This is a genomic window from Rhizobium sp. Leaf321 (assembly GCF_001423215.1).
Lineage (GTDB): Bacteria > Pseudomonadota > Alphaproteobacteria > Rhizobiales > Rhizobiaceae > Neorhizobium > Neorhizobium soli.
In genome coordinates this window covers 243164-356746 of record NZ_LMOF01000006.1, presented here as the reverse complement: position 1 = coordinate 356746, position 113583 = coordinate 243164, and the positions used below count along the sequence as shown (strand labels likewise).

The window sequence follows — 113583 nt, the reverse complement described above, 5'->3', positions numbered from 1 at the left end:
TTCGTAATGATGGGGTCAGAGGTTCGAGTCCTCTAAGCGGCACCATTTTTCCCAATACCTCTCATCTCACCACCCCCTCACATCCGCCCCGATGCCTGCAAATCGCGTTCGGCGCGTTCAAGTGCGCTGGTGTTGAGGACCTTGCGCTGGAGGGCGACCGCGACGGCGCGCATGCGGAGGTTGAACCAGCCTTCGCTGCCTTCGTGGTTGCGGCCGCATGATTCGTAGACATCGAGTTTTTCGTAGAGCTGCTGCAGACGGTTCTGGACGCTGCGGAGCGACAGGTGCTTGCGGTGAGCGATCGCCTTGTCGGTGAGGCCGAGCGCGACGTCGATGAGGATTTCGTATTCGACGTCGCTGAGGCCGAGCGAATTGCCGAGGCTTTTCTGCTGGATGCCGCGCACCTCGCGGTCGATGACGCATTGGGATTCCATGAAGACGCTGCGCAGCGCCAGCTTCAACCGGTCTTCGGATGCGGATTTGAGGACATAGCCGTAGGTTGCGCCCTCGGGCACGATGCGTGAGACGCCGCGCACATAGGCCTCGTCGGAATAGTTCGACCAGAACAGTATTTTCGTATCGGGACGTTCGCGCCAGATGGTGCGTGCTGCTTCGATGCCGTTGCGCTCGCTCATCTGCAGGTCCATCACCACATGCTCGATGCGCGAGGAGCGCGCCTGCGCTTCGCCGATGAGGCCGTTTTCGGCCTCCACAACGCTGCGGCACTCGGGAAGGGCCGCGCGCACCGCCTCGTGGAGATAGGAGCGGTGAAGCGCGTCGTCCTCGATGATCAGGACATCCATCATCATCCTATCTCTGCCCCGTTTTTCGGCTGTATCGGAAGGGTCAGCCGCACGAGCGTGCCGCGATCTTTGGCGCTGGTGATCTCGAACCTTGCGGAGATCAGCCGCGCGCGGGTCTTCATGTTGTCGATGCCGTGACCGGCGCGGTTTTCAGGCGCGCCGATGCCGCTGCCGTCGTCCTTGACCTCGATCGAAAGGGCCCTGCCCGCCTGCGTCAGCGCCACGTCGATCCGGTCTGCCTGGCCATGGCGGATAGCGTTGTTGACCGCTTCCTGGACGATCCGGAACAGGGCGATTGCGACCGTCGGATCGAGATCGCGAAGCGTGCCGCCGGTCTCGTCGGTCATCTCCCAGGCGATCGTCTGGCCGCTTTCGCGCACCGACCGCTCCAGATGGTTCTCGATCGCCTCGGCGACGCCGAACAGTTGCAGCACGGTGGGCTTGGCTTCCTCGATGATCTCGCGGAGATCGTGCATGCATTGCTGCATGGCGCGGCAGAGCGGCTCCAGCGCATCGCCCGGCACGCTCGCAACCCCGGTCAGCTTCTCCATGCGGCGCGTCAGCCGGGTGAGGTCGGCGAGCGTCTGGTCATGCAGATCCATGCCGATGCGCTGGCGCTCTGCCTCCAGAGCCTCGGTGAGTTTGAGGGCGCCCAGCCGCAAGCCCTCCTCGCGGGCGCTGGCTTCGGTCTGGATCACGGCCGAGCGCTTGGCCTGTTCGGCAGCCCGTAGCGCGAAGAAATAGGGGGCGAGCAGGTCGGCCACCGCGCGGGCGTTCTCGACATCCTCCATCGTGTAGCAGTCGTATTGCCGGCTGGAACAGCTGAGCGCGCCGATCACGTCGCCTTGGGCTTTGAGCGGAACATGGAGACGGCTTTTGAGCGACAGCTCGATGATGGGGCTCGCAAAGGCGCCGTCGAAATGGAAGCGCGGATCGGTCAGGGCATTGCCCGAGAGAAGATAGTCCACCTCGCCAGCCAGCAGCGTGCGGATCGGACTGCCGGTCAGAAGTGCGGGCGGCTCCTTGCTCCAGGCGGTATCGAGGCCGCTTTCGTAGGCAATATGGTATTTTCCATCCAGCATCTTGATGCAGACATCGAGATGGTCGTGCGGGATGATATGGCTGATCTCCTCGCCCACGGCCTTGATGATCGCATCGAAATCGAGCTGGCCGGCGAGCAATCTCGAAATGCCGAGATAGCGGTCGAACAGCGAGTTGCGCGCCGGATTGAGCATGATCAGGCCTCCTCCCAGGCCTTGGCGACATTAAGCGCCAGCTTTTCAGTCACGTCCTGCGGGAACCCGCAGACTTTGCGCGAAAGCCCGCAGAAAGCGTGCTTGGATGCGCCTGTACAACATTAGAAAACTCCTCCATTCTCGATTTACTGAGCAAAAGGGGCTCAGGGCAATCATTATCTCCGGACACCCGTTGAGGAGCGGCCCGGGGATATAGAGGGAGCTTTTGGGAGGAAATCATGAATATCAGAACGATGCTTGCGGCATCCGTTGCCGTCGCGTGCCTGTGTGGTCCGGCGCTTGCCGATACCTCATCCAAGAAGATCGCGCTTTCCAACAATTATTCCGGCAATTCCTGGCGACAGGCGATGCTGACGAGCTGGGACAAAATCACCAAGGAAGCAGTTTCCAATGGCGTGGTCGCAGCTGCTGATCCGTTTACCACGGCCGAAAACCAGGCGACCGAACAGGCCGCCCAGATCCAGAACATGATCCTGCAGGGTTATGATGCGATCGTCATCAATGCCGCGTCGCCGACCGCACTCAACGGCGCCGTCAAGGAAGCCTGCGACGCCGGCATCACCGTCGTGTCCTTCGACGGTATCGTGACTGAACCCTGCGCATGGCGCATCGCGGTCGACTTCAAGAAGATGGGTGAGAGCCAGGTCGACTATCTCGCGAAGAAGCTGCCGAAGGGCGGCAATCTTCTCGAAATCCGCGGCCTTGCCGGCGTTTCCGTGGACGACCAGATCCATGCCGGCATCCAGGCAGGCGTTGCCAAGCACACCCAGTTCAAGGTGGTCGGCTCTGTCAACGGCGACTGGGCGCAGGACGTGGCCCAGCGTGCGGTTGCAGGCATCCTGCCGAGCCTTCCGGACGTAGTTGGCGTGGTGACACAGGGCGGCGACGGGTATGGTGCGGCCCAGGCATTTGCCGCCGCCAAGCGCCCGACGCCGACGATCGTGATGGGCAACCGCGAAGACGAACTCGTGTGGTGGAAGCAGCAGAAGGACAAGGATGGTTACGAGACCATGTCGGTCTCGATCGCGCCTGGCGTTTCGACGCTCGCCTTCTGGGTCGCCCAGCAGATCCTTGACGGCAAGGAGGTCAAGAAAGACCTCGTCGTGCCGTTCCTCAGCATCGACCAGGCCGGTCTGGAAGAGAGCCTGAAGACCACCCAGAAGGGTGGCGTGGCGAATGTCGAATATTCGCTGGCAGACGCCCAAAAGGTGATCGACGCCAAGTAGCGTCGCCTCCCGCGTGCCGGGCCGCGAGGGCTTCGACCTCTCGCGACCCGGCATGATTTCCCATTCAAAAAACAGACTGCGATCTGCATGAGCGAAACCTTGAACCGACAAGAGGTTGTGGCCGCGCGCGGCGTCCGTGTGACTTTCGGAGCCGTGAAGGCGCTTGATGGCGCCGACCTCGTGATCCACGCGGGCGAATGCGTCGGGCTGGTCGGCCATAACGGTGCCGGCAAATCCACCATCGTCAATGTCATCAATGGCGGCTTATCTCCCCATGAAGGCTCGCTCCGCTACAGCGGCAACGATGTGCGGGGCATTTCGGCTGCGCGTGCCAACGGCGTGCGCTGCGTATTCCAGGAACTGTCGCTCTGCCCAAACCTGACGGTCGGTGAAAACGCCCGCATCATGCATGCGGAGCTGAAAGGATGGAACTGGCGCGGCCGGGCGCTTGCGCTGGTCGAAACCCAGCTGCAGGACATCTTTCCCGGCCATGCCATCGATTGCGACAGCACGGTCAACGACCTCTCGATCGCCGAACGGCAGATGGTGGAGATCGCCATCAGCTTTGCCGGCATCTCGGCGCCGCCGAAGCTGGTCATTCTGGATGAGCCGACGTCATCGCTCGATGCCGGACTTGCCGCACAGCTGATGGCCTATATCCGCAAGTTCGTTGCCGCCGGCGGGTCGGTGCTGCTGATCTCGCATATTCTCGGCGAAATCCTCACCACGTCCAACCGCATCGTTGTGATGAAGGATGGCCGCGTGGTGGCAGATCGCGCCGCTTCAAAATTCAATAACCGCAGCCTTGTCGAGGCGATGGGCAATGTGGTGCGCGAACAGGAGCTTTCCCGCCCCGCGGTTGCGAAGTCGGGCGCTCCGGTGCTTTCGATGCCGGCGCGGCGTGGGCGCGGGCATGGACAGGGAAATGCTTTGCCCTTCGAAGCCTATCGCGGCGAGATGATCGGGCTTGCCGGTCTCGGCGGCCATGGCCAGACGCAGGCGCTGCTCGATCTCTATCTGGCGCGCAACAGCAACTGGTTTCCGACGAAAAAGCGCGACATCGCCTTCGTCGCCGGTGACCGCAGCCTGAACGGCACGTTTCCGCTCTGGAGCATTCTCAAGAACCTGTCGATCGCTTCGCTCGACCAGCTGTCATCGAAGCGGATGATCGATGGCGACCGCGAGACTGCGCTCGGCGAAGGCTGGAAGAAGCGGATCGAGATTCGCACGCCCGACATGGGCAACCGCATCCTGTCGCTTTCCGGCGGCAACCAGCAGAAGGTTCTGTTTGCGCGGGCACTCGCGACCACCGCAGATATCGTGCTGATGGACGATCCGATGCGCGGCGTCGATATCGGCACCAAGCAGGAAGTTTATGAAATTCTGCGCTCGGAGGCCGCCAACGGCCGGACATTCATCTGGTACTCGACCGAGATGGACGAAATCCGGCTCTGCGACCGGGTCTATGTGTTTCGCGAGGGCGCGATCGTCGCCGAACTTGTCGGAGAGGAGATCAGCGAGAAGAGCGTGCTTTCTGCCTCGTTTTCGCAGGGAGAAGCGGCATGAAGATCTCGTCCGGCACCATTCGCCTGATCATTCCCGCCGCATCGCTGGTGCTGCTGCTGGCGGCCGTCTTCTATATGCAGCCGCGTGCCATGAGCTATAACGGCCTCAACCTGCTGTTCAATCTAGCGGTGCCGATCGCGCTTGCGACCATCGCCCAGATGCTGATCATGTCCGTCAACGACCTCGACCTGTCGATGGGCACGTTTGTGAGCTTCTGCGCCTGTGTCGCCGCAACGCTTTTGCAGACCTCGCCGGCACTCGGCATCCTGATCCTGCTCGGAGCGATCGCGACCTATGCCGTCATCGGCGTCGTCATCCATCTGCGCGAACTGCCGTCGATCGTCGTTACGCTCGGGATGAGTTTTGTCTGGGGCGGGCTTGCGGTGCTGATCCTCCCCTCGCCTGGCGGTACGGCACCGGGTTTTGCGCGATGGATCATGACCGCCAAGCCGCCGCTCGTGCCGATGGCGATCGTTGCCAGCATCCTGATCGCCGCCGTTACCCATTATATCGTGATGCGCTCGTCGTTCGGGGTTCTCATGCGCGGCGTCGGCGGCAACGACCGTTCGGTTGAACGGGCCGGCTGGTCGGTGATCGGCATCCGTGCCGGAACCTACGCGCTGGCCGGGCTGTTTGCGGTGCTTGCCGGCATCGCGCTGGTGGGGCTCACCACCTCTGCCGATGCCAATATCGCCCTGCGCTACACGCTGCTTTCGATCGCCGGCGTCATTCTTGGTGGCGGCGAGTTCGTCGGCGGAAAGGTGTCGCCGATCGGGGCCGTCATCGGGGCGCTGACGCTGACGCTTGCCGGATCGTTCCTCTCCTTCATGCGGATTTCGCCGGACTGGCAGATCGGCGCGCAGGGTGCGATCCTGATCGTCGTGCTCGCCCTTCGCCTCGCCCTCAACCGTCTCGAAAAGCGGGAGAAGAGCCAATGACCATGCAACGTCTTCTCGTCGCCAAGCCTTGGATCTGGTCGTTTGCAGCGACCGCCATCGTCTGGATCATCACCGTTCTCTTTACCGGCGGGGCAAGTTCGTTCGGCCTGTCGCAGGCAGCGCTGACCTTTGCGGCCTTTTCCGTCATCGTCGGCATCGGCCAGATGTTCGTCATCACGCTCGGGCCGGGCAATATCGATCTATCCGTGCCGGCGACGATGACGCTGTCAGGCACGCTTGCCCTGAAGCTGATGGATGTGCAGGACGGCATGATCGTCGTCGGTCTTCTTGCCTCTGTTGGCATCGGCCTCGTCGTCGGGCTGGGCAACTACATCCTGATCAAGCTCTTGCGCATTCCGCCGATCATCGCGACGCTGTCGATGAGTTTCATCGTGCAGTCGGTGGCGATCTGGAGCAATCGCGGCCTACGCATCAAGCCGCCGGAAACGCTGGCGGAATTCGCCACATCCGGTCTGTTCGGCATTCCCAACGTGGCGCTGGTGGCATTGATACTTTCGGCCGGAGCATGGGTGCTACTTGAGAAGTCGATCTACGGCCGCTGGATCTCGGCGATCGGCCAGAGCACGTTTGCAGCCCGCATGACCGGTATCCCTGTCGATGGCACGCGGCTTGTCACCTATATGCTGTGCGCGGTTCTCGCTTCCGTCTGCGGTTATCTGCTGGCGAGCTTCTCCGGAGGTGCTGCGCTCAACATGGGCTCGGAGTACCTGCTGATGTCGATTGCCGTCGTGGTCATCGGCGGCACGGCGGTGGCGGGCGGAAATTCGAACATACCGGGCATCTGGGGCGCCTCGCTGTTCATGTTCCTGGTCGTGTCGATGCTCAACACCTATGGTTTCGGCGCCGGTGTGCGCCTCATCCTTACCGGCACGATCATCATCGCCGTCATTCTTCTGGCCGGCGGTCGGCAATCGGGCCGATAATCTTCAAACAGTTCAGACAGTTTCAACCGGACGCAATGCCATGTCGCAGACATCTTCACATTACGAAATCCACGACGACCGCTTCCGGCATCTGATCGTTCCGAGTTCAGGCCTGGAGGAGCTCTATTCCGACTGCCGCTGGGCGGAGGGGCCTGTGTGGTTTTCCGATCTGCAATGCCTGATCTGGAGCGACATTCCCAACCAGCGGATGCTGCGCTGGGTGAAGGACGGCGGCGTTTCGGTGTTTCGCACCCCCTCCAATTTCACCAACGGCAATACCCGCGACCGGCAGGGGCGGCTTGTCTCCTGCGAGCATGGTGGTCGCCGCGTCACCCGCACCGAGATCGACGGCTCGATCACCGTGCTTGCCGAAAGCTATGAGGGCAAGCGGCTGAATTCGCCCAACGACGTGGTGGTACGCTCGGATGGCAGCGTCTGGTTCACCGACCCGACCTATGGCATCAAATCGGATTACGAGGGTTTTCGCGCCGAGCCTGAACAGGCGACCCGCAACGTCTATCGGCTGGATCCGCAAACCGGCGAGATCGATGCCGTGGTGACCGATTTCGGCCAGCCGAACGGGATTGCCTTCTCGCCGGACGAAACGATCCTCTATGTGGCCGACTCATCCTCCAGCCACGACCCGTCCGCGCCACGTCATATCCGCGCCTTCGATGTCGTGGACGGCAGGCAGCTTAAAAACAGCCGGGTATTCTGCGATATCGACAACGGTCTGGCGGACGGGTTCCGCGTCGATGTAGCAGGCAACGTCTGGACGAGCGCCGGAGACGGCGTTCATTGCTTCGGTCCCGACGGCAAGCTTTTGGGGAAAATCCTGCTGCCGCAGACGGCGGCGAACCTCACGTTCGGCGGCCCGCGGCGCAACCAGTTGTTCATCACGGCGACGAAATCGCTCTATGCGATCTTCCTTGCAACAACGGGCGCCGGCGTTAGCTGAGCAAGTGTAAAATTAGCAAAACGCAATCCATGGTGAGGCAAGCTTCGGTTATTATTCAACAACCCGTCGCTCACCGCCAAGGAGCGTCATTCGGGAGGATTGGCTACCCGCCGTAGGCGGTCCTCCCGTCATTCACGCGTCACGCGATACCAGTCACGCGCTCCGCGAAAAATCAGCCAGCTGATACGTCCGCATCCTGTTCTGCAAACATCATCTGCAGTTCCATCTGGACGGCATGCATGAACAGTGCGGCCTGCCTTGAGATTTCCTGGTCGTCAGCGCCGCGCTGGCGCATGGACCGTGCAAATTCCGCCATTTCCGTTCTCCAGAACTGGTTGGCGGCGTGGCCATGAAGATCACTCAGGGTTTCAGCACATCGTCTGACATCACCAGTGCGTCGATCGGCCGGGAACTGTAAGAGCGTCATTTCAACTCCGTAAATACCGGGCGAATCGCCCGTACTGAGCGAAACAATGAGCTTTACTCCTTCACAAAAGCTGAACGAGGCTCGCAGAGGTGCGTTTCCAAACCTCGCGAAATCGTTAATACATTAGTTTTTCTAGATATTCGGCGATTGCCATCGACGATGTCAGCCCGGGCGACTCTATTCCGTAGAGCGCCGCATACCCCGGGTGACCCGTCTGCTTCGGTCCCTGAATGATGAAATCTCCCCCGCCGCCTTTCTTGGGACCGACGACCTTGGGGCGGATGCCGGAATAGGCGGGAACAAGCGTGCCATCGGCAAGATCCGGCCAGTAGCGGCGGATGGCGGAATAGAACTTCTGCGATCGATCGGGATCGACGTCATAGTCGACCCTCTCCACCCATTCGACGTCAGGGCCGAACCGTGCCTGACCGGCCATATCCAGCGTCAGATGCACGCCGAGCCCGCCGGGTTCCGGCACCGGATAGATCAGCCGTTGCGCCGGCGCGCGTGCGGACAGTGAGAAATAGGATCCCTTGGCATAATGGCGTTCGGGGATGGTCGTGGGGTTGAGACCTTCGAGACCGGCGGAGATGCCCCACGCGCCGAGGCCCGCCGCATTGACGACCAGCTTTGCGTCGACATCAACCGGATCGGCTCCACCGACCGACAGGCGCACCGAATCGTCCCGCAAGGTGCCGCCAAGAACCGGAGAGTTGAGGACGATGCTGCCGCCGTGGTTCTCGATATCGGCGATATAGGCTTCCATCAGCCGGTGGCTGTCGATGATGCCGGTCGAGGGCGAAAGCAGCGCCTTGAAGCCGCGGATCTGCGGCTCCATAGCGGCCAGTTCCGCGCCGTCGATCAGCCGGCAATCCTCGACGCCATTGGCCGTTGCCTGCTTCAGAAGTTTCTCGAGGTAGGCGACCTCTGTCTCGCTGGAAGCAACGACGAGCTTGCCGCAGCGCCGGTGGGGAATGCCGCGCTCCTCGCAGTACTGGTAGAGACTGTGTTTGCCGGCGACCGACAGTGACGCCTTGAGACTGCCTGTCGCGTAATAGAGTCCGGCATGGATGACTTCGCTGTTGCGGGCGGAGGTAATGCTGCCGGTCAGTGATTCGGCCTCGAGCACGATCACCTCGCGGCCGGAGAGCGCAAGGCGACGCGCGATCGCCAGCCCCACCACACCGCCGCCGATGACGACGCAATCGAGCTCCAGTATTTCCGCCATGCCCACTCTCGCAGTTTCCGCCTTCCACGCGGCATGACGGATGTTATACGAGAAATCCGGTGAGGCCAGAGGAGGAAAGCCAGTGCTGAAGATCGTATTCCTGGATCGCGACACGATCGGCCCTTCGGTAACGATCACAAGGCCGGGGTTTGCGCATGAGTGGATCGAATACGGCAAGACGCCTGAAGATGACGTCGCAGCGCGGATTGCCGATGCCGATATCGTCATCACCAACAAGGCACCGGTGCGTGGCGCCTCGATCGCTCAGGCATCGCGGCTGAAGATGATTGCGGTCGCAGCGACAGGCTATGACGTGATTGATCTGGCAGCGGCAAAGGAGCGCGACATCGTCGTTTCGAACGTGCGCGGTTATGCGGTCAACACGGTTCCGGAGCATACATTCGCGCTGATCTTTGGGCTGCGCCGCTCGATCATCGGCTTCCGTCAGGACGTGATCGACGGCGAATGGCAGCGGGCGAACCAGTTCTGTTTCTTCAAGCATCCGATCAAGGATCTTGCCGGCTCGACGCTCGGCATTTTCGGCGGCGGGACGCTTGGCAAATCGGTGGCACGGATCGGCGAAGCGCTGGGCATGAGCCCGCTGTTTGCCGATCGCAAGGGATCGACGGAGGTTGCGCCGGGCTATACGGCGTTCAATGAGGTGCTCGAGCGCGCCGATATCATCACGTTTCATATGCCGCTGACGCCCGAGACCCGTGACATGATCGGCATCGAAGAGTTCCGGCAGATGAAGCGCAAGCCGCTGGTCATCAACACGGCGCGCGGCGGGCTGGTGAACGAGGCCGACCTGGTGACGGCACTGAACGAGGGCTTGATCGGCGGGGCGGGCTTCGACGTGCTGACGAAGGAGCCTCCGGCACCGGACAATCCGCTGCTTGCCGTTCTCGACCGGCCGAACGTGATCGTCACGCCGCATGTCGCCTGGGCAAGCGACGAGGCGATGCAATCGCTCTGGGCACAGGTCATCGACCATGTGGAGAATTTCGAGAAAGGCGCACCCTCCAACGTTCTGTAGACAGTGTCGGTGGGTGGAGGTCTTGATCAATGCAGCGAACGGAAGCCGTCACGCGTCGCAGCCTTGCGGAAACAACGATGGAGGATGCAGCCGCCGCCTTCACCGAAGGCTTTCGCGGCTATGTGGTGAAATTCACGATTTCGCCTGAGGCGTTCTCTTTGCGCATGGCGCGTGAAGATGTCGACCCTGAAGCAAGCGAAGTGTTTTTCGACGGTGACAAGCCCGCCGGGACCCTGCTGATTGCGCGACGTGGGCGACGGTCGCGCGTCAGTGCGCTCGGCATCGGCCCGACGATCCGCGGTCAGGGCCTCGGGACCCGCGTCATGACGGATGCGATTGCCGCTGCAAGGGCACGGGGCGATGACGTCCTTATCCTCGAAGTGATCGATTCCAATATCCGCGCTCGTGACCTTTATCTGTCACTCGGCTTCGAGATGTCCCGCAATCAGGTCGGCTTCAGCCGCAGCCGGACACGACCGGTGCCGGAGGTTCCGCCCGCGGCCGAATGCGAATATATGGAAGCGGCCGCGATGCTGTCCCGGTTTGCGGATGCAAACCCGACGTGGCAGACCGATCCGGACTGTTTTCACCATCCCGGGTCACCGCTGAGAAGTTTTTCGATCGGGACGAAGGCTGTCGCTTTGCTTGATGATACGAAGGATGACGTGCGGATCTATGGTTTCGCGGTCGATCCGGCGGAAAGGCGCAAGGGTCTCGGCCGCGCCTTGGCCGACAGCCTCGCGGCGCGCTATCCCGGTCGCAGGCTATATACGGCGGAGAATATTGCAGCTGGGTTGCTTGATCCCTTCATGCGCCGCATCGGATGGCGACGCAGCCGGCTGACGCAGTCCGAGATGGTGCTGAGGCTGGATTGAGCGGAAACGCAAAAAGGCCTCGCACGCGGCGAGGCCTTTCGATCAAAAGTAGCTTATTGAGCGACTACATCCAGTATGGCGGGACGCCGTAGTAGTCGTAAACCGACTTGTCCTTCGCGCTATAGAAGCTGTCGTCGTCGATATCCTTGTAGCGCGGCGCTCCGGAAATCTGGTCCTTGGTAAGGTCGATCCGGTAACCGTCCAGCTCCTCGTCGTAGTGAAGCTTTTCCCACGGCAGCGGATAGTAATCGTCACCAATGCCAAGGAAGCCACCGAAGCTCAGGACGGCGTAGGCAACGCGGCCACCCTTTTTCTCCAGCAGAATTCGCGCAATCGAGCCGATCCGCTTGCCATCGGCGCCGTAAACTGCGGTGCCTTCGACCTTGTCGCTGGCAATCAGCGAAACGGTATCCTTGACATAGGGGTCCTGCCCCGCACGCGGTTCATGATGCATCATAACGCAACTCCTTTTTGTCGTGTCGTTATGGTTGAAAAACGGCTTGCGGCCGTGGAGGTTCCGCACTTTGCGTCCAAAAGCTTGTCGAGTATCAAGTCTCGGCACATTGACGCTTACGTCAAAGTTAGATAGCAATTCACGATAGGTTGCGCTGGTCTGTTGGGGCTGACGCATGGCATAATCATCGACGATGGCCGGCGGAGGAGGAAGCCGCCAGCCAGCTGCGCCTGATGCGCGCAGATCGATATGGGAGGAGACGCAGATGAGCGAATTGTCCAAGCAGCCCGCCACAGCGAGGGAAAAGATCTGGCTTGCCAGCTACCCGCCCGGCGTTCCCCCCGAAATCCCACCCCTGGCACATGCTTCGCTCGGCGCTCTATTCGAAAATAGCTGCGCCCGTTATGCCGATCGCCCGGCCTTCTCGAGCATGGGCAAGGCCATCACCTTTCGCGAGCTTGAAGCCGAGAGCCGCAAGATCGGCGCCTGGCTGCAATCGACGGGCTTGCAAAAGGGAGACCGGGTGGCGGTGATGCTGCCGAACATCCTGCAGAACCCTGTCGTTGTCTACGGCATCCTTCGGGCAGGCTATACGGTCGTCAACGTCAACCCGCTCTACACACCGCGCGAACTGCAATACCAGCTGGAGGATTCGGGTGCCAAGGCGCTCTTCGTACTGGAAAACTTCGCCCATACGGTAGAACAGTCGCTTGCTGGCACCGATGTGAAGCATGTGGTCGTAGCAACGATGGGCGACATGCTGGGCCTCAAGGGCCATATCGTCAATCTCGTCGTGCGAAAGGTGAAGAAGCTCGTTCCGAACTGGTCGTTACCCTCGGCGACAAGCTTCAAGCAGGTTCTCTCCGACGGATCGGGCAAAACCCTGACGCCGCAGGATGTGGGACCACAGGATGTCGCGTTCCTGCAATATACGGGCGGCACGACGGGTGTTTCCAAGGGCGCGATCCTGACGCACGCCAATCTTCTTTCCAACGCATCGCAGATGGGCCTGTGGCTGGACACCGCCTTCCTGACAAAGCCGCGTCCGCCGCAATTGCAGTTCCTATGCGCGCTACCCCTCTACCACATTTTCGCGCTGACGGTGAATTCGCTGATGGGGGTTGCGACCGGCAGCCACAATATCCTGATTGCCAATCCGCGCGATATCCCGGCCTTCGTCAAGGATCTGCAGAAATACAAGATCCACGTCTTCCCCGGGCTCAACACGCTGTTTAATGCGCTGATGAACAATGCCGATTTCCAGAAGCTGGACTTTTCGGCGCTGCTGCTTGTGTTCGGCGGTGGCATGTCGGTGCAGCGGCCGGTCGCCGAGCGCTGGCTTGAGATGACCGGTTGCCCGATTACCGAAGGCTACGGCCTGTCCGAGACGTCGCCGGTCGCCACCGCCAACCGGATGGATGTCCAGGGATTCACCGGCATGATTGGCTTGCCGATCTCGTCTACCGATATCTCGATCCGCGACGACGACGGGCTGGAGGTCGAACTCGGCGGCGTCGGCGAAATCTGCATCCACGGCCCGCAGGTGATGGCCGGATACTGGAACCGGCCGGACGAGACGGAGAAGGCGATGACCCCGGACGGATTCTTCCGCACCGGCGACATGGGCTACATGGACGCTGCCGGCTATATCAAGATCGTCGATCGCAAGAAGGACATGATCCTTGTCTCCGGCTTCAACGTCTATCCGAACGAGGTTGAGGAAGTCGTGGCGAGCCATCCGGGCGTGCTGGAATGCGCAGCAGTTGGCGTCAAGGACGAACATTCCGGCGAGGCGGTCAAGGTGTTCGTCGTGCGCCGGGATCCGGAACTGACCGAGGCCAATATCAAGGCGCACTGCATTGCCAACCTGACAAACTACAAGCGCCCTCGCTTTATCGAGTTCCGCGACGCGCTGCCGAAAACGAATGTCGGAAAAATTCTGAGGCGCGAGCTTCGGCAATAGCCATTCGTTGCGCGGCTGCGACAAGCGCTGCCCAACTGCCCCCGTCCGACGAGAGATCACCCGTTTGAGGTGGACCTTGGACGCCTGCTCCGTTAGCCGTTAAGGATAATTAACTTTTTGGCATGTGGAGTTCGCTTGGATAAAAGCGCTGGACCCTTTCGTTGCATCGTCATTGCTGCGCTCTTGGCAGCCGCCCTTTCGGGCTGCGCCGGGCGGCCTGAAGGCGTGCTCGTTCCAGCCGCGGCAGGGGCTGCGGAAACCAAGGGCATATCCAAGGTAGACGTTCTCGTCGCCACCACCCGCCGACCCTCCGAGACGCCGGGCGTGCTGTTTTCCGGAGAGCGCGACAAGACCCCGAGCGTGACCGAAATCAGCGTCTCGATACCCCCCGATTCCGTCCGCAAGATCGGCGAGGTCCAGTGGCCGAAAAAGATCGTGGCGGATCCGACCAAGGAATTTGCGACGCTTTCGGTCACGCCGCTCTCGCCGCAGCGTGCCAGTGAGTGGCTGCGCGGCAACCTGCCGAAAAGCCGACGGGTAATGGTGTTCGTGCACGGGTTCAACAACCGCTACGACGACGCCGTCTACCGTTTTGCCCAGATCGTCCACGACAGCGGCACCGATGTGGCACCGGTCCTCTTCACATGGCCGTCGCGCGGCAGCATCTTTGCCTATAACTACGACAAGGAAAGCACCAACTATTCCCGTGACGCGCTGGAAGACATGCTGAGCCGGCTTTCCAAGGATTCCCAAGTCAGCGAAGTAACGATCATGGCGCATTCGATGGGTTCATGGCTGACAGTCGAGGCGCTGCGCCAGATGGCGATCCGCGACGGTCGCGTGGCACCGAAGATCACCAACGTCATCCTTGCCTCGCCGGATCTCGATGTCGACGTGTTCACCAACCAGTTCTCGGCGCTTGGTCCCAAGCATCCGAAATTCACGTTGTTCGTTTCGCGCGATGACCGTGCGCTCAATCTGTCGCGACGGATTTCGGGCAATATCGATCGGCTCGGGCAGGTGGATCCGACCGTCGAACCCTATCGTACCGAATTCGAGAAGGCCGGTATTACCGTGCTCGATCTGACGGCGCTGAAGGGGAACGATCCGCTCAACCACGGCAAGTTCGCCTCAAGCCCGGATGTCGTGAAGCTGATCGGCAACCGGCTGATCGCCGGCCAGGAAGTGACCGACAGCGATGTCGGACTTGGCGAGCGCCTGGGTGCTGTGGCGCTCGGCACGGCGCAGACGGTCGGCAGTGCGGCAAGCGTTGCCGTCTCAACACCGATCTCGATCTTCGACCCGCGCACGCGGCGCAACTACGCCGAACAGGTGGATCGCTTCGGCCGCGCCATCGGCAACACGGCCGAAAGTGCCATCGTTCCGTAAGGCCAGAAGTCCAGGCACGCAGCGAACATCGCGCGCAGCGCTTGATTTGAACGCGAAAGCGAATAGGTTCCCACGCATCCATCCGAATGCGAGGAACGTCCATGCAGACCATCGTCAACGAGCTGAAATCCACTGCCGAGAAGACAAATGCCACGGATATCCGCGCGGCTTTTGCTGCTGATCCCGGCCGGTTCGGGAAATTCAGCGTCAGCTTCGACGACCTCACCATGGATTATTCCAAGACTGCGGTGGACGACGACATCCTCGCTTTGTTCGAGACGCTGGCCGAAGCTGCCGGTGTTGCGAAAAAGCGCGACGAGATGTTTTCGGGCGTCGCCATCAACTTCACGGAAGACCGTGCCGTTCTTCATACCGCCTTGCGCAACCGTTCCAACGCTCCGGTGATGGTCGATGGCAAGGACGTGATGCCGGATGTCAACGCCGTGCTTGCGGCGATGGGCAAATTCGCAGACGGCATCCGCTCCGGCAGCCTGAAGGGCGCAACGGGCAAGGCGATCACCGACGTCGTCAACATCGGCATCGGCGGCTCCGATCTCGGCCCGGTCATGGCTACGCTTGCACTTGCGCCTTTCCATGACGGCCCGCGCGCACATTTCGTTTCCAATGTCGATGGCGCCCATATCGCCGATACGCTGAAGCATCTCGACGCCGAAACGACGCTGTTCATTGTCGCGTCCAAGACCTTCACGACGATCGAGACGATGACCAATGCCGCCACGGCCCGCAAGTTCATCGCCGACAAGCTGGGTGACGATGCGGTGAAGCATCATTTCTGCGCGGTCTCGACGGCGCTCGACAAGGTTGCCGCCTTCGGCATCGACCAGGACCGGGTGTTCGGCTTCTGGGACTGGGTCGGCGGTCGCTATTCGATCTGGTCGGCGATCGGCCTGCCGCTGATGCTTGCCGTCGGTCCTGAGAATTTCGGCAAGTTTCTCGATGGCGCGCATGCGATGGATACCCATTTCCGCACGGCGCCGACCGCGCAGAACCTGCCGATGCTGCTTGGCCTGATCGGCTTTTATCACCGCAACGTGCTGGATTACCCGACCCGCGCGATCCTGCCTTATGACCAGCGGCTCCTGCGCTTTCCGGCCTATCTGCAGCAGCTCGACATGGAATCAAACGGCAAGGGCGTGACGATCGACGGCACGCCGGTTGAGGGCAATTCCGGCCCGGTCGTCTGGGGCGAGCCCGGCACCAACGGCCAGCACGCCTTCTACCAGCTGATCCACCAGGGCACGAGCGTCATCCCGACCGAGTTCATGATCGCAAAGACAGGCTTCGAGCCGGAGCTTCGCCATCAGCACGATCTGCTGATCGCCAATTGCCTGGCGCAGTCGGCGGCCCTGATGAAAGGCCGGACACTGGATGAGGCCAAGGCGCAGCTGGCAAAGGCCGGCATGGACGACGCGAAGGCCAGCCACATCGCGCCGCATCGGGTGTTCACCGGCAACCGCCCGTCGATCACCTTCGTGTACGAGAAGCTGACGCCGTTTGCGCTCGGCCGGCTGATTGCGCTCTACGAGCACCGGGTCTTTGTCGAAGGCGTGCTGTTCCGCATCAATTCCTTCGACCAGTGGGGCGTGGAGCTTGGTAAGGAACTGGCGACAGGTCTTTTGCCCGTCGTGCAGGGCAAGGCCGCCGCTGACGACCAGGACGGCTCGACGCAAGGTCTCGTGAAGGCATTGATTGGCTGAGACGCCTTAGGATGAGCCGGGTTCGCCCGGCTCATCCTTGATACCACGGAAGCGCATGCCGGACTCGTCGTGATTGGCGATCCGAGCAACCAATAGCTCCTCACCGAGTTTGTGAAGGCGCGGACATTTTTGCCGTTGCAGGCGAAACGCCCAAAGTCTGACCAGGAGCCAAGACAATGCAATCGATCGTCTTCATACAGCCGCTCGTCGCGCTCATCGCGGGGATTGTCATCCTTCTGATGCCGCGCATTCTGAATTACGTGGTGGCGCTCTATCTGATCTTCATCGGCGTTACTGGCCTTTGGCCCAATGTGATGCAAAACATCCCGATGCCAAATTAAGCCTGAAGTCCTGCCGCTGCTTCGTTCATCAACGAGGACAGTCGGCAGGCGACAAGGTCCTTCTCAGAGCCCGATCTCTTTCGCGAACGGCGGGTTTGCCCCTGCCCGCGAGACGGTGACTGCCGCAGCCTTGGCGCCGAGTGCCAGAAGGGCCGCGATCTGATCCTCCGACAGGCTTGCGATCTGCGGCTTGGTAAGGAGGTTCTGCATTTTCAGGGATGCCAGCACACCGGCGTCGAACGTATCACCGGCACCGACCGTATCGACCACCGTCACCTTCTCGCTCGGCACGGTCACCTTGTGATTGGCGGTGTAGCCGACTGCACCATAGGCGCCGCGGGTCACGACGACGAGCTTTGCGCCGTGATGCAGCCAGTGGCGGGCAAGCGTGTCCTCATCGCCTTCAAGGCCGAACCAAGCGAGGTCCTCGTCGGAGAACTTGACGATATCAGACATCGCCGCCATGCGGTTGATGCGGGCGAGATGCGAGGCCTTGTCCTTGATAAAGCCGGGACGGATGTTCGGATCGAGAGAGATGACGCGCTTGCCCTGCTCGCGGGCCATCAGCGCTTCGTAGGTCGAGCCACAGGGTTCCGGAATGAGGCTGATCGCGCCGAAATGCAGGGCTTCGCAATCGTCGCCGATCGCTGGCAGGTCGGCCTCTGTGATCATGCGGCCAGCCGTTCCCTCGTCGTAGAAGGCGTAGGTAGCATGGCCATCCACCAACTTCACGAAGGCGATGGTGGACGGGCGGGCGGTGATGGCGCAGTAGCTGAAATCGACATTGCTGCCGCGCAGCGTGTCGCGCAGCACATCCCCCATCATGTCATCGGCAAGGCCCGTGAAGAAGCCCGTGTCCACGCCGAGGCGCCCGAGCGCGATGGCCGTATTGAAAATCGCACCACCGGCATAGGGCGCAAAGCCCTTTTCGCCGAGCGTCGTTTCACGCGGAAGCATGTCGATAAGAGCTTCGCCGCAGCACAGGATCATTGATTTCCTCCCAAGGAATTTGCCTGTTTTCGACAGGAATAAGCGAGCTTTTGTCCGTTGACCAGAGCAAAAGCTCGCGTTCCGCGAATGCTTAGCGGGGCAGTTCGCTGATGCCGCCGTTGCGGGCCGACCATGCCAGCGGGGCATCCAGAAATGCCTCGACTTCCGACAGCGTGTTCTCGTCGAACAGCTTCTGGTCGCGGGCGACCGAAAGCACGTTGCGCCATGTGGCGATGTGGTGGAACTGCACCTTGCCATCGGCAAACCGCAGCGCGCCCTCGTCAAAGATACCGTAGTAGAACAGGGCCATGCCATGATCGACGACGCCGCCGGCAGCGCGGATGGCATCGATGAACTTGAACATCGAACCGCCGGCCGTGGTCAGATCCTCGATCACGAGGACGCGTGAACCTTCGGGCAGGTTACCCTCGATCTGGGCGTTGCGGCCATGGCCCTTGGGCTGCTTGCGCACATAGATCATCGGCAGCGCCAGGCGATCTGCCAGGAGGGCTGCGAATGGAATACCGGCTGTCTCGCCGCCTGCGATGCAATCGAACTTTTCAAAGCCGGCGTCACGCAGAAGCGTCGACACGGCGAAATCCATGATGGTGGAGCGGATGCGCGGGTAGGACAGCAGCTTGCGGCAATCGATATAGACCGGGCTCATCATGCCTGAGGCAAACTTGTAGTGCTTTTCGGCATTGAAATGCACCGCACCGATTTCCCACAGCATCTTGGCCATGAGTTCGGCCATAACGCTACGGTCCGGAAATGTGGTCTGAATCATGCGCCCGCTCCTTTGCTCGATTCATCGTGTCGCAAGTCCCTGCGGAAAGGCCGCATGACATTCTCGTCGGAACTGCATCTAGAAACCACGCGCCGCAATATCAGCAAGCGGGAGACCGCGCCAGCGCAAGGCGGGTACGATTTACTGAATTCAGGCGTTTTCAGGCGCTTGTGCGATTTTCGCCCGACGACACTGACCGCAGGTAGCCTGAGACCTGGACGCGGTCACGCCCGGCCCGCTTTGCTTCGTAAAGTGCCGCATCGGCGAGGCTAAGCACAGTTTCGAAAAGCACGCCCGATTGGGAACCCACCGCGATTCCGGCGCTGACCGTGCAGCGCACGCGGTCAACCCCGACTGTGATGTCACGGGCACCGAAACGATTGCGGATATCGTTGGCGATCCGCTCGGCGCGCCCCGGCAGAACATTGTCGAGAAGGACGGCGAATTCCTCGCCGCCCAGTCGCGCGGTGTTGGGGCCCGGCGTTTCCACCAGCAGATCCTCGGCAAAGATCTTCAGCACTTCATCGCCGACTGCATGACCGTACTGGTCGTTGATTGTCTTGAAACGGTCGATGTCGAACACGATGACTGCGGTGGAGGTGCCCAGCATCCGACCGCCGTTGCGCTCGAACATGGCGCGGCGGTTCATCAGTCCGGTCAGCGCATCGGTCATTGCCTCGCGCCGATGGAGCGCTGCCATGCGCCACTGGTGAAGCGCCAGCGAGAGCGCGCCGATGCCTGTCATGCCGGCGATGCAGATGCCGATATTGAGCGTCTCGGCCCAGTTGTTCGGGGCGTGACCCAGCACCCATTGCTGGTTGGCAATGAGGACGGATGCACACAGAACGAAGGAAAATCCGCTCATCGCATAAAGGATGGCCATGCCGGTCAGCGGACCGGGCGCTTCGCTGCGCGCCAGCCAGTATTGCCATGCCGTACCGCCAAGAAGCAGCGCTGCTGCAATGTTCATCAGGATGAAGCCCAGCCCGTCGAGACCGCCGATCATCAGCGGCAGACCCGGGGCGATCGCCGCGAGCGCCAAAAGTGCGGCAAGCCGCCAAGGCTTTGCACCGGTGCGGAACTGCACGGAAGCACCGTATATCACGCTGAGGCCGGAGATCATGAACACGTATGCGACGGATGCGGTCAGGGTACCGGCTTCGGCCGTATAAAAACCATAGGCGAAGATGCCGGTTACCGTCATGCTCAATGCGATGACCAGCGTCAGCAGGAAAGAATCGGTCCGCCTTGAAAACCAGGTGCCGAACAAGGTCACCATCAGGCACGCGGCAGAAACGCCGAGTGCAAGCAGAAGAGATTTATAGTCTAGCGTCATGCCGGCAAACTCTTCGGTGATCGAAGTCAGGTAACGGGCGGAAAACTATCTCCCGTTTGTCTCCAAATTATTACCAAGCAACCGTCAAGCTTAAATTTCCTGCCAAATGCCGTTTAGGTTTCAACGACTTCCCAGTGCAGCGGAAACATCGGATCAAACACGGTGATGAGGCCAGCCCCCGTGTCCCGTTTGTCCGGGAAAGCAACCGGATCAGCCTGGCGAACCATCGAGATGCTTTCTTCGTTGGGCGCCAGGCCATACCAAGCAGGGCCGTTCAGCGAGGTGAAGGCTTCGAGCTTGTCGAGCGCGTTATCCTGTTCGAACACATGGGCAAGGCAGCTCATGGTGTTGAGCGAGGTATAGATGCCGGCGCAACCGCAACCGCATTCCTTCAGCGGATCCACATGCGGCGCCGAATCGGTGCCGAGGAAGAAGCGGGCATCGCCGGAAGTCGCCGCGGCTCTCAGTGCCAGGCGATGGTTTTCGCGCTTGGCGACCGGCAGGCAGTAATAATGCGGGCGGATACCGCCCACCAGAAGCGCGTTGCGGTTGATGATCAGGTGATGCGTGGTGATCGTTCCAGCCAGATTGGAATCGGCCGACTTGATATAGTCGATGCCGTCGGCCGTGGTCACATGCTCCATCGTCACCTTCAGTTCCGGCAGGCGCTTGCGCAGCGGATCGAGAACGGTCTCGATGAAGACGGCTTCGCGGTCGAAGATATCGACGTCCGGCGTCGTGACTTCGCCGTGTACGCAAAGCGGCAGGCCGATCTTTGCCATGCGCTCCAGCGCCGGCATCGCCTTGTCGAAATCGCGCACGCCACCATGCGAGTTGGTGGTGGCACCGGCGGGGTAGAGTTTGACTGCGGTGATCAGGCCGCTGTTCTTGCCGTCTTCGAGATCATTGGGATCGGTCTGTTCCGTCAGGTACAGCGTCATCAGCGGTTCGAACCGGTCGCCAACAGGCAGCGCCGCCATGATCCGTTCGCGGTACGCTCTTGCGTCTGCGGTCGTGACCACCGGCGGGACCAGATTGGGCATGATGATCGCGCGCGCGAAATGCCGGCTGGTATCGCCGATCACCCCTTCGAGAACCGCGCCGTCGCGCAAATGCAGATGCCAGTCGTCGGGGCGGCGGATACTGATGGTATTCATGGGGCCTCTGGGCGGTTGTTGGCGCTGGAAGAGTTCATCCCCCTTAGCATTAACATTCCGCTCAAAACAATCACCGCGACAACAAACTGACGCGGACGATAGTGTGGAACCCCATCACTACACGCCCCGATTACACGCAAATGTGCACAGGCTGGATACCATTTATCAATGAAAGCTTAAGATCGGCAGGAACCAGTCCGCATTTCCGGCGTTCGTCCACCAATCGAACAGTTCTACCAGCCGGAGCAAGAAGATGAAATCCCTTAATTCGAAAGTCAACAGGGGATTGGCAATTGCAGCAGGCGCTGCCGCAGCTTTCTGTGCATTGACGGTTTCCCTGAGTGCCCAGGAGCGTTCCAACCTCCTCGTGACTGTAGCTCTTCAGACCGAGTGCGACCAGCTTGCCGGCAGCCCGTTCGACGAGCAGCGCAATGGTTCATTTGCTCCGGTCGATATCGCAAACATCGACGTGAAGGCCGTTGATGCGTGCCGCACCGCTTACGAGGCGACCGGCAACCCGCGTTTCGCCTATCAGCTGGGCCGCGCGCTCAACAATTCCGAACAGGCCGATCAGGCGATGACGGCTTATAATGTAGCTGCAGAAGCAAACTACCCTGCAGCCAAGGTCAACTTCGGCATGCTGATGGGCCGCTTGGGTGACGAGCAGCAGGAATTCCGTCTCTATACCGAAGCCGCAAACGGCGGTAACCGGCTCGCAGCCTACAATCTTGGCGTCGCCTATCGCGATGGCCTGGGAACTCAGGTCGACGTCACCAAGGCGCTCACTTGGTTTGAAAAGGCAGCTGCTGAAGGCGACGATACCGCTGCGTTCAACATAGGCGCGATTTATGACGAAGGCACGATGTTGCCGGCCGACGATCAGACGGCGATTGCTTGGTACGATCTGGCTGCACAGCGCGGCAATACCGATGCGATGATCAATCTCGGCCTGATGTACGAAAGCGGCGAGGGCATTACGGCCGACGCGCAGAAGGCGGTCGACCTCTATCGCAAGGCTGCCGAGAAGGGCGACCTGTTCGGCGCACAGAAGGTCATGGAATTCCAGGAACTCGGCATGATCCCCGCTCAGCCGAAGCAGGACATGAACGAGGGTATGAACACGCTGGTTCTGAAGCAGGGCGACATTGAGACTCCTGCCAAGAACGGCAGAGATATCTAAGACCGTCGAGACGACGCAAGGCTCGCCAACGGCCTCCGCTTAGATCTCTCCGGCTGACGGACCCCAGACATCCGTCATCGCGAAACCATCGGCCAGTGGGTCGAACGGATCAAGCGCGATCTGGTGCAGACCAAATGTGAACCCGCGTCCCGCTATCGTCGGAATGATCGCAGGTTTACCGGCAACCGTCGTTTCGGCAGCCAATCCCACTTCGAACTGAGTGCCGATGATGGAGCGCGAGATGAAGCTGTCTCCGACCTTTGCCCTGCCGCGCGCGTGAAGCGTTGCGAGATTGGCCGAGTTGCCGGTGCCGCAGGGCGACCTATCTGCCCGGCCCGGCCACATGGTCGTGCAGGTTCTGACCGTGCCATCCGCCTCCGTATCGCGAAACATCACATAAGCAACGCCGGAAATTTCGGGAATTTCAGGGTGTACGACCTCGACCTGCCGGTTGACCAGATCCTTCAGGATCATGCCGGCCTTAACCAGTTCCGCGGCATTGCCCTTCTCGATCTTAAGGCCGATCTGGTCGACATCAACCAATGCATAGAAGATGCCGCCGTATGACAGGTCGAGCGTGATATCTCCCCATTGTGGTGTGCTGATCGTTACATCAAGCTGATGGACGAAGGACGGCACCATGGTGAGCTTCACCTTCTCGCATCGTCCGTCGCGGCAGGTAGCAACGGCCCTGACGAGGCCCGCAGCCGTTTCCAGCGTCACAACCGTCTCGGGCTCCTTCATCTCAACGATACCAGCTTCCAGAAGCGCGGTGGTGGCGCAGATGGAGTTGGACCCGGAACTGGCATGCGCCTGATCCGGCTGGAGAATCACAAAGGCTGCATCCGCATCCGGATGCTTCGCCGGCAGCAGCAGGTTGACGGAACCGATCGGGGCGCCACGCGGTTCCAGGCAGAGGAAGCGGCGCAGTTCGTGGCCCTTGGGATCGGAATTCAACCAGGCAAGCTGGGCTGCGACCGTATCGCCCGGGATCTTGGGGACGCCACCGATTGCGACCCGTCCAATCTCACCTTCGGCATGAACATCCAGCAACTGCATCGTGCGTTTCCATCTCATGTTTCGCCCCTGACGCGCTTGAACCTGTTGCCGGATCTCACCGGCCTGATCTTTTTGAAACCGCCCTCAGCGAAGCCAGAGGTACCGGAAACCCATGTTTCGGTCCGGCGCGCGATGATACGGAACGAGCCTTGTCCGGAAATCGGTGGCGGAAAGACCGGTCGCGCTTTCCAGCATTGCCGCATCGAGTTTAGGCTCGACAACGGCACCGTCTCCATCCGCCTCGATCACCAGGACCGGCGGCGCGAGATCCCGCATCGCGCGCTTGCCCGATGCGCTGTCGATGTCGAACACCGGTACATCGGGAAACTGCATGCGGATATTGCCGGAAAGATGCATTCCGAGCGCCAGAATGGTTGCCGGGCGATCCTCGGTGCGGATCTGCTTTGCCAGGTCAGCAAACGGCATGTTGATACGGCCCGGAGGTCCAAGCAGGCCTGCCGTCAGAACCTTTGCCGGCCCCGGCACCAGCACGACCGCCATGATCACCAGAAACACGGGGACCAGCCGTTTGAAACCCAAACCAAGGTCGGCCCCGGCGCGATCGAATTTCAGCAGCAGATATAGCGGCAATGCCAGCAGATAAGGGTCGAGCCAGCGCTCGGTGATCCGTGTCGTTCCAGCCACGAGGACGACCGCAACCACGCCGACCAGCGAGAACAGCATGATGCGGCCAAACAGCGTGGTCCAGCGATCCCCTGCCCTGACCGCCCGCTTGACCGACGACTTGAATGCAAGTGCCAGCACGACGACAGCCAGTGCGCCGAAGGCGAGGCAGGCGACGAGGAGCGATCCGAGCGCCTTGGTGACGCGGAAAATACCCTGCGGCGCATCCGACTCAACCATTTTGCCGAGCGTACCACGCGTTGCGAGATCGAGATTGCCGAGAAGCCAGACCGCGTGCGGCAGGACGATGGCAATGCAGATGACGGCGGCGAGCAGCATGCGCGGATCAAGAAGACGCGCGCGCCAGTCCCGATCGAGCGCAACCGCCACGATCGTCGCGGTCGGAAGGATGACGAAATTGTACTTCGAGATCGTACCGATCCCGATCGCAACGCCGATGATCGCATATCCCTGCCAGTCAGGACGCACCAGCGTGCGGCAAAGACCGTAGAAAAACAGGGAGGTCGCCATCAGAAGCGCGATCGTGTGCGTGAGGTCCTGCTGCGGCATGAAGGAAACCTGCGGCAGCAGAGTCAGGCTGAGCATGGCGAGGCCGGCAAAGCTGCGGCTGACCTGCAGTTCCCGCGCGGCAAGGCCCATGAACAGATAGACCAGGAACAGCATTCCGAACCGGGGCAGCGCCAGCGACAGCAGCGAGATGTCGAGCGCGCCAACGAACAGGTTCTGTACCCAGTTGTAGAAAGGCGGCTGCGGTCCGTAGCCGAGCAGCCAGAACTGCGAGTTGAGCGACTGCTCAGCCTCGTCGAGCGTCAACGAATTGGGAAGCGACACGCGAATGGCGATGCTGAGTATGAAGTAGATGCCGAACAACACCGCGACCGGCTTCACACCGCCAGAAAGAAAGCCGGAGATGCCCCCACTAGCGCCGGAGCCACCGTCTCTCGATGATAGCATGTTTGCGTTCTGCATGGTTCTCGCTCCGAATTGACGGAACAGCAGGTCGCATATCCCCTATCGACAAATCAACAAAAATGATTGCCGGCGGACCGAGAGTTGAGAGAACATTTTTGGGAAGAAGAGAATGGCGCACCCGAAGAGATTCGAACTCCTGACCCCCAGATTCGTAGTCTGGTGCTCTATCCAGCTGAGCTACGGGTGCGTCTGCAAGCAGTGTGTTTTGCTTGCGTGGCGATCCTCTAAATGCTGCGGCAAAGGATTGCAAGCGATTTTCGGTCAGCGGCTGTCATTTTCATGTCAAATAGTTCGCAAGCCCCTGAATTTGCGTGATTTTGCGATCAGGCGCGGGCGCGGTAGTCGTCCAGCGATACGGGACGGTCGGGAATTTCGATGCGGAACTGAGTACCCTCGGTCGGCTTTTCCACCAGCGCAATCGTGCCGCCATGGGCGAGGACAAGCTCGCGCGCGATCACCAGGCCAAGACCGGTGCCGCCGGACCGAGCCGAACCGCGGAAGGCCGAGAACAGGTTCTCGCGGGCCTTGCGGGGCATGCCGGGGCCGGTGTCGTCGATCATGATGCTGACGACGCTGCCGACCCTGTGGGCTGACACCGTGATGCGGCGCGCAATCGACTTGTCGTCCGGCTCGAACGTCACCAGCGCCTGCAGCGCGTTGCGGCAGAGGTTGTGGATCACCCGGAAGATCTGTTCGCTGTCGCAATCGACCTCGAGATCGACGGCGATCTGATCGTGAAATTCGATGCCGGCATCAGGATCGATGGCCAGGATGTCGCGGACTTCCTGGAAAAGTTCGGCGAGAAGAATCCTACGTCGCTTCGGCGCGGCTTCCGAGGCCTGCCCGTAAGCCAGCACTTCGGTCGTGTAGCCGACTGCGCGGTCGATCGTGCGCAACAGTTTTGGTGCGAAGCTGCGCACCATCGGATCTTCGACATCGGTCAGGCGGTCCGACATCAGCTGCGCTGACGCAAGGATGTTGCGCATGTCGTGGTTGATCTTGGAGACGGCGAGACCGAGATCGGCCAGGTTGCGCTGTTGTTTCAGCGTCCGCTGCAGCTCAGTCTGCATGGCCGACAAATGCCGGCCGGCGACGGCGAGCTCGCCACGAGACCGGTCGGCAGTAAACACACGCGCAGGATCTTCCGGCTGCTCGGAAAATTTCTGCATGCTTTTCGTCAGGCGCCGGATCGGCAGGATCATCATGCGGTTGATGGCGAGGAAGATAAGAACTGCCGTGATGATCGAAATCAGCAGCGACAGGAGAAACATCATCTTCGCGTATTTGAGCATATCCTTGCGCAGAGCATCGTCGGTCATGACCAGTTCGATGATCATGTCACTTTCTCCGATCGGGCCGTAGATGCGCATGACGCGTCCGCCGCCCAAAAACAGCGTGTCCAGCGCGTCGCGCATCGTCACCAGAAGCGGCGTATCGGTCAGATCATACTGCTCGTCGATCTGCGGCGGCACATCGACTGCTGCCAGCAGGCGCGAGGTCCCGTCCTTGCGCAGCGCAATCACCTTGGTTCCTGTGGCAAGAAGCGTGTCGTCCTGCACGGCGCGGGGCAGTTCCGCCGGTTGAAGTCCGTCGATGACGATTCCGGCCGCAGCGGCAGTATCCAGCCGGTCACGCAGCCAATTCATCCGCATGCCGGCAACAGACGGCATGAAGATCAGGATTTCGGCCAGCATCACGAAGACGATCGTCAGCCAGAGAAGACGACCGGAGAGCCCACGGAAAAGCTGCGGCATCTGCTCGGCAGACGCCCTGGAGGCTGCTCCGGTCTGCGCCGATTGCTCCTGCTTTGGAGTTTCGGCCGCATCATCCATGTGGCTCGTCATCGTTATCTCGCCTGTCCAGCCGTTCGGTGGTGGCTGCAATCATCTGCATATTCTAGCTTTCTGGCGCATTTTTTCCACCCCCCAACCGGAAGTCGGCCTTGGAGCGTTTCCTGGGCTAGATTGAAGCACGACAGAACCGACAAAAACAAAGGGCCCGGATGGACGATACCACCTGGGCCCCTGTTCGCTTGCACGGGTGGTCCGGCTCAGAATTCTTCCCAGTCCGTGCTTGCCGACGGCGCCGCTGCCGCAGCGGCGGATCCGCCGCCAAATGCGCGGGCGATCGATTTGGTCATGGTCTTGACCGGGGACACGCGGGGCGCCGGTGCTCTTGCGGAGGCAGAACCGGAAGCGACCGCGACGGGCGCACGATGACCCGACGATTCGCCGTCGATCCGGAACTTGGATACGAGTGCGAAAAGATTGTCCGCTTCACCGGAAAGCCTCGAGGTCGCGGCGGATGTTTCTTCCACCATCGCGGCATTTTGCTGCGTCACCTGATCCATCTGGTTGATGGCGCTGTTGATCTCCGCCAAGCCGGTCGCCTGCTCGCGCGATGCAACGGCGATCGAGTTGATGTGATCGTTGATGCTGATGACGCGGGATTCGATGTCGGACAGGGCATGGCCGGTGTTCTGGACGAGACGCACGCCGGCCGCTACTTCGTCACCGGACTTGCCGATCAGCGCCTTGATATCCTTGGCCGCACTGGCCGACCGCTGCGCCAGTTCGCGCACTTCCTGTGCGACGACGGCAAATCCCTTGCCGGCTTCGCCCGCACGAGCTGCCTCGACACCGGCGTTGAGCGCCAGGAGGTTGGTCTGGAAGGCAATCTCGTCGATGACGTTGGTAATCTGGGCAATCTCGCGCGATGCCTGCTCGATACGGCCCATGGCGTCGACCGCGCTGCGCACCACCTCACCGGACTGCACGGCACTGGTCTTGGCTTCGCTCACCATCACGGTCGCCTCGGTGGCGCGCTCTGTCGAGGTCTTCACGACAGCTGTGATCTCGTCGAGTGCCGCCGAGGTTTCTTCCAGAGCCGCTGCCTGCTGCTCGGTGCGCTTGGAGAGATCGTTGACGGCGGAGCTGAGTTCGGATGCCCCGTCGTTCATCGCGCCGGTTCCGGCACGGATGTTGCGCATGGTGCCACGCAGCGTGTCCATCGTCGCATTGACGTTCTGCTGCAGTTCGGCAAAGGCGCCCTTGAAATGGCCGGCCATGCTGTCGTCGAACTTGCCTTCCGCCAAGCTGCCAATGACACGGCGCGTTTCCGCCACGCCTGCATCGACACTTGAGACAAGCTGATCGACATTGCGTGCGAACCGGTCGAGGTTTTCATCGCCCCACTGCTTGTCGATGCGCCGCGAAAAATCACCTTCGACCGCTGCGCCGACGACGTTGGCCATGCGCGCCTGAAGATCATCGTTCTTCGATCGCATCTCTGCTTCGGCACCGCTCATCCGCGCCACCTCGAGGCCGTTCTTCTTGAACACGCCGACAGCCTCGGCCATGTCTCCGATTTCGTCGGCACGGCCGGCAAAGGGCACAGCTGCAGCGTAGTCGCCGGTGGCCAGGCGCTTCATCGAAGACGTAAGCTCGAGAATCGGCTGGCTTATCTGCTTGCGACCGAGCGAAATGCCGAATGCCAGACCACCCATCACACCCAGCAGGGTAGCGCCGAGCACGCTGTAGAAGATCATGTCGCCAAAGCCGTCGATTTCGGCGCTGAGCTTGTCCATCGCCGCCTGGTCGATCTTGACGATTGCGTCGATCTGCTCCTGGTAAGCCTTGCGGTTGGCGCGATTGGCGTCGTTATTGCCCTGAACGTTGGCGGCCTGTGGCCCTTCGGCCTGGCCGAGACGCGCAGTCTCGGAGCGGAAGGCCTTAAATTCCTGGAAGCGCGCGACGAGCTTGTCGAAGATTTCCTTCTCCTCCGCCGGGACGGTCGGCCCCCAAGCGGCGATGAGCTTCTCGATTTCGGCAAGCGATTTCATGATACCATCGCCGAACGGCTTGGCGCTTGCTGCGTCCTTGGCTGCATAGACGCCCCGCGCATCCATAACAACGGCCGTCACCATGCGGTTAAGATGCTCACCCTGGTACACGCGCTGCGCAACAGTAGCATAGTCTCTGGTCTGCTGATTGTATTTCTGGACTGCGAAGAGCGATATGCCACCGATGACACAGGTTACAACGCTCATTACACCAACGAGCATGTTGATCTTGGCTCTTATCTTCACAATGCATTCCCCCGAAGCGACAAATTAAAAAATGCGGAGGGCCCTAAACCCCTACATCTTGATGGTGCGAGAAATAGCACTGAGAGATTAACATTTGTTGATGATCAAAAGCTCAATTAGTGAGCGCCTGCCTAGTCTAGCGCTGCCTCGCAACTGACTGAAGTCTCCCGAATCCACGAAAATACATGGGGTCTACTCCGGGAAAGCACGGTTTTCATCCGTCAGGCTTACAGGACATGGAAAGCCCGTGTGGACACAAGCGTTAACGCGACATCCAGAATCCAGCCAACTTCGTCAGACACTTGCCCGGAACCGAGCGCAATCGCGGTGCTGCGATTGACTTTTCGCGCCTCTTCCCCTTATAAGCCGCGCACGTTCACAAGGCTCCCAGTCGCACTGCGGCCGGCGCCCGAACGTTTCCTAAACGCTCTTGCTTTTAACGAAGCAAACTTCAAGAAGGGCCGCACACCGCGGTATTAAAAAAATGAAGCGTACCTACCAGCCGTCCAAGCTTGTTCGCAAGCGTCGTCACGGCTTCCGCGCCCGCATGGCAACCAAGGGTGGCCAGAAGGTTCTTGCCGCTCGCCGCTCACGTGGCCGCGCTCGTCTCTCGGCTTAACGCCGGGATGCCCGGATAGCGGGCGATGACGACCGAACCTACGAACAAGAAGACTGCCGGGCGGCTGAAAAGCCGGCCGCAGTTCCTTGCCGTGCGAAAGGGTGAAACCCGACGCGGCCGGACTTTCCTTCTGGAAGTCCTTGATCGACATCAGCCGGACGAAGCGCCGCGGGTCGGATTTACTGTTACCAAGAAGCATGGCAACGCGGTTGAACGAAACCGCATGCGCCGCCGCCTGAAAGAGGCGGTTCGGCACTCAGCCGCATTTGCAATGAAGAACGGACACGACTATGTCATTGTCGCGCGGAGGGAGGTCCTCAAGACCCCGTTTGCAGACATGACGGCACAGCTCATCGAGCGCATCGAAAGCCTGCCGAAATCGAAGCGGTCCGAGGAGACCCTTTCCAGGAAAGCATGATGGAAAAAAACCGCAATTACTTCATCGCGATCGCACTTTCTGTGATGATCGTCCTTGCCTGGCAGTTCCTCTATATGAACCCGAGGATGGAAGCTCAGCAGCGCGCCGACGAAGCACGGCTTGCGCAGCAGCAGCAGACCACCGAGCAGGCCGGACAGAACTTCACGCCGGAAAGCCCGGGCGCTGCAACCTCGACCGGCAACCTTCCTGGCGCAAACCAGGCGCAGGCGACGGCTACCCGCGAAGAGGCGCTTGCAAAGTCTCCGCGCGTTGCGATCGAGACCGCGGCCGTTTCCGGCTCCATCAACCTGGTCGGCGCTCGCTTCGACGATCTGAAGCTTCGCGAATATCATGAGACGGTCGACGACAAGAGCCCGATCATCACGCTATTCTCCCCGGCCGATACCAGAGACGGCTATTTCACCGAGCTTGGCTACATCGGCAGCGACACCAGCGGCACCGTACCCGGTTCCGGCACGCGGTGGACGCTTGCTGGCGGCGACCGGCTGACGCGCGAAACGCCGGTGACGCTGTCGTTCACGAACGACAAGGGCATCGTCTTCAACCGCACCATCGCGATCGACGAACACTACATGATCACGGTCAACGACAAGATCGACAACCCGACCCAAGAGCCGGTTTCGATCTCCTCCTATGGCCGCGTGACCCGTTACAACAAGCCGGCAACGCCGTCCGTCTGGGTCATCCACGAAGGCTTCATCGGCGTTCTCGGTGCAGACGGCAGCCTCAGCGAACATACCTATCACAATATCGAGGAAGAGGCTGTCGCCAACACCAAGGCGACCGGCGGCTGGCTCGGCATTACCGACAAATACTGGGCCTCGACGATCGTGCCGCCACAGGCGATGCCGTTCGAATCCCGCTTCACGCATTTCACCGACGGCCAGCCGCGTTACCAGGCGGATTACAAGGGCGACGCGCTTTCGATCGCTCCCGGCCAGTCGACAGAGCTGAGGAGCCTCGTGTTTGCCGGCGCCAAGGAAGTTCCGCTGATCGACCAGTATGTCGAGCAGCTCAAGATCCCGCATTTCGATCTGGTGATCGACTGGGGCTGGTTCTACTTCATCACCAAGCCAATGTTCAAACTGATGGACTTCTTCTTCCGTCACGTGGGCAATTTCGGCGTGGCAATCCTTTTGACAACCGTCGTCGTCAAGCTGCTCTTCTTCCCGCTGGCGAGCAAGCAGTATGCCTCCATGGCCAACATGAAGCGCATGCAGCCGCGGATGGAAGAGCTGAAGGCCAAGCACGGTGATGACCGCATGGCCCTTCAGCAGGCGATGATGGCGCTCTACAAGGAAGAAAAGATCAACCCGATCGCCGGTTGCTGGCCGGTGGTGCTGCAGATCCCTGTCTTCTTTGCGCTCTACAAGGTGATCTATACCACCATCGAAATGCGCCATGCGCCGTTCTTCGGCTGGATCCAGGACCTTTCCGCGCCGGACCCGACATCGCTGTTCAACCTGTTCGGTCTTCTGCCTTACGACGTCCCGCATTTCTTGATGATCGGCGTCTGGCCTATCATCATGGGAATCACGATGTTCATCCAGATGCGCATGAACCCGACGCCGCCGGATCCGACACAGGCGATGATCTTTACCTGGATGCCGCTGGTCTTCACCTACATGCTGGCGTCCTTCCCGGCCGGTCTCGTGATCTACTGGGCATGGAACAACACGCTTTCGGTGTCGCAGCAGGCCCTGATCATGAAGCGCCACGGCGCCAAGATCGAGCTGTTCGACAACATGAAGGGGCTGTTCAAACGAAAGCCCGCGGCGTCCAAATAGCTATTCTTCAGAAACCCCGGTTCGCCGGGGTTTTTCTTTGGCCGATTGAGAGCCTAGCGAGCGGAAAGCGACATTGGCTGACGTGGGTGGATCAGTCCCGCCTTTGGGCCGGCGCTAGGTTGCCCGAGGCAAGTTCCGCAAGCAGAGTAGAACATGCTGACGCTGGAATTGCTCCAGCAACCGGAACAGTCCCATGCCCGCGCCCTTCCCGCCGCCCACCCCACCGGGTCCACCCTTGGCCGGCACGATCCCCGCGAGCCTTCCCGGCTCGGAATACCGTATCGGCGCCCTGCTCGTCTTCGGCTCTGCTTTTGCCTGGAGTTTCGGCGGTGCGATCGCCCGCTTTCTCGATATCCCCGACAGCTGGACGATCGTGTTCTGGCGCAGCCTGTTCGGCACCCTGTTCCTGCTCGCCTTCATGCTGCTGCGCGACGGGCCGCGCGGCACGGTGGCGCTGTTTCGCAGCATGGGCTGGCCGGGCCTTTCGGTCGGCCTCTGCTTCATGGTGGCGTCCACCTGCTTTATCATATCGATCCAGTATACGACCGTCGCCAATGTGGTGCTGCTCGGTGCCGGTGTGCCGCTGTTTGCGGCGCTGATGGTCTGGCTGTTTTACGGCGAGCGCATATCGGGCGTTACCTGGCTTGCGATCGGCACCGTGATCGTCGGTGTCGGCATCATGGTATCGTCCTCGTTTACCGGAAAGGTCTCGCCGCTCGGAGACGGTCTGGCGCTGATCATTCCGCTGGTGTTTGCGCTGGCGACCGTCATCACCCGCCGTTACCCGCATGTGCGGATGACACCCGCCACCTGCTTCGGATGCTTTGCAGCCGGCATGATCGCGCTGACGATGTCTTCGAACCTCGCGGTCACCCCGGGCGAACTCGGTATTCTCTTCATCTTCGGTGCGCTCAATCTCGGGCTCGGCATGGCACTGTTCGTCACCGGTGCGCGGCTTATCCCCTCAGCGCTGGCTGCCCTGCTCGGCACTGGTGAAACCGTTCTCGGGCCCGTCTGGGTCGCCGTGATCCACGGCGAGATCCCGGCACCGCGCACGATCGCGGGCGGGGCGCTGATCCTTGCGGCGCTCATCACCCATCTGACATTCGAGTTTCGTCGCCAGAAGAGACAGAACCGGTCGAACGCTTGACATATGGGGCTAAAACCCGGAAGCGATGTCCTTGAATTGAAGACAGGACGACGAGACCATGGCCGCAGACCATAATTCCGAGGAAAAGACGCTGTTCGGCCGCGCGTGGATCTTTATCCGCGGCGTGCCCTCGATGGAGTTTCTGCCACCGGAAGGACCGTTTGAGATCGCCTTTGCCGGACGCTCGAATGTCGGCAAGTCCTCGCTGATCAATGCGCTCGTGGGCTACAAGGGGCTGGCGCGCACATCCAACACGCCGGGCCGCACACAGGAACTGAACTATTTCGTGCCCGACGGTTATTCCGGCCAGGCAGGCGACCTGCCGCCGATGGCGCTGGTGGACATGCCCGGCTACGGCTATGCGCAGGCGCCGAAAGAAAACGTCGACGCCTGGACGAAGCTCGTGTTCGATTACCTGCGCGGCCGGGCCACGCTGCAGCGCGTCTACGTGCTGATCGACAGCCGCCATGGCATCAAGAAGAACGACGAGGACGTGCTCGACCTGCTCGACAAGGCCGCCGTGTCCTATCAGATCGTGCTGACCAAGACGGACAAGATCAAGGATCCTGCGGTTCCGAAGCTGATTGCCGAGACGCTCGAAAAGATCCGCAAGCGGCCCGCTGCCTATCCGGAAGTGCTGTCGACATCGTCTGAAAAAGGCCGCGGCCTGGACGAGCTGCGCGCCGAGATCATGAAGACCATCGGCCGGTAAAATCTCCCGAAACGCAAAAATCCGGCCGCCTGTGACAGGCGACCGGATCTCTATGCGAGGCTTCGACCTGCTTTGGTCAGCCGTTACATCTTCGGCAGCAGAACCTTGTCGATGACGTGAATGACGCCGTTCGACTGCTTGACGTCGGCGATCGTCACGGTTGCCACACCACCGGTTTCGTCGGTGAGCGTGATCTTGCCCATGCTTTCCTTGGCCTTCAGAACGCAGCCGCCGACGGTCTTGACGTCATGCGTGCCCTTGTCGTCCTTGATCATCTTTTCGATCGCGGTCGACATGGCGTTCGCGGCCACCACGTGGCAGGTAAGGATCTTGGTCAGCTGCGCCTTGTTTTCCGGCTTCAGCAGGGTTTCGACAGTGCCCTTCGGCAGCGCAGCGAAGGCTTCGTTGGTGGGCGCGAACACGGTGAACGGACCTTTGCCCTGCAGGGTCTCGACGAGGCCCGCAGCCTTCACGGCGGCGACCAGTGTCGTGTGATCCTTGGAGTTCATGGCATTCTCGACGATGTTCTTGTCTTCATACATGGCAGCGCCACCGACCTTCGGGTTTGCGGCGTAGGCGCCGGCAACGGAGGCGGACAGGATTGCGGCGCATGCGGCAAGGCGGATTGCGGATTTAAACATTGTTCTCTTCCTCTCTACAGCCTGAACGACCCCGGCGCTGAAGGCGCCTCCCAGGTCCGGCTTTCCCTCTGTGGGGACATGGCTAGAGACGAGAGGAAAGCGGGAAGAGTTTCAAAGGCGGGCGACGCGAAGACAGAAATCCGCTATGCCTTTGATTTAGCATCACTTAATTAGAGATCCCGGATCTTTCCGACGGCGAGAACCGGCCCGGTCCGGTGACCGGTCGGCGAGCCGCCCAATGGTTCAAGGCTGACGGCGAAGGACGCGCCGTTCTCGACACGCTTGCGATGCCCGGCCGGCACTTCGATCGTGTCGCTGCCGCTTTCCGGCAGGATACCGAGCGAGATTGCTTCTTCACCGCTGCCGGGGACAAGCCACAGTTCGAGCGAGCGGCGTTCCGCCGTCGTTGCGGCAACAGGCGTCAGCTGCAAGCGACCGCTGGCACCGTCGTACCGCGCCCTCAGGCCGAACGCATTGCCCTCGCCGCTCATCTCGGCGACCAGTTGCTTGCCCGGCGCAGAGCCATCCACAGGTCCGCCGATCCAGCCCGTCGACAAGGACGCGTATGTCACCAAAAGGGCAATCGAGGCGAATGACAGGCCGCGCCACAAAAGCAGCGAGTTCCACCATCCACCGCGTGCCAGCTCGTTTCCGAAACCGTTCTGGGCGAAGACGCGCTTTTCGATCCTGGCGTAAACGCCTTTCGGCGGACGTTCCTCGCCGTATTCCGCATCGAGGTCGGAAGACAGGTTTTCCTGCCAGCGCATCACCATGGCCGCAAAGGCCGCATCACGGACGATGCGATCCTCGACGCGGCGGCGCTGGTCAAGCGGCAGGACCCCGAGCACATATTCGCCAGCCAGAAGCTGGTCGCGGGAGCGATCGTTTTCGCTTTGGTCTGGTGTCGTCATCGGTCCAGGCACTCCCTCAGCTTGAGAAGGCTGCGCCTCAGCCAGGTTCGCATCGTATTCAGCGGCACGCCATGGCGTTCCGCCAGTTCCTGATAGGTCAGGCCTTCGACATAGGCGCTTTTGACCGCCCCTGCGCGGTCAGGATCGAGCTCCTGCATGCAGCTGTCAATACGCCTTCCTTCACCGCGCATCACCGACGCCTCCTCCGGATCAGGACCGAGGTCGGCGATATCCGTCCTGTCTTCCAGAGCGTCCGTCACGGGCCTGCGGGCACGAAGGCGGTCGATCGAATGGTTTCGGGCGATTGCGACGAGCCAACCGGCTGCGCTTGTTCCCGAAGGGGCAAACCGATCGGCTCTCTGCCATATCCGCACGAAAATCTCCTGCAGGGCATCTTCTGATTCGGCCCTATCCTTCAGGATACGCAGGCAGACTGCGAATAGTTTCGGCGAAACGCCGGAATAAAGCTTTGTGAATGCCGTCCGGTCGCGCAGTCCTACGCGGCCGATCAATTCGGCAATCTCGCGATCACTCACCAAAACCAAAGCCTCCCCATGCGGCATAAGACGCAACGCATCGCCGCCACATACACGCCTGACCGTAATTTTGCTCATGAATTATTTGATCTGTCAAAAACATGCGTTAAAAGGCCCCACACATTTCCCCAGAGGTATTTCCATGACGGCTTCGGAAAGCGAACTTCAGGCACAACTTCTGGCACAGGCGCTGCCCTATATGCAGCGCTACGAGAACAAGACGATCGTCGTCAAATACGGCGGCCATGCGATGGGCGATATGGCTCTGGGCAAGGCTTTCGCGGCCGATATCGCGCTTCTCAAGCAGTCCGGCGTCAACCCGATCGTCGTTCATGGCGGCGGCCCGCAGATCGGCGCGATGCTGACCAAGATGGGCATCGAATCGAAATTTGAGGGCGGGCTTCGCGTCACCGACGCAAAGACGGTCGAGATCGTCGAAATGGTTCTTGCCGGATCGATCAACAAGGAAATCGTCGCGCTGATCAACCAGACCGGCGAATGGGCGATCGGTCTCTGCGGCAAGGACGGCAACATGGTGTTTGCCGAAAAGGCCAAGAAGACCATCATCGACCCTGATAGCCACATCGAGCGCGTCCTCGACCTCGGCTTCGTCGGCGAGGTGGTCGAAGTCGACCGGACGCTGCTCGACCTGCTCGCCAAGTCCGAGATGATCCCGGTAATCGCCCCCGTGGCACCCGGCCGCGACGGCGCGACCTACAACATCAATGCCGATACGTTCGCGGGCGCCATTGCCGGCGCGCTGCACGCCACCCGCCTCTTGTTCCTCACGGACGTTCCAGGCGTGCTCGACCGCGACAAGAACCTGATTAAGGAACTGACCGTCGCGCAGGCACAGGCGCTGATCAAGGACGGCACGATCTCCGGCGGTATGATCCCCAAGGTCGAAACCTGCATCGAGGCGATCCGCGCGGGCGTGCAGGGCGTCGTCATCCTCAATGGCAAGACCGCACATTCGGTTCTGCTCGAGATCTTCACCGAACACGGTGCGGGCACGCTGATCGTTCCCTGATGAGCAGCAAGAACTCGGCCTTCAGGACATCAGAAGGCCGAGGATGCCGCAGACGATCAGCAGGCAGCCCCACAGTTCCATGCGGTTCAGCCGTTCGTGGAACAGGAAATAGGACGATGCGAAGGTGAAGATCAGCTCGATCTGTCCTAGCGCCTTTACATAGGCCACCTGCTGCAACGTCATGGCCGTGAACCAGCAGGCGGAGCCAACCACGCCAGCGAGCCCGACCAGCGCCGAGGAGCGCCACGTACGCACGACCTGGACAATCTCTCGCTTGTCCTTCCACAGCATCCAGATCAGCATGAAAACGGTCTGGAATATCGTGACGCATGTCAGCGTGACGGCGGCCTGCATGATCGAATTGGGTCCGTTGAGCGACAGCGACGCGGATCGGAAGGAAATCGAGGCGATGGCGAAGAGGCCGCCCGAGGCCATGCCGATCAGCGCGATCCTGCCGACCATAGCGGTGCCGAGATTGCGCCACGAGAGCGGTAGATTGGCCATCGAGATCAGCATCACCCCGATCACCCCGACGATGATCGCCACTATGCCGCCGCTGGTCAGTTTGTCGCCCAGAATGATAAAGCCAAAGATCGCCGCCTGCACCGGCTCGGTCTTCGAATAGGCGGTGCCGACCGCGAAATTCCTTAGCGAAAACAGATAGACCAGAAGCATGGTCGCGAATATCTGCGCAAGCCCGCCGAGCACGACCCAGAAGACGAACTCAAGATCCGGGCTGGGCAATGCATAGCCCACACCGAAATGCAGAACGAGCACGTAGATGACGGCGAGCGGAAATCCGTAGCCGAAGCGCACGAAGCTTGCGCCGCGGGTGCCGAGCGAGCCTTGCAGATGCTTCTGAAGCGCTGACCGCAAATTCTGACAAAAAGCGGCAGCGATGGTGATGGGGATCCAAAGTTCCATCCCAAGGCGGTATCACGCAGGGTCACGACCGGCCAAGGTCGGTGCGGCGTGTAAATGTTCGTAGAGGCGGATTTTCTTCCCGTTCAAACGCTGGCATAACACGGCGATGGACAAGACGCCGAAGACTGCCCCCGACGCCGCCGATTTCGCAAATATCCGTGACTGGGTTTTCGATCTCGACAACACGCTCTACCCGCATCACGTCAATCTGTTCTCGCAGATCGACAAGAACATGACGGCCTATGTGCAGGAATTGCTGCAGCTGGAGCATGACGAGGCCAAGCGACTGCAGAAGCAGTATTACCACGAGCATGGCACGACGCTGCAGGGGCTGATGCTGAACCACGGTATCGATCCGGACGGGTTTCTCGAACAGGCGCATGCGATCGACTACTCGGCGCTGTTGCCGCATCCGGAACTGGGCGCGGCAATCCGGGCGCTTCCCGGCCGCAAGTTCATCTTTACCAATGGCAGCGTGCCCCATGCGCAGGCGGCTGCCCGCGCTCTCGGCATTCTCGACGATTTCGACGACATCTTCGATATCGTCGCCGCCGGTTACCTGCCCAAGCCCGCCGGCGAAACCTACGACAAGTTCGCGGCCCTCCACACGGTCGATACGAAGAACGCTGTCATGTTCGAGGACCTGCCGCGCAATCTCATCGCGCCGAAAGCGCTCGGCATGCGCACAGTACTGCTGGTGCCGCGCAATCTCGATACTGTCGTCATCGAGCGTTGGGAAAAGTTTTCAGACGAGGACGATCACATCGATTACGTCACCGACGATCTCACCGCATTCCTGTCAGGCCTCAAATTCGCGTAGGCCGCGCCTTACCAAAAGTTCATCTACATTACAGATGTTTAAGTGGTTTTGACCAGTTGCCGATCCTATCTTCAGGCTATCGAAGCAACCGGAAAGGACCACTCGATGATCGCGAAGAAGATAGTTTTGGCAAGCCTGAGCGCTGCTCTCATCGCTGGCGCAGCCATCCCCGCCTTCGCTGCACCAGGCCCTGACGGACCACGCCACCATGAAGGTCGGCGCGGAGGCCCTGACGGCGGCCCGCATGGCGGTCCACGCGCTGCGATGATGCAGGATGTAATGTTCGTTCGCCTTCTCAAGCAGGCGGATACGAACAAGGACGGCAAGATTTCCAAGGAAGAGCTGACCGCTCGCCAGGAAGCGCTTTTCGCCGAGATCGACCTCAACAAGGACGGGTCCATCACTCGCGGTGAAATGGTTGATTTCCGTGACAACAAGATGGCCGAGTTCCGCAAGAACAACCCGCCGCCGACGCCTGAAGAGGCTGAAGACGAAGGCCCGGATGCAGACGGCCCGATGGCAGAAGGACCCGAGGGTGAAGGCCCTAAGGTTGAGGCCCCCAAGGCTGACGGACCACGTGCCGACCGCGAACAGGCCCGTGACCGCCACCACGACCGGCATGAGCGCCGGGAAGCTCGCCGCGATCGCGGTCCGAGGGGTGGACCTGGCGACGGTATGATGGGCCCCGGCATGTTCCGCATGATCGACGAGAACCGCGATCGCAAGATCAGCAAGGAAGAAGCCGCTGCTGCCACCGAAAAGCTATTCGCCCGCATGGACACCAACAAGGACGGACAGATCACGATCGACGACCTGCCGGACCGCCCCCTCTAGTTCTACGCCCCCTGAACTAGACCGGTAGTCGTCTGATGGACCCGCCTTCCCTTCCGGGAGGCGGGTCCAGTCGTTTCAACTGTCCGAAACGTGTCAGAGCCGCGCGTCGACCGCCGATGCCTCAGGGATAGACGGCTGAGCGCCTCTCTGAAGGCAGGCAAGCGAGCCCGCAACGGCTGCCCGCCGCAAGGCATCTGCAAAGCCTATCCCCTGATCGAGACTTGCAGCCAGATAGCCGCAGAACGTATCGCCGGCGCCCACCGTGTCCACAGGCTCGATCTTCAGGCCCTTGGCCGACAGGATTTCACCATCAAGCATGGCAACGACACCTTCGCTACCGAGCGTAACCACGAACGTCTGGCCGGTCTCACTGTGAAGGCGGCGCAAAACCTCTTCGCATGCTTGGGCGTCGCTGATCGTGGAGCCTGCGAGAAGCTCGAATTCGGTCTCGTTGGCGACGACGATATCGGCGAGCGCTGCCAGCCGCACCGCATCCGCCGTCAGTGGCGCGGTGTTGATCATCGTCCGGATGCCCTTCGCCTTTGCTGCGCGCAGTGCCGCCTCGACGGCTACCGGCGGGATCTCGAGCTGCAGCATCAACGTGTCGGATGGAGACATGGCCTCCACCGCGCCCTGCGCCTGCGCCTTGCCGATCGTGCCATTGGCACCGGGCACGACGGCGATCATGTTCTCGCCGCTGTCATCGCCGACCAGGATCAGTGCTGTGCCGGTCGAAATACTTGTCCGCGTGACCGCTGACAGGTCAGTTCCGGATGCCTGGAGCAAAGCCAGCGCCGGGTCTGCAAAACCGTCGTTTCCGACAGCGCCGACCATGCGCACGTCGCTGCCTGCGCGGCGGGCGGCCAGTGCCTGGTTCGCACCCTTGCCGCCGGAGGCTGTCGCAAAGGTCGAACCCACAACCGTTTCGCCCGGCCCCGGCAACCGCTCCGTCGTTGCGATAAGATCCATGTTGATGGAGCCGAAGACGGTAATCATGCTGTGCCTGCCTGTTTTGTGAAATGCGGGCTGACACTGCCCGAGAGGATCAGTCCTCGTCAACCACCCTCAGGCGCAGCGATCCGGTGCGGCTCTCGACTGCGCCGGATGCCGGAGCTGCGGGGGTTGGTCCAGTCTGCGGTATCGGGGCGGCCACTGGTGCTTCCAGTTCGAGCGCTTCGATCCGTGCGCCGCGCCGGCCGAGCTTCTCCGTTGACGTCACGATCTGCTCGACATCTTTCTGGGCTGCGAAAAAATGCGATTGCAGCTTGCGGGTCCGCTCGTCGAGGCGACCGAGATCCTCCATCAGCAAGGCCACCTCGCCCTGGATCAGATGCGCCTGTTCGCGCATGCGCTGGTCCTTCAGCACGGCCTGGATGACCTGGATCGACAGCATCAGCAGCGACGGAGAGACGATGACGATGCGGGCGCGCTGCGCCTTCTGGATCACGCCCTCGAAATGCTCGTGGATCTCGGCAAAGATCGATTCGGACGGCACGAAGAGAAAAGCGGTGTCCTGCGTTTCGCCGGCGATCAGGTATTTTTCCGAGACATCGCGGATGTGGACTTCCATGTCGCGGCGAAATTGCTGGGATGCGGCCCGGCGCGCTTCGGGTGCGGCCGATTCGCGAAAGGCATTCCAGGCCTCCAGCGGAAATTTCGCGTCGATGACCAGCGGTGGCAATCCGTTCGGCATGCGGATCACGCAATCCGGTCTCGACCCGTTCGACAGGGTCTTCTGGAATTCGAAGGCACCCATCGGCAGGCCGTCGGAAACGATCGCTTCCATCCGGCCCTGACCGAAGGCGCCGCGCGTCTGCTTGTTGGAGAGGATCGCCTGCAGCCCCACGACATCCTTGGCAAGGCTCTGGATATTGTTCTGGGCCGCGTCGATGACGGCCAGGCGCTCCTGCAACTGGCGCAGGTTGTCATGGGTCGATCTGGTCTGTTCGGTAATGGTTGCGCCGATCCGGTGGGTCATGCCATCGAGCCGCTGGCCGACGACCTGGCTGAGCTCGACCTGGCGTGCCGCGAGCGTTTCGCCCATCGCCGAAAGCCTGCCCTGCATCTCACCCTGCATCCGCATCAGTTCCCCCATGCGGGCCTCGGCGTCTTCCGCCTGACGGCCGCTGCCTCCGGAAAGGCGCATGAGAAACAGCATGAGAAGCATGCCGAAGACGCAGGAAGCGGCCATCAGCACCATCGGGTGCTGGCTCTCCAGAAAACGGGAAATCTCGGGGAACAGGTCATTCATGGCGGCAAGCTAGCAGAAAACCGCGGATTGGAAAGATCAAAACGGGAACATTGATCGAAAACGGCGATCCGGGGCTGTTCCATCGGCGAAAAAGATAGGTTATGGGATCGCCATGACGATCAAGCCGCTTATCATTCTCCCCGATCCGCTCCTGCGTCAGGTGTCCAAGCCTTTCGAACGGGTGGACGATGCTCTTTTGAAGCTCGCGGACGACATGCTGGAAACCATGTACGACGCTCCGGGCATCGGCCTTGCCGGGATCCAGATCGGCGTTGCCCGCCGCATTCTGGTGGTCGACGTGTCGCGCGAGGAGGACGAGAAGAACCCGATCGTCGTGATCAATCCGGAGATTATCCGCTCATCGGACGAGCGATCGGTGTATGAGGAAGGCTGCCTTTCCATCCCGGAATACTATGCCGAGGTGGAGCGCCCGGCCTCCGTGACGGTCAAGCATATCGGTCGCGACGGCAAGGAACACGTGATCGAGGCCGATGGCCTGCTCGCCACCTGCCTTCAGCACGAGATCGACCATCTGGACGGCGTGCTGTTCATCGACCATATATCGCGGCTGAAGCGCGAAATGGTGGTCAAGAGGTTCACCAAGGCTGCCAAGGCGAAGGCGGTCTAGCGATCGCTTGCAGGCACTCTCGGTTTGAAGGCGCGTTCCTTGCGGGCGCGAAAAGGTCCATGTCTCTTCGCATCATCTTCATGGGCACACCGGAATTTTCCGTGCCGACACTGCAGAACTTGAAGCAGGCCGGTCACGAGATCGTCGCGGTCTATAGCCAGCCGCCGCGTCCCGGCGGGCGCCGCGGGCTCGATCTCGTCAAGTCGCCAGTGCATCAGGCGGCGGAACTGCTCGGCATTCCGGTGCTGACACCGCTCAATTTCAAAAGCGAGGAAGACCGCGAGACCTTCAGGTCCTTCAAGGCGGATGTCGCCGTGGTCGTTGCTTACGGCCTGCTTCTGCCCGAGGCGATCCTCACCGGCACCCGGCTTGGCTGCTACAACGGCCATGCTTCGCTGCTGCCGCGCTGGCGCGGTGCTGCCCCGATCCAGCGCGCCATCATGGCTGGCGATGCAAAGACCGGAATGATGGTGATGCAGATGGAAAAGGGCCTAGATACCGGCCCGGTTGCGCTCACCCGAGAGGTCGAGATCGGCGAGGCCATGACCGCGGGCGAGCTGCACGACCGCCTGATGCTGACGGGCGCCCGCGCCATGGTCGAGGCGATGGAGAAGCTCGAAGCCGGTGACCTGCCGCTGACACCGCAGTCCGAGGACGGCGTGCTCTACGCGTCGAAGATCGACAAGGGTGAAACCCGCATCGATTTCTCGAGGCCCGCGCGCGACGTTCACAACCATATCCGCGGGCTCTCCCCGTTTCCGGGCGCCTGGTTCGAGGCCGAGATCAACGGTAAGCTGGAACGGATCAAGGTCCTCTCTTCTGCCGTAGGCTCCGGACAGGGAGACGTCGGCACGGTGCTGGACGATCACCTCACGATCGCCTGCGGTGAAGGCGCCGTTTGCCTGACGCGGCTGCAGAAGGCCGGCGGCAAGCCGCTTGATGCCGCCGATTTCCTGCGTGGCACGGCGATCACGGCCGGAATGCGGGTGGCCTGATGCCGCGTTACAAGATGATCGTCGAATATGACGGCACGTCCTATGTTGGCTGGCAGATCCAGGACAACGGTCATTCGGTGCAGGCCGCGATGCAGAAGGCGATCCTGAAGCTGACCGGCGAGACCGTATCGGTCCGTGGCGCAGGGCGGACCGATTCAGGCGTGCATGCCTGCGGCCAGACGGTTCATACGGATCTTTCCCGCGAGTGGGTGCCTTACAAGCTGCGCAACGCCGTCAACGCCTATCTGATGACGGCATCGGAAAAGGTTTCGGTCATCGATGTCAGCCTCGTCGACGAGACCTTCGATGCGCGGTTCTCGGCCACCAAGCGGCACTATCTCTACCGCATTCTCAACCGGCCTTCTCCCTTAGCGCTCGAGGCGAACCGGGCGTGGTGGGTGTCAAAACCTCTCGATCATGAGGCGATGCATGCCGCAGCCCAGATGCTGGTCGGGCATCATGATTTTACCACCTTCCGCTCCACCCACTGTCAGGCGAAAAGCCCGGTCCGGACGCTCGACCGGCTGGACGTGACGCGCTCAGGCGATCTGATCGAGATCTGCGCTTCGGCTCAAAGCTTCCTGCACAACCAGATCCGCTCCTTTGCCGGCACGCTGAAGATCGCCGGACAAGGCAAGGTTACGCCCGAGGACGTTAGGGCAGCACTCGAGGCACGCGACCGCAAGCGCTGCGGCCCGGTGGCACCGCCGGATGGCCTCTATTTCATGAAGGTGGATTATCCTGACGACCGTCAGGACGGATAGACGCCCAGGAACCGCTGCAGCACCTCGGACAGAAGCATGTCCGGCACGATCAGCACCATCACCAGCGCCGTCACCAGCAGCGGCTGCGGGCCGCAAAGCATGCGCATCACTCGCGTCAGCGCGACGACGACGGCGATCAGCAGCGACAGATGTAGAAGCGCCAGAAATCCGGTCATGCCGATCGGCAGGATGAAGGCTGCCGCCAGAACTGCGTAGGCATAGGCAAACGGCACGGACAGCCAGTTGACCACGATCACCATCGTCGGGAATTTCTGGCCGAGCCCGAATAGCGCGCAGACGATGCCCACCAGAATGAGCGGCAGGATCCAGTCGATCGCCTCCAGCATGCCGAGCCGGAAGAAGAACAGGCCACCGGTCTTCGTCCCCGGCGGCATCGCCTGCAGAAACATCATCCGCCACCAGGCCCAGGTGACGAACATTGCCGGCAGACACCAGACAAAGGCCCAGAAGGAGCGCAGCAGGCCGCGGTCGGAGAGATCGAGCTGTTTGAACCCTTGCTCATCGCCCTTGATCAGCAGCCAGATGCCGGACACGTAAAACCGGACTTCAGCGTAGCTGGGCATCGGCACCTCTTGGATTGGGAATGCGGGAAGAATGTCCGCGGTGGGCAATCATGCGACCGTCACTCCAAGGCTTGTCTCCAGCCAGGACACGACGACCAGTTCGGTCAACACGGTGAACCCGAGCAGCGAAGCCCGCAACCATGGGGAACCGCCGACAACCGTCGTCAGGAGCCGCCAGTAGAGAAGAACTGCACCGACGAGAACGGCGAGCATGACGGCAAGCAATCCATATCGGTAAACGAGGCCCGCACCGAACAGGCTGCCCAGCGCAAGGCTGACCGGAAATGCCGTCACGTAAGACGCATAGACCAGTGGCACCGTGAACCAGTTGCGCGTCACGATCAGCGTGCGCAGCAGCGGTCGCAGTCCGAAGGCGACAGCGACGAGGCAGATGGCGAGAACCGGAACGATCCACTGCGCGATCTCCACCAGAAACATCTTTCCGGCGAATGCGAGGACACCGTCACCGCCCCTTGGATGCGCCTGCGCATATTCGGCACGCTTGAACATCCATCCCGCGACGATCGCGGGCAGGCACCACAGGATCGCGAGAAAGGACCGGGCAACGCCCTTGTCGGAAATGTCGAAGGCGCTGAGGCCGCGCGCATCGCCGCGGATCAGCAGCCAGAGACCGCTTAAGTGATGGCTGAGGTCATGAAACCGCAGCATCGCCGAACCAGCGGGAGAGGAAGGTTCCGTAGATCTGCGTCAGCGTTTCGAGGTCGGCAATCGCTACCCGCTCGTCCACCATGTGCATGGTCTGGCCGACGAGGCCGAACTCGACGACCGGGCAGTAATCCTTGATGAAACGCGCATCGGATGTGCCGCCGGTGGTCGACAGCGCGGGCACCCTGCCCGTCACCGCCTCGACGGCGCCCGAAAGCGAACTGATCAGAGCGTTGTTGCGGGTCAAAAAGACGTGGCTCGGTCGCTCGGCCCAGACGATTTCGTAACGGACTTTGTCGCGACCGGGACGCAGCGTCTGGTCGCCTGCGGCCGCATCGAGACGGCGCAGGATCTCGGCTTGGACGGTTTCGGCTGTCCAGGTGTCGTTGAACCGGATGTTGAAGGCGAAACTCGCCTTGGCCGGCACGACATTGGTTGCCGGGTTGCCGATATCAACCGTGGTGACTTCGAGGTTGGAGGCCGGGAATTCCGGTGTCCCTTCGTCGAAGGGCGGATGCATCAGGGCCTGCGCCAGCGGCAGCAGCCCGCGTACAGCGTTATCGGCGAGATGCGGATAGGCCGCGTGGCCCTGAACGCCATGGACCGTGACCTTGCCGGAGACGGAGCCGCGGCGGCCGATCTTGATCATGTCGCCAAGCACATCCGGATTGGTCGGTTCGCCGACCAGGCAGGCATCCCAGCGCTCGCCCTTGTCGGCTGCCCATTTCAGCAGTTTCTCGGTACCGTTGACGGCCGGGCCTTCCTCGTCGCCGGTGATGAGGAAGGAGATCGAGCCCTGCGGTGCGCCGTGCTGTTCGATATGACGGGCAACGGCTGCGGCAAAGCAGGCAATGCCACCCTTCATATCGACGGCGCCGCGTCCGAACATCTCTCCACCTTCGATCTCGGCGGAAAACGGCGGATGGCTCCAAGATGCCTCGTCGCCGACCGGCACCACATCCGTGTGGCCGGCAAACATCAGATGCGGACCGGTCGTTCCAAGCCGCGCGTAGAGGTTCTCGATGTCGGGCATGCCGGGCTCGGTCGCCACCATCCGCTCGACGGTAAAGCCGAGCGGCGAAAGCATCGCCTCAAGCGCCGACAATGCGCCGCCTTCGGCGGGCGTGACGGACGGGCAGCGGATGAGGTCCCGCAGGTTTGCGATCGGATCGACAGCGGACATCGGGATTGCCTTCGGTTAGTCGCGCAGCAGTTCGTTGATACCGGTCTTGGAGCGGGTCTTTTCATCGACCGTCTTGACGATGACGGCGCAATAGAGATGCGGTGCGGCAAGGCCGTTCGGCATCGTGGCATTGCCTGACGGCATCGAGCCGGCAACGACGACCGAGTAAGGCGGCACTTCGCCGAACGAGACTTCGCCGGTGGCGCGATTGACGATCTTGGTCGACTTTCCGATGTAGACGCCCATTCCGAGGACCGAGCCTTCGCGAATGATGCAGCCTTCGACGACTTCCGAGCGGGCGCCGATAAAGCAATTGTCCTCGATGATGGTCGGGCCGGCCTGCATCGGCTCCAGCACGCCGCCAATGCCAACGCCGCCCGACAGGTGCACGTTCTTGCCGATCTGTGCGCAGGAACCGACGGTTGCCCAGGTATCGACCATCGTGCCTTCATCGACATAGGCGCCGAGATTGACGAAGGACGGCATCAGCACGACGTTCTTGCCGATATAGGCCGAGCGGCGCACGACGGCGTTCGGCACGGCGCGGAAACCGGCCGAGCGGAACTGGTTCTCGCCCCAGCCTTCGAACTTCGAAGGAACCTTGTCCCACCAGGTGGAGGCGCCGGGGCCGCCCTTGACGACTTCCATGTCGTTGAGGCGGAAGGACAGAAGAACCGCCTTCTTCAGCCACTGGTTGACGGTCCAGCTGCCATCCTCGCCGCGCACGGCGACACGCGCCTCGCCGGCATCGAGAAGGTTGAGCGACTGCTCTACGGCATCGCGGATCTCTCCCTTGGTCGAGATCGTCACGCTGTCGCGGCTGTCGAACGCGGTTTCGATCGTCTTTTCGAGGGAGGAGAGGTCTGCGCTGCTCATGGAAAATCCTTCGTCGTCGTCGATATCGTGATGGCCGCAAAGGCCCGGGACACAGCCGTGTGGCTGGCCAAATGGTGCCAATTGCTCTAAGCGACCGGCACTCAAGCGTCAATGCGAATTGGCGTCAACGCATATAAGCGAACGGCTCCGGAAGGGTTATTGCGATGGCACGGGTGAAGAATGACGGACCACGGCGGAAGGACGGGGTCTGGGATCCGCTGAAGGACAACAAGGCCGACAAAAGTGCCGCCGCAGTTCAGCCGAAAACACCGCAGACGCTGTCGCCCACCTATCGCCTTGCCTTTGCCGATGAGGATTTCCTGAGCCGCGAAGAATTGCGGCCGGTGCGGCTGCAGCTGGAACTCATGAAGGCCGAGATGATGCTCGCCGAGGCCGGGATCAAATCCACGGTCGTGCTGTTCGGCGGTGCCCGCATTCCGGCACCGGGCCAGGCGCCTTGGGCGGCTCACAACGAGACCCAGCGCAATAGCCTGATCGCAGCCTCGGTTTTCTACGAAGAGGCCCGCAAGTTCGCGACGCTCTGTGGTGTGCATTCGGCAGCCTACGACCATCAGGAATATGTGGTCGTGACCGGTGGCGGACCGGGCGTGATGGAGGCCGGCAACCTTGGCGCGTCGGAGGTTGGCGCACCGAGCATCGGGCTCAACATCATGCTGCCGCACGAACAGGCGCCCAATCCTTACGTGACGCCGGAGCTCTCATTCAACTTCCACTATTTCGCGATTCGCAAGATGCACTTCCTGATGCGCGCCAAGGCCGTTGCCGTCTTCCCGGGCGGCTTCGGCACGCTCGATGAGATGTTCGAGGCGCTGACGCTGATCCAGACCAAGCGCATGGAGCGAATCCCGCTCATCCTGTTCTCAGAAAAGTTCTGGCGCGGCATCGTCAACTTCGAAGCGCTTGCCGATTTCGGCACGATCTCGCCGAAGGATCTTGAGCTGATCAGCTTTGTGGAAACCGCAGATCAGGCGTGGAAGATCATCGCGGATTTCTACGGGCTTTGATGGTGGGACGGTGCAGGTTCCTTACCCTCTCCCCGTGCGCGGGGAGAGGAAACAGGCCCTGATCGGGCAATGACCATTCTGCTTGCCGGTTGAGCTTGAGCCCTAGAGACGGCCGACGCGCTCCGTCAGCAATTCGAAGAAACCATCCGCGTCGACATGGCGCATGAAGGTCGCATTGGCCGTGCGGCCGGTAACGCCCCACCAGTCGGCGACCGTCATGCCGACGGTGAGCTCTGATTGGGTCTCGATCTCGACATTGCAGTGGCGGCCGGTAAAGAGGTCCGGCTTCAAGAGATAGGCGATGACCGACGGGTCATGCAGCGGGCCGCCGTCGGAGCCGTATTTCTCGATGTCGAAGCGCTCGAAGAAGGCAAGCCATTCGACGAGAACCTGCGACGGGCGGTTGCCGAGTGCGGCGATCTTTTCGACCCGTGCCTTGGTGGTCAGCAGCTGATGCGTGACATCGAGCGGCATCATGACTACAGGGATACCGGCGCCGAACACGATCTTGGCCGCCTCCGGATCCACATAGATGTTGAATTCGGCTGCTGGCGTGATGTTGCCGCCTTCGAACAGGCCGCCACCCATCATCACCAGTTCCTGGACGCGCGAAGCAATGTCCGGCGCCTTGGTGAGCGCCATGGCGATGTTGGTGAGCGGACCGAGCGTGCAAAGCGTCACGGTGCCTTCCGGCTCGCGGCGCAGCGTCTCGATGATGAAGTCGATGGCGTTCTTTTCCTGCGCCGCCATGGTCGGCTCAGGCAGTTCCGCTCCGTCGAGACCAGTCTTGCCGTGGACGTGTTCGGCGGTCACCTGCGGCCGGTTCAAAGGCTTCAATGCACCTTCATAGACCTTGGCATCGGGCCTGCCGCATAACTCGCAGACGATCCTCAGGTTGCGGCTGGTAAACGACAGCGGCACGTTGCCGGCAACGGCAGTCAAACCCAGCACATCCAGCTCGTCGGGGCTCGCAAAGGCCAGCATGATGGCCGCTGCGTCGTCCTGACCGGGATCGGTGTCGATGATGATCTTTCTGCGTTGCATGTCTCTTCCCCTTGAACTTTACGGGTTTTTGAGCCGGGTTGCGGATCGTGTCAAGCGCTCGCCGGCGTCTTGCGCTGACTGCCGCAAATTCCCATATATTGACCCGTCGGCGGGCCTTATGGACGCGGGCACAGTCGCTGGATAAAAGCTGGGACGATCGATGAGCCGTATGACACCTTTCGCAAGCCCTCTTCTTCTGGGCTTCGACGCGATGGAAAAGACACTCGAGCGATTGGGCAAGGGAAGCGACGGCTACCCGCCCTACAATATCGAGCGCGTCAAGAAGACAGCGGGTAACGAGCCGCCCGAAGACGAAGGCGACCTGCTGCGCATCACGCTTGCGGTTGCCGGTTTTTCGGAGGCCGAGCTCGAGGTCATGACCGAAGAAAACCAGCTTATCATTCGCGGCCGGCAGGCCGAGCAGAACGAGCGCGACTACCTCTACCGCGGTATTGCGGCCCGCCAATTCCAGCGGATCTTCGTGCTGGCGGACGGGATGCAGGTGTCCGGCGCATCGTTGAAAAATGGTCTTCTCTCGATCGATCTGATCCGCCCCGAGCCGGAGCGTGTAGTGCGAAAAATTAACATTTCCGTCTCACAGTAGATCAATCAGCAATCGCTGATGCGTCCCCACTGTGGAGGCAGAAATGCTTATGAAAGAAGCGAATCCGAGCTTGACGGAGTCCGAACTCGCGCATCTCGGAAATGGCGAAGTCGGTTACATTCGCAAGATGAAGTCGGACGATGTGTCCCGCTGTTTTCCCGAGGCTCCGGACATCGATCCCAGCCTTGACCTTTGGGCCCTGTTCGGTGCGGACGGTACGCCGATCCTGCTCACCGACAACCGCTCCAGCACCTTTTTCAAGGCTGCCGAAGACGAGCTGAAGACCGTTACCCTGCACTGATCGGAATGAGCGTCAGATCTTGACGAATGTCAGGTAGGCGGATGACCGCCCTTCCCGGCGGGCCTTGTTTTCGTATCGCGTACCCGGCCAGCCGGCATAGGGCGTCAGCCAGTCCGAAGCCTGTTCCGCCTGCCAAGCGAAGCCGCCATGATCGCGGCAATGGATCAGCGTCCAGTTCACATAGGTATCGATGTCTGAGGCGAAGCAGAATGTTGCGCCCGGCTTCAGCACGCGGTGGAACCGTTCCAGGTTGACTTGCGAAACGAAGCGGCGCTTCCAGTGCTTCCGCTTTGGCCACGGATCGGCGTAGAGAAGGTCGATCTGATCGATCGACGCATCCGGCAGCCAGTCCAGAACCTGGGTCGCATCGTCATCGTAAAGGCGGATGTTGCGCAGGCCCTGCTCTTCCAAGTTGGTCAGAAGCTTTGCCATGGAATTGACGAAGGGTTCGACGCCGATAAAGCCGGTCGACGGATTTTCGGCGGCGCGGTGGATCAGGTGCTCGCCGCCACCGAAACCGATTTCCAGCCGCATCCGCTCGACAGAGAAGTCGTAGAGGCTCTCGATCCTGTGCGGTGCAGGGTTGGCGAGATTCAGCTTCAGCTGCGGCAAGAGCGTCGCCAGACCTTCCGCCTGCTTCTCGCGCAACGGCTTTCCCTTGCGGCGGCCGAAAAAGGCTTCCGTGGAACGGCTGGGATGCGGCTTGTCGGTCATGGATCGAATTCTCTCACGGTAAAAGCGGACGCCTTCGGCAGAAGGCACCCGCTTTACTGTTTTACAGGCGTGCTCGTAAAGGGCGATCAGGCCGCTTCGAGCTGATCACCCTTGAGGGCGTCCTTCAAAGGCTTCACGAGATCGGTCTTTTCCCAGGAGAAGGAACCGTCGCGACCGGCCTTGCGACCGAAATGGCCGTAAGCAGAGGTCTTTGCATAGATCGGCTTGTTGAGATCGAGGTGACGGCGGATGCCGGACGGGGAAAGGTCCATGGTCTTGCGGATTGCCGCTTCGATCTGGTCTTCCGTCACGTTCTTGCCGGTTCCATGCAGGTCGACATAGATCGACAGCGGCTGGGAAATGCCGATCGCATAGGAAATCTGTAATGTGCAGCGTTCGGCAAAGCCGGCGGCCACAACGTTCTTGGCGAGGTACCGGGCTGCATAAGCTGCCGAGCGGTCGACCTTGGTCGTGTCCTTGCCGGAAAACGCGCCACCGCCGTGGGGCGCTGCACCACCATAGGTGTCGACGATGATCTTGCGGCCGGTGAGGCCTGCATCGCCATCGGGACCGCCGATCACGAACTTACCGGTGGGGTTGATGTACCACTTGCAGTCGGCTGCGATCGGAAGTTCGCCCAGCGCTTCGCGGATATAGGGTTCGACGACGGAGCGGACCTTCTTCGAGTCCCAGCTGGGATCGATATGCTGGGTGGAGAGCACGATCGAGTCGACGGCGGCGGGCTTGCCGTTTTCGTAACGGACGGTCACCTGGCTCTTGGCATCGGGGCCGAGCTTGGCGGCTTCGCCCTCGCCCTTCTTGCGGGCCGTGGCAAGCAGCTGAAGGATCTTGTGCGAATAATAGATCGGCGCCGGCATCAGGTCCGGCGTTTCCTTGCAGGCGTAACCGAACATGATGCCCTGGTCGCCGGCACCTTCGTCGCCCTGACGGTCGCTTGCGTTATCGACGCCCTGCGCGATATCGGCGGACTGCGAATGGAGGAGGACGTCGATCTTGACCGTCTTCCAATTGAAGCCATCCTGTTCGTAGCCGATGTCGCGGATTGCCCGGCGCGCGGCCGACTTGAACTTCGACGGGTTGATCACGTCGTTGCCGTTCTTGTCCTTCTTCATCAGGCTCGGCGGCAGGCGGACTTCGCCCGCAATCACCACCCGGTTTGTCGTCGCCAGCGTTTCACAAGCGATGCGGACGCCCCAAGGATCAATCCCTGTCTTTGCGGCTTCGCGGTAGACGAGATCGACGATCTCATCGGAAATACGATCGCAGACCTTGTCCGGATGACCTTCTGCAACGGACTCACTCGTGAACAGATAACTGGCGCGCATAACGGGATTCCCCTCAAAGAACAGACATCGAATGTTTAGTAAGTTCATCCGCTGAAGACAAGCGTACAACGACATAAATATATCTTTATGCGTCCAAGCGATTACCAATTCCTTGAGGTCACGGCATAAAAAAAGCGGCCCGGAGGCCGCCTTTCAAATAATGACCGGTCGACCGGTCATTCCGTCTCGGCATCGGCGGCAAGCGCCTTGACCAGATCCACCAAACGGCGGCGAACCTTGGGATCGGCGATCTTCACAAATGCGCGGTTCAACTGCAGCCCCTCAGAGGACGACAGGAAATCAACCACGTAGTTCGAGCTGGATGCCTCCGCCATGCCGGACGCTCCACCCGCCTGATCGCCTGGCGCATCTTCGAAGAAGAAGGAGACCGGGACGTTCAAGATGGACGAAATGTTCTGCAGACGGCTGGCGCCAACGCGGTTCGTTCCCTTCTCGTATTTCTGAATCTGCTGGAATGTGATACCAAGGCTCTCCCCCAGCTTTTCCTGGCTCATGCCCAGCATTGTGCGGCGCAGACGAATCCGGCTCCCGACGTGAATATCAATCGGGTTCGGCTTCTTCTTGTTTTCAATCATAACGACGTCCTGACGAAGTTGCTGTCAATCTTCAACCCGGTCCGCGTGTGGGAGATACACTTTGGTGGCGCCGGTCACAACAAATCCGGCAAGCAAGGTGTATGGCGAGACGATAGGCCAAACCACTATGCAATTTTAGGGGTTTTGGGTCAATTCTTCCAGAATTTAAAACTTGTACGGGAAATAAGTGCAATCACAAACATGAGACATATCAGCAACCAGAAGTAAAAACGCCGTTCGGAAGCGTTCCAAAATGGGACTTCGACACTCGACATGGTTGAGTCAATCACACCCTTTTGATTGTAATCCAGGCCGCGTACGACCCTGCCAAAAGGATCGACGAAAGCCGAAATACCGGTGTTGGCACCGCGAATCAACGGCATGCCGTTTTCGACAGCCCGGACACGCGCCTGCTGGAAATGCTGGAAGGGTCCGGGCGTTTCACCGAACCATCCATCGTTGGTGACGTTCAAGAGCGCGCTCGAGCGTTCAATGCCGGCACCGATTTCATCCGGGAAGATCGCTTCGTAGCAGATCAGCGGATAGAAGGTTTGCCCGCCCGGCAGCGTCAGCATGGCGCGGCCCGGTGCTGCGGTAAAGCCGCCCGGCATGGCGATCGCATCGGGGATGCCGAGCGACCGCAGCATGTCCTCGTAAGGCACATACTCGCCGTAGGGGACCAGATGCACCTTGTCCGACGCCGACACGATCTGGCCGTTGCTGTCGATGACGTAGATCGAGTTGTAATAGCGGGTCGCAAAGCCCGGCCCGGCATTTTCAGCGCGGACGGCGCCGGTCACCAGAACCTGACCATCTTCCAGCACATCGGCAATGCGCGACAGGGCATCGGGGTTATCGGTCAAGATGAACGGAACCGAGGTTTCCGGCCAGACGATGATATCCGGACGCTTTGCACCATCCTTTGCGGGCAGCGCCGTCATCGCCAGATGTTCTTCAAAAATCGCCCCGCGCTCGGAATCGTCGAGTTTGCGCGACTGGTCGATCATCGGCTGGACGAGGCGCACCTCGACCGGATCCTTGGCAGTGGCTGAAAGCACCGCGTCGGCACCCGCAAGCCGCCAGGTGCCGAAGCCTAGATGGGCGCAGAGGAGAAGACCTGCGAGCGCGAGGCCAAGCCCCATGCCGCGTCGGGTCCCGATCAGTGCCGGTGCGGAGAACACGAAAACAGCCAGCACCGTCACACCCGTCACGCCGAGCGGAGCGGCCGACTGCATCATCAGCGGCATCGGCATGGCGCCGTAGCCGATCGAGTTCCAGGGAAAGCCCGTCAGCATGAAGCTCCGCAGCCATTCCGCAAGACCAAAGCCAAACGCGGCAGCCGCAATCCTGCCCAAGCCATCTGACCAGAGGATGCGTGCCACCAGCGCCGCAAAGCCCCAGAATAGCGCCAGAAAAGCCGGCAGACCCAGAACTGCAAGCGGTATTGCCCAGGCAAACTCGTCCGCCTCGACGAGAAGCGCATTGCCGAGCCACCAGAGGCTGGCGACGAAGTAGCCGAAGCCGAACACCCAGCCGAGGAAAAAGGCCGATCGCAGGCGGCTGAGCCGCCCACCATCCGGATTGCCGGTCGTGCCGTCCATCAGCCAGATGAACAGCGTGAAAGACACGAACAGGGCAGCAAAGAAGCCGAAGGGTGGAAGGGCGAGTGCGCCGACAGCGCCGGCAAAAAAAGCAAGGAGGATGCGCGGCCAGCCCCATAGAAGAATGACCCTGCCAGCCAGTCGCCCCATCGATGTCCCCTTCGCCCGAATCAGAAGCCGCAGTCTTTCATGAAAAACTGCGGCTTGTCCTGTTATCGGCTGTTCAAAACACCTGGAAACTCAGGCCGATGGATGATCGTTGCCACGATCGGACGAGGGTGCCGGCAGAAGCACGGTCGGCGTCTTGTCAGTAATCGCCTTCTGCTGCGTCTCGGCAATGGGCTCGCCCTCGCCCTTGAGCTGCCTGCGGCGAACGAGCGCGCGCTTGCGCATGATCCGGACCCGCTTGATGCGGCGCGGATCGGCGTCGAGGATCTGGAATTCGAAGCCTGGCACAGCCTGCACGACTTCACCGCGCACCGGGATGCGTCCGAGCGCTGAGAAGATCAATCCGCCCAGCGTATCGACGTCGTCCAGCCGGTCCCGCACGTCGAAATCGGAGCCGATCGCCTTGGAGATTTCCATCAGCTCGATACGGGCATCGGCAATGAAGATATCGTCGCCGGCACGCGAGAACATCACTTCTTCGTCGTCATGCTCGTCCTCGACATCGCCGATCACCATCTCGACGATATCCTCATGCGACACGAGACCATCGGTGCCGCCGTATTCGTCGATCACGAGCGCCATCTGAGTACGGGCGGCCTGCATGGTGCTCATCAGCTCGGATGCCAGCATCGAGGGCGGCACAAACAAAAGCTTGCGCACCAGGCCTGCCTCGGCAACGGTCTGATCGAGATTGACGCGGCTGAGATCGAAGGCCGCCTTGGCGGTACGGGCCGGCTTCTCGACCGCTCCACCGGCAACGACGGCTGCTGCTGCCGTTGCACGGGTACCGGTCCGACGCTTGTTGCGGGCCTGTTTTGCCAGATAGGACAGAAGGTCGCGGATATGCACGAAGCCGCGGGCATCGTCGAGATTGTCGCTGTAGACCGGCATGCGCGAGCGGCCGGTCTCCTCGAAATGGATCATCAGTTCGCCGATCGTCATGCTCATGTCGACGGCTTCGATATCGGCGCGCGGCACCATGATGTCCTCGACGCGAACCTCGCGGAAGCGGAGGATGTTGTGCAGCATGGCGCGCTCTTCCGGAGAAAAGGCGTTGCTGACATTGGTGTCGGTCATCAGCGCGTCGGCGAGATCCTCGCGGAGCTGTTCGCCCTGCGACGGCCGCAGCAGGCGGACCGCCCGAGACCAGAATGTATTATGGGATTTGGGGTGGTGCTCGGATCGTCCCGAACTACTTCCCTCGTCCGACGAGGGTGAGTCCGAACTGTCCTTGCCCTCGCGGGCGACATTGCTCGAATAATCGTTCATTGTTCCAAACTACACTATCGGGTCCTGCCCCGCATAGGGGTCAGATAGGCCGAGACCGGCTAAAATGCGAGTCTCGAGTGTCTCCATTTCCTCCGCCTCGTCCTTTTCCATGTGGTCGTAACCGAACAGATGGAGAAAGCCGTGGACCAGAAGATGGGTCAGATGATCGTCGAAACTCTTGTCGAGATCAACTGCCTCGCGTTCGACAGTCTGCCTTGCGATGACGATATCGCCCAGCATCGGGCCCGGCATACCGCCGGGTTCGAGCGGAAAAGCAGGGAAAGACAAGACGTTGGTCGGCTTGTCCATGCCGCGCCATTCGGCGTTGATTGCCCGGATGGAATCATCGTCGGTAAAGACGAGAGAGACTTCGGGCGGTATTTTCGGAAACGGTTGATCTTCTTCGCGGACGAGATAATCGGCGGCCGCGGCGAAAACCTTTTGCGTCAACGCCAAAAGCGCCGGCTCTTCCGGCCAGCCTTCGTCGTCGATGCTGATCTGTATGTCCAGTTCGGGCATAGGGACTGGAAACCGGACTAGCGTCCGGCCTCCTCGCTTTCCTCGTGGACGGCATATTGCGCGTCATAGGCCCGGACGATGCGGCCAACCAGCGGGTGGCGCACGACGTCGGTATCCTTGAAGCGGATGACCGAGATGCCTTCGACCCCGTTGAGGATCTGCAGCGCCTCGACCAAACCGGATTTCACGCCGCGCGGCAAATCCACCTGGCTCGGGTCGCCGGTGATGATCATGCGTGCGTTTTCACCAAGACGGGTGAGAAACATCTTCATCTGCATCGATGTCGTGTTCTGCGCCTCGTCGAGGATGATCGCGGCATTGGCAAGCGTGCGGCCGCGCATGAAGGCGAGCGGCGCGATTTCGATGACCCCGGCCGTGATTGCCCGTTCGACCTTGTCGGCTGGGATCATGTCGTAGAGCGCGTCATAGAGCGGCCGCAGATAGGGATCGACCTTTTCCTTCATGTCGCCAGGAAGGAAGCCCAGACGTTCGCCCGCCTCGACGGCCGGACGCGAAAGAATGATCTTGTCGACGGCACCGCGTTCCAGCAGCTGCGCGGCATGCGCCACGGCCAGATAGGTCTTGCCGGTACCGGCCGGACCGACGCCGAACACCATCTCTGCCCGATCGAGCGCCCGCATATAGGCGTCCTGCGTCGGGGTACGCGCGACAATCGTCTTTTTCTTGGTGGAGATCTGGCTCATCGAAAGCCTGGCCTTTTTCTCGAGCGTCGGCAGTTGCAGCTGGTCGTCCGCAGCCTGTGCCATGCGGATAGCTCCTTCGACATCGGATGTTTCGATGGTGCCGCCCTTCTGGATTCGCTCATAGAGGGTATCGAGAGCCCGACGGGCCTGATTGGTGGCTGGGACATCGCCTGAAATGGCCACGGAATTACCGCGGGGCCGCGCATCAATATTGAGGCGCTGTTCGAGAAGTTTCAGATTCTGGTCGAATTGACCGAACAGCTCGCTCGCGAAGCGATTGTTCTCGAACGTCAGGACAAAGTGGTTGGCGTCGGTCGCTGCTGATTTGGGGTGGCGCGCTGTCGAAGAAACCGATTCTCGTCCGCTCAAGTAAACAAGCTCCTCACTTGCTGGTCAGGCACCCATTAAACTCTCTGCCGGCTCGGCAAACAAGCTGTTCGGGCCGGTACCAATGATTCGTACACGGATAATCTCACCGATTTGCGATGTTTTTGCATCAACATTCACAGACTGGAGCCAGGGCGAACGGCCGATCACCTGCCCGGGCATACGTCCCGGCTTTTCCAGAAGCAGATCGATCGTCTTTCCAACACAGGATGTGGCGAAATCGGCCTGCTGTTTCAAGAGCAAAGCCTGCAATCGTTCGAGACGCTCGGCTTTTACCTCTTCAGCGACCTGATCGGTGAGATCCGCGCCGGGCGTTCCCGGCCGGGTCGAATATTTGAACGAGAAGGCGGAGGCGTAGTTGACGTCCTCGACGATCTTCAACGTGTCTTCGAAATCCTGATCGGTTTCGCCCGGGAAACCGACGATGAAATCTCCCGACAGGGCGATATCGGGACGGGCATTGCGGATGCGGTCGATGAGCGCCACATATTCCGCGCCCGTATGACGACGGTTCATCGCCTTCAGGATGCGGTCGGATCCCGACTGAACAGGCAGATGCAGATAAGGCATCAGGATGCGCAGGTCGCGATGCGCCTCGATCAGTCGGTCATCCATGTCGCGCGGATGGCTTGTCGTATAGCGCAGGCGGGCAAGGCCCGGGATTTCAGCAAGACGATAGAGAAGGTCGGCGAGACCCCAGTCGTTCCCGGTTGGACCTTCAGCGCTCCAGGCATTGACGTTCTGACCAAGCAGGGTGATTTCGCGCACGCCGCTTTCGACCAGCCGGATGGCTTCGTCGACAATCTGGCTGATGGGGCGCGACACTTCCGAACCGCGGGTATAGGGGACGACGCAGAAGGTGCAGAACTTGTCGCAGCCTTCCTGCACGGTAAGGAAAGCCGTGACGCCGCGGGCGCGGATAAGCTTGCGGTCGGTGGCCGGCAGATGGTCGAACTTGTCCTCGACCGCGTATTCCGTATCGACCACAGGCTTGCCGCCGCGGGCCTTGCGCAGTGCATCCGGCAGTCGGTGGTAGGTCTGCGGGCCGATCACCACGTCGACCGATGGCGCGCGGCGGATGATTTCCTCGCCTTCCGCCTGGGCGACGCAGCCGGCAACGCCGATCATCAGTTCGCGGCCTTCGGCAGCACGCGCCTTCTTCATGTCGCGCAGACGCCCCAGCGCCGAATAGACCTTCTCGGCGGCCTTCTCGCGGATATGACAGGTGTTGAGGAGGATCAGATCCGCCTCGCCCATCTCTTCGGTCGCGACATAGCCTTCGCTCGCCAACGCGTCGCCCATGCGGGTCGAATCGTAGACGTTCATCTGACAGCCGTAGGTCTTGATGAAGACCTTGCGGGTGTTGGGGATGGTGACGGGCTCTTCTGCCGGCGAAAGGGTGACGTGTTCGTTCATGGCCGTCTCCTTACTCCAAGAAGGACCGGATTTGAAGCGGTTCTAATCGGCGTCGTACTCTCTTTGGCGAAGATGCCTGATCAGCATGCGGCGAAGCCGGGCGGTAATGGTCTGGCTGAGATGCTTGCGGTTGTCGCCCGTGCGGAAATCGACCGTCTCGCCGAACGCCACATCCACGTCGATCGCGCCTTCCTTCAGCACGCCCATCAGGTGCGGCATGAGCTCGATATCCCCCGGCCAGGCCGCAAGCGGGCGGTGAAAACGACCCATCGCCATGCCGTGCACCCGCGTATAGGCGATCGATACAGGCTGGACATACACGACGCCGTGGGGCGTGTGCGGCACGGCGGCAGCGGCTGCCCCGAACAGCGAGGACTTGACCTCGAGCAGGCGGTTGCCATCCGACGTCGTGCCTTCCGGGAAGAGCACGACGATCTCGCCCGCCGTCATGCGTGCGGCAATCTCGTTGATCTGGTCGCCGGTTCGGCGTTTTTCCTCGCGGACGACGAAAATCGTCTTCTGCAATTTCGCGAGCGTGCCGAAGATCGGCCATTTGGCGACTTCCGACTTGGCGATGAAGACGACATCCGCGATAGCACCAAGCACGAGGATATCCTTCCACGAGACGTGGTTGGAGGCGAGCATCAGGGGGCGCCGATGCTGCAGGTGACCGTGGACGTGGATGCGGATGCCGAGCAGGAAGCAGGCGGTGCGGTGCCAGAGGCGCGGAATATAACGGCGCATCTTCAGATCGAAGGCGAGGCCGATCAGCTGAAACGGCAACAGCACAGCCGTGACCACCAGCAGACAGACGACGATGAACCCGATGCGGATTGAGGTGATCACTGTCGATCCTTGGCTGTCGTCACGCCGTTCGTGTTCAGGCTATTCGTCTTTGTCGAGCGGGATGCCGTAGAGTTCCAGCCTGTGTCCGACCAGCCGGAAGCCGAGTTCGCGGGCAATGCGCTCCTGCAGCGCTTCGATCTCCGCAGATTGGAATTCGATCACCGTGCCGGCATTGAGATCGATCATGTGATCGTGATGTTCTTCCGGCACCGTCTCGTAGCGAGAGCGACCGTCACGGAAATCGTGGCGCTCGATAATGCCCTCGTCCTCGAACAGTTTCACGGTGCGATAGACGGTCGAGATCGAGATCCGTGGATCGACCTTGGAGGAGCGACGATACAGTTCCTCGACATCCGGATGGTCGTCGGAGTCCTGCAGGATGCGCGCGATCACCCGGCGCTGATCCGTCATGCGCATGCCCTTCTCGGCACACAGTTCCTCCAGATTTTTGGAAAGATCCGTCATGACGTTTTGGCCTTCAAATGCTCTCGTTTCATCACGAACTAACGAAGAACGCGGCTCATGACAAGCGCCGAGGACCGTCGTCCATCGGCACCGGTATAATAGGCCGGGCGTTCGCCGACCTTTTTGAAACCCAGCCTGCCATAGAGCGTCACAGCGGCCTTGTTTTCGGACTCGACCTCGAGAAACATTGTTTCGGCGCCGCGCGATGTCGCTTCGCGCAAGCCGGCCTGCATCAGCCTCCATCCGAGCCCAAGACGGCCAAACTTTTCGGGGACGGCGATCGTGAGAATTTCCGCCTCGCCGGCTGCTTCGCGCACCAGCACAAAGCCCCCGAAGGGTTTGGAGAAGAACGCGTTGGTCTGGCGTGCGACGAAGCCGAACACGCCTTTCTGAAGAAGAAGATTCTGGAATTCGCCATCGTTCCAGCCGCGCGGAAAGCGCGCACCATGAAGCTCGGAGACTTCGACGCAGTCGGAGATCTCCATCGGGACGACTTCGAAAAACGGCTTCCAGCTGAGATAATCGTCAAACATCGGGCATTCGGTCGCGTGAAAGAATTGAACGACGCGGAGTTACGAGATCTGCCGCGCCAACGCAAAGCCTGTCTGCGGTTTTGCATCCGGTCCACGAAGATAAAGCGGTTTCGGCTTTTGCGAACCTTTCGGCTTTGACGCCGCAAGTCTTGCAATGACGGCGATATCGAAATGGTCAGGCAGGACCGGCGCCTCGTGCGGGCGCCATGACCCGGTCACGTCGGCCGACAGCTGGGCAATGAGTGCTGCGGCATCGTCCGGAGACAATGCCGTGGGTTCGCTGAGCGGGGAGCCTTCGGCTGAAAAGGCCTGGGCATAGACCTCGTCCCGCTTGGCATCCATGACTGCCACGACGGGGCGTCCGGGATGCTTTGCAAGATGTGCGGCGGCCAGCGTTTCGAGCGTGGTGACGCCGACGCATTCCACATTGAGCGCCAGTGCCAGACCGCGGGCGGCCGCAACGCCAACTCGAATACCGGTAAACGAGCCCGGGCCGATGCCGACGGCGATGCGCTGGACGGATTTGAGGGGCAGGCCGGCGTCATCAAGCGCCTGGTCGACGATCGCCATCAGGCGCTCTGCATGACCCTTGCCGATCGTCTCAGTGACGGACGACAGAAGTCTGCCGGACGCGCCATCATAGAGCGCGGCGGAACAATCAACCCCGGCAGTATCGATGGCCAGAACGAGCATGAGCGGAACTGTTTTTCGAAATCAGATGGCTTCGACGGCCTGCACTTCAGGCACGAAGTGCTTGAGCAGGTTTTGAACGCCATGTTTCAGGGTTGCCGTGGAGGACGGGCAGCCGGCGCAGGCGCCCTTCATGTTAAGATAGACCGTGCCATCGCGGAAACCCTTGAAGGTGATGTCGCCACCATCCTGGGCAACGGCCGGACGGACGCGGGTTTCCAGCAGTTCCTTGATAGTCGCGACGAGGGTCTCGTCGTCGGCCTCGTAGAACTCGCCGTCTTCATCGGTATCTTCGGCAAGCGACGAGGCGCCGCCCATGACCGGCTGTCCGGACATGAAATGCTCCATGATCGAGCCGAGGATGGCCGGCTTCAGATGCTGCCATTCGGCGCTATCCTTGGAGACGGTGATGAAGTCGTAGCCGAAATATACGCCGGTGACGCCGTCGATCCCGAACAGTCTGGCTGCCAGCGGAGAAGCATCGGCCTCGCCCGCATTGCGGAAATCGGCAGTGCCCTTTTCCATGACGATCTTGCCGGGCAGGAACTTCAGGGTTGCCGGATTGGGTGTGGCTTCCGTCTGAATGAACATGATATGTCTCCTTGACCCGTGCGCGCCAGCGGGCGCCGCAAACTTAGAACTCTTCCAAAGAAGATAGTCGCGATCAGCTTTTGGTTCAAGTGCGCCTTTCTTCCAATCTGGTCAAGAGAGGTCAGGCGAGCGCGTCGATTTCCTCGTCGGTCAGCGTATCCGGCAGAACGGTGACGGGAATGGGGAAAGCAGCACCCCTGCCGGCAACCGCTGAGACCAGCGGGCCCGGCCCTTCCTTGGTCGAACCGGCGGCAAGAACAAGAACGGCGATATCGCGGTCTTCCTCCACCAGCATGTTGATCTGCTCGGGCGCGCTTCCCTCGCGGATGACGATTTCGGGATCGATCCCGATCGTTTCGCGCACCCTCTGGGCGGCCTTCGCCATGATCGATTCCGCTTCTTCCATGGCTTCGGCGCGCATGATCTGCTCGACGCCGATCCATTGCTGGAAATCGCCATCGGGAATGACGAAGAGCAGCACCAGGCCGCCATTGGAATTCTTCGCGCGGCGGCCGGCATAGTGCACGGCAAGCTCGCATTCGGGGGTGCCATCGATGACCGCTATGAACTTGCGCCGATGTCCCTCAAGCCTGGAAAGCCGTTTCGAAACCATGCCGCCCCCTCAATTCCCGTCGGACGTTGTCGTTGTGGCGAAATTATACGAACCCGCGAAAATGAAAACCCGCCACGCGACCGTGACGGGTGCAAGATTTTCAGGCGCTCTCCCGCTCAGCGCAGGAAACCGACGATATCGAACACTTCACCCATGACCTTTTCGGCTCGGGCGCGGGCACGCTCGCCCCCATCACGCAAGATAGCGTCGATATGGGTCGTGTCGTCCAGCAGGCGGCGCATCTCGAGCGAAATCGGCGCCAGAACTTGAACGGCGAGGTCGGCAAGCGCCGGTTTGAACACCGAGAACTGCTGGCCGCCGAATTCGGCAAGCACATCCGCCTTGGTGCGATCGGCGAGTGCCGCGTAGATGCCCACGAGATTGGCTGCTTCCGGACGCCCTTCGAGGCCTTCGAGTTCGCTCGGCAGGCCTTCCGGATCGGTCTTCGCCTTGCGGATTTTCTTCAGGATCTCATCGGCATCGTCCATCAGGTTGATGCGCGACAGATCTGACGGATCGGATTTCGACATCTTCTTGGTGCCGTCGCGCAAGCTCATGACGCGCGGGGCCGGACCATCGATCAGCGGCTCGACGAGCGGGAAATAGCCGTGGATCGGCTCTTCGCCGACGACCATGTCGACGCCGGTGCCGGTCGCACGGATCTTGTCCTGGAAATCGATGTTGAATTTCTGGGCGATATCGCGGGCAAGCTCCAGGTGCTGCTTCTGGTCATCGCCGACAGGCACATGGGTGGCGCGGTAGACGAGAATGTCGGCGGCCATCAGGCTCGGATAGGCGAGCAGTCCGAGCGAGGCGTTCTCGCGGTCCTTGCCGGCCTTGTCCTTGAACTGGGTCATCCGGTTCATCCAGCCGATGCGGGCGACGCAGTTGAAGATCCAGGCAAGTTCGGCATGCTGCGGCACGGCGGACTGGTTGAAGACGATATGCTTCTTCGGATCGATGCCGGAGGCGATAAACGCTGCCGCGATCGAGCGGATCTGGCCGCGCAGGTCGTCATGCACGAGCTGGGCCGTGATCGCGTGCAGATCGACGACGCAGTAGATGCAGTCGTTGTTTTCCTGCAGGGCGACGAACTTGCGGATGGCGCCGAGATAATTGCCGAGATGGAGATTGCCGGTGGGCTGGACACCGGAAAAGACGAGCGGCTTGAAGCTGTTCATTCTAGATCCTCGATAGGCTGATGGAAGGCCTCAGGCCGTTGGACTTGCGCAACCTGACAAGTGTGCGTGCTTGCCGCTGCTGCGCCCCGCGGGCCATGTAGCTGATGGCCGGGCTTATGCACGCCCCGCCACGAGGGATCAAGAGGCTGCATCATCCGCGTGCTGAATGAGATCCCAAAGGTTGCCGTAGCAATCTTCAAACACTGCGACCGTGCCATAGGCTTCGTGGCGCGGTTCCTCGATGAAGCGAACGCCTTTGGCCGACAACCGGGCGTGATCCCCGGCAAAATCGTCGGTTTTCAGGAAAAAACTTACCCGACCCGCCGTCTGGTTGCCGATCGCCGCCGTTTCGGCTTCGCTGTCGGCGCGTGCCAGCAGCAGCGCTGCCCCCTCTTTGCCCGGCGGGCGCACCACTACCCAGCGCTTGGTCGCCTCCAGAGGGGTATCGGAGACGAGCTCAAAGCCCATGATTCCGCAGTAAAAATCGAGCGCCCGATCGTAGTCGTCAACGACCAGCGTGACCAGAAAAAGGGAACGGATCGACATTGGAGCACACCTTGTTTTGACGTGGCGGGAACCGGTCTTCGACGCTTCCTGCCTGCCCTGTCAAGAACGCCGAAGCAACCGCAAGGTTAACGCAGTTTAACCCCTGAGGCAGACAAATCCCACTTTGGGGCAAATTCCTCCATACTGAGGTCACTTTTCGGAAAGAAATACTCCCCCACCAAGTCGACCCCAGTCGGTCGTGAGTATTTTCCGAGGTTTACCCGTATGCGCATCTTTTACCGCGTCGCGCTGTCCTGCTTCATGACGCTCTGCCTAACGCTGTCCGCGACCGCACAAGCCGCCGAAAAAGGCGAGAAACGCCGCAGCAGTTCTTTCAAACACGACTACTCTGCTTACTATACTGTCCAGCGCGTCAGCGTTCGGACCAACTGCTTTCCCGAGAAGCTGGGTGCCATCCTTGCCCATATCGCCAAGGAAACAGGCAAGAAGCCGATGGTGACCTCCGGCCACCGTCCGCGCTCTGGCACATCACAGCACAGCCATTGCTACGCCGCCGACATTCGCGTTCCCGGCGTTGCCGAAAAGAGGGTGCTTGCGGCAGCAGCGAGCGCCCCTGGAATCGGCGGCATCGGCCGTTACTGCAACGGCATCGTGCATGTGGATGTCGGCCCGCGACGCGCCTGGGCGCATTGCGGCAAAGGTGGAAAAGGTGGCAAGGGCAGCCTTGCTAGCCTGAAGCGCCGCGGAAAGTCCTGAGATCAGGACTCCGGCGGTGGTGGTACAGCAGACTTTGGCTTCCGCTTGATGTTTCGCCTGATCATGCCGAGATCGGCACCGCCGATCGCAAACGCGCAGGCGAAATAGACGACCATTGCAATCCCCAGAAGGCAGGCCAGAGCCAGAACCTGGGTCAGAAGATGCGAGCCGGGCTGCAGCCACGGGCTGGCATAGGGCAGCGCATAGAAGAGCGCCGCCGCCATCACCCCTGTCGCGACAAGCAGCAAGGCGGTACGCCGGGCAAGCGCCCATTCCCAGACGAGATCACCCCGCCAGACCAGCGTCGAGAATAGCAAGACCGTGTTGATCCATCCGGCCGCGGCCTCTGCCGTCGCGATGCCGCGTTCGGCAATCATCGGAAACAGCGTGATGGCGAGGCCGGAGTTGATGACGACCGACACCATCGTGAAGCGCATCGGCGTTTTGGTATCCTCGCGGGCATAAAAGCCCGGCTGCAGCGCCTTGATCAGAACGAAACCCGGAAGACCGATGCCATAGATGGCAAGGATCGAGCCGACGACGGCGGTGTTTTCCGCTGAAAACGCACCGCGCTCGTAAAGCACGCGGATGATCGCATCCGACAGCATCCACAGACCCGCTGCCGCAGGAAGCGTCAGGAACAGCACGAATTCGATCGATCGGTTCTGGATATTGCCCGCTTCCTTGACGTGGCCGCCCTTCAGCGCCCGCGACAATTCGGGCAGCAGCACCACGCCGACGGCAACGCCGACGACACCGAGCGGCAGCTGATAGATGCGGTCGGCATATTGCAGGGCAGCGATTGCGCCTTCCTTGCCCGACGCAATCGCCTGGCCGATGATCTGGTTGATCTGGGTAATGCCGCCGGTGATCGCGGCAGGGACGGCCAGCCAGAGCAGGCGCTTGACGTTGGGCGTCATCTTCGGCCGGCGAAAGCCGATATTGATGCCCGCATGGCGCACGCCCAGATAGACGACGCCAAGCTGCAACACGCCCGCAACCAGCACGCTCCAAGACAGGTACCAGGCGATTTCGCGCGGATCGGCGCCGACCCAGAGGCCGTAGAAAAGCGCTGCGATCATCACGACGTTCAAGAACACCGGCGCGATGGCGGCGGCAAAGAAATGATGCAGCGAGTTGAGCATGCCGCTCATCATCGCCGTCAGCGACATGCACATGAGATAAGGGAACATGACGATGGCCATGCGCACCGTCAGCGCCGTCTTTTCCGCGTCATCGGCAAAGCCCGGGGCAATGACCCACCGCACCAGCCAGGGCATGGCCAGCTGCATTGCGATGGTGATGATCAGCAGCGCAGAAAACAGGACGCCGAAGACCTCTTCGGAAAACCGCTTGGCACCATCGACGCCGTTCGCCTCGATTTCCTTGGAAAACAGTGGAACGAAAGCGGCGTTGAAGGCGCCTTCGGCAAACAGACGGCGAAACAGGTTGGGAAACCGGAAGGCGGCGTAAAACACGTCTGCCATCGGCCCCGTGCCAAGGGCCGCCGCCATGAAGGTTTCACGGGCGAAACCGAAAATGCGGCTGCCGAGCGTTGCGCCGCCGACGGTTGCGAATTTTCTGGCGAGGCTCATCGGGCTTGGCTCATCGTCTTGCGCTCATGCTTGGGGAAGCTGGGATTGTTCATGTTCTACCTGTGCATTGGCGTGCGTCATCCGTCCGGCGCCCTGCCCCACTGTTTCTGTGGCGCAAAAGAGCGGACCGAACGAAGCACCCGTTCAGCAGGGATAGCACCGGTGTCGTGTTTCAGACACCGGCTTTCGACTTCCGCGGCAAGACATTCGCTCCGTCGGCAGCCGCCGGCTGGGGCGCGACGATCCCATCCGGCATGGCTTCCTGAAGCTCGTCTTCCTGTTCGGCCATGACCGCCTTCAGCCGGGCGATGATATTGCCCTGGCGGTTTTCGTTGGTGACCTTATGGCCGACGAGATCGGTGACGTAGAACGTATCGATCACCTTTTCGCCAAACGTGGTGATGCGCGCCGACTGGATATCCAGCGAAAGATCGGCAAGTGCCGCGGTGATTTCCGCAAGCAAACCGGTGCGATCGAGGCATTCCACTTCGACCACGGTGAACTTGTTGGAAAGCCCGTTGGAGACGATCGCCGACGGCGGGATATCGAAGGCCTTGTTCTTGTTCTTCTTGGCTTTCGCGCGGCTGGCGATGACTTCCGGCAGGCGTTTCTTGCCGGCGAGCACATCCTCGATCATCCGTCCGATCGTGCCGCCACGGCGCATCTCGTCGTCATCGACCGCAAATTCCCGGTTGATGTGGATCGTATCCAGCGCGCGGCCATCGGAGGTGGTGAAGATCTGCGCATCGGCGATGTTGGCACCGGCGGCGGCACAGGCGCCTGCTATAATCGACAAAAGACGCGGATGGTCGGGCGCCAGAACCGTGATTTCGGTGATCGCCCGGAAACTGTCGGTGCGTACCATGGTGGCGAGCGGCTTGCCGGCCTTGTCGGTTTCGCGGATGAAGCTCGCGTGGCGCACCTGGTCCTCGACGGGTACGGAGAGGAGATACGGCTGGTAATGCAGCTTCACCAGCGCCTCGCGGTCCTGCTCGCTCCAGTCGGACAGGGCGTTGGCGAGATCTTCCTCCGCCACCTTTGCCCGTTCCTTGCCAGATGCTTCGGAGAAGCCGCCGGAGAGCCGGAGCTCCGTCTCATAGTACAGGGTGCGCAGCAGCTGACCCTTCCAGCCGTTCCAGACACCCGGGCCGACGGCGCGGATATCGCAGATGGTCAAGACCAGCAGCAGCTTCAACCGATCCAGCGACCGGACTTTTTCGGCAAAGTCGGCGATGGTCTTGCGGTCATGCAGATCGCGGGTCTGCGCCGTCATCGACATGATCAGGTGTTGTTCCACCAGCCAGACGACGAGTTCGGTCTGCTTGGCGTTGAGACCGAGACGCGGGCAGAGTTTGCGCGCGATCCGGGCGCCGGCGATCGAATGATCCTCCTGGCGGCCCTTGGCGATGTCATGGATCAGAACTGCGACGTAGAGCGCCGCGCGCTCTTCGATCGTCGGCATCAGCTTGTTGGCGAGCGGATGCATGTCCGCCGCGCGGCCGTGATCGATCTCCGACAGCGCATCGACCGAGCGGATCAGATGCTCGTCGACCGTGTAGTGGTGATACATGTTGAACTGCATCATCGCCACGACCTTGCCGAATTCGGGAATGAAGCGGCCAAGCACGCCGGCCTCGTTCATTCGCCGCAGCATCAGGCCGGGATCCCGCCTGGAGGTGAGGATGGAGAGAAAGAGGCGGTTCGCCTCGTCGTCTTCGCGCAGGGCACTGTCGATAAGCGAAAGCGATCGGGTGATGCTTTTCAGCGCGTCGGGATGCAGTTCCAGCCCGGTCAGGTCCGCCACGTGGAAAAAGCGGATCAGGCTGACCGGATCGCGCTTGAAGACGCCCGGATCGGCGAGCGTGATGCGACCGCGGTCCTCCACGAATTCGACGGAGCCGGCAATCTTGTGCAGCCGCTTGGTGAAGCGCGAGATGACGCGCTGGGTGAGGCCGGGTGCGGCCTTCGCCTGCTGGTCCTCCAGCGCTGCGCAGAGAATGCGGGTGAGGTCGCCGACGTTCTTCGCGACCAGGAAATAATGCTTCATGAAGCGTTCGACGGAGGAGAGGCCAGGCCGCGCATTGTAGCCGAGGCTTGCCGCGATATCGCGCTGAATGTCGAACGACAGACGTTCCTCCGCCTTGCCCGTCAGAAAATGCATCTGGCAGCGCACCGCCCAGAGAAAGTCGTCGGCCTTTTCGAAGGACCGTGCCTCCTCGCGCGAGAGGACGCCGAGCTTGACGAGTTCGGTCGTTTCGCGGACGCGGTAGTAATATTTGGCGATCCAGAACAGCGTGTGCAGGTCGCGCAGGCCGCCCTTGCCCTCCTTGACGTTGGGCTCGACCAGATAACGTGTGTCGCCCGCCTTCTTGTGGCGCTGGTCGCGCTCGGCAAGTTTGGCGGCGACGAATTCCGGACCGGTGCCGGCAACGACTTCCAGATCGAAGCGCGACATCAGCTGATTGACCAGCGCGCCGCTGCCGCAGATCGGGCGGCATTCGAGAATGGCGGTGCGGATCGTCATGTCGGTTTTCGACAGGCGAATGCATTCCTCCACCGTGCGGGTGGCATGGCCGACCTTGAAGCCCATGTCCCACAGGAGATAGAGCAGGAATTCCACCGCCTTGCGCATGGCATCGGAATTCTTTTCGGGCAGCAGGAAAAGAAGATCGATATCGGACCCTGGCGCGAGCGTGCCGCGGCCGTAACCGCCGGTGGCGGCAACGGCGATCTCGCGGCCTTCCGGATAGAGGCTCTCGGTGATGGTTTCATTGAGGACGCAGATCAGCTGGTCCTGGATCCAGGATATGCGGCGGGCGCAGCGAAGACCGCTGCCATCCTGGCTCAGCAGTTCGCGTGCCTTTTCGCGACCGTCGACACTGGCCTGCCGCAGGATCGGCAGGAGAGCTGCCCGCGATTCCAGCAGCGGCCGATCCTTGGTTCCGAGCGCCTCGCGGCATTCCGTCTGCAGGCCGGCGACGTCCATCAGTTCGGAAAAATCGATATCGTGACGATGATCTTGTCTTGTTGCTTGCTTGGCCATGTCTTCCTGCCGGTGCCCGCCCTCTCCATTCCCGATGGAGACGACGACGGATTTCGGGCACCTCCCCTAAAGCGTTCCCAGGTCCCTGCGGCCCTGCCCCATACGCTTTAGCTCATTTTTGTTGCGCAGCCGTTACCGCAGAGCGCTCCGCATGTGAGCAGCGTGCTTACCACGGTTACGGCTTGACGGCGCCAAGTTGTTTGTTCGCGACCGGAACGTCAAGCCCGATATTGCCCGGGTCTGCGATAGACTTCGATCCGCTGCGCCACTGACGCGGGCTCATGCCGGTGATGCGGCGAAACTCGCGGTTGAAGTTCGACTTGGTCGAAAACCCGACATCGAACATGATGACCGTCGCCGGCCGGTTGGTTTCGCGAAGCTGCAGACATGCTTCCGCGATCCGGCGTCTGTTGACGAACTGCGAGATATTGAGGCCGGTTGCGCGGTTGATGGCAACTGACAGATCCCGCGCAGGCACGCCCGCTTTGCGGGCCAGTTTTGCAAGACTGAGGTTTTCGTCGCGGTAGAGACCGTCCCGATCCAAAGCCTCTGTCGCGCGCGCGACGAGACCCTCATCCTGTGGATTGGCCTCATTTGCCTTCCCGTTCGGCAGCGGGCCTTCTCCTGCTTCCGGCGCAAGATAGTAGATGCCGGTCACCACGAGAACGACGATGTTGATCGCCGTCAGGACAAGCGGAATGTCGTCCCTCCCGTTGAACGTTGTGTAGATCGAGAGGGCAGCATCGCTGACTGCGAAAAACAGCATCAGCGCGGCCGTCATTCTTGCGGCCCGCAGGGCGGGACGCATTCGCTGAAGGCTGGCTTCGACCATGAGATCGGAACCTTCCGAACGGGTCAGCCGCCAGAGGGCGACGCCGTAAAAGAGAAAGATCACCAGCAGGAGCGGATCGACCAGGATCGGTGCGAAGACGACCGAAGTGCCGACGCAAAACGGTGCGGCGAGGTGGCGCCAGGGTGCAGATCGCCCGCCGCCGGAAAGCGACTGGAAGGCGAGAAATGCGAGCGGCGGCATGACGGAGGCGGTGACCGGCTGAACCGGTGCGAGTGCCGTTATGCCGTAGCCGAAATGAAGGCCGACGACCAAGCCTTGGGCCGCATAGAGAACGACAAATGCGACGAAGTAGCGACGGCTTCCCGGCACGTCGACGCCTTTGAGGCTGTGATAGAGCGCAAGGGCAAAGACGATACCGACCAGAAACGGCAAAGGGATAGAGAGCACTGCAGTGACCCCGGCGGTAAATGGCCTGAAACATGTTTGAGGTCCGACCATATCACGATCGAGGTCGAAAGGCAGGCAGATACAGGCGCAAGGATGGTGCCGTTCACAACCCCGATGGAGATTTCCATGGCCCTGCCCCTACCCCGCCTTCGCCTTGCAACCCTTGCCCTGATCGGTTTCGGGTATTCCGCAACCGCCTTGCCGGCCTTCGCCTTCGAGGCGGGAACCCAGTGGATCCAGATCAATCCTTCGCATCGAACCCAACCCGAGAGGGTGCTGATCACCTATCCGGCAAAGGCCGACGGCGATCCCTATACGCTGGGTGCCGATGCTCTGTGGGTCGGCGTGCCTGCTCGCCGTAATGCCACGCCGGTGCAGGAGAAGTTTCCGCTGGTCATTTTGAGCCATGGCTCGGGCGGCAATGCAGCGGGGCTGGGCTGGCTTTCGACAGAACTCGCGCGCAACGGCTTCATCGTTGCGGCACCCAATCATATCCACTCGACCTCAGGCGATTCCATTCCGGTGGAAAGCTTCAAGATCTGGGAGCGGGCACAGGATGTTTCGGCCCTGATCGATACACTGACGACGAGCGCCACCTGGAGCGCGCTTGTCGACAAGGATCGGATCGGCGGCATCGGTTTTTCGCTTGGGGGCACCACGATGATGCTGACCGCCGGTGCCCGCGCGTCGCTTCAGACCTTTGTCACCCATTGCGCGGAGGCAGGCGGCAAGGATGCGGGCTGCAACTGGTTTCAGAAGGGCGGGGTGGATTTTTCCCAAGTCGATCGGGAGGCATTCGAAGGTGGTTATGGCGACAAGCGCGTTTCAGCGGTGATTGCGGTCGATCCGGGTTTTGCCATGGCTTACCAGAACGAAAGTCTTGCCGGCATCGATAGACCAATGCTTTTCATCAACCTCGGCGAAGGCGACGGCATCATGTCCGGCACCAACGCCCAGTCGCTGGCGGTCGATATTCCGGAGGCCAACTACGCGCTAGTTCCCGGCGCAAACCATTTCTCGTTCCTCAGCATCTGCAACGCGAATGGAGCAGAATTGCTGAAGCAGTATGAGGATGATCCGGTTTGCGATGAGGTGAGCGACATCCCACGCGAAAAGCTGCATCAGCAGATCTTCTTCAATATTGCCGTCTTTCTTCGCAGAACGCTGCTGGAACGCTGAGCGCTCAGCCAGCCGCAGGGAGGAGGCCTTTAGACAGGGCCTCCTTCACCGCGAGTTCCGCCATGGCGAGCGTTGCTTCGCGGGTTCTGGCGGCGGCGATAAAGCGGCCGTTGTGGCAGAACGTGGCGCCTTCGACGCCGGATGCGGCTTCCAGATCTGCATTGGTGAGGCCGGCCCATGCGGCGGGGAGATCGGCGCGCAGTTCGAAACCGTCATCGGCGCGGCGGATGCCGGTGACGCACCAGTCCTTGTCGCGCGGGTGGACGACGAAGAGAAGCTGATCGGCGCCGGCCTTCAGGATGGCGGGGCGGAACGGCATGCCCATCGGCAATTCGAGAATGCGCCCCTCGCCGGCCTTGGCAATGGCGTCCAGAACCAGCGTCTCTGCCCGCAGCTTTGCGGCGCGCTGGGAAATGCCGGCTTCGACAAAGGCGCGGGCGATGACGAGCGCTGCATGGAAGGCACGGTCATCGGCGCCTTCGTCCTTTTCGTCGAAGGCGGGCTTCAACGTTTCAAGAAGCGACGGCAGTGTCAGGCCGGCCATCGGACCTGCGACCGAGGGGCTGAGCGCGCCATTGTCCATCAGGTCGATGGGCAGTACGAACTTGGTATCGAAGGCTGCGTGCACGGCCTCGACATGGGCTTCCGGTACGCCGAAGGCGAGCAGGTAATCGCGGCCGTAGTGCTTCCAGATCAGGCCGAAGGAACTGAACGGCGCGCCGTCATCTCGCAAGGGCGCACCGCGCTGGTGATGATCGAAAATCTGCGCCTGCGCGTCGAAGGAGCCGCCGACGTCGTAGATGATGCGGTCGCCACCCGGCGTGATCCATTCGGGAGCCCGGCTGCGGACGATGCGTGCATCGGGGAACAGCCGCGTCAGGATGACACTGGACAGGAGTTCGTCGGCATGGAAGCCACCGGAATGGGTGACGAGATAATCTGGAGTCATGCCGCGATCAGCCTTTTCTTTCAATGGAAAGAATCAGATAGCCGGAGCGGAGGGCCTTCTCAAGCGCTGAGGTGTGGTTTCGGGAGAATGCGTCAGGAAATTGCAGTAATTTCGAGTTCATGACCGTTTACGGTCACGACATCGCCGACCGACTTGCCCAGAAGCGCACTTGCAACGGGAGAAACGTAGGAGATCGAACCTTCCTTCGGATCGGCCTCATCCTCGCCGACGATGCGATAAGCCTGCTCGCGGCCGTCGTCACGGCTGAAGCGCACCGTGTTGCCGAAGGCGACGACTTCAGTCGAAACCGGTGCAGGCACTAGCTGAGCGCTGTGCAGCCTCTCGGCGAAGTAGCGGAGGTCGCGCGCGGGACCTGCGGCCTGGCGGCGGCGCTCGTTGACGTCCTCAACCGTGTTGGCCGCGTCAAAAGCCCTTTTTGCGGTACGAAGCTGCGCCTCGAGCGCCTTCAGGCCGGCCTCGGTGACGAGGTTGGGATGCGACGAGACGGGCCTGTCCGGCAGCTGGGTTTCCGCTGCGGTTTCGGCACTTTCTTCCTTCACGAAGGCGACGCTCACGTGCGTGTTCCTTTCAACTGAGATGCGGCCTTACTTGGCCGCAAGTTGCTTCTTCAACGCATATAGGGCGTCGAGCGCATCGCGCGGGCTCATTTCGTCCGGATTGATGGCTTTCAGCGCTTCCTCGACCTTTGACGGACCGCGCTTCATCTCATCTTTTCTCACCGCCACCTGGAACAGCGGCAGATCGTCGATGAGCTGGCTTGCGGGGTTCTTGCGATCGCTGTCCTCAAGCTTGGTCAGCACATCTCGGGCACGGGCGACAACGCTGTCGGGCAGGCCGGCAAGCCGTGCGACCTGGATACCGTAGGAGCGATCGGCAGCACCGGGTCCGACTTCATGCAGGAAGATCACCTCGCCATCCCATTCCTTGACCTTCATCGTGGCATTGGAAAGGCGGTTGAGCTTTTCCGAGAGCACGGTGAGTTCGTGGAAATGGGTGGCGAACAGCCCACGGCAGCGGTTGCTTTCGTGCAGGTGCTCGACTGCGGCCCAGGCAATCGACAGGCCGTCGAAGGTTGCCGTGCCGCGGCCGATCTCATCAAGGATGACCAGCGAACGGTCCGTCGCCTGGTTGAGGATCGCTGCCGTCTCGACCATTTCGACCATGAAGGTGGAACGGCCGCGGGCAAGATCGTCGGAGGCTCCGACGCGGGAAAACAGGCGGTCGACAATGCCGATATGGGCGGACGCGGCAGGAACGAAGGACCCCATCTGGGCGAGGATGGCAATCAGCGCGTTCTGGCGCAGAAACGTCGATTTACCGCCCATGTTGGGACCGGTGAGGAGCCACAGGGCGCCGAACTCGTCGGTTCCGGCAGGTGAAAGATCGCATTCGTTGGCGATGAACGGTCCTGACGACTGACGGCGCAGGGCCTGCTCGACCACCGGATGGCGACCGCCTTCGATCGCGAACATGCGGGACGCATCGACCGCCGGGCGGCGGTAGTCCCACTCCTCGGCGAGCATCGCAAGTCCGGCTGCGACATCCACGATGGCAAGCGCGCGGGCGCCGGCCTTGATGGCCTCGGCTTCGCCAATCACCGCCTCGACCATGAGACGGAAGGCTTCGAGCTCGATCGTCAGCGCCTGGTCGGCGGCGTTGGCGATGCGGCTTTCGAGATCGGCCAGTTCGGTCGTGGTGAAGCGCATCGCATTCGCCATGGTCTGGCGATGGATGAAGCGCGCCTTGGCTTCCGGCGTATCGGTCATCGGGCCGGCATTGCCAGCGGTCACCTCGATGAAATAGCCGAGCACGTTGTTGTGCTTGATCTTGAGCGACTTGATACCGGTCTCTTCGGCATATTGCAGCTGCAGCCCGGCGATGACCTTGCGCGACTGATCGCGCAGTGCGCGTACCTCGTCCAGTTCGGCACGTGCACCATCCGCAAGAAAGCCGCCATCGCGCTTGAGAAGCGGAAGGTCTTCCGCAAGTGTGGTGCCAAGCAGGGTTTCGAGTTCCCCCGGCAGCATCTTCAGATCATCGAGCGCTTCCGACAGTTCCTGCGGCAGCATGGCACCACTGAGGAAGCTTGCAACGCCACGCGCTGCTTCAAGGCCAGCAAGGATCGCGCCGAGATCACGCGGGCCGCCGCGATCGAGCGCCAGACGTGACAAAGCGCGCGGCATATCCGGCACGTGTTTCAGCGAGGAGCGCAGATCCGAACACAGGCCCGGCTCGTCCCCGAGGAAGGAGACGGAATCGAGCCTTCGGTTGATGCGGTCCGGATCCGTCAGCGGCGACATCAGCCGTTCGGCCAGAAGCCTTGCACCGCCGCCGGTGACGGTTCGGTCGATCGCTTTCAGGAGCGTGCCTTCGCGCTCGCCTGACAAGGTTTTCGTCAGTTCCAGATTGCCGCGGGTGGCTGGATCGATGAACAGCGTCGAGGCGCCGCTTTCGCGCTCCGGCCGGCCGAGCGGCGGGCGCTCCGCCATCTGGGTCTTTTCCACATAGGCGATGGCAGCTGCGGCCGCTGCCATTTCAGCGCGGGAAAACGTGCCGAAGCCATCTAGCGTGCCGACGCCGAAATAGCGCGCGATGCGGCCTTCCGAGGTGGCGCTGTCGAACAGGACCGAAGGCTGCGGCACAGCGACGCGGCCAAGCACGTCGAAGACCGGCTTCAGTTCCGCATCGTGAAACATCGTATCCGGCATGATCAGTTCGCGCGGCTCGATCCGCAGGATGTCGGCCAGCAGGCGCGACGGCTCGGTTTCCGCCAGCCGGAAGACGCCGGTGGAGATATCGATCCAGGCAAGCGCCATCAGCGGTTCGGCAGCGCCCTTGATGCGGGCAAGCGTCATCAGGTAGTTGGATTCCGAGGCGACGAGCAGCTTTTCCTCGGTGATTGTGCCGGGCGTGACGAGCCGCACGACATCGCGTTTGACCACCGATTTGGAGCCGCGCTTCTTCGCTTCCGCCGGATCTTCCACCTGTTCGCAGACGGCGACGCGGAAGCCGAGCATGATCAGCCGCTGCAGATAGTCATCCGCTGCATGAACAGGCACGCCGCACATCGGAATGTCCTGCCCCATATGCTGGCCTCGCCTCGTCAGCGTAATGCCGAGCGCGCGCGAGGCATCGATCGCATCCTCGAAGAACAGCTCGTAAAAATCGCCCATCCGATAGAACAGCAGCGATCCGGGATTGTTGGCCTTGATCTCGATGAACTGTTCCATCATCGGCGTTGCCGACGCGCGGCTTTCCTCCGAAGCCAGCTGGTCGGTCGTCAGGGCATCGAGCGTAGGTCTTTGAAAATGGGTCACGGCACCAATGTTTGTTGCGCAGATTTATTGTTGCGTCTGGAAAGAGGCGACACTATCGGTGATGACCCTTGAATTACAACATCCCCCGCGACCTCGAGGGGCGCTGCCCACAAAAAGCTGGAGAGGCCAATGCCCGCAAACGACAAGACGCCGGAAAAGAACACGCGCAACAGAGCGTCGGTGACCGAGCAGGAAGCGCTTGATTTCCACTCGCAGGGCCGTCCCGGCAAGCTCGAGATCACCCCGACAAAGCCGATGGCGACGCAGCGCGACCTCTCGCTGGCCTATTCGCCTGGAGTCGCCGTGCCGGTTCTGGCGATCGCCGCCGACCCTTCCAAGGCCTATGACTACACGACGCGCGGCAACATGGTGGCCGTGATTTCCAACGGCACGGCAATCCTTGGTCTCGGCAATCTCGGTGCACTGGCATCAAAGCCTGTCATGGAAGGCAAGTCTGTCCTGTTCAAGCGGTTTGCCGATGTGGACAGTATCGATCTCGAGGTCGATACGGAAAACGTAGACGAATTCATCAACTGCGTGCGCTATCTCGGCCCGTCCTTCGGCGGCATCAATCTCGAGGATATCAAGGCGCCGGAATGCTTCATCATCGAGAGCCGTCTGCGCGAGCTGATGGATATTCCGGTTTTCCATGACGACCAGCACGGCACGGCGATCATCGCCGCCGCCGGTCTCATCAACGCGCTGGAACTGACCGGCCGCGACCTCAAGACGACGAAGCTGGTTTGCAATGGCGCGGGCGCTGCCGCGATCGCCTGTATCGAACTGATCAAGGCGATGGGGTTCAACCCTGCCAACATCATCCTCTGCGACACCAAGGGCGTGATCTACCAGGGTCGCACCGAGGGTATGAACCAGTGGAAGAGCGCCCACGCCGTCAAGTCCGACAGCCGGACGCTGGAAGAGGCCATGAAGGGTGCCGACGTGGTGTTCGGTCTTTCCCAGAAGGGTGCGTTTACCGAAGCGATGATCCGCTCGATGGCGGACAAGCCGATCATTTTCGCGATGGCCAATCCCGATCCGGAAATCACGCCGGAAGAAGTGGCGCGGATCCGCGACGACGCGATCATGGCGACCGGCCGCTCGGACTATCCGAACCAGGTCAACAACGTGCTGGGCTTTCCCTACATCTTCCGCGGTGCGCTCGATGTGCGAGCCCGGCAGATCAACGATGCGATGAAGATTGCCGCCGCGCAGGCGCTGGCCGATCTTGCCCGCGAGGACGTGCCTGATGACGTGGCTGCCGCCTACCAGGGCAACCGCCCGCGTTTCGGGCCGCAATACATCATTCCCGTGCCGTTCGATCCGCGGCTGATCTCGGCCATTCCCGTCGCCGTTGCCAGAGCTGCAATGGAAAGCGGAGCAGCGCGTCGCGACATCACCGACCTTGACGCCTATGGTCGCGAGCTTTCCGCCCGCCGCGACCCGATCGCTGCAACGACGCAAGGTATCTACGACCGGGTTCGCCGCTTCCCCAAGCGCGTGGTGTTTGCCGAAGCCGAAGAAGAGCAGGTCATGCGGGCCGCGATCTCGTTCTGCAGCCAGGGTCTCGGCACCGCCATCCTGCTCGGCCGCGACGATGTGATCCGCGAGACGGCGGAAAAGGCCGGTATCGACCTCGAACGCCCCGGCATCGAGATCATCAACGCGCGCATTTCCAAGCGCGTCGATACCTATATCGACTTCCTCTACGCCCGCCTGCAGCGCCAAGGCCTGCTTCTGCGTGACGTGCAGCGGCTGATCCACCACGACCGCAACCATTTTGCCGCGACCATGGTGGCCGTGGGCGATGCGGATGCGATGGTAACCGGCACGACGCGCAATTATGCGACCGCTCTTTCCGACGTGCGCCGCTGCATCGACGACAAGCCCGGACACAGGGTGATCGGCGTGTCGATCGTGGTGGCCCGCGGCCGGACGATCTTCGTGGCCGATACCGCCGTGCACGACATGCCGACTGCCGAGCAGATCGCCGACATCGCCGTGGAAGCCGCGCGCGTCGCCAAGCGCATGGGCTACGAGCCCCGCGTGGCGCTGCTTGCCTATTCCACCTTCGGCCAGCCGATCGGCGAACGGTCGGAGCGGGTCCGCGAGGCGGTGAAGATCCTCGACGGGCGCCGGGTGGATTTCGAGTATGACGGCGAGATGGGTGCCGACGTGGCGCTCAATGCCAGCCGCATGGAGCAGTATCCGTTCTGCCGCCTCTCCGGCACGGCCAACGTGCTTGTCATGCCGGCCATTCATTCGGCCTCGATCGCCACCCGCATGCTGCAGGAAATCGGTGCCTCGACGCTGATCGGGCCGCTTCTGGTCGGTTTGGATAAATCGGTGCAGATCACCCAGATGGGCGCCAAGGACTCCGAAATCGTCAACATGGCGGCGATTGCGGCCTATAACGCGGGGTCCTGAGAGACCCCGCGCCGACGCTTTTGTTGAAAGCTTCAGCCGATCGGATTAGGGTGTTTCATCTGGTCCGATCGGAGTTCCCTTCTCATGAAGACCGTCAGCATTCAGGAAGCCGAAGAAAACCTGTCGCAGCTTGTCGATGAAGCCGCGAACGGGGAACCGTTCGTGATCGCCAAGGCGGGCAAGCCGCTGGTGACGGTGGTTTCTGTCGATGAGGCGGACGCACCCGAGGTGACCGGGCCCAGGAAACGGCGGATCGGATTCCTCAAAGGTCAGTTCTTCATTCCGGAAGACATGGATAAGGCGCTAGACAAAGAGATCGAGGATCTGTTCTACGGCGGACGCGATTGAGGCTGTTGCCGGATTCCCATCTTCTGATCTGGCTTGTCGCCGCGTCCGAACGCTTGCCATCCTCGGTGCACGACATGGTGGGTCGCTACTGCGGACCGACCAGGCTCCAAATCTAGAGCGCTCTAGTTCGCGAAGCGGCCGGCGTCGGCGCCGAAGTAGTTGATGTAGCGACCGGAGATCGAGGCGATCGGCAGTACGATCAGGACATCCGTGGTGTTGAAGGCCTGATCGACGACGGCTCCCATTCCGATCATGGCGCCGAGGCGAAGGTAGCCCTTGACCAGCGGTGGCATGGCGGAAAGCGCTTGGCGCGGATTGATCGCCTCGGCCGGCATTAGATCCATGTTGCGATTGAGATCAGGCAATGCGTGGACCATCCACTCGTCCTTCACCAGCGCATTGTGATGGAGGAAGGACAGCGCCAGCGCGTGTTCTTCCGGACGCACGCCGGGGAAAGAGGCGCAGCCGAACATGGCATTGACACCATGCTTCAGCGCATAGGCCCAGTTGCCCTGCCAGAGCAGTTCGACGGTGCGTTTGGTGCGGTATTCGGGCAGCACGCAGGAGCGGCCGAGTTCCATGAACTGCTTGTCGGGATGGCGGGCGAGAAGTGGCGCGATATCGAACTCGGACGTCGAATAAAACCCGCCATTCGCCTCAGCGACGCTCTGGCGCAGAAGCCGGTAGGTTCCGACGATCTGGTCTTCGATTTCACCGTCTATCGCGTTGTCGACGACAAGCAGATGGTCGCAGATCGCATCGTAGCTATCGATATCCCGTCGAAGCCGCATCGCCTCGGGCTCAATCGTGGCGCCCATCTCCTCGACGAAGACGCGGTAGCGCACGGCCTGGGCGGCATCGATTTCGCGCAGGTTGCGGGCAAGCCGCGTTTCCAGCGTGCCGATGCGGCCGAACACATCGCTACCAACGCGGCTATTTGCCGGATCAGCAGCCGGGGCCTGCTTTGTCTCAGAGGTCAATGTGCGGTTCAGGAGTTCGATAGCCATGGTGATTCTTCCCGTACCGGTTGGATCACCCGCGTTTAAACATGCATCTGCAACAAGAGCGTGACAGATATCGTCACAATAGGAAGTGGTGCAAGGCCCGTCAACGCGACTGTCAGGACGTGCTGGAAGCCTGCGCAAAAAGACGCAATTCCTCAATCAGAACAGCCGGATCGAGCGGCTTCTGAAGCACTTTGCAGGCGCCCTGATCGATGACTTTGCGCCGCGCCTCGCCGCGGCTTTCGGCTGTCAGCACCATGACGGGGACCGGCTGCAGCGCGGTTCTGGAGGCGGCAGAGATGAGATCCATGATGTTGCCGCCGGGCATATGCATGTCGCAGAGAACGACATCCGGGCGGTTTTCGCCAAGGGCTTCGATGAGACTTCCGAAATCCTCCACGGAACGAACCGTGTGCCCTGCCTTGCGCAGAACCGCGGCGACCAGAAGCGCACTGACGGGATCGTCTTCTCCGAGAAGAATATCGAGGGCCGGACCGGCTTCCCGCTTGCGATCGACCGAGTTTGAATTTTCAGGAGCCGGCACGTCCATTACCGGGCGGTCGCGGGCGCCAAAACCACGCATGCGGCCACTGAGGACATCGACCAGCGATTTTTCGCGCAGCGGCCGGATCAGCCAGGCATCGAAATATTCCTGAGGTTGCGACGCCCTTTCCTCCGGATTGACCAGTAGAATACGGTGCAGCGGCGCGTGCGACGGTTCCCACGCGTAGTCGGAGGCCAGTCGGTGGTCGACGATGAGATCGGTATAGGGCGAGCCTGTCGCTTTGGCCCGATCGATCAATAGCTGCACCTGGGCGGGATCGGACACATGCCTCCCACGGCCGCCGAGTGTTTCGATGCTGGAAACGGTCGCAAAGGCGGCCGGACCATCTGGCGCGAGCAGAAGCACGCGAGAGCCAAACAGCGAGCGGTTGCGAACGGCAGCACCGGCCGGCGCATCCTCGGCCAGACGCATGGGATAGCGGATAGTGAAAACGCTGCCATTGCCCTTGCGGCTGGAGACCGACAGCGAGCCGCCGAATTCGGCGAGGATGCGAGAGGCGATGCCGAGGCCGAGACCTGTGCCGCCGCTGCGCGTTTCCGCCGATCCTGCCTGTTCGAACGCACCGAAGATCCGGGTCTGCTCTTCCTCGGTCATGCCCGGGCCGGTATCAGCAACAGAAATCGCCACGGTCTCGTTCTCGATGAAGGCTCGAACCAGCACGCCGCCTGTGGTCGTGAACTTGACGGCGTTGCCGATGACGTTGAACAGAACCTGGCGAATGCGGGCAGGATCGAAGTCGAGAAGCTCCGGCACGGCGGCGGATACGGTGGCGGCGATCTCGATCCGTTTGCCATGGGCGCGGGGAGCGAGCATTTCCACGACACCTTCGATCAGCTGGCGCAGATCCGCTGCACGGTTGTTGAGACGGAACCGGCCGGCCTCCATCGTGGAATGATCCAGCAGATCTTCGACCAGTTGAGCCAGGGCGTAGCCGGACTGGCGGATACCGCTCAAGTAATTCTGCTGCTCCGCCGTCAGCTTCGTCTGACCCAAGAGGTGGGTCATCCCAAGGATGCCGTTCAGTGGCGTTCGTAGCTCATGGACGACGTTGGCAATCTGCGGAGAGCCCGAGACGTCGGCAGCAATGGCCTGTGGGCGGCGCCATTTGAGGATTTTCGTGAAGAGTGCGCGAAGAGCGCCTGGATGTCTCTGGACGTTCGCCGCGACCGGCTGCTCCGGCGTGCGGGGCACTCCATTCCATGCGGCGTCGTCAGACCCGTCCTTCGGCGCGAGCGACGTGAAGGCCTGTGAGATACGGTTCTGTATTTCGGCGATGTCGCGCATACGGAAAGATTACCCGAGGTTTCCTTCCGAAGTCTTAGATCAATCCGGTAAAATTATGCCAATCGCTCGATTTCACAATTATCCGTCGAGCAAAATTACTTCTGCTCGTCTACGGATGCCGCCGCTTTGGGACCGAACAGCTCGTCGACAATGACGAGACCTGCACCGACGCTGATAAAACTGTCCGCGAGATTGAACACGGCAAACGACCAGGTGGCGGTGTGAAACAGGATGTAATCCACCACGTGCCCGTAAACGATGCCATCGATCAGATTGCCGATCGCACCGGCGATGATCATCGCATAGCCCAGATGGGCAAAGGGCCGGTCCTTGGGCGTGCGGCGCCAGAGCCACAGCACGAAGGCGACGATGACGAGGCGCATGCCGATGATGAACTCCCTCTCCATGCCGGACAGAAGCGAGAAGGCAACGCCCATATTATAGGTGCGGTAGAGCGCCAGAAACGGAATGACCGGCACCATCTGCTCGAGCGGCAGCGAATTTTCGACGGCGATCTTGATCGCCTGGTCGAGCAGCACGGCGATGATGATGAAGATGACCGCACTGATGGGTCGCGACAGGAGACCAACGCGAGCGGTCATTATTTATCCTCCAGCGTCAGCAGATGGCGGCGGGCTTCAAACAGCATGACGGCCGTCGCGACCGCGAGATTGAGCGAGTCCGCCCTGCCCTGCTGCGGAATTTTGACCGTGCGATCGGCGGCGCGGGCAAGGCTGTCTGGCAGGCCGGACTGCTCGTTGCCCATCAGGAGAACGACCGGTTTGCGGGTATAGTCCGCCGTGCGATAATCGACGGCGCCGGCCAGATGGGTGGCGACGACGCTGACGCCCGCTCCCTTTTGCCAGCTTAAGAATTCTTCCGCAGAGCAGCGGATGACCGGCATTGCGAAAATCGAGCCCATCGTGGCGCGCACTGTTTCCAGCGAGAACGGGTCGGTGCTTTCCCCGACCAGAAGCACGGCGGAGGCGCCGGCGGCATCGGCCGTGCGAATGATCGTGCCGAGATTGCCCGGATCGCGGACGCGGTCGAGCGCGACGAATGTCTGGTCAGCCTGAGGCTTCAGATCGGCAAGCCGTGCCCAGCGCTGCTCGAAAATACCGACCACCATCTGCGGATTGTCGCGGCGCGTGATCGACGACAGGACCTTTTCGCTGACCTCGAGAACGAGGCCGCCATCAGCAACGGTCTTTGCCGCAACCTGTTCGACCAGCGGCTTGGCCTTGGCAGCCTTGGCATAGACGAGCGTGCGGATCGACCAGCCAAGTTCCAGCGCATCGATGACCAGTTTCAGCCCCTCCGCCATGAAGGCACCGGCTTCTTCCCGGTGCTTCTTGTCGGTGAGAAGCTTGATTTCCTTGATGATGGGGTTGGCGAGCGAGGTGACTTCCTTCACCTGCCCGACGCGCCGTGGCCCGTTTCTGTGAAAATTATCGCTCATGCGGGTACCCAACGGCTGAAAAGAGAGGTGGAAAGCGCGCGGCCACGGACTTTGCCGTCAAGGCCCGCTTCCCGGATGACGAGTTCGCCCGATTCCACAACGCCATCTGCGCCGCGCATGGTTTCGCGCATCAGTTCATGGATGGAATAGAAGCTGGCGCGGATCGAATAGGCCGTCAGCACCAACCCGACCGCCTTGGGCGACAGGAGCTGCCGGCAGACATCGAGCATCAGCGGCAAATGGTCGAACAGATGCCAGACCTCGCCATTTGGACCGCGGCCGAATTTCGGCGGATCGGTGAGGATGATGTCGTAGGTGTTGCCGCGGCGTTCCTCGCGCAGGATGAACTTCATCGCGTCTTCGCAGATCCAGCGGATCGGTGCCTTTTCCAGACGCGACAAGGACTGGTTTTCGCGACCCCAGCCGATCGCCTTTTTCGACGCATCGACATGGGTGACTTCGGCACCGGCGGCTGCCGCCACGAGCGAGGCGACGCCGGTATAGCCGAACAGGTTGAGGACTTTCAGGGTGCGCCCGGCCTTGGCGGCCTCCTCGACGCGTTCCTTCATCCACTCCCAATGGACGATCTGTTCCGGGAAGACGCCGACATGGCGAAAGGCGGTAAAGCGGCCGTGGAAATCGATGCCGAGAAGGGCGAGCGGCCAGGTTTCTCCAAGCGTCTGCGCCGGAAAGCGCCAGCGGCCCATGCCGTCTTCATCCGTATCGCCGGTAAAGATCGCGTCGGCATTTTCCCAGATATCGTCGGCAAGCGTCGGCTGCCACAGGGCCTGGGCTTCCGGGCGCACGACGCGGTAATCGCCGTATTGCTCAAGCTTCAGGCCGCGGCCGGTGTCGATCAGGTGGAAATCGCCGGCGCCGGACGATTCCAGAATGATCGGCACGCGTTCGGCTGGCAGATCGCCGCTGCGGGCAAGAAGCGGACGCGTTTCGACGGGCACGTGCGGTTGTGCCTGTGGCCTGTCAGGACGGCGCGACTGGGTGGTTTGGGCTTCGACCCGACCTTCGGAGCGCGCAGCCTGGGGGCCGGTCGACCTGGTACGGGTTGCGGCAACGGCCGGACGGCTGCCCGCTTCGCTGCGGCGCTTGTCCGGGCTTTTGGCAGGCGACTTAGGCGCGCCCTTGGCTGCTGGCTTCTCCGGGCGCTTGCCGGTCGGCCGCCTTTCCTTGTTCTTCACTGCGATCATCCGCTCGGGTTCTTGTCTTTCGCAGCAGATAGCATCTGTGCCGCGTTCTTCAAAGCCGGCAATAGCGTCAGATCTGTTTTCGCTCGCTTCGACGCCTATCTAATCAGCGAAACGGGAGATCGAGATGGATATCGAAGGGCAGGAACGGATCGCGGCGCCGCGGGACATCGTGTGGCGGGCGCTGAACGATGCCGAAACCATCCGCCAGTGCATTCCCGGTTGCGAGCGTCTGGAGTGGACTTCGGACAACGAACTTGCCGCCAGTATCAAGGTTCGCTTTAGCCTGATCTCGCTCGGCCTTGCCGGCACGATCACGCTTTCGAACATTGAGGCGGGAGAAAGCTACACACTCGCCGCCGAGGGTCAGGGAAGCATTGCGGGCTTTGCCAAGGGCGCGGCTGACGTGCGGCTTGAGGAAGACGGGACTGAGACCGTGCTGCATTACATCGCGCGTGCGCAAACCGGAGGACGGATCTCGCAGCTCGGATCCAAGCTCGTGCGGTCGACAACCGAGAAGCTGGCAGCAAAATTCTTTGCGGATTTCAACGCAGCGGTCATCGCCAAGACAGCGGAGGCCAGAACCGAGGGGCTCTGACCGCGGGTCATTATCTGGCTGGAAGCGCGGCGTTGCTGGCCGGGGCGGGAACAATGGCCTGGTTGGCCGGAACGACTGACGGCGACGGCTTGGCCGCGGCAGTGTTCTCCTTTTGCAGTCGGACGGCTTCGCGCGCTTCGATCCGCGCCTGTCGGCGATGTTTGCCCTGGCTCCACCAGGTCACGAACGAGCCGAGCGCCATCCCGAACAGGACGGCCAGGAACAGCAGCAGAAACAGCGGCGCCGTCAGCGACAACAGGCTGTCTTCCGGACGGAAGGGATTGAGCGCGAGCGTGACGCTTTGACGGTTGGCGACGGCCAGCACGATCAAAACGATGCCGAGGGGCACAAAGATCACGAGGCTCACGATCCTCTTGAACTTGGTCATGGTTTTCTCCCGGCAAGTGACAATCAAACGATGGATCGCCGTCATCGCTGCCGGCGTCCAGTGCAGAATAGAGGGCGGCGTCATGCTTTCAAGTGTGACGCCTGCCTTCGAGGCGATCAATCGTCCTCGTCGGCCAAATCCGGGTTGAGGCGCTCGCGCAATTCCTTGCCCGTTTTGAAGAACGGCACCCATTTTTCCTCGACAAAGACGCTTTCGCCTGTGCGCGGATTGCGGCCGGAGCGCGACGGACGGTTCTTTACCGAAAACGCGCCGAAGCCACGCAGCTCGACCCGGTTTCCGCCGGCGAGAGCATCAGTGATCTCGTCGAGGACCGCATTGACGATATTCTCGACGTCACGATGGTAGAGATGCGGATTGCGCGCTGCAACGATCTGCACCAGTTCAGATTTGATCACTTATGCCCCCTGAAAAAAGTTAGGTGCCCCCTGAAAAAATTAGGCTTTCAGTCGCTTCCAACCTGCCAAACGGAAACCAGACCGTCAAGGAACAACTTGTCGGAGCCGAAGATCCGAAGCGCTGCCGGGGAAAGCTGGTCGCCCAGTCCGGTCATGCGGAAAAACTGCGCCACGGCACTGGCGAACCAGAATGAGGACGAGGATTTGCCATCCTTCCATTCCACTTCGGGCAGGCTTTCGGCCACACCTCGGGTCGCAAGATAGGCGCGGACCTCGTCTTCGCCGCCGAGTTCATCGACCAGCTTGACGGCAAGCGCCTGACGGCCCGTGAAGATCGTACCGTCAGCGAGTTTCAGAACTTCGTCGCGTGGCATGTTGCGGCGATCGGCCACGAGATCGACGAACCAAGCGTAGCTGTCCATCACCATGTTGCGGATCATCGTCTTTGCTTCTTCGCTGGCAGGATGGAAGGGCGACGGTTCGGCCTTGAGCGGCGCCGACTTGATCTCCTCCAGCGACACGCCGATCTTTTTCAGGGCTTCATCGACCTGCGGATACTGGAAGATGACGCCGATCGAGCCGGTGATGGAGCTTTCGCCGGCGACGATATGATCGCCAGCAGACGCAATCATGTAGCCTGCGGATGCGGCAAGGGTGCGGACCTGCGAGACAACGGGCTTGGTTTGCGCGATATGGCGGATGGCCTTGAAGATGCGCTCGCCGCCATAGGTCGTTCCGCCCGGAGAATTGATCGAGACGATGAGCGCCTTTGCCTGGCTGCTTTCGGCGATCTTCTCCAATCGCTCCAGCAATTCCCTGTCGTCGAGGATCATGCCTGATATATCGACGCGGGCGACGTGCGCGACCGCGGAGTTGCCACTGGCGCCGACCGTGACCCGATACAGCGCGAAACCGATGCCGACGAGAAACACAAGGGCCGCAACCCGCCAGAAACTCAGTTTCCGACGCAACTGGCGCCGTTCAGCAATCCCCATCTGATCCATTCTCAATCCTCATAGCGAGCCAGCCCAAATAGGGTCCGGCTTTTTGTTTCAAGCGGGCATATCACGTTTTTATGTTGTCCATTATTGTTTGTTGAACGATAAAAACCATATTGAGGCCGCAGGTGAACAACTAGCGCCGCTTACGTCGATCTCAACGCAGGCGGCCCAGTCATCTTTACGACAAATCTTGCCGGAAAGGACCGGACGAGCAGAATGCTGCAGCATATCCGCAACCCAGCCCTGGCCGGCGCTTCCCGTGCGATCGGGCAGTCGCCCGACGATATCTATCAGTCGGCACTTGCCCATTCCGCAAGGGTGCGCAAGCTCAAGATATTCCTGCCGATCAGTGCAGCCATCATCTCCGCCGCCTTTATCGGGGTGGCGATCGTGCGCGCCTATCTGCCGGAAAACCTGTCGATCGAAAGCGCGCGCATCGAAAATGGCAAGATCGTCATGGAACGGCCCGCGATTTCCGGCCGCAACAGCGACGGCATCAGCTATTCGATGATTGCCAACCGCGCATTGCAGGATATCCAGAACCCGAACATGATCAGCCTCGAAAATGTCAAGGCGGCCGTGCCGATCAATGACGAGGTCGTTGCGCGTGTCACGGCCGCCGGAGCCGACTTCGATCGTGGCGCCGACAAGCTGGATCTTACCAAACCATTCGACGTTAATTTGTCCAACGGGATTACTGCGCGCTTCCAATCCGCCCGCCTCGATATACCGGGTGGATTGATGGATACGCCGGACCCGGTCAAAATCTCCATGGACGCGGGTTCCATTGTTGCGAACTCCCTGAAGATAACGGATAAGGGACACACAATCACCCTGATCGGCAAGGTTCAGGTCGACCTCGACCCTGCCCGCATCCGCAACCAAGGCAAATAGGGCACGGCCGCAATGACGAATCGACTCTTTCGTATCTCTTCCGCCGTGATGGCCACCGGACTCGTGTTCGGCCTTGCCTTCAGCGCGACCGCCCAGACCACCAGCAGCAAGATGGAAGGCTTGAAGCTTTCCAACGATGCGCCGATCCAGATCCAGAGCGACCAGCTGGAAATCAAGGATCAGGAAAAACGTGCCTTCTTCACCGGCAATGTGCAGGTGGTGCAGGGTACGACCACGATGAAGGCCGGCAAGATGACCGTGCTTTACAAAGGTGAAGGCGCTTCGGTGACCTCCGGCAGCACCGACATCGACAAGATCTTTCTCGACGACACCGTTTTCCTCACCTCGGGCACTCAGCAGGCGACCGCCGAAAAGGGCGAGTTCGACATGACCTCGCAGACCTTCGTGCTTTCCGGCAAGCAAGTGGTGCTTTCCGAAGGCGCCAACGTGTTTCGCGGCTGCAAGCTGACCGTGCAGATGGCGACCGGACAGGCGAAGCTCGATTCCTGCGGTGGCCGCGTGGAAATTATGCTCGACCCGAAGTCGCGGCCTAAGCAATAGAAATCCAAGCCCTTGAAAATACCTTTCCTCTCCAACCGGTCTGCCGACCGGTCGCCCGTGACCGAACCTTTCATTGCACGCGACAAGGCGCGCTATGAGGGTACGCTGGTGGCGCATGGTCTTTCCAAGACCTATGACACGCGGCGCGTGGTGAACGGCGTATCGCTGGTCGTGCGCAAGGGCGAGGCTGTCGGCCTGCTCGGACCGAACGGCGCCGGCAAGACGACGTGTTTCTACATGATCACCGGGCTTGTGCCTGTCGATGAGGGCATGATTGCCATCAATGGCAACGAGGTGACGCATATGCCGATGTATCGGCGTGCACGTCTCGGCGTCGGCTACCTGCCCCAGGAAGCCTCAATCTTTCGCGGACTGTCCGTCGAAGACAATATCCGGGCGGTTCTCGAAGTGCATGAACCGAACCGCGACAAGCGGGAAGCGAAGCTCGACGAGCTGCTGGACGAATTCCACATCAGCCAGTTGCGCAAGTCCGCGGCTGTCGCGTTGTCGGGTGGCGAACGGCGTCGCCTCGAGATCGCCCGCGCGCTGGCGACCGACCCTGCCTTCATGCTGCTGGACGAGCCGTTTGCCGGTGTCGACCCGATTTCCGTTTCCGACATCCAGAACCTGGTTCGCCACTTGACGGCGCGCGGTATCGGGGTACTGATAACGGATCACAACGTCCGCGAAACGCTGGGTCTCATCGACCGCGCCTACATTATTCACGCAGGCGAAGTCCTGACGCATGGCAGGGCCGACGATATCGTCAACAATCCGGATGTTCGTCGTCTTTACCTTGGCGACAAGTTCAGCCTCTGAGGCCAGAAAGAATCCACTTTCCCGCTTCGTGCCGCTTGACCAAATCTATCAAAAAAGCAATTCTTGTGCCAGTTGAAGGATGGCGCCGTAATCTCGGTGTCTCCCTCTCGACTATCGTGCGATGACCGCATGATTTTAAGGAGATCACGGGAGTTTCGCGTCCGCCATGGGGTTATCTGCCAGTCTTTTTCTGCGACAGAGCCAATCGCTGGTGATGACACCGCAGCTGATGCAGTCCATTCAGCTGCTGCAGATGACGCATTTTGAACTCAACCAGTTCATTGCGCAGGAAGTCGAGAAAAATCCGCTGCTCGAAATAGCGGCAGGCGACGGCGATGGTGATGCGGATTTAGGCGGGCTTGATCCCCGCGATCTGGAGTTTTCCGGTTCGCGCGAGGATGACGGACCGTTCGAAGGCCAGTCGGCGGCGCAAGCCGATATCGGCTCCCTCGACTGGTATGAGAGCGCAACCCGCGACGGCACGGCCAAGCTTGGCGATCACCTCGATGCCAGCCTTGAAAACGTGTTTCCCGACGACGCACCGGCACAGCGGCCGGACGCGCCCGAACTTCTCGGCCAGTGGAAATCGATGCCCGGCGGCGATGCCGGCGAGGACTACGACCTCGACGATTTCGTTGCGGGTCAGGTGACCCTGCGCGATCATCTCGGACAACAGCTGCCTTTCGTGGTGACCACCCCGGGCGACCGGTTGATCGCCCAGGACCTGCTCGACCAGCTGGACGATGCCGGCTATTTCCAGGGCGACATCGAAGAGGTCGCGGCCCGTCTCGGCAAGGCGCCGGAGGCGGTAGAGGCCGTTCTCATTCAGCTGCAAACCTTCGATCCACCCGGGGTATTTTGCCGTAGCCTGAGCGAATGCCTGGCGATCCAGTTGCGCCAGAACGACCGCCTGGACCCGGCCATGGCAGCGCTGATCGATCACCTCGATCTTCTCGCCAAGCGTGACTTTGCGTCTCTGCGCAAGATCTGCGGCGTGGACGACGAAGATCTGATCGACATGATGGCTGAAATCCGCAAGCTCAACCCGAAGCCGGGTGCGGGCTTCGAGGGCGGGTTCTCGCAGTCTATCTCACCTGATGTCGTGGTCCGGCCATCGCTTGATGGTGGATGGAACGTCGAACTCAATCCCGATACCCTGCCGCGCGTTTTGGTCAACCAGACCTATTTCAACACGGTCTCCAAACACTGCCCGAAGAACGGCGAAGATCACAATTTTCTGTCGGACTGCATGCAGACGGCGAACTGGCTCGCCCGCAGCCTCGACCAGCGCGCCAAGACGATCATGAAAGTGGCAAGCGAGATCGTACGCCAGCAGGATGCCTTCCTGCTGCACGGCGTCGATCACCTGCGACCACTCAACCTGAAGACGGTGGCAGAGGCCATCAAGATGCACGAATCCACCGTCAGCCGCGTCACCTCCAACAAGTATGTGCTGACGCCACGCGGCCTGTTCGAACTGAAATACTTCTTCACAGTGTCGATCGGCTCGGCGGAAGAAGGTGGAGACACCCATTCGGCCGAATCGGTGCGGCATCGCATCCGGTTGTTGATTTCTCAGGAGCTGCCGAGTGCCGTCCTGTCGGATGACGACATTGTCATCAGCCTCAAACAGGGCGGTGTCGAACTTGCGCGCCGGACGGTGGCGAAATATCGCGAGGCGATGAACATTCCGTCATCGGTGCAACGCAGGCGGGAAAAGCGCGCCATCGCGAAACTGGCAGCGTTCTAGCCTCACATATCGAGTGCAGTCATAGGCGACCCGGTATTCGCCACACGTGCCGCACAGATTGACATTCCGTTAATGGCAGTTTAGAGACCCGCCGCAACCTGACCGGGCGACACGGGATCTAAACCAATTCCCAAACCAATTTGGCCCTGCCATTCGTGAACCGCTTGGATCAAGAGGCCGGTTGGCGTAGACTGGAACATGCAAGTCACGACAATAAGGAGTAACTCCATGAGTGTGCGTGTATCCGGTAAACATATGGAAATCGGCGACTCGTTTCGACAGAAGATCGAGGACCACATCGGCGGTGCAGTGACCAAATACTTCGACGGGGGGTATTCGGGTCAGGTGATCGTCGAGAAGTCCGGCTCGCGTTTTTCGGCAGATTGCAAGGTGCATCTCGATACCGGGATCGTCCTGCATGCGGCCGGAGAAGCGAATGATCCACAGGCAAGTTTCGATGCTGCAGCGGAGCGGATCGAAAAACGCCTTCGTCGCTACAAGCGTCGACTGAAGGACCATCACGCCGGCAATCACGCGAACGGTTTTTCCGAAGTGGCTTACACGGTCATGGACCGGGTACCGGATGAAGAAGACGACGTGCCAGACGATTTCGCACCGACAATCGTTGCGGAAAGCACGAAGCAGTTGATGACCATGTCCGTTGCGACCGCCGTGATGGCGCTCGACATGACGGACGAACCGGTCCTGTTGTTCCGCAGCCCTGGAAAGGAGCTGAACATCGTGTACCGGCGCAATGACGGAAATATCGGTTGGATCGATTCCACCGGTATGAAGAACTAAAAACTCTCGGGAGAGCGCCTTTGGCGCTCTCTTCGCCCTTCGCGGCAAAAGGATGATAAGAATGGCTTTGGCGGATTTGCTGCAGCAAGATGCGATTGTTCCTGCCCTTAAAGTGACCTCCAAGAAGCAGCTTCTTCAGGAACTTGCTGTGAAAGCGGCCAAGCTGACGGGTGTTCCCGAGCGGGAGATCTTCGACGTCATCCTGCAACGGGAGCGGCTGGGGTCGACGGGCGTTGGCCACGGCATTGCCATCCCACATGGCAAGCTCAGCAGCATATCGTCCATCAAGGGCGTGTTCGCCCGCCTGGAATCGCCGATCGACTTCGAAGCGCTTGATGACGAGCCGGTCGATCTTGTGTTCCTGCTGCTCGCCCCAGAGGGCGCCGGTGCCGACCACCTGAAGGCGCTTTCGCGTATTGCCCGCGTATTGCGCGATCAGGATCTCGTCGCCAAGCTTCGCAAGACCGATTCCGCGTCGGCAATCTACGCCTTTCTGAATGCAGAACAGGCAAACCACGCCGCCTGAGGCGACTCTATACTCCTTTTCTATAGAGTAAAGCCGCCCGTTCGCCCTCGAATGGAGCGGCTAATCTTGTTTTCGAGCCCTCTTTAGAATTGCCTTTTGTCAAATTCGCCACATGTCTTTCCCGTTGAAGGAGATAGACATGAATGACGACATACGTGCCAGGATCGCTGCGAATGACAGACTGCTCAAGGCGGTTATCATCCTGCTGGCGATCAAGGATCCCCATCTTCTCGATGAGCTCGATGCAATCTTCAAAATTGCCGATGGTCAGGAGGGACTGATCGGCGATGCGGACAAGAAGACCCGAGCCCATCTCAATTCGGAACTGGCCCTGATCCGTTCCCTGGCGCATGTTTCGCTGGATACGACGCACTGATCCTTACCCGCGGTCGCCAAACGCAAATGGGCGCCCGAGGCGCCCATTTTTCTTGGAAAGGCTCTAAGGAGCTCAGTCCTTCTTGTCTTCAGCCGCCGCTGCTTCAACCTTCGGGCCGCCCTTGGCGACGCCGACCATGGCCGGGCGCAAGACGCGTTCGCCAATAATGAAGCCGGCCTGGACGACCTGCATGACAGTGTTGTTGGGTACGTCCGCATTCGGGATCTCGAACATGGCCTGATGGAAGTTCGGATCGAACTTCTCGCCTTCGGCATCGATCTTCTTGACGCCGTGCCGCTCGAGTGTCGACAGCATGCCACGCTCGGTCATTTCGACGCCTTCAAGCAGGCTCGTCAGCGTCGCATCGGCTCCGGCACGCTTGTCTGCCGGAACAGTGTCGAGCGCGCGGCGCAGATTGTCCGAGACGGCCAGCATGTCGCGGGCAAAGCCCGAGACGGCGTAGGACTTGGCATCCTTTACTTCACGCTCGGTGCGGCGGCGAAGGTTGTCCATCTCTGCAGCAAGCCGCATGAAACGGTCTCGCAAATCGGAATTTTCAGCCTTGAGCACATCGATCGGATCGGGCTCCTGCGCGAAGAAGGCTTCCCCTGCGCTCTGATCGGCGGCGTCTTCGAGAGCGGATGCTACGGCTTCCGCCGTGTTTTCGACAGCAGCTGCGTCAGGTCCGTTCTTCTTGGTTTCGTCGGTCATGACGGTCTCCGGTGCGTATTGGAATCTGGAAGGGTGGTTGCGCCCGATATCGAGGTTCGGGGCGAAAAAATCAAGGGCTTGGGAACATCCTAGCGGGATAGCCTTGCAAGCAGCTGCGCCGTGTAATCCACCATGGGCACAATGCGCGAGTAATTCAGCCGGGTTGGGCCGATCACGCCGACCGCGCCGACGATGCGTTCCTCGCCATCACGATAGGGCGCAACGATGAGCGAGGAGCCGGATAGAGAGAACAGTTTGTTTTCCGAACCGATAAAGATCCGCACGCCCGGCCCCTTTTCGGCAAGGTCGAGGATCTCGATCAGGCTGTCCTTCTTTTCGAGATCGTCAAACAGCAGACGCAGCCGATCGAGATCGCTGACGTCAGCCAGACCTTCCAAGAGGTTTGCCCGGCCGCGGACGATAAGCTGGCCCGGCTTTCCGTCCTCCTGATCGCCCGACCAGAAGGCGAGGCCTCGCTCCACCAGATCATGCGACAGCGTGTGAAGCTCGCTTGCGACCTGTTCCTTCAGCATTTTCATCTGGCCGCGAAATTCCGGCAGCGTCTGGCCGGCGAGATGCGCGTTGAGGAAATTTGCGGCCTCGCCAAGCTGCGACGAGGTTACGCCGGCCGGCAGATCGATGATGCGGTTCTCCACCTGGTTATGATCGCCAACGAGGACGGCGAGCGCCTTGGTGGGCTCCAGGCGGATGAACTCGACATGTTTGAGGACGGGATCGTTCTTGGCGGTGATGACGATGCCGGCGCCGCGCGAGACGCCAGACAGCATCAGGCTTGCATCGGCCATCAGGTTTTCGAGCGTCTGATCGCGATCCGGCGGACGGATCTGCCGGTCGATGCTGGCGCGGTCTTCTTCCGAGAGATTGCCGACCTGCATGAAGGCATCGACAAAGAAGCGCAGGCCCGTCTGGGTCGGCATGCGGCCTGCACTGATATGCGGCGAGTAGATGAGGCCGAGCTCTTCGAGATCGCTCATGACGTTGCGCACGGAAGCCGGTGACAGCGACATTGGCAGAAGTCGCGACAGATTGCGCGAACCGACCGGCTCGCCGGATTCCAGATAGCTTTCCACGATGCGGCGAAAGATTTCCCGCGAACGATCATCAAGCACGGAGCCGTTGTCGCGACCCGTCAGTCCCGGAAATACCATTGGCCCCTTTACCATGCTGCTAATCTCATCTCCCAGATATAGTCGCTCACTTGCGCATCCGCAAAAGGGAAATTCTTTGCAAATGCCGGCTCCGAGCCTTAGAAGGCGGAAACAATAATCCAGGGAGTGACGGATGCGGCCTTCAGGCAGACAGACAAATCAGATGCGCAAGATTTCGTTCGAGCGCAATTTCTCCAAGCATGCCGAGGGCTCCTGTCTCGTCAAGTTCGGCGATACCCATGTTCTGTGCACCGCAAGCCTTGAAGAAAAGACGCCGCCGTGGCTGCGCAATTCCGGCAAGGGCTGGGTCACCGCCGAATACGGAATGCTGCCGCGCGCCACCGGCGACCGGATGAAGCGCGAGGCTGCGACCGGCAAGCAGGGTGGCCGCACCCAGGAAATCCAGCGCCTGATCGGCCGTTCGCTGCGCGCCGTGGTCGATCTTTCCGCGCTTGGCGAAAAGCAGATCACCATCGACTGCGACGTGATCCAGGCCGATGGCGGCACCCGTACGGCGGCCATCACCGGCGGCTGGCTGGCGCTGTATGATTGCCTGAAATGGATGGACACCCGCTCGATGATCAAGCTCGACAAGGTTCTGAAAGACCATGTCGCGGCGATCTCGTGCGGCATCTTTGCAAGCCAGCCGGTCATCGATCTCGACTATCTCGAAGATTCGGCCGCCGAGACAGACGCGAATTTCGTCATGACGGGTAGCGGCGGCATCGTCGAGATTCAGGGCACGGCCGAGGGTGTCCCCTTCAGCCAGGAGGAACTCCTCAACCTGCTGTCGCTGGCACAGGACGGCACCCGGGAACTGGTAGCTCTGCAGAAGCAGGCGATCGGCGGCTGATTTCAACGCTGGCTGATCCAAGAGTTGCGAGGGGCAGTCTTCCTTTCCGGAGAGACTACCTCTCGATCGAACCTCCTCCCCCGCCTTCATGGCGGGCAGCATCAGACAAGGGAGCCACTGTTTTGATCGACAGCATTCTCGAAACAGCGCTCTATGTCGATGATCTCGATGCGGCGGAAGCCTTTTACGGTGAACTGCTCGGGCTTGAACGGGTGTTGCGGGCCGGCGATCGCCACGTGTTTTACCGATGCGGACCCGGCATCCTGTTGATCTTCAATCGCGCCGAGACGCTGAAGCCGCCGCCTGATGATGCGCTGCCGGTTCCGCCGCACGGCACGGCAGGCCCGGGGCATGTGTGCTTTCGTATGGAAGGCCCGGCGATTGACAGAATGGCAGAAAAGCTCAACAAGGCGGGCATCGTGATTGAAAGCGATTTTCGCTGGCCAACCGGCGCCCGATCCCTCTATTTCCGCGACCCGGCCGGCAACAGCCTGGAATGCGCAGAGCCGAGGCTCTGGAATCTATAGGAACCTTCATGCGCAAGCTTGAGACGAAAACGATCGTCGTTGCCAGCCACAATGCCGGCAAGATCCGCGAGATTGCCGAATTGATCGGTCCGTTCGGCTTTTCGGCGAAGTCTGCGGCCGAGCTGAAGTTCGAGGAACCGGACGAGACCGGCACGACGTTTGAGGAAAATGCGGCGATCAAGGCGCTTGCGTCTGCCAAGGCGTCCGGCCTGCCCGCCCTTTCCGACGATAGCGGCATCGTCATCGATGCGCTGGACGGTGCTCCCGGTGTCTATACCGCCAACTGGGCCGAGCGCGAGGATGGCAGCCGTGATTTCGCGATGGCGATGCAGAAGGTGGAAGACGCGCTGCAGGAAAAGGGTGCGACCACGCCCGACAAGCGCAGCTGCCGTTTTGTGAGCGTTCTCTGCCTTGCCTGGCCGGATGGCCACACCGAACTCTTCCGCGGCGATGTCGAGGGCGTTGTCGCCTGGCCGCCGCGGGGTGATGCCGGGTTCGGTTACGACCCGATCTTCCAGCCGGAAGGCCATAAGACCACGTTTGGTGAAATGACCAGCGAGGAAAAGCACGGCTGGAAGCCCGGCGATGAAGATGCGCTTTCGCACCGGGCGCGTGCCTTCAAGCTGTTCGTTGAAACCTGCCTGGAGGCCTGATCCCCATTGAACGCCGTCGCTCCCCTTTTTCCCGGCATGCTGCTACCCGACACGGGTGAGCCGGGCTTCGGCGTTTACGTGCACTGGCCGTTTTGCGCGGCCAAATGCCCCTATTGCGATTTCAACAGCCATGTCCGCCACCAGCCCGTGGATCAGCTCCGCTACACCGCCGCGTTTCTGAAAGAGATGGAAACGATGCGGAAGATGAGCGGGCCGAAGACGGTCACGAGCATCTTTCTGGGCGGCGGTACGCCTTCGCTGATGGATCCTTCAACCGTCGGGGCGATCCTCAACGGGATCGCGCAGCACTGGCATGTGCCTGACGGGATCGAGATCACGATGGAAGCCAACCCTTCCAGCGTCGAGGCGGAACGCTTTCGCGGCTACCGGGCTGCCGGCATCAACCGGGTCTCGATGGGCGTGCAGGCGCTCAACGATACGGATCTCAAATTCCTCGGCCGCCTGCATGACGTGGCAGACGCGCTGAAGGCGATCAAGCTGGCACGCGAGATCTTTCCGCGCATGTCGTTCGACCTGATCTACGCCCGTCCCAAGCAGACGGTGGAGGCCTGGGAAGCGGAGCTGAAGCAGGCCATTTCCTATGCCGTCGATCACCTTTCCCTCTATCAGCTGACGATCGAGGAAGGCACGCCGTTCTACGGCCTGCACAAGGCCGGCAAGCTGATCGTTCCAGATGATGAGCAGTCGGCGCTGCTCTACGAGGCGACGCAGGAGATCACGGCCGCGCATGGCATGCCGGCCTACGAGGTTTCCAACCACGCCAAGCCGGGTGCTGAAAGCCGGCACAACCTGACCTACTGGCGCTATGGCGACTATGCCGGCATCGGCCCTGGTGCGCATGGTCGCCTGACGCGGGGACGCGACAAGATCGCCACCGCCACCGAGCGACGTCCGGAAACCTGGCTGGACCAGGTCGAGACACAAGGCCACGGCATGGTCGACCAGGAACTGCTAGGCTTCGACGAGCAGGCGGACGAGTTGCTTCTGATGGGACTGCGCCTGACCGAAGGCGTCGACCTGGCGCGCTGGCAGGAGCTTTCCGGCCGCGATCCGGACCCGGTCCGCGAAGAGCGGCTTCTGGAACACGGCTTTATCGAGCGGCTGGGAAATTCCAGGCTGCGCTGCACGCCGTCCGGCATGCTGATCCTCGATGCTGTTGTTGCCGACCTCGCCTGCTGACTAGGCCTTTACCGCCGTCACATGCAGCCATTCGGTCGGCCGGTCATCATAGCCGCTGCCGTCGTTCGTGCTTATCTCGAGCGATGACCACGTGACGGTCCTGTAGGCCTGTTCGAGCCAGGGCCGCGACGGGTTGTTGTAATAGCGACCTATCGCATCCGTCATCTCTTCGCCGCCGGTCTTGTAGCTTGCGTAGAAAATGCCGCCAGGGCGCAGCGCCCGATGGATGCGGGCAAGGATATCGGCAAGATCGTTTATCGGCGTGTGGAGAAGGCAGGCATTGGCCCAGACGCCGTCATAGGCCGCCACGCTGGCGATATCCCCGAAGCGCAGTACCGCAACCGTGCGCCCCAGGCGGCGCGAGGCTTGCTCTGCCATTTCCGCAACGCCATCCGTCGGGGTGACGTCAAAGCCGCGTTCAATCATGAAACCGCTGTCGCGGCCATTGCCGCAGCCGAGTTCCAGAATTAGGGCACCCGGAGAGATGCGGGAGAGAAATGCTTCCAGCCTGATCTCGTTCGCCTTTTCCCGATAACCGGCATAGGCCTTCGCATTGTCGGCGTAGAAGCGGAGGGTCTGATCGTGCTCCGCCATGGCTTTTACTTTTGTGACAGGAGAAGCTTGGTGCCGAAGCCGACGAAGACGGTGGCAACGCCGAGGTCGATCTTCTGCTTGGCCTTGAGATAGGCGCTCGCTACCCGCGGATGGGTGATCAGGCCGACCAGAAACGTATAGTAACAGGCCGAAACCGCGACCATGACAGCGATTGCCGCTAGCCCGTAGAGAAACGGCGTGCCCGCCGGCATGGTAGCGGCAAACAGCGAGGCAACGAAGAGAGCCGATTTCGGGTTGGCGAGGTTGGTCGCAAGCCCCAGTCGGTAAGCCTTCCTCAGCGGTATCTCGCGTTCTGTGGGGGCAAATTCGGGCGTTGTCCGGGCCTTCCGGACGTCCATGAAGACGCGCAGGCCGAGCCATACGAGATAAAGACCGCCGACGATCTTCAGCGCGACATAGGCGAAAGGGGCTGCCTGAAACAGGGCATTGATCCCGAGCCAGCCCGCAAAGCCCCACAGGCATGTTCCGGTAATCGTTCCCATGGCTGCCGTAAGGGCAACCCTGCGCGGTGCTGTGAGGCAATAGCGGATCACCAGCAGCGTATTTGGCCCGGGGGTAATGCAGGCGACAGCCCAGATGGTCGCCACGGATAAAAGAAACACGACACGCTCCTCGCACACCAGAAAAATTGGTGTGCGCCAGAAGCCAAATCCCGTCAACGCCCGGACAAACAAAAGCCGGCTCTCATCCGATGGGTAAGAGCCGGCTTCGGTCGGTCAGTCGATGATCACAGATTGTTTTCGTTGATCAAGCGCTTCAGAAGCTCGACCTCGTGGCTGAGCTTGCTGTCGCCCGAGATCAGGTCCTCGATCTTGCGAACCGCATGCAGCACGGTCGTATGGTCGCGGCCACCAAACCGACGGCCGATTTCCGGGAAGGAGCGCGGCGTCATGGTTTTCGAGAGGTACATGGCGACCTGGCGCGGCTTGACGATGACGCGGGTGCGGCGGTTGGAGACCAGTTCCTGCCGCGAGACGTTGTAATGGCGTGCCACGACGCGCTGGATATCCTCGATCCGGACGCGCCTTGCTTCCCCGGCGCCGACCAGATGGGCGAGAAGCTCGTCGACGCGCTCGATCGAGAGGTTCGGCTCAAACGAGCGACGGAACAGCAGCTGGTTGAACGCGCCTTCCAGTTCGCGACCGGTGCTGACGACGCTGCGTGCGACGTGATCGAGAATTTCGTGCGGGATATCGAGCGATGGATCATCCTGCTGGGCAGCCGCGAGACGACCTTTGAGCATTTCCATGCGCATATCGTAATCCGGCGTCTCGACCTCGATGGCCACGCCGCCCTGCAGACGCGAGCGAACCCGCGGATCGAGCGATTCCAGCTCCCAGGGCGCGCGGTCGGCAGCAACCACGACCTGCTTGGCGCTGTCGAGCAGCATGTTGAGCAGATGGCAGAATTCGTTCTGGATCATCTTGCCCTGCAGGAACTGCATGTCGTCGATGATCAACAGATCGATATGGCGCAGGCTGTCCTTGAGCGTCAGGGCATCATTGTCGCGGATCGCGGTTGCGAAACGCCACATGAAATATTCGGCGGTGAGATAGACCACGCGCGGCATGCGGGGGCTGCCGACGGCGGCGTTGGCGATGGCCTGCAGAAGGTGGGTCTTGCCGAGACCGACACCGGAATGAATAAACAGCGGGTTGAAACGCACGGCACCGGCACCGGCTTCCGCAATCGTCTTGGCAGCGGCAAGCGCCACGCGGTTCGAGGCGCCTTCAACGAACGTGTCGAACGTATAACGGCTGTCGAGTGGCGAACCGAACAACGGGCCGGGCTGCGAGGACTGGCGAACCGGGGTGGACGCGGCCGTCGGGAACGTGGCGATTTTGCCGATCTCACGCGGTGCAGACGGGCGTTGCGACGCGACAGGTGCCGGAGCATCCGAGCCAATGACGCCGTCCTGGACATCCGATACCGGCTTTGCAGCGCGGGTTGCCGTGCGGACCAAGATCTCCACCTTGAGGATCTCGGCATCTTCCGCCTGGAAGATCGACGTGATCAGATCAAGATAACGGTTGTTGATCCAAGACTTCAGAAACGTCGTGGGCACCGTGAGCCTGACGACACTCTTCGAGACGGTGTGAAGCTTAAGTCTTGCAAACCAGCTTGCGTAAACATCCTGGCCGACCTGTGCTTTAAGACGCACACTGAATCGCTCGAAAAGAGCATCATGCTTCATAACTGGTGTTTCCCCTGCCGCCTGTGCGCAAACGGAATCAAACGCCTGTCGTGCATTGCCCCCGTTGCCGGTTGCACGAGCCGATACGTTATTCATTTGCATTATTCGCCGCCTTTTCCATAGGAGCCCGGCGGTTCTGTTTCCCGCCAGGACACATTCTTTTTAACTACGTCCGACAGCCCGTCTCCGTGCGGAAACGACGACTGCCCTTCCCCATCGATCAAACTTCCAGGCCAACCGCCCGGACCATCAAAGATCGATCCGGATCACCTCGTCTGATCCAGACCTGCGGGAGCCAACCCGCAACTCAGCGCACGCTCCATCCTCGTTATGAAGAGCCGCTGACTTCCCACTGCCTTCTTCCGACTCCCCAGTCGGCCCCGTCACGCATAAGTTCAGCTGTTGCCGGAAAAGCCAATTTCCGGCTTGCAACCATCGGTTAAATAAGGAAACGAGAAAAACATCTCGCCGCAAGCTGCTTAAAGTCCCCGGGCCGCTCGGTGTCGAGCGGTTGCCGGCAGGCTCTAGGAGTGATCTCCATGCCTCTCGCTAAAAGCCATTTAGGCAGGATCAAATGGCAAGATCAATGATGAATTTTACGCAAAATCCGAGCGCGACCGTTGACTCTCCGGGTGCGATTTGAATGGCCGGAGGGTTGCGGAGAAGAATCCCAGTTGAATCAATGGGATTCAAAATCCATCTATTTCTGATGGTACGATTCAGAGAAAAAATAAAAAAAACCTTGACTCAGAAAGCAGGCGGCGGGTTGGCGGAATTGCCGCCAGACTTGGGCAGACCTCTCATAAGCCTTTGTAATTCATCGGGAAAATCTGTCACGCACCTGACACGTAACCGTTACTGAGCCGGTTAACGAAGTGCAAAGGGCCGAGAATCACAAAAAGCCCGGTCGACCGACCAGGCTTTTGATGCATGCACGCTAAAGGTGATATTAGGCGGAGAGTGCCTTGACGCGAGCTGCCAGGCGCGAGACCTTGCGGGACGCCGTGTTGCTGTGAAGGACGCCCTTCGTTGCAGCGCGTGCGATTTCCGGCTGAGCTGCCTTCAGAGCAGCAGCAGCGACGGATACGTCACCCGTTGCGATCGCTTCTTCAACCTTGCGGATAAAGCCACGAACGCGCGAGCGGCGGGACTTGTTGACTGCGGTACGGCTAGCGATCTTGCGGGTCGCTTTTTTCGCCGAAGTTGTATTGGCCATATCATGCCTCTCTACGAATTCGAACCAAAACTCCGCCGTTGCCGCGTAGGTCCTGCGACCATCAATCCAGCAATTCGGGAGCAATAGAGGAAGCCGTCGATCAGGCTTTCTCAACTGTGGGCGGGCATATAACCGGTATAGCGCGCCTCGTCAACGCGGATTCGCATGAAGGGTGCCGCTGAATTTGCCGTTTGGCGGAGTCCCGCGTCCTTTTCGCGACCATAACCCCTCCCACTCTCCTTATAGGGATGCGTGTTCAAACATCACCTGCAACGGCTGATCACTTCTGGCAGCGCGGGCAGTAGAAGGTGGAGCGGCCGGCCTGGGTGATGCGGGCAACGGTGCCGCCGCAGCCCGGCGTGCGGCAGGGCTTATCCTCCTGGTCATAGACAGAGAAGGAATGCTGGAAATACCCAAGCGAGCCGTCCGTCTGGATATGGTCGCGCAGAGACGAGCCGCCGGCTGCAATCGCGTCGGCAATGACAGCGCGGATCGCTTCCGTCAGCAGCACCAGCTCCTTCTTCGGCCGGCCCGTGGGCGTGACGATGCTGCCCGCTGCCCTCTTCGGCGACAGGTGTGCACGCCACAGCGCCTCGCAGACATAGATATTGCCGAGACCGGCGATCACGGTCTGATCGAGCAGCGTGCTCTTCAATGGCTGCGCCTTGCCGGAAAACCGCTTGCCGAGATACTCCGCATCGAGCGCGTTGCCGGTCGGCTCCGGACCGAGTTGTGCGAAGGCCGGGTAGAGATCGAGCTCGCTGCGCTTTGCCAGATGCAGGAAGCCGAAACGGCGCGGATCATTATAGATGACCTTCAATGTCTCGGTGCCGCGCTCGAGATGAAAGACGACGTGGTCGTGCTTTTCGTCCTTGGAGCGGGGATGATGGAATGTGCCCAGCGCCTCCTCCTCGACCCGGAACGAGCCGGACATGCCGAGATGGGCAATGATGGTCAGATCGTCTTCGAGATCGATCAGCAGGTATTTGGCGCGTCTGCCGAGGGCTATGATCTGCCGGCCTTCGACTGCGGCGACAAGATTTTCCGGGAACGGAAAGCGCAGATCGGTGCGGTTCAGCTGCAGCCTTGCAAGCTTTGCTCCCTCCATGGCCGGAGAAAGGCCGCGACGAACGGTTTCGACCTCTGGCAATTCGGGCATGGTCTACCTAACTTCCTGTTTCAACGATGCCGCCGGTGCTCTATAGACCGGTCGGTAATCCACCACATAGCGTCCGGAAACCGGTTTCGCTATGGTCCGCCTGGATAGAGACACCGAGGAGCTGCCCATGACCGAAGCCCGCACCCGCGCCGAAGGCGGAATGGAAACCTCCTATGGCTTCCGCCAGGTGGCCGATGGGGAAAAGCAGGGCCTCGTCAACGACGTATTCCACAAGGTCGCCAAGCGCTATGACGTGATGAACGACGTCATGTCGGCGGGCATGCACCGGGTGTGGAAGGACGCGATGATTACCGCGCTCAATCCGCGCAAGGATGCGAGCTACCGGACGCTGGATGTGGCGGGCGGCACCGGCGACGTCGCATTCCGCATCGTCGAGGCCTCGGGCCTCAAGGCCCATACGACGGTGCTCGATATCAATGGCTCGATGCTGGCCGTGGGTGCCGAGCGGGCGCAGAAGAAAAAGCTGTCCGGCAATCTCGATTTCATCGAGGCGAATGCAGAATCCCTGCCCTTCGAGGACAATTCCTTCGACGCCTATACGGTCGCCTTCGGGATCCGCAACGTTCCGCGCATCGACGTGGCGCTGTCTGAAGCCTTTCGCGTGCTGAAACGTGGCGGACGGTTGCTGGTTCTGGAATTTTCGGAAGTCGAACTTCCGCTGCTCGACAAGTTTTACGACGAGTGGTCGTTCCGGGCGATCCCGCGCTTCGGCAAGATGATCACCGGTGATTCCGAGCCCTACCAGTATCTGGTGGAATCGATCCGCAAATTCCCCAACCAGGAAAATTTCGCAGCGATGATCCGCACCGCCGGTTTTTCGCGCGTGAGCTACACCAATTATACCGGCGGGATCGCGGCGCTGCATTCCGGCTGGAAGCTCTGAAGCGATGAGCACGATCGGCGCTTATTTCCGGCTCGCCCGTGTCGGCTGGGTTCTTGTCCGCGAGGGCGTGGTTTCGGCCCTGCCGACCCAGGACCTGCCGCCGGCCGTCGGCATTCTCAAGTCCATGCTCGAGCCGCTCACCCGTTTCAGGGCAAAGAAGCAGCCCCGCAGCGAAAGGCTGACCCGCGCCGTGGGAAGGCTTGGTCCTTCCTATGTGAAGATCGGCCAATTTCTCGCCACCCGCCCGGATGTCGTCGGCGTCGACTGGGCCGTCGATCTTGCCATGCTGCAGGACCGGATGGCCTTCTTCCCCACGGATGCTGCAAAAACCGCCGTCGAGACCTCGCTTGGCCGCCCGATCAGCGATCTCTACACATCGTTCCACGAGCCGATCGCGGCCGCCTCGATCGCGCAGGTGCATCCGGCCGAAGTGAACGGCAAAAAGATGGCCGTGAAAGTGGTGCGCCCCGGCGTGCGCCAGCGTTTCGCAAATGACATCGAAGGCATGTATGTGGTTGCCCGCATGCAGGAACGGCTGATGCCCTCCAGTCGAAGACTTCGCCCGATCGAGGTGACGAAGACGCTGGAACAGACCACCAAGATGGAAATGGACCTGCGCCTTGAGGCTGCGGCCCTTTCCGAAATCGCCGAAAACACGAGGGACGATCCCGGTTTCCGCGTGCCCGAGGTGGACTGGGAGCGGACCGGTCGCGATGTCATCACCATGGAGTGGATCGACGGCGCCAAGATGAACGACGTCCCGAAGCTGAGGGCTGCCGGCCACGATCTGGAAAAGCTCGCAGAAGTGCTGATCCAGTCCTTCCTGCGTCACACGCTGCGCGACGGCTTTTTCCATGCCGACATGCATCCCGGCAACCTCTTCGTCGAGCGGGACGGTACGATCGTCGCGGTCGACATGGGGATCACCGGACGGCTTGGCAAAAAGGAACGGCGGTTCCTCGCCGAAATCCTCTACGGCTTTATCACCCGCGACTATATGCGTGTCGCCGAGGTGCATTTCGAAGCGGGCTATGTGCCTGCGCATCACGACGTTGCAGCCTTCGCGCAGGCGATCCGGGCGATCGGCGAGCCGATCCACGGTCAGCCCGCCGAAACCATCTCCATGGCCCGGCTGCTGGCGCTGCTGTTCGAAGTGACCGACCTGTTCGAGATGCAGACCCAGCCGCAGTTGATCCTCTTGCAGAAGACCATGGTCGTCGTCGAAGGCGTTTCGCGTATCCTCGACCCGCGTTTCAACATGTGGAAGGCCGCAGAGCCGGTCGTCGGCCAGTGGATCCGCGACAATCTTGGCCCCAAGCGCATCGCATCCGACCTTAAGGACGGGATGAAGGCAGGGCTGAAGCTCGCCGAAGCCTTGCCGGAGATTGCCGCCAAGACGGAAACCCTGCACCGGGAACTCGTTCACATGAGCGAACACGGCCTGCGTTTCGATCCCGAAACGGCAGACGCGATCGGCAAGGCGGAAGCCCGGCACAGCCGCTCCGGCCGCTGGGCACTGTGGATCATCGCGATCTCGCTCGTCGTCATCGCCTTCGCCGTCGTCTGAAAAGGCGGGTTGCGACATCAGATGTCCAGGTTCTGGGATATACCTTGGACGACAGGATGAATTAGTGTGCGGGCAAAAAGGAATGCCATGTCCGCCGCACCCAAAAACCCAGACCGCATCACAATCGAACTCACCGGCCAGCCGATCGGCTTTGCCGAGCTGATCAAGATCGGCCGTGGCGAAGTAACCGTGACAGCCAGTGCCGAAGGGCTTGCCCGTGTCGCTGCGGCGCGGTTGGTGCTGGAAAGCACGATTGCCGAGGGCACGCCCGTCTATGGCGCGACGACCGGCGTTGGTGCGATGAAGGACGTCGCGTGGTCGCCGGAAGAGCTGGACGCTTTCAATATCGGGCTCGTCCGGGCCCATCACTTCGGCACCGGCGAACCGTTTCCGATCTGCGTCGTGCGCAATGCGATGGCGTTGCGCGTCAACACGGCGCTGACGGGCTATGTGGGCTGTTCGACCGAACTGGTTCAGGCCTATCTTGAACTCCTCAAGGCCGACGTCATTCCGATCGTGCGGCGCACCGGCTCGATCGGCTGCGCGGATATCGGCCTGATGGGGCAGATCGGTGCTGTCCTGACCGGCGTCGGCGAGGCTGTCTTCGAGGGACGCCGCCTGCCCGCGGCGGAAGCCTTTGCGGCGGCAGGCATCGCGCCCATGAAAATGGCGCCGCGCGACAGTCTTGCCTCACTCAGCGTCAATTCCGTCAGCTTTGCGGCCGCCGCCGACGCGACGCGCACGGCGGCCTGCGCCATCCGCACGCTGCTTGCCACCGGCATGGCCGCTTCCGGTGCCATGGGCGGCTCCCGCGATCCGTGGATTGCCGTCACCCATGTGGGCACGCCGCGCGAAGCGATGATCGGAAAATGGCTGTGCAACGCATCCGAAGGCTGGGACTGGCCGAAGGCGACGCAAATCCAGGACCCGTTGAGCCTGCGCATGATCGCGCAGGTGTTCGGCACCGTGTTTGAAAGCGTGCTGACCGCCGGCCACAAGATCCTCGCGGCAACGGGCCGCTCCGACGACAACCCCGTGATCGTCGACGGCCGGGTTCTGACATCAGGCGGTTCACTGCCGCTCGACGTTACGGTGCTCCTGGAATCGGCGTCGCTGACGATGGCGCATGCGGCGCGCAACGCCTTCAACCGCTGCGTTCTTCTTGGAAACGGCCAGCGCCGCGATCTGCCGGTCAATCTGGTTCCGCATGGCGTGATCGCAACCGGTTTCGGGCCGATCATCAAGCTGGCCGGGGAAATCTTCTCACGCGTGCTGTCGATGACCAACCCGGTTTCGGCTCAGTCGCTGGTGGTGGCCGGCGGTATGGAAGACGAGGCAGCCTTTCTGCCGCTGGTGATCGAGCGTTTCGAGCGACAGGTGCAGGCGCTGCAGCGACTGGCGGCGCTGGAAGCGCTTCTGGCAGCCCAGGCGATGGATATCCATGGCGACGAGCCGGGCGGTGCGGTCAAGCTGATCTACGATGCCGTACGCCGCCATGCAGCCTTCTACACGGTCGATCGGCCGCTTTCGGCGGAGGTTGAGGCGATCGAGGCGGAACTCGCGTCCGAGGCCTTCCTGACAGAGCTGATCGCCATCTCGCCGATCCATGCGATCGACGGTTTCTTTGCGCTTGGTGGCTTCGGCATGCAGGGCGTACAACCCACGCAAGCGTGAGCGTAATGCGCCTTTATTCCGCCGGGTTCTTCAGACTTTCTTGAAGGAATATAGTCCTTTCGCGTGCCCCAGGTGGCCATTTGGAGTTTGCCCATGGCGCTTGGCGCTTCCCGACGGCTGCAGGACGGCGTCGTTGCCGTCGAAACGATGACGCGATTTGCGCTGGCAGTGCTGGCGCTGGCATCGGGCGTCTATACCTATCTCGGTGCCCGCACCATTCTCGACGGGTCGCCGACGGCGGTGTTCTTTGCCGCGATCATCTATTCCGTGTCGGTGTCGGTCGGCATCTATGCCTTCTGGTCCTACATGGCGCGGTTCTATCCGCATATCACATCGCGGACCGGGCGCACGGCAATGCTGGCAGTGATGGCCGCAGGTGCCGTGATGATCATGGCGATGTCGAGCTGGCTGAACGCTGCGGCACTTGCCGGTTCGTCCGCCGTCGAACAGCACCTTTCCGAAACCGTGGAAGCCTATACGGCCGATCTCGACCGCGCGCACCAGAACGCGATCGCCGCGCAGAGCCTGCTGCCGGATATCCAGCGCGCCGGTGAACGGTTCTCGCAGCTCGCCGGTGTCGAGCGCCAGTCCGGTTCGCTGACCGGCACCACCGGCTCCGGCAGCGTGGTGCAGTTGCTCACCCAGATGTCGGCCCAGATGAAATCGCTGGAAGGCAATATCAACGGGTCGCGCGAACAGGTGGCCGATCTTTTCGAACAGGGCCAGAAGCGGCTTGAGGCGATGCGCGGGCTGGTCTCGGCGCCGGGCGATATCGGACCCCGCGCCGACCAGTTCTCGACCGAGGCCGTGGCGCTGACGGGCGTCGTATCCTCGCTGTCGCAGACCTCGATCGCGCCGTCCATCCGTCGTGCGGCAGACGATCTGGCGATCGGCTTTATCGCGCCGGTGCCGGACGGGGCAGCGCCCGACCTCGTCAACCGCCAGAACCAGGTGATGGAGACGGTGAAGGCTTCGGTGAGCGCGCAATCCAAGGCGCTGGCCAAGGCTGCCGACGAAATCCTGTCGCGGCCGACTGTGGGAGAACGGCGCTTCGTGCCGCTTTCGCCGGCAGGCGCCGTTCTGGAATATGCCGGCGACTTTATTCCCGCCTGGGCCGGCGCGATCTCCATCGACCTTCTGCCGGGTGTGATGGTGTTCATCCTGGCCGTCGTGCATGGCGCGATCCGGAGACAGGAGGACCCGCTTCCGTTTGCCGAGCGCATTACCGCTGCCGAGCTTTTGCAGGCGCTCGAAGTCCAGCGCGCCGTCAGTGCCAGCGGCATGAGCGTGGAACAGGCGACCACCGCCATGGAAAAGCCCGAGACATCGCAGGAGGATGCCCGATTGGCCGAGCTGAAGGCGGACGAGGTGAAGGCCGAAGAGGTTAAGGCCGAAGAGGTTAAGGCCGACGAGAATACCAATATCACCAGTCTCGATCCGAAAACGCGCCGGGACCGCAGCCATGAGGATCGGTGAGGCAATCCGCCGGCTCGACGACGGTGTCATCCTGCGCGGCGTCTTCTATCTCATGCTCGGCATTTCCGGCATTTTCCTGGTGACCGACATTCGCGAGATCGCGACCGCAAAGCCCGAGAGCCCGGGGTACGATCCGATGCGCGAGACGGATCCCGTCCTGCCACCGGCGCTGACCGAGGGGCGACCGGCAGCGCCGCCCGTCGAGCCTTCAAGCCCGGCAGACGTGCTGCGCAAGGCGATGACCTTCAACCTGACAACGGGTGGCATTCTGAAGGCTGAAGGAGCGATCGAGCCGGGTGCCGCCGAGCGCTTTGCGACCGAGATCGAAGCCCGCGGCGAATATGTGAAGACGGTGTCGCTCAACTCCCCCGGCGGCTCGGTGGGCGACGCAATCGCCATGTCGAAGCTGATCCGAGAGAAGAAGCTGGCCACGCTTGTGGTGACCAAGGGGCTCTGTGCTTCCTCCTGCCCGATCGTGTTTGCCGGTGGTGTCACGCGGGTGGCCCAAAAGGATGCGGTGATCGGCGTGCACCAGGTGTTCAACGGCGGCCGCAACAGGCCGAGCGCCGACGAGGCGATGTCCGGCGCACAGGCGACCACGGCGCGCGTCTCGCGGCATCTGGAGGAAATGGGGATCGGCTCCGGCCTGTGGCTGCACGCACTGGAGACCCCGCCGGACCGACTGTACTATCTGACGCCGAAGGAAATGACGGATTTCAAACTGACGACCTCGCCGGCTCCCGCCGTCAACGCGTCGGCCAAGAAGAGCTAGCTTCGCTGCGTGATACTGCGCGACAGCAGTGCTGCCGCGAGGGCGAGCGCCAGCATCGTGCCGGTAAAGGCCGATACGGCCCACCAGCCATCGGCGCTCCAGAAGTGGCCGCCCACCGAGCCGGCGACGCTCGAGCCCAGATAATATCCCAGAAGATAGAGCGAGGAGGCGTGTCCCTTGGTGCCTTTCGCCATGCGGCCGACCAAAGCACTTGCCACCGAATGGGCGATGAAGAAGCCGGAGGTGAGCAGGACGATGCCGAGAATGATCAGCGGCAGCGGCGTGGCGAGTGTGATGACGACGCCTGTAAATGCCAGGACGATGCCGGTGAGCATGACGGCGAAATGGCCGAAGCGATCTCCGAGTAGACCGGCGGCCCAGGAAGCGACGATGCCGAACAGATAAACCGTGAAGATCAGCCCGAGCTCCGTCTGGTCGAGGCTGTAGGGTGCGTCCACAAGCCGGAAGCCGATGTAATTGTAGATGGTGACGAACGCGCCCATCAGCAGGAAACCGATGGCAAACAGCAGCGCCAGGGCCGGATGGTTCAGGTGACCGAGCCAGGCATCGACATGATAGCGCAGGCTGGATTTGCGGGGCACGAAGTTGCGCGATGGCGGCAGGAGAACGAGAAAGCCGATGGCGGCGACGATGCCGAGCGCGCCCATGCCGACAAGCGCCAGACGCCAGGAGAAATATTCCGCCAGAACCCCGGTGACGACACGCCCCGCCATGCCGCCAAAGGCGTTGCCGGCGATATAGAGACCCATCGCGGCGCCAAGACCTTTCGGATCGACTTCCTCCGACAGATAGGCCATCGCGACCGCCGGAACGCCGCCAAGCAACAGGCCTTCCAGCGCACGAATGATCAGAAGCAGGTTCCAGTTGGGCATGGCGGCACAGGCGATGGTGCAGATCGAAGCGCCGAGCAGAGACACGAACATCAGGCTGCGGCGGCCGAACCGCTCCGACACGGCGGCGGCGCAAAAGATGGCGAGTGCCAGAAAGCCCGTCGACAGCGACAGGGACAGCGAGCTTGCAGCCGGACTGACGCCGAAATCACGCGCGAAGATCGGCATCAGCGGCTGGACGCAGTAGAGCAGCGCAAAGGTTGAAAAGCCCGACATGAAGAAGGCGAGACTTGCCCTACGATAGGCCGGCGTGCCGCGGACGAGATAGAGCTTCTCCCCCTCGCCCGCTTCTGCAAGAGCTTGACCGTTCGGTGCCGCGGGCAGATCGGCGTTCAGGGATGCGGAGGCGGGCATGGGGAATTCGACCTTTCAGATCCATCAAACGTAGCCAGTCGGTTCCCATTAATCCAATATATGGCGCAGGCGTTCTTGATAGGTTTTACAGATACCGATGGAACTGAGGCATATCCGCTATTTCCTCGCTGTCGCCGAGGAGCAGAATTTCACGCGGGCTGCGGCACGGCTTGGTATCGGCCAGCCACCGCTCAGCCAGCAGATCCGCGATCTCGAAACCGAAATCGGTGCAGCGCTTTTTCACCGGGTGCCGCATGGTGCGGAATTGACTGCGGCCGGCGCAGCGTTTCTGCCCGAAGCGCGGGCTTCGCTTGCGGCAGCAGAGGCTGCGAAACTTTCTGCCCGGCGTGCCGCGCGCGGCGAGACAGGAAAGCTGGCACTGGGCTTTACCGCGTCTGCGGCCTTCAACCCGGTCGTAACCGGCGCTATCCGGCGTTTCCGGAGCGAGTGGCCGGGCGTTGCGCTGTCGCTGGCGGAAATGAACAGCAACTGGCTGATCGAGAAACTGGAACGCGGCGAGATCGACGCCGCCTTTATCCGTCCAGGGTTGGAAGACCCGAAGGCGGTGCGGCTGAAACGTCTGGCGGACGAGCCGATGCTGATCGCACTGCCGGCGAACCATGAGCTGGCGACCTTACGGACCGTGCCGATCGCAGCGCTTGCAGGAGAGCCCTTCGTGCTGTTTCCGCGCACGGTGGGTCTCAGCCTGTTCGACGATATCCTCAGCGCCTGCCGCGATGCGGGGTTCGAGCTCAACGTCACCCAGGAAGCGCCGCAGATCCCGTCCGTGGTCAATCTGGTTGCCGCAGGGCTGGGCGTCTCGATCGTCCCGGGCTCCATCACGAAGATCGCCATCGAGGGCGTCGTGTACCGGCCGATCGAGGGGCCGGGACCGGTGGCGCGACTGGGCATCGCCGTGATGAAGGCACAGCGTTCCCCGATCGCGCTCAACCTGTTCGAACTGGTCTAGGCTGACCGGTTAGCCCTTGATCTCGCGTTCGCAGAAGGTGATGCGATTGCTGAAAGGATCCGTCACGGACACCTCCAGACCCCAGGGCGCCTGATGCAGCCCCGGCCGCATATATGGATAGTCCTTGGCATTGAGTTCATCGTGGAGCGCTGCAGCACCGGTGATGGGGACAAACACGCGGGCACCCGGCGAGGCATCGCCCGCATGTTCGGACAGATGCATCAGCATGCCGCTGCGCGATATCTGGCAATAGAGCGGTGCGTCGGGAGCGAACCGATGCTCCCAGTCGACGGTGAAGCTTAAGAACCCGCAATAGAACTCCATCGCCTTGCCGACGTCGAAAATGCGGAAGATCGGGATGGCCGGCTGGATCAGGGTCTGGCTTGAGGCAGGTTCGACCGACTTGAAATCATTCATTGCGACCGCCGTTCATCGGAGTTTCACCACTCTTGCTGCAGGACGATTGCATGTTCAAGAACAAAACCCTAGCTTCCGGTCACTTCGAAAGCGGGCGGGCTATGGAACTCAAAGACAAGCGTATCCTTCTCATCATCTCCGGCGGGATCGCGGCTTACAAGAGCCTCGACCTGATCCGGCGGCTGCGCGAACGCGGCGCCTCGGTGCGGCCGGTCATGACCAGGGCTGCCCAGGAGTTCGTGACGCCGCTTGCCGTCGGGGCATTGTCGGGCGGGCATGTCTATACGGAGATTTTTTCGCGCGAGGACGAGCAGGATGTCGGCCATATCCGGCTGGCGCGCGACGCGGACCTCGTGATCGTCGCACCCGCAAGTGCCGACCTGATGGCAAAGATGGCCCACGGAATGGCGGACGACCTGGCAAGCGCCGTGCTTCTGGCGACCGATCTGCCCGTGCTGGTGGCGCCTGCCATGAACCCGAAAATGTGGTCGGCTCCTCCGACGAAACGCAATGCCGAGACACTGAAGGCTGATGGCATCCATATGATTGGCCCGATGGTTGGCGAGATGGCTGAGAGCAACGAGGCCGGCGCCGGCCGGATGGCAGAACCGTTGCAAATCGCTGCCGCGGCGATTGCGCTGCTTGATGCTTCGCCGAAACCGCTGGCCGGCAAGACCGCCATCGTGACCTCCGGCCCCACCCATGAGCCGATCGATCCGGTGCGCTACATCGCCAACCGCTCATCCGGCCGTCAGGGCCATGCGATTGCTGCGGCGCTGGCGAAACTCGGTGCCGATGTGACACTCGTTTCAGGCCCAGTGACAATCCCCGATCCCGATGGCGTCACGACGCTGCATGTGGAAACGGCGGCCGAGATGCTCGAGGCCGTGACAAGCCGTCTCCCCGCCGATATCGCC

Annotated in this window: 111 protein-coding genes, 2 tRNA genes and 1 pseudogene (1 of these 114 running past the window's edge); 50 read left to right on the top strand and 64 right to left on the bottom strand. The window is 61.1% G+C overall.

Translation table 11 applies throughout. From position 1 onward, the window contains the following. A tRNA-Thr gene (locus tag ASF70_RS08165) sits at positions 1 to 45 on the top strand; it begins 31 nt to the left of the window's first position. Between the two features lie 32 nt (positions 46 to 77). Here the strand turns inward: ASF70_RS08165 and ASF70_RS08160 are convergent. Together ASF70_RS08160 and ASF70_RS08155 are read right to left on the bottom strand one after the other, a co-directional pair. After that, complete coding sequence (locus tag ASF70_RS08160) at positions 78 to 803, bottom strand: response regulator transcription factor (protein WP_062580135.1); 726 nt, start codon at positions 801 to 803, stop codon at positions 78 to 80. A gap of 2 nt (positions 804 to 805) precedes the next feature. Then, positions 806 to 2038, bottom strand: coding sequence for a sensor histidine kinase (locus ASF70_RS08155; protein ID WP_062578942.1), 1233 nt, complete (start codon positions 2036 to 2038; stop codon positions 806 to 808). Between the two features lie 239 nt (positions 2039 to 2277). Between ASF70_RS08155 and ASF70_RS08150 the strand changes: the two genes are divergently transcribed. From ASF70_RS08150 to ASF70_RS08130, 5 genes are all read left to right on the top strand, one after another. Further along, a complete protein-coding gene (locus ASF70_RS08150; protein ID WP_062578940.1) occupies positions 2278 to 3285 on the top strand; it encodes a substrate-binding domain-containing protein in 1008 nt (335 codons plus the stop codon). 87 nt (positions 3286 to 3372) lie between these two features. After that, positions 3373 to 4851: a sugar ABC transporter ATP-binding protein gene (locus ASF70_RS08145; protein WP_062578938.1), complete on the top strand. Its 1479-nt coding sequence runs from the start codon at positions 3373 to 3375 to the stop codon at positions 4849 to 4851. Then, a complete protein-coding gene (locus tag ASF70_RS08140; protein WP_062578936.1) occupies positions 4848 to 5789 on the top strand; it encodes an ABC transporter permease in 942 nt (313 codons plus the stop codon). The genes ASF70_RS08145 and ASF70_RS08140 overlap by 4 nt, the downstream gene beginning before the upstream one ends. Beyond that, positions 5786 to 6733: an ABC transporter permease gene (locus ASF70_RS08135; protein ID WP_062578935.1), complete on the top strand. Its 948-nt coding sequence runs from the start codon at positions 5786 to 5788 to the stop codon at positions 6731 to 6733. Before ASF70_RS08140 ends, ASF70_RS08135 begins: the two co-directional genes overlap by 4 nt. 40 nt (positions 6734 to 6773) lie before the next feature. After that, the gene (locus tag ASF70_RS08130; protein WP_062578933.1) at positions 6774 to 7691 is read left to right on the top strand and encodes an SMP-30/gluconolactonase/LRE family protein; all 918 of its coding nucleotides are present in this window, start codon (positions 6774 to 6776) and stop codon (positions 7689 to 7691) included. A gap of 172 nt (positions 7692 to 7863) precedes the next feature. Here the strand turns inward: ASF70_RS08130 and ASF70_RS08125 are convergent, their stop codons facing one another. Then, the gene (locus ASF70_RS08125; protein ID WP_062453958.1) at positions 7864 to 8118 is read right to left on the bottom strand and encodes a DUF6074 family protein; all 255 of its coding nucleotides are present in this window, start codon (positions 8116 to 8118) and stop codon (positions 7864 to 7866) included. Between the two features lie 115 nt (positions 8119 to 8233). Continuing rightward, positions 8234 to 9346, bottom strand: coding sequence for an NAD(P)/FAD-dependent oxidoreductase (locus ASF70_RS08120; RefSeq protein ID WP_062578931.1), 1113 nt, complete (start codon positions 9344 to 9346; stop codon positions 8234 to 8236). A gap of 85 nt (positions 9347 to 9431) precedes the next feature. Between ASF70_RS08120 and ASF70_RS08115 the strand changes: the two genes are divergently transcribed. After that, a complete protein-coding gene (locus ASF70_RS08115) occupies positions 9432 to 10382 on the top strand; it encodes a D-2-hydroxyacid dehydrogenase (RefSeq protein ID WP_062580134.1) in 951 nt (316 codons plus the stop codon). A gap of 29 nt (positions 10383 to 10411) precedes the next feature. Next, positions 10412 to 11257 (top strand): GNAT family N-acetyltransferase, encoded by an 846-nt coding sequence (locus ASF70_RS08110; protein WP_062578929.1) that lies wholly within the window; start codon positions 10412 to 10414, stop codon positions 11255 to 11257. 64 nt (positions 11258 to 11321) lie between these two features. Here ASF70_RS08110 and ASF70_RS08105 read toward each other — a convergent pair whose 3' ends face one another. Beyond that, positions 11322 to 11714, bottom strand: a complete 393-nt coding sequence (locus tag ASF70_RS08105; RefSeq protein WP_062453961.1) for a PRC-barrel domain-containing protein — start codon at positions 11712 to 11714, stop codon at positions 11322 to 11324. A 262-nt stretch (positions 11715 to 11976) separates the two neighbouring features. On the opposite strand from ASF70_RS08105, the gene ASF70_RS08100 reads away from it, so the two are divergent. The 4 genes from ASF70_RS08100 (at position 11977) to ASF70_RS23570 (ending at position 17122) form a co-directional block, all read left to right on the top strand. Then, positions 11977 to 13674, top strand: coding sequence for a long-chain-fatty-acid--CoA ligase (locus tag ASF70_RS08100; protein ID WP_062453962.1), 1698 nt, complete (start codon positions 11977 to 11979; stop codon positions 13672 to 13674). A gap of 135 nt (positions 13675 to 13809) precedes the next feature. Beyond that, positions 13810 to 15063 carry an alpha/beta hydrolase gene (locus ASF70_RS08095; protein ID WP_062578927.1) on the top strand — a complete coding sequence of 418 codons (1254 nt, stop codon included), beginning with the start codon at positions 13810 to 13812 and terminating at the stop codon, positions 15061 to 15063. Between the two features lie 101 nt (positions 15064 to 15164). Further along, positions 15165 to 16781 carry a glucose-6-phosphate isomerase gene (gene pgi, locus ASF70_RS08090; protein ID WP_062578925.1) on the top strand — a complete coding sequence of 539 codons (1617 nt, stop codon included), beginning with the start codon at positions 15165 to 15167 and terminating at the stop codon, positions 16779 to 16781. Between the two features lie 176 nt (positions 16782 to 16957). Then, entirely contained in the window at positions 16958 to 17122 is a 165-nt protein-coding gene (locus ASF70_RS23570) for a DUF3096 domain-containing protein (protein ID WP_082471821.1), read from the top strand. Between the two features lie 63 nt (positions 17123 to 17185). Here the strand turns inward: ASF70_RS23570 and ASF70_RS08085 are convergent, their stop codons facing one another. The 4 genes from ASF70_RS08085 to pyrC form a co-directional block, all read right to left on the bottom strand. Continuing rightward, complete coding sequence (locus ASF70_RS08085; RefSeq protein ID WP_062578923.1) at positions 17186 to 18112, bottom strand: carbohydrate kinase; 927 nt, start codon at positions 18110 to 18112, stop codon at positions 17186 to 17188. A 91-nt stretch (positions 18113 to 18203) separates the two neighbouring features. Then, the gene (locus tag ASF70_RS08080) at positions 18204 to 18899 is read right to left on the bottom strand and encodes an orotate phosphoribosyltransferase (protein WP_062453965.1); all 696 of its coding nucleotides are present in this window, start codon (positions 18897 to 18899) and stop codon (positions 18204 to 18206) included. A 160-nt stretch (positions 18900 to 19059) separates the two neighbouring features. Then, the gene (locus ASF70_RS08075) at positions 19060 to 20235 is read right to left on the bottom strand and encodes a GGDEF domain-containing protein (RefSeq protein WP_062578921.1); all 1176 of its coding nucleotides are present in this window, start codon (positions 20233 to 20235) and stop codon (positions 19060 to 19062) included. Positions 20236 to 20348: 113 nt separating this feature from the next. Further along, positions 20349 to 21392 (bottom strand): dihydroorotase, encoded by a 1044-nt coding sequence (pyrC, locus tag ASF70_RS08070; protein ID WP_062578919.1) that lies wholly within the window; start codon positions 21390 to 21392, stop codon positions 20349 to 20351. Positions 21393 to 21645: 253 nt separating this feature from the next. Here pyrC and ASF70_RS08065 point away from each other — a divergent pair, with 253 nt between their 5' ends. Further along, entirely contained in the window at positions 21646 to 22572 is a 927-nt protein-coding gene (locus ASF70_RS08065; protein ID WP_082471820.1) for a tetratricopeptide repeat protein, read from the top strand. Positions 22573 to 22611: 39 nt separating this feature from the next. On the opposite strand, the gene ASF70_RS08060 is transcribed toward ASF70_RS08065, so the two are convergent. The 5 genes from ASF70_RS08060 to ASF70_RS08040 all read right to left on the bottom strand — a co-directional run bounded on the left by ASF70_RS08060 (position 22612) and on the right by ASF70_RS08040 (position 29335). Continuing rightward, a complete protein-coding gene (locus tag ASF70_RS08060) occupies positions 22612 to 23649 on the bottom strand; it encodes a 4-hydroxyproline epimerase (protein ID WP_062578918.1) in 1038 nt (345 codons plus the stop codon). A gap of 66 nt (positions 23650 to 23715) precedes the next feature. Further along, entirely contained in the window at positions 23716 to 25245 is a 1530-nt protein-coding gene (locus tag ASF70_RS08055) for a glycosyltransferase family 39 protein (protein ID WP_244473990.1), read from the bottom strand. A gap of 113 nt (positions 25246 to 25358) precedes the next feature. Further along, positions 25359 to 25435: transfer RNA gene (locus ASF70_RS08050), tRNA-Arg, on the bottom strand. Positions 25436 to 25571: 136 nt separating this feature from the next. Further along, the gene (locus ASF70_RS08045; protein WP_244474024.1) at positions 25572 to 27002 is read right to left on the bottom strand and encodes a HAMP domain-containing sensor histidine kinase; all 1431 of its coding nucleotides are present in this window, start codon (positions 27000 to 27002) and stop codon (positions 25572 to 25574) included. 296 nt (positions 27003 to 27298) lie between these two features. Continuing rightward, the gene (locus tag ASF70_RS08040; protein WP_062578916.1) at positions 27299 to 29335 is read right to left on the bottom strand and encodes a methyl-accepting chemotaxis protein; all 2037 of its coding nucleotides are present in this window, start codon (positions 29333 to 29335) and stop codon (positions 27299 to 27301) included. Between the two features lie 484 nt (positions 29336 to 29819). Here ASF70_RS08040 and rpmH point away from each other — a divergent pair, with 484 nt between their 5' ends. The 5 genes from rpmH to yihA all read left to right on the top strand — a co-directional run bounded on the left by rpmH (position 29820) and on the right by yihA (position 34042). Further along, positions 29820 to 29954, top strand: a complete 135-nt coding sequence (rpmH, locus tag ASF70_RS08035) for a 50S ribosomal protein L34 (RefSeq protein ID WP_062578914.1) — start codon at positions 29820 to 29822, stop codon at positions 29952 to 29954. Between the two features lie 25 nt (positions 29955 to 29979). Then, positions 29980 to 30372: a ribonuclease P protein component gene (gene rnpA / locus ASF70_RS08030; protein WP_062453971.1), complete on the top strand. Its 393-nt coding sequence runs from the start codon at positions 29980 to 29982 to the stop codon at positions 30370 to 30372. Beyond that, on the top strand, positions 30372 to 32180 hold the full coding sequence (gene yidC, locus ASF70_RS08025) for a membrane protein insertase YidC (protein WP_062578912.1): 1809 nt from the start codon (positions 30372 to 30374) through the stop codon (positions 32178 to 32180). Before rnpA ends, yidC begins: the two co-directional genes overlap by 1 nt. A gap of 193 nt (positions 32181 to 32373) precedes the next feature. Next, positions 32374 to 33330 (top strand): DMT family transporter, encoded by a 957-nt coding sequence (locus ASF70_RS08020; protein WP_082471819.1) that lies wholly within the window; start codon positions 32374 to 32376, stop codon positions 33328 to 33330. A gap of 58 nt (positions 33331 to 33388) precedes the next feature. Further along, positions 33389 to 34042, top strand: a complete 654-nt coding sequence (yihA, locus tag ASF70_RS08015; RefSeq protein WP_062578910.1) for a ribosome biogenesis GTP-binding protein YihA/YsxC — start codon at positions 33389 to 33391, stop codon at positions 34040 to 34042. A gap of 83 nt (positions 34043 to 34125) precedes the next feature. Here yihA and ASF70_RS08010 read toward each other — a convergent pair whose 3' ends face one another. From ASF70_RS08010 to ASF70_RS08000, 3 genes are all read right to left on the bottom strand, one after another. Continuing rightward, positions 34126 to 34683 carry a fasciclin domain-containing protein gene (locus ASF70_RS08010; protein WP_062453974.1) on the bottom strand — a complete coding sequence of 186 codons (558 nt, stop codon included), beginning with the start codon at positions 34681 to 34683 and terminating at the stop codon, positions 34126 to 34128. Between the two features lie 170 nt (positions 34684 to 34853). Next, the gene (locus tag ASF70_RS08005) at positions 34854 to 35594 is read right to left on the bottom strand and encodes an anti-sigma factor (RefSeq protein ID WP_062578908.1); all 741 of its coding nucleotides are present in this window, start codon (positions 35592 to 35594) and stop codon (positions 34854 to 34856) included. Further along, positions 35591 to 36130 (bottom strand): sigma-70 family RNA polymerase sigma factor, encoded by a 540-nt coding sequence (locus ASF70_RS08000; RefSeq protein WP_062454914.1) that lies wholly within the window; start codon positions 36128 to 36130, stop codon positions 35591 to 35593. Before ASF70_RS08000 ends, ASF70_RS08005 begins: the two co-directional genes overlap by 4 nt. Before the next feature lie 142 nt (positions 36131 to 36272). Between ASF70_RS08000 and argB the strand changes: the two genes are divergently transcribed. After that, positions 36273 to 37160, top strand: a complete 888-nt coding sequence (argB, locus tag ASF70_RS07995; protein WP_062578904.1) for an acetylglutamate kinase — start codon at positions 36273 to 36275, stop codon at positions 37158 to 37160. A gap of 21 nt (positions 37161 to 37181) precedes the next feature. Here the strand turns inward: argB and ASF70_RS07990 are convergent, their stop codons facing one another. Beyond that, the gene (locus ASF70_RS07990) at positions 37182 to 38084 is read right to left on the bottom strand and encodes an EamA family transporter (protein ID WP_062578902.1); all 903 of its coding nucleotides are present in this window, start codon (positions 38082 to 38084) and stop codon (positions 37182 to 37184) included. A 106-nt stretch (positions 38085 to 38190) separates the two neighbouring features. On the opposite strand from ASF70_RS07990, the gene ASF70_RS07985 reads away from it, so the two are divergent. Both ASF70_RS07985 and ASF70_RS07980 read left to right on the top strand, forming a co-directional pair. Further along, positions 38191 to 38904 carry a pyrimidine 5'-nucleotidase gene (locus ASF70_RS07985; protein WP_062578900.1) on the top strand — a complete coding sequence of 238 codons (714 nt, stop codon included), beginning with the start codon at positions 38191 to 38193 and terminating at the stop codon, positions 38902 to 38904. 105 nt (positions 38905 to 39009) lie between these two features. Further along, positions 39010 to 39738, top strand: coding sequence for an EF-hand domain-containing protein (locus ASF70_RS07980; RefSeq protein WP_062578898.1), 729 nt, complete (start codon positions 39010 to 39012; stop codon positions 39736 to 39738). 93 nt (positions 39739 to 39831) lie between these two features. Here the strand turns inward: ASF70_RS07980 and ASF70_RS07975 are convergent, their stop codons facing one another. Both ASF70_RS07975 and ASF70_RS07970 read right to left on the bottom strand, forming a co-directional pair. Next, entirely contained in the window at positions 39832 to 40734 is a 903-nt protein-coding gene (locus ASF70_RS07975) for a ribokinase (RefSeq protein WP_062578896.1), read from the bottom strand. 49 nt (positions 40735 to 40783) lie between these two features. Then, entirely contained in the window at positions 40784 to 41884 is a 1101-nt protein-coding gene (locus ASF70_RS07970; RefSeq protein WP_244474023.1) for a DNA recombination protein RmuC, read from the bottom strand. 217 nt (positions 41885 to 42101) lie between these two features. On the opposite strand from ASF70_RS07970, the gene def reads away from it, so the two are divergent. The 3 genes from def to truA are packed head-to-tail and all read left to right on the top strand — an operon-like array spanning position 42102 to position 44376. Beyond that, on the top strand, positions 42102 to 42617 hold the full coding sequence (gene def / locus ASF70_RS07965) for a peptide deformylase (RefSeq protein WP_062578892.1): 516 nt from the start codon (positions 42102 to 42104) through the stop codon (positions 42615 to 42617). Between the two features lie 59 nt (positions 42618 to 42676). Next, the gene (gene fmt, locus ASF70_RS07960) at positions 42677 to 43612 is read left to right on the top strand and encodes a methionyl-tRNA formyltransferase (protein ID WP_062578890.1); all 936 of its coding nucleotides are present in this window, start codon (positions 42677 to 42679) and stop codon (positions 43610 to 43612) included. Continuing rightward, positions 43612 to 44376, top strand: coding sequence for a tRNA pseudouridine(38-40) synthase TruA (gene truA / locus ASF70_RS07955; RefSeq protein WP_062578888.1), 765 nt, complete (start codon positions 43612 to 43614; stop codon positions 44374 to 44376). Before fmt ends, truA begins: the two co-directional genes overlap by 1 nt. Here the strand turns inward: truA and ASF70_RS07950 are convergent. The 4 genes from ASF70_RS07950 to dapD are packed head-to-tail and all read right to left on the bottom strand — an operon-like array spanning position 44364 to position 47685. Beyond that, the gene (locus tag ASF70_RS07950) at positions 44364 to 44960 is read right to left on the bottom strand and encodes a hypothetical protein (RefSeq protein ID WP_062580125.1); all 597 of its coding nucleotides are present in this window, start codon (positions 44958 to 44960) and stop codon (positions 44364 to 44366) included. The two genes, truA and ASF70_RS07950, sit on opposite strands and share 13 nt — an antisense overlap. A 48-nt stretch (positions 44961 to 45008) precedes the next feature. Beyond that, a complete protein-coding gene (locus ASF70_RS07945; protein WP_062453985.1) occupies positions 45009 to 45629 on the bottom strand; it encodes a hypothetical protein in 621 nt (206 codons plus the stop codon). Next, on the bottom strand, positions 45613 to 46809 hold the full coding sequence (dapE, locus tag ASF70_RS07940; RefSeq protein ID WP_062578887.1) for a succinyl-diaminopimelate desuccinylase: 1197 nt from the start codon (positions 46807 to 46809) through the stop codon (positions 45613 to 45615). Before dapE ends, ASF70_RS07945 begins: the two co-directional genes overlap by 17 nt. A 15-nt stretch (positions 46810 to 46824) precedes the next feature. Beyond that, positions 46825 to 47685, bottom strand: coding sequence for a 2,3,4,5-tetrahydropyridine-2,6-dicarboxylate N-succinyltransferase (gene dapD, locus ASF70_RS07935; protein WP_062578884.1), 861 nt, complete (start codon positions 47683 to 47685; stop codon positions 46825 to 46827). A gap of 164 nt (positions 47686 to 47849) precedes the next feature. Between dapD and ASF70_RS07930 the strand changes: the two genes are divergently transcribed. After that, entirely contained in the window at positions 47850 to 48710 is an 861-nt protein-coding gene (locus ASF70_RS07930; RefSeq protein ID WP_062578882.1) for an LOG family protein, read from the top strand. A 102-nt stretch (positions 48711 to 48812) separates the two neighbouring features. Here the strand turns inward: ASF70_RS07930 and ASF70_RS07925 are convergent, their stop codons facing one another. Beyond that, entirely contained in the window at positions 48813 to 49754 is a 942-nt protein-coding gene (locus ASF70_RS07925) for a nucleoside hydrolase (RefSeq protein WP_062578881.1), read from the bottom strand. Between the two features lie 160 nt (positions 49755 to 49914). Here ASF70_RS07925 and ASF70_RS07920 point away from each other — a divergent pair, with 160 nt between their 5' ends. Together ASF70_RS07920 and ASF70_RS07915 are read left to right on the top strand one after the other, a co-directional pair. Then, positions 49915 to 50358, top strand: a complete 444-nt coding sequence (locus ASF70_RS07920) for an Hsp20 family protein (protein ID WP_062578879.1) — start codon at positions 49915 to 49917, stop codon at positions 50356 to 50358. Positions 50359 to 50401: 43 nt separating this feature from the next. Continuing rightward, positions 50402 to 50659 carry a DUF1150 family protein gene (locus tag ASF70_RS07915; RefSeq protein WP_062453991.1) on the top strand — a complete coding sequence of 86 codons (258 nt, stop codon included), beginning with the start codon at positions 50402 to 50404 and terminating at the stop codon, positions 50657 to 50659. A 12-nt stretch (positions 50660 to 50671) separates the two neighbouring features. Here ASF70_RS07915 and ASF70_RS07910 read toward each other — a convergent pair whose 3' ends face one another. The 16 genes from ASF70_RS07910 to ASF70_RS07835 all read right to left on the bottom strand — a co-directional run bounded on the left by ASF70_RS07910 (position 50672) and on the right by ASF70_RS07835 (position 64844). Next, complete coding sequence (locus ASF70_RS07910; protein WP_062578877.1) at positions 50672 to 51373, bottom strand: tRNA (guanosine(46)-N(7))-methyltransferase TrmB; 702 nt, start codon at positions 51371 to 51373, stop codon at positions 50672 to 50674. An 86-nt stretch (positions 51374 to 51459) separates the two neighbouring features. Then, the gene (gene metK, locus ASF70_RS07905) at positions 51460 to 52719 is read right to left on the bottom strand and encodes a methionine adenosyltransferase (RefSeq protein WP_062453993.1); all 1260 of its coding nucleotides are present in this window, start codon (positions 52717 to 52719) and stop codon (positions 51460 to 51462) included. A 176-nt stretch (positions 52720 to 52895) separates the two neighbouring features. Next, positions 52896 to 53315 carry a helix-turn-helix domain-containing protein gene (locus ASF70_RS07900; protein WP_062453994.1) on the bottom strand — a complete coding sequence of 140 codons (420 nt, stop codon included), beginning with the start codon at positions 53313 to 53315 and terminating at the stop codon, positions 52896 to 52898. Between the two features lie 149 nt (positions 53316 to 53464). Further along, on the bottom strand, positions 53465 to 55066 hold the full coding sequence (gene lnt / locus ASF70_RS07895; protein WP_062578875.1) for an apolipoprotein N-acyltransferase: 1602 nt from the start codon (positions 55064 to 55066) through the stop codon (positions 53465 to 53467). A gap of 90 nt (positions 55067 to 55156) precedes the next feature. Continuing rightward, positions 55157 to 56353: a hemolysin family protein gene (locus tag ASF70_RS07890; RefSeq protein WP_062578873.1), complete on the bottom strand. Its 1197-nt coding sequence runs from the start codon at positions 56351 to 56353 to the stop codon at positions 55157 to 55159. 9 nt (positions 56354 to 56362) lie between these two features. After that, positions 56363 to 56872, bottom strand: coding sequence for an rRNA maturation RNase YbeY (gene ybeY, locus ASF70_RS07885; RefSeq protein WP_062578871.1), 510 nt, complete (start codon positions 56870 to 56872; stop codon positions 56363 to 56365). A gap of 17 nt (positions 56873 to 56889) precedes the next feature. Beyond that, positions 56890 to 57945 (bottom strand): PhoH family protein, encoded by a 1056-nt coding sequence (locus ASF70_RS07880; protein WP_062453998.1) that lies wholly within the window; start codon positions 57943 to 57945, stop codon positions 56890 to 56892. A 24-nt stretch (positions 57946 to 57969) separates the two neighbouring features. Then, the gene (gene miaB / locus ASF70_RS07875; protein ID WP_062578869.1) at positions 57970 to 59379 is read right to left on the bottom strand and encodes a tRNA (N6-isopentenyl adenosine(37)-C2)-methylthiotransferase MiaB; all 1410 of its coding nucleotides are present in this window, start codon (positions 59377 to 59379) and stop codon (positions 57970 to 57972) included. Positions 59380 to 59421: 42 nt separating this feature from the next. Beyond that, positions 59422 to 60222: a lysophospholipid acyltransferase family protein gene (locus ASF70_RS07870; RefSeq protein WP_162237981.1), complete on the bottom strand. Its 801-nt coding sequence runs from the start codon at positions 60220 to 60222 to the stop codon at positions 59422 to 59424. A 42-nt stretch (positions 60223 to 60264) separates the two neighbouring features. Beyond that, positions 60265 to 60690 carry a Fur family transcriptional regulator gene (locus tag ASF70_RS07865; protein ID WP_062454001.1) on the bottom strand — a complete coding sequence of 142 codons (426 nt, stop codon included), beginning with the start codon at positions 60688 to 60690 and terminating at the stop codon, positions 60265 to 60267. Positions 60691 to 60728: 38 nt separating this feature from the next. Then, positions 60729 to 61223, bottom strand: coding sequence for an N-acetyltransferase (locus ASF70_RS07860; protein ID WP_062578867.1), 495 nt, complete (start codon positions 61221 to 61223; stop codon positions 60729 to 60731). Between the two features lie 39 nt (positions 61224 to 61262). Further along, positions 61263 to 61916, bottom strand: a complete 654-nt coding sequence (gene tsaB, locus ASF70_RS07855; RefSeq protein ID WP_062578865.1) for a tRNA (adenosine(37)-N6)-threonylcarbamoyltransferase complex dimerization subunit type 1 TsaB — start codon at positions 61914 to 61916, stop codon at positions 61263 to 61265. A gap of 21 nt (positions 61917 to 61937) precedes the next feature. Then, positions 61938 to 62504 carry a NifU family protein gene (locus ASF70_RS07850; protein WP_062578863.1) on the bottom strand — a complete coding sequence of 189 codons (567 nt, stop codon included), beginning with the start codon at positions 62502 to 62504 and terminating at the stop codon, positions 61938 to 61940. Between the two features lie 121 nt (positions 62505 to 62625). Continuing rightward, on the bottom strand, positions 62626 to 63117 hold the full coding sequence (locus ASF70_RS07845; protein WP_062454005.1) for a universal stress protein: 492 nt from the start codon (positions 63115 to 63117) through the stop codon (positions 62626 to 62628). A gap of 116 nt (positions 63118 to 63233) precedes the next feature. Next, positions 63234 to 64298 carry a tryptophan--tRNA ligase gene (gene trpS, locus ASF70_RS07840; protein WP_062454006.1) on the bottom strand — a complete coding sequence of 355 codons (1065 nt, stop codon included), beginning with the start codon at positions 64296 to 64298 and terminating at the stop codon, positions 63234 to 63236. Between the two features lie 138 nt (positions 64299 to 64436). After that, complete coding sequence (locus tag ASF70_RS07835) at positions 64437 to 64844, bottom strand: VOC family protein (RefSeq protein WP_062578862.1); 408 nt, start codon at positions 64842 to 64844, stop codon at positions 64437 to 64439. 225 nt (positions 64845 to 65069) lie between these two features. Here ASF70_RS07835 and ASF70_RS07830 point away from each other — a divergent pair, with 225 nt between their 5' ends. Next, entirely contained in the window at positions 65070 to 65561 is a 492-nt protein-coding gene (locus ASF70_RS07830) for a DUF882 domain-containing protein (RefSeq protein WP_062454008.1), read from the top strand. A 2-nt stretch (positions 65562 to 65563) separates the two neighbouring features. Here the strand turns inward: ASF70_RS07830 and murJ are convergent, their stop codons facing one another. From murJ to ASF70_RS07815, 3 genes are all read right to left on the bottom strand, one after another. Beyond that, positions 65564 to 67156: a murein biosynthesis integral membrane protein MurJ gene (gene murJ, locus ASF70_RS07825; RefSeq protein ID WP_062578860.1), complete on the bottom strand. Its 1593-nt coding sequence runs from the start codon at positions 67154 to 67156 to the stop codon at positions 65564 to 65566. 172 nt (positions 67157 to 67328) lie between these two features. Continuing rightward, a complete protein-coding gene (locus tag ASF70_RS07820) occupies positions 67329 to 70199 on the bottom strand; it encodes a [protein-PII] uridylyltransferase (protein WP_062578858.1) in 2871 nt (956 codons plus the stop codon). A gap of 175 nt (positions 70200 to 70374) precedes the next feature. Then, positions 70375 to 71439 carry an AraC family transcriptional regulator gene (locus tag ASF70_RS07815; RefSeq protein ID WP_162237960.1) on the bottom strand — a complete coding sequence of 355 codons (1065 nt, stop codon included), beginning with the start codon at positions 71437 to 71439 and terminating at the stop codon, positions 70375 to 70377. A 126-nt stretch (positions 71440 to 71565) separates the two neighbouring features. Here ASF70_RS07815 and ASF70_RS07810 point away from each other — a divergent pair, with 126 nt between their 5' ends. Beyond that, the gene (locus ASF70_RS07810) at positions 71566 to 72618 is read left to right on the top strand and encodes a dienelactone hydrolase family protein (protein ID WP_162237959.1); all 1053 of its coding nucleotides are present in this window, start codon (positions 71566 to 71568) and stop codon (positions 72616 to 72618) included. A gap of 4 nt (positions 72619 to 72622) precedes the next feature. Here ASF70_RS07810 and ASF70_RS07805 read toward each other — a convergent pair whose 3' ends face one another. The 3 genes from ASF70_RS07805 to mutS all read right to left on the bottom strand — a co-directional run bounded on the left by ASF70_RS07805 (position 72623) and on the right by mutS (position 76821). Further along, positions 72623 to 73567: an MYG1 family protein gene (locus tag ASF70_RS07805; protein WP_062580123.1), complete on the bottom strand. Its 945-nt coding sequence runs from the start codon at positions 73565 to 73567 to the stop codon at positions 72623 to 72625. 92 nt (positions 73568 to 73659) lie between these two features. Further along, the gene (gene greA / locus ASF70_RS07800) at positions 73660 to 74142 is read right to left on the bottom strand and encodes a transcription elongation factor GreA (protein ID WP_062578852.1); all 483 of its coding nucleotides are present in this window, start codon (positions 74140 to 74142) and stop codon (positions 73660 to 73662) included. Positions 74143 to 74172: 30 nt separating this feature from the next. Then, complete coding sequence (gene mutS, locus ASF70_RS07795; protein ID WP_082471882.1) at positions 74173 to 76821, bottom strand: DNA mismatch repair protein MutS; 2649 nt, start codon at positions 76819 to 76821, stop codon at positions 74173 to 74175. 213 nt (positions 76822 to 77034) lie between these two features. On the opposite strand from mutS, the gene ASF70_RS07790 reads away from it, so the two are divergent. Both ASF70_RS07790 and ASF70_RS07785 read left to right on the top strand, forming a co-directional pair. Next, positions 77035 to 79332 (top strand): NADP-dependent malic enzyme, encoded by a 2298-nt coding sequence (locus ASF70_RS07790; RefSeq protein ID WP_062578848.1) that lies wholly within the window; start codon positions 77035 to 77037, stop codon positions 79330 to 79332. 84 nt (positions 79333 to 79416) lie between these two features. Beyond that, on the top strand, positions 79417 to 79680 hold the full coding sequence (locus ASF70_RS07785) for a type II toxin-antitoxin system prevent-host-death family antitoxin (protein ID WP_062578846.1): 264 nt from the start codon (positions 79417 to 79419) through the stop codon (positions 79678 to 79680). Positions 79681 to 79802: 122 nt separating this feature from the next. On the opposite strand, the gene ASF70_RS07780 is transcribed toward ASF70_RS07785, so the two are convergent. From ASF70_RS07780 to ASF70_RS07760, 5 genes are all read right to left on the bottom strand, one after another. Further along, on the bottom strand, positions 79803 to 80687 hold the full coding sequence (locus ASF70_RS07780) for a GNAT family N-acetyltransferase (protein WP_062454017.1): 885 nt from the start codon (positions 80685 to 80687) through the stop codon (positions 79803 to 79805). 112 nt (positions 80688 to 80799) lie between these two features. Then, a complete protein-coding gene (locus ASF70_RS07775; protein ID WP_062578844.1) occupies positions 80800 to 82533 on the bottom strand; it encodes an ATP-binding protein in 1734 nt (577 codons plus the stop codon). Between the two features lie 95 nt (positions 82534 to 82628). Beyond that, positions 82629 to 83135: a signal peptidase II gene (lspA, locus tag ASF70_RS07770; RefSeq protein WP_062578843.1), complete on the bottom strand. Its 507-nt coding sequence runs from the start codon at positions 83133 to 83135 to the stop codon at positions 82629 to 82631. Next, positions 83135 to 83992 carry an RNA methyltransferase gene (locus ASF70_RS07765; RefSeq protein WP_062578840.1) on the bottom strand — a complete coding sequence of 286 codons (858 nt, stop codon included), beginning with the start codon at positions 83990 to 83992 and terminating at the stop codon, positions 83135 to 83137. The genes lspA and ASF70_RS07765 overlap by 1 nt, the downstream gene beginning before the upstream one ends. After that, positions 83989 to 85197, bottom strand: a complete 1209-nt coding sequence (locus tag ASF70_RS07760; protein WP_062578838.1) for a class I SAM-dependent methyltransferase — start codon at positions 85195 to 85197, stop codon at positions 83989 to 83991. Before ASF70_RS07760 ends, ASF70_RS07765 begins: the two co-directional genes overlap by 4 nt. Before the next feature lie 124 nt (positions 85198 to 85321). On the opposite strand from ASF70_RS07760, the gene ASF70_RS07755 reads away from it, so the two are divergent. After that, positions 85322 to 85792, top strand: coding sequence for a carbon monoxide dehydrogenase subunit G (locus ASF70_RS07755; protein ID WP_062578836.1), 471 nt, complete (start codon positions 85322 to 85324; stop codon positions 85790 to 85792). Between the two features lie 10 nt (positions 85793 to 85802). Here the strand turns inward: ASF70_RS07755 and ASF70_RS07750 are convergent, their stop codons facing one another. The 3 genes from ASF70_RS07750 to sppA form a co-directional block, all read right to left on the bottom strand. Continuing rightward, positions 85803 to 86180: a lipopolysaccharide assembly protein LapA domain-containing protein gene (locus ASF70_RS07750; protein WP_062580121.1), complete on the bottom strand. Its 378-nt coding sequence runs from the start codon at positions 86178 to 86180 to the stop codon at positions 85803 to 85805. Positions 86181 to 86296: 116 nt separating this feature from the next. Further along, positions 86297 to 86596 carry an integration host factor subunit beta gene (locus ASF70_RS07745; protein ID WP_062454023.1) on the bottom strand — a complete coding sequence of 100 codons (300 nt, stop codon included), beginning with the start codon at positions 86594 to 86596 and terminating at the stop codon, positions 86297 to 86299. 47 nt (positions 86597 to 86643) lie between these two features. Then, a complete protein-coding gene (gene sppA, locus ASF70_RS07740) occupies positions 86644 to 87600 on the bottom strand; it encodes a signal peptide peptidase SppA (protein WP_062578834.1) in 957 nt (318 codons plus the stop codon). Positions 87601 to 87813: 213 nt separating this feature from the next. Here sppA and lptC point away from each other — a divergent pair, with 213 nt between their 5' ends. The 7 genes from lptC to ASF70_RS07705 all read left to right on the top strand — a co-directional run bounded on the left by lptC (position 87814) and on the right by ASF70_RS07705 (position 93324). Then, positions 87814 to 88491: an LPS export ABC transporter periplasmic protein LptC gene (gene lptC, locus ASF70_RS07735; protein ID WP_062578831.1), complete on the top strand. Its 678-nt coding sequence runs from the start codon at positions 87814 to 87816 to the stop codon at positions 88489 to 88491. A 12-nt stretch (positions 88492 to 88503) separates the two neighbouring features. Continuing rightward, a complete protein-coding gene (locus ASF70_RS07730; protein ID WP_062454026.1) occupies positions 88504 to 89052 on the top strand; it encodes an LptA/OstA family protein in 549 nt (182 codons plus the stop codon). A gap of 57 nt (positions 89053 to 89109) precedes the next feature. Further along, positions 89110 to 89871 (top strand): LPS export ABC transporter ATP-binding protein, encoded by a 762-nt coding sequence (gene lptB, locus ASF70_RS07725; protein ID WP_244474022.1) that lies wholly within the window; start codon positions 89110 to 89112, stop codon positions 89869 to 89871. 166 nt (positions 89872 to 90037) lie between these two features. Beyond that, entirely contained in the window at positions 90038 to 91621 is a 1584-nt protein-coding gene (gene rpoN / locus ASF70_RS07720; protein ID WP_062578827.1) for an RNA polymerase factor sigma-54, read from the top strand. A 228-nt stretch (positions 91622 to 91849) separates the two neighbouring features. After that, positions 91850 to 92422: a ribosome-associated translation inhibitor RaiA gene (gene raiA / locus ASF70_RS07715; protein ID WP_062454028.1), complete on the top strand. Its 573-nt coding sequence runs from the start codon at positions 91850 to 91852 to the stop codon at positions 92420 to 92422. Between the two features lie 61 nt (positions 92423 to 92483). Next, complete coding sequence (gene ptsN / locus ASF70_RS07710; protein ID WP_062454029.1) at positions 92484 to 92948, top strand: PTS IIA-like nitrogen regulatory protein PtsN; 465 nt, start codon at positions 92484 to 92486, stop codon at positions 92946 to 92948. A 139-nt stretch (positions 92949 to 93087) separates the two neighbouring features. Then, entirely contained in the window at positions 93088 to 93324 is a 237-nt protein-coding gene (locus ASF70_RS07705) for a hypothetical protein (RefSeq protein WP_062454030.1), read from the top strand. A 72-nt stretch (positions 93325 to 93396) separates the two neighbouring features. Here the strand turns inward: ASF70_RS07705 and grpE are convergent, their stop codons facing one another. Continuing rightward, positions 93397 to 94035 (bottom strand): nucleotide exchange factor GrpE, encoded by a 639-nt coding sequence (grpE, locus tag ASF70_RS07700; RefSeq protein WP_062454031.1) that lies wholly within the window; start codon positions 94033 to 94035, stop codon positions 93397 to 93399. 89 nt (positions 94036 to 94124) lie between these two features. Beyond that, positions 94125 to 95204, bottom strand: a complete 1080-nt coding sequence (gene hrcA / locus ASF70_RS07695; protein WP_062454032.1) for a heat-inducible transcriptional repressor HrcA — start codon at positions 95202 to 95204, stop codon at positions 94125 to 94127. Between the two features lie 133 nt (positions 95205 to 95337). Here hrcA and rph point away from each other — a divergent pair, with 133 nt between their 5' ends. From rph to hemW, 4 genes are all read left to right on the top strand, one after another. After that, entirely contained in the window at positions 95338 to 96057 is a 720-nt protein-coding gene (rph, locus tag ASF70_RS07690) for a ribonuclease PH (RefSeq protein ID WP_062578824.1), read from the top strand. Positions 96058 to 96179: 122 nt separating this feature from the next. Continuing rightward, complete coding sequence (locus ASF70_RS07685) at positions 96180 to 96584, top strand: VOC family protein (protein WP_062578823.1); 405 nt, start codon at positions 96180 to 96182, stop codon at positions 96582 to 96584. A gap of 8 nt (positions 96585 to 96592) precedes the next feature. Further along, the gene (gene rdgB / locus ASF70_RS07680) at positions 96593 to 97237 is read left to right on the top strand and encodes an RdgB/HAM1 family non-canonical purine NTP pyrophosphatase (RefSeq protein ID WP_062578821.1); all 645 of its coding nucleotides are present in this window, start codon (positions 96593 to 96595) and stop codon (positions 97235 to 97237) included. A 36-nt stretch (positions 97238 to 97273) separates the two neighbouring features. Continuing rightward, entirely contained in the window at positions 97274 to 98437 is a 1164-nt protein-coding gene (hemW, locus tag ASF70_RS07675; protein ID WP_062454924.1) for a radical SAM family heme chaperone HemW, read from the top strand. Here hemW and ASF70_RS07670 read toward each other — a convergent pair whose 3' ends face one another. From ASF70_RS07670 to mutM, 5 genes are all read right to left on the bottom strand, one after another. Further along, the gene (locus tag ASF70_RS07670) at positions 98438 to 99031 is read right to left on the bottom strand and encodes a class I SAM-dependent methyltransferase (protein WP_062578819.1); all 594 of its coding nucleotides are present in this window, start codon (positions 99029 to 99031) and stop codon (positions 98438 to 98440) included. A 5-nt stretch (positions 99032 to 99036) separates the two neighbouring features. Then, positions 99037 to 99654 (bottom strand): LysE family transporter, encoded by a 618-nt coding sequence (locus ASF70_RS07665; RefSeq protein ID WP_062454926.1) that lies wholly within the window; start codon positions 99652 to 99654, stop codon positions 99037 to 99039. 125 nt (positions 99655 to 99779) lie between these two features. Next, positions 99780 to 101348 (bottom strand): chromosomal replication initiator protein DnaA, encoded by a 1569-nt coding sequence (dnaA, locus tag ASF70_RS07660; protein ID WP_062454037.1) that lies wholly within the window; start codon positions 101346 to 101348, stop codon positions 99780 to 99782. A gap of 847 nt (positions 101349 to 102195) precedes the next feature. Then, complete coding sequence (gene rpsT / locus ASF70_RS07655; RefSeq protein ID WP_062454038.1) at positions 102196 to 102462, bottom strand: 30S ribosomal protein S20; 267 nt, start codon at positions 102460 to 102462, stop codon at positions 102196 to 102198. A gap of 280 nt (positions 102463 to 102742) precedes the next feature. Further along, positions 102743 to 103621, bottom strand: a complete 879-nt coding sequence (mutM, locus tag ASF70_RS07650; protein WP_062578817.1) for a bifunctional DNA-formamidopyrimidine glycosylase/DNA-(apurinic or apyrimidinic site) lyase — start codon at positions 103619 to 103621, stop codon at positions 102743 to 102745. A gap of 127 nt (positions 103622 to 103748) precedes the next feature. On the opposite strand from mutM, the gene ubiE reads away from it, so the two are divergent. From ubiE to ASF70_RS07625, 5 genes are all read left to right on the top strand, one after another. Continuing rightward, positions 103749 to 104525 (top strand): bifunctional demethylmenaquinone methyltransferase/2-methoxy-6-polyprenyl-1,4-benzoquinol methylase UbiE, encoded by a 777-nt coding sequence (gene ubiE, locus ASF70_RS07645; protein ID WP_062454932.1) that lies wholly within the window; start codon positions 103749 to 103751, stop codon positions 104523 to 104525. 4 nt (positions 104526 to 104529) lie between these two features. Next, positions 104530 to 106092, top strand: a complete 1563-nt coding sequence (gene ubiB, locus ASF70_RS07640) for a 2-polyprenylphenol 6-hydroxylase (RefSeq protein WP_062578815.1) — start codon at positions 104530 to 104532, stop codon at positions 106090 to 106092. Positions 106093 to 106179: 87 nt separating this feature from the next. Next, on the top strand, positions 106180 to 107766 hold the full coding sequence (locus ASF70_RS07635) for an aromatic amino acid lyase (RefSeq protein WP_062578812.1): 1587 nt from the start codon (positions 106180 to 106182) through the stop codon (positions 107764 to 107766). A gap of 93 nt (positions 107767 to 107859) precedes the next feature. Continuing rightward, positions 107860 to 109242: a hypothetical protein gene (locus ASF70_RS07630; protein WP_062578810.1), complete on the top strand. Its 1383-nt coding sequence runs from the start codon at positions 107860 to 107862 to the stop codon at positions 109240 to 109242. Continuing rightward, positions 109229 to 110014, top strand: coding sequence for an ATP-dependent Clp protease proteolytic subunit (locus tag ASF70_RS07625; RefSeq protein ID WP_062578808.1), 786 nt, complete (start codon positions 109229 to 109231; stop codon positions 110012 to 110014). Before ASF70_RS07630 ends, ASF70_RS07625 begins: the two co-directional genes overlap by 14 nt. Here the strand turns inward: ASF70_RS07625 and ASF70_RS07620 are convergent. Beyond that, on the bottom strand, positions 110011 to 111279 hold the full coding sequence (locus ASF70_RS07620) for an MFS transporter (protein ID WP_082471816.1): 1269 nt from the start codon (positions 111277 to 111279) through the stop codon (positions 110011 to 110013). The two genes, ASF70_RS07625 and ASF70_RS07620, sit on opposite strands and share 4 nt — an antisense overlap. Positions 111280 to 111376: 97 nt before the next feature. Between ASF70_RS07620 and ASF70_RS07615 the strand changes: the two genes are divergently transcribed. After that, positions 111377 to 112249 carry a LysR family transcriptional regulator gene (locus ASF70_RS07615; RefSeq protein WP_062578806.1) on the top strand — a complete coding sequence of 291 codons (873 nt, stop codon included), beginning with the start codon at positions 111377 to 111379 and terminating at the stop codon, positions 112247 to 112249. A 9-nt stretch (positions 112250 to 112258) separates the two neighbouring features. Here ASF70_RS07615 and ASF70_RS07610 read toward each other — a convergent pair. Beyond that, a pseudogene (locus ASF70_RS07610) lies at positions 112259 to 112621 on the bottom strand (glyoxalase superfamily protein); the annotation flags it as partial. Positions 112622 to 112767: 146 nt separating this feature from the next. On the opposite strand from ASF70_RS07610, the gene coaBC reads away from it, so the two are divergent. Beyond that, the coding region (gene coaBC / locus ASF70_RS07605) for a bifunctional phosphopantothenoylcysteine decarboxylase/phosphopantothenate--cysteine ligase CoaBC (RefSeq protein ID WP_244474021.1) at positions 112768 to 113583 on the top strand (816 nt) is incomplete at its 3' end.

Coding starts and splice junctions, on each gene's coding strand:
- ASF70_RS07980 (WP_062578898.1), top strand. CDS start 39,010: ATGATCGCGAAGAAGATAGTTTTGGCAAGCCTGAGCGCTGCTCTCATC.
- ASF70_RS08125 (WP_062453958.1), bottom strand. CDS start 8,118: ATGACGCTCTTACAGTTCCCGGCCGATCGACGCACTGGTGATGTCAGA.
- lspA (WP_062578843.1), bottom strand. CDS start 83,135: ATGACCGCTCGCGTTGGTCTCCTGTCGCGACCCATCAGTGCGGTCATC.
- ASF70_RS23570 (WP_082471821.1), top strand. CDS start 16,958: ATGCAATCGATCGTCTTCATACAGCCGCTCGTCGCGCTCATCGCGGGG.
- metK (WP_062453993.1), bottom strand. CDS start 52,719: ATGCGCGCCAGTTATCTGTTCACGAGTGAGTCCGTTGCAGAAGGTCAT.
- miaB (WP_062578869.1), bottom strand. CDS start 59,379: ATGAACGAACACGTCACCCTTTCGCCGGCAGAAGAGCCCGTCACCATC.
- ASF70_RS07970 (WP_244474023.1), bottom strand. CDS start 41,884: ATGCGCCTTTCCGGAGGCAGCGGCCGTCAGGCGGAAGACGCCGAGGCC.
- ASF70_RS08140 (WP_062578936.1), top strand. CDS start 4,848: ATGAAGATCTCGTCCGGCACCATTCGCCTGATCATTCCCGCCGCATCG.
- yidC (WP_062578912.1), top strand. CDS start 30,372: ATGGAAAAAAACCGCAATTACTTCATCGCGATCGCACTTTCTGTGATG.
- hemW (WP_062454924.1), top strand. CDS start 97,274: ATGCTGCTACCCGACACGGGTGAGCCGGGCTTCGGCGTTTACGTGCAC.
- ASF70_RS07910 (WP_062578877.1), bottom strand. CDS start 51,373: ATGACCGACAAGCCGCATCCCAGCCGTTCCACGGAAGCCTTTTTCGGC.
- ASF70_RS07985 (WP_062578900.1), top strand. CDS start 38,191: ATGGACAAGACGCCGAAGACTGCCCCCGACGCCGCCGATTTCGCAAAT.
- ASF70_RS07805 (WP_062580123.1), bottom strand. CDS start 73,567: ATGACTCCAGATTATCTCGTCACCCATTCCGGTGGCTTCCATGCCGAC.
- argB (WP_062578904.1), top strand. CDS start 36,273: ATGACGGCTTCGGAAAGCGAACTTCAGGCACAACTTCTGGCACAGGCG.
- lptC (WP_062578831.1), top strand. CDS start 87,814: ATGCTGCAGCATATCCGCAACCCAGCCCTGGCCGGCGCTTCCCGTGCG.
- ASF70_RS08065 (WP_082471820.1), top strand. CDS start 21,646: ATGAAATCCCTTAATTCGAAAGTCAACAGGGGATTGGCAATTGCAGCA.
- ubiE (WP_062454932.1), top strand. CDS start 103,749: ATGACCGAAGCCCGCACCCGCGCCGAAGGCGGAATGGAAACCTCCTAT.
- ASF70_RS07615 (WP_062578806.1), top strand. CDS start 111,377: ATGGAACTGAGGCATATCCGCTATTTCCTCGCTGTCGCCGAGGAGCAG.
- ASF70_RS07790 (WP_062578848.1), top strand. CDS start 77,035: ATGCCCGCAAACGACAAGACGCCGGAAAAGAACACGCGCAACAGAGCG.
- rnpA (WP_062453971.1), top strand. CDS start 29,980: ATGACGACCGAACCTACGAACAAGAAGACTGCCGGGCGGCTGAAAAGC.
- ASF70_RS07750 (WP_062580121.1), bottom strand. CDS start 86,180: ATGACCAAGTTCAAGAGGATCGTGAGCCTCGTGATCTTTGTGCCCCTC.
- ASF70_RS08110 (WP_062578929.1), top strand. CDS start 10,412: ATGCAGCGAACGGAAGCCGTCACGCGTCGCAGCCTTGCGGAAACAACG.
- ASF70_RS07945 (WP_062453985.1), bottom strand. CDS start 45,629: ATGCTGCGGTTTCATGACCTCAGCCATCACTTAAGCGGTCTCTGGCTG.
- sppA (WP_062578834.1), bottom strand. CDS start 87,600: ATGGATCAGATGGGGATTGCTGAACGGCGCCAGTTGCGTCGGAAACTG.
- mutS (WP_082471882.1), bottom strand. CDS start 76,821: ATGATGGAACAGTTCATCGAGATCAAGGCCAACAATCCCGGATCGCTG.
- ASF70_RS07810 (WP_162237959.1), top strand. CDS start 71,566: ATGGCCCTGCCCCTACCCCGCCTTCGCCTTGCAACCCTTGCCCTGATC.
- rph (WP_062578824.1), top strand. CDS start 95,338: ATGCGGCCTTCAGGCAGACAGACAAATCAGATGCGCAAGATTTCGTTC.
- rdgB (WP_062578821.1), top strand. CDS start 96,593: ATGCGCAAGCTTGAGACGAAAACGATCGTCGTTGCCAGCCACAATGCC.
- ASF70_RS08085 (WP_062578923.1), bottom strand. CDS start 18,112: ATGATCCTGTGCTGCGGCGAAGCTCTTATCGACATGCTTCCGCGTGAA.
- ASF70_RS07755 (WP_062578836.1), top strand. CDS start 85,322: ATGGATATCGAAGGGCAGGAACGGATCGCGGCGCCGCGGGACATCGTG.
- ASF70_RS08160 (WP_062580135.1), bottom strand. CDS start 803: ATGGATGTCCTGATCATCGAGGACGACGCGCTTCACCGCTCCTATCTC.
- ASF70_RS07890 (WP_062578873.1), bottom strand. CDS start 56,353: ATGAACGATTATTCGAGCAATGTCGCCCGCGAGGGCAAGGACAGTTCG.
- ASF70_RS08060 (WP_062578918.1), bottom strand. CDS start 23,649: ATGAGATGGAAACGCACGATGCAGTTGCTGGATGTTCATGCCGAAGGT.
- ASF70_RS08130 (WP_062578933.1), top strand. CDS start 6,774: ATGTCGCAGACATCTTCACATTACGAAATCCACGACGACCGCTTCCGG.
- ASF70_RS07930 (WP_062578882.1), top strand. CDS start 47,850: ATGGCACGGGTGAAGAATGACGGACCACGGCGGAAGGACGGGGTCTGG.
- ASF70_RS07860 (WP_062578867.1), bottom strand. CDS start 61,223: ATGTTTGACGATTATCTCAGCTGGAAGCCGTTTTTCGAAGTCGTCCCG.
- ASF70_RS08100 (WP_062453962.1), top strand. CDS start 11,977: ATGAGCGAATTGTCCAAGCAGCCCGCCACAGCGAGGGAAAAGATCTGG.
- ASF70_RS07765 (WP_062578840.1), bottom strand. CDS start 83,992: ATGAGCGATAATTTTCACAGAAACGGGCCACGGCGCGTCGGGCAGGTG.
- ASF70_RS08145 (WP_062578938.1), top strand. CDS start 3,373: ATGAGCGAAACCTTGAACCGACAAGAGGTTGTGGCCGCGCGCGGCGTC.
- grpE (WP_062454031.1), bottom strand. CDS start 94,035: ATGACCGACGAAACCAAGAAGAACGGACCTGACGCAGCTGCTGTCGAA.
- lnt (WP_062578875.1), bottom strand. CDS start 55,066: ATGGGGCGACTGGCTGGCAGGGTCATTCTTCTATGGGGCTGGCCGCGC.
- dnaA (WP_062454037.1), bottom strand. CDS start 101,348: ATGCAAATGAATAACGTATCGGCTCGTGCAACCGGCAACGGGGGCAAT.
- ASF70_RS08005 (WP_062578908.1), bottom strand. CDS start 35,594: ATGACGACACCAGACCAAAGCGAAAACGATCGCTCCCGCGACCAGCTT.
- ASF70_RS07780 (WP_062454017.1), bottom strand. CDS start 80,687: ATGGCTATCGAACTCCTGAACCGCACATTGACCTCTGAGACAAAGCAG.
- ASF70_RS07950 (WP_062580125.1), bottom strand. CDS start 44,960: ATGCCCAGCTACGCTGAAGTCCGGTTTTACGTGTCCGGCATCTGGCTG.
- ASF70_RS07630 (WP_062578810.1), top strand. CDS start 107,860: ATGGCGCTTGGCGCTTCCCGACGGCTGCAGGACGGCGTCGTTGCCGTC.
- rpoN (WP_062578827.1), top strand. CDS start 90,038: ATGGGGTTATCTGCCAGTCTTTTTCTGCGACAGAGCCAATCGCTGGTG.
- def (WP_062578892.1), top strand. CDS start 42,102: ATGACGATCAAGCCGCTTATCATTCTCCCCGATCCGCTCCTGCGTCAG.
- ASF70_RS07920 (WP_062578879.1), top strand. CDS start 49,915: ATGAGCCGTATGACACCTTTCGCAAGCCCTCTTCTTCTGGGCTTCGAC.
- ASF70_RS07820 (WP_062578858.1), bottom strand. CDS start 70,199: ATGGCCAAGCAAGCAACAAGACAAGATCATCGTCACGATATCGATTTT.
- ASF70_RS07625 (WP_062578808.1), top strand. CDS start 109,229: ATGAGGATCGGTGAGGCAATCCGCCGGCTCGACGACGGTGTCATCCTG.
- ASF70_RS08080 (WP_062453965.1), bottom strand. CDS start 18,899: ATGATTCAGACCACATTTCCGGACCGTAGCGTTATGGCCGAACTCATG.
- ASF70_RS08105 (WP_062453961.1), bottom strand. CDS start 11,714: ATGATGCATCATGAACCGCGTGCGGGGCAGGACCCCTATGTCAAGGAT.
- ASF70_RS07635 (WP_062578812.1), top strand. CDS start 106,180: ATGTCCGCCGCACCCAAAAACCCAGACCGCATCACAATCGAACTCACC.
- truA (WP_062578888.1), top strand. CDS start 43,612: ATGCCGCGTTACAAGATGATCGTCGAATATGACGGCACGTCCTATGTT.
- ASF70_RS08075 (WP_062578921.1), bottom strand. CDS start 20,235: ATGACGCTAGACTATAAATCTCTTCTGCTTGCACTCGGCGTTTCTGCC.
- ASF70_RS08055 (WP_244473990.1), bottom strand. CDS start 25,245: ATGCAGAACGCAAACATGCTATCATCGAGAGACGGTGGCTCCGGCGCT.
- ASF70_RS07975 (WP_062578896.1), bottom strand. CDS start 40,734: ATGATTACCGTCTTCGGCTCCATCAACATGGATCTTATCGCAACGACG.
- yihA (WP_062578910.1), top strand. CDS start 33,389: ATGGCCGCAGACCATAATTCCGAGGAAAAGACGCTGTTCGGCCGCGCG.
- pyrC (WP_062578919.1), bottom strand. CDS start 21,392: ATGAATACCATCAGTATCCGCCGCCCCGACGACTGGCATCTGCATTTG.
- murJ (WP_062578860.1), bottom strand. CDS start 67,156: ATGAGCCTCGCCAGAAAATTCGCAACCGTCGGCGGCGCAACGCTCGGC.
- ASF70_RS07835 (WP_062578862.1), bottom strand. CDS start 64,844: ATGTCGATCCGTTCCCTTTTTCTGGTCACGCTGGTCGTTGACGACTAC.
- hrcA (WP_062454032.1), bottom strand. CDS start 95,204: ATGGTATTTCCGGGACTGACGGGTCGCGACAACGGCTCCGTGCTTGAT.
- dapD (WP_062578884.1), bottom strand. CDS start 47,685: ATGAGCAGCGCAGACCTCTCCTCCCTCGAAAAGACGATCGAAACCGCG.
- ASF70_RS07865 (WP_062454001.1), bottom strand. CDS start 60,690: ATGACGGATCTTTCCAAAAATCTGGAGGAACTGTGTGCCGAGAAGGGC.
- ubiB (WP_062578815.1), top strand. CDS start 104,530: ATGAGCACGATCGGCGCTTATTTCCGGCTCGCCCGTGTCGGCTGGGTT.
- ptsN (WP_062454029.1), top strand. CDS start 92,484: ATGGCTTTGGCGGATTTGCTGCAGCAAGATGCGATTGTTCCTGCCCTT.
- ASF70_RS08150 (WP_062578940.1), top strand. CDS start 2,278: ATGAATATCAGAACGATGCTTGCGGCATCCGTTGCCGTCGCGTGCCTG.
- ASF70_RS07915 (WP_062453991.1), top strand. CDS start 50,402: ATGCTTATGAAAGAAGCGAATCCGAGCTTGACGGAGTCCGAACTCGCG.
- ybeY (WP_062578871.1), bottom strand. CDS start 56,872: ATGCCCGAACTGGACATACAGATCAGCATCGACGACGAAGGCTGGCCG.
- ASF70_RS07705 (WP_062454030.1), top strand. CDS start 93,088: ATGAATGACGACATACGTGCCAGGATCGCTGCGAATGACAGACTGCTC.
- trpS (WP_062454006.1), bottom strand. CDS start 64,298: ATGAACAGCTTCAAGCCGCTCGTCTTTTCCGGTGTCCAGCCCACCGGC.
- rpmH (WP_062578914.1), top strand. CDS start 29,820: ATGAAGCGTACCTACCAGCCGTCCAAGCTTGTTCGCAAGCGTCGTCAC.
- ASF70_RS08020 (WP_082471819.1), top strand. CDS start 32,374: ATGCCCGCGCCCTTCCCGCCGCCCACCCCACCGGGTCCACCCTTGGCC.
- tsaB (WP_062578865.1), bottom strand. CDS start 61,916: ATGCTCGTTCTGGCCATCGATACTGCCGGGGTTGATTGTTCCGCCGCG.
- mutM (WP_062578817.1), bottom strand. CDS start 103,621: ATGCCCGAATTGCCAGAGGTCGAAACCGTTCGTCGCGGCCTTTCTCCG.
- ASF70_RS07830 (WP_062454008.1), top strand. CDS start 65,070: ATGCGCATCTTTTACCGCGTCGCGCTGTCCTGCTTCATGACGCTCTGC.
- ASF70_RS07730 (WP_062454026.1), top strand. CDS start 88,504: ATGACGAATCGACTCTTTCGTATCTCTTCCGCCGTGATGGCCACCGGA.
- ASF70_RS08155 (WP_062578942.1), bottom strand. CDS start 2,038: ATGCTCAATCCGGCGCGCAACTCGCTGTTCGACCGCTATCTCGGCATT.
- ASF70_RS07850 (WP_062578863.1), bottom strand. CDS start 62,504: ATGTTCATTCAGACGGAAGCCACACCCAATCCGGCAACCCTGAAGTTC.
- ASF70_RS08120 (WP_062578931.1), bottom strand. CDS start 9,346: ATGGCGGAAATACTGGAGCTCGATTGCGTCGTCATCGGCGGCGGTGTG.
- ASF70_RS08010 (WP_062453974.1), bottom strand. CDS start 34,683: ATGTTTAAATCCGCAATCCGCCTTGCCGCATGCGCCGCAATCCTGTCC.
- rpsT (WP_062454038.1), bottom strand. CDS start 102,462: ATGGCCAATACAACTTCGGCGAAAAAAGCGACCCGCAAGATCGCTAGC.
- ASF70_RS08135 (WP_062578935.1), top strand. CDS start 5,786: ATGACCATGCAACGTCTTCTCGTCGCCAAGCCTTGGATCTGGTCGTTT.
- pgi (WP_062578925.1), top strand. CDS start 15,165: ATGCAGACCATCGTCAACGAGCTGAAATCCACTGCCGAGAAGACAAAT.
- ASF70_RS08045 (WP_244474024.1), bottom strand. CDS start 27,002: ATGCCGCAGCTTTTCCGTGGGCTCTCCGGTCGTCTTCTCTGGCTGACG.
- raiA (WP_062454028.1), top strand. CDS start 91,850: ATGAGTGTGCGTGTATCCGGTAAACATATGGAAATCGGCGACTCGTTT.
- ASF70_RS07925 (WP_062578881.1), bottom strand. CDS start 49,754: ATGCAACGCAGAAAGATCATCATCGACACCGATCCCGGTCAGGACGAC.
- ASF70_RS07990 (WP_062578902.1), bottom strand. CDS start 38,084: ATGGAACTTTGGATCCCCATCACCATCGCTGCCGCTTTTTGTCAGAAT.
- ASF70_RS07620 (WP_082471816.1), bottom strand. CDS start 111,279: ATGCCCGCCTCCGCATCCCTGAACGCCGATCTGCCCGCGGCACCGAAC.
- ASF70_RS07900 (WP_062453994.1), bottom strand. CDS start 53,315: ATGATTGAAAACAAGAAGAAGCCGAACCCGATTGATATTCACGTCGGG.
- ASF70_RS07845 (WP_062454005.1), bottom strand. CDS start 63,117: ATGGTTTCGAAACGGCTTTCCAGGCTTGAGGGACATCGGCGCAAGTTC.
- ASF70_RS07775 (WP_062578844.1), bottom strand. CDS start 82,533: ATGCGCGACATCGCCGAAATACAGAACCGTATCTCACAGGCCTTCACG.
- ASF70_RS07785 (WP_062578846.1), top strand. CDS start 79,417: ATGAAGACCGTCAGCATTCAGGAAGCCGAAGAAAACCTGTCGCAGCTT.
- ASF70_RS07760 (WP_062578838.1), bottom strand. CDS start 85,197: ATGATCGCAGTGAAGAACAAGGAAAGGCGGCCGACCGGCAAGCGCCCG.
- fmt (WP_062578890.1), top strand. CDS start 42,677: ATGTCTCTTCGCATCATCTTCATGGGCACACCGGAATTTTCCGTGCCG.
- ASF70_RS07670 (WP_062578819.1), bottom strand. CDS start 99,031: ATGGCGGAGCACGATCAGACCCTCCGCTTCTACGCCGACAATGCGAAG.
- dapE (WP_062578887.1), bottom strand. CDS start 46,809: ATGTCCGCTGTCGATCCGATCGCAAACCTGCGGGACCTCATCCGCTGC.